This window comes from Bacillus sp. SRI_025, assembly GCF_057592095.1.
This window is the reverse complement of record NZ_JBYEGB010000007.1, coordinates 115,344-199,098: the sequence shown is the minus strand read 5'-3', so window position 1 is coordinate 199,098 and position 83,755 is coordinate 115,344. Positions and strand designations below refer to the sequence as shown.

81 protein-coding genes, 7 tRNA genes, 1 pseudogene, 1 riboswitch and 1 other annotated feature (1 of these 91 running past the window's edge) are annotated in these 83,755 nt (G+C 41.9%); of the genes and pseudogenes, 58 read left to right on the top strand and 31 right to left on the bottom strand.

Features of this window, described 5'->3' with window-relative positions; genetic code table 11:
* The first annotated feature begins 86 nt into the window (after nucleotides 1–86).
* The 4 genes from AC20OE_RS17760 (at nucleotide 87) to AC20OE_RS17745 (ending at nucleotide 3,048) form a co-directional block, all read left to right on the top strand.
* A tRNA-Asn gene (locus AC20OE_RS17760) sits at nucleotides 87–161 on the top strand.
* A 1-nt stretch (nucleotide 162) separates the two neighbouring features.
* Nucleotides 163–235, top strand: a tRNA-Thr gene (locus AC20OE_RS17755).
* A 346-nt stretch (nucleotides 236–581) separates the two neighbouring features.
* The gene (locus AC20OE_RS17750) at nucleotides 582–2,021 is read left to right on the top strand and encodes a SulP family inorganic anion transporter (protein ID WP_099662833.1); all 1,440 of its coding nucleotides are present in this window, start codon (nucleotides 582–584) and stop codon (nucleotides 2,019–2,021) included.
* A 61-nt stretch (nucleotides 2,022–2,082) separates the two neighbouring features.
* The gene (locus AC20OE_RS17745) at nucleotides 2,083–3,048 is read left to right on the top strand and encodes a bile acid:sodium symporter family protein (protein WP_059374457.1); all 966 of its coding nucleotides are present in this window, start codon (nucleotides 2,083–2,085) and stop codon (nucleotides 3,046–3,048) included.
* Nucleotides 3,049–3,090: 42 nt separating this feature from the next.
* Here AC20OE_RS17745 and AC20OE_RS17740 read toward each other — a convergent pair whose 3' ends face one another.
* Genes AC20OE_RS17740 through murQ form a run of 6 tightly spaced genes read right to left on the bottom strand, consistent with a single transcriptional unit; the run spans nucleotide 3,091 to nucleotide 10,823 of the window.
* Nucleotides 3,091–4,299, bottom strand: coding sequence for an exo-beta-N-acetylmuramidase NamZ family protein (locus AC20OE_RS17740; RefSeq protein WP_371412175.1), 1,209 nt, complete (start codon nucleotides 4,297–4,299; stop codon nucleotides 3,091–3,093).
* 50 nt (nucleotides 4,300–4,349) lie between these two features.
* Nucleotides 4,350–6,269 carry a glycoside hydrolase family 3 protein gene (locus AC20OE_RS17735; RefSeq protein ID WP_487269066.1) on the bottom strand — a complete coding sequence of 640 codons (1,920 nt, stop codon included), beginning with the start codon at nucleotides 6,267–6,269 and terminating at the stop codon, nucleotides 4,350–4,352.
* A gap of 13 nt (nucleotides 6,270–6,282) precedes the next feature.
* Entirely contained in the window at nucleotides 6,283–7,638 is a 1,356-nt protein-coding gene (gene pbp4b / locus AC20OE_RS17730; protein ID WP_126682112.1) for a penicillin binding protein PBP4B, read from the bottom strand.
* Nucleotides 7,639–7,651: 13 nt separating this feature from the next.
* Nucleotides 7,652–9,031, bottom strand: a complete 1,380-nt coding sequence (locus AC20OE_RS17725) for a PTS transporter subunit EIIC (protein WP_064498206.1) — start codon at nucleotides 9,029–9,031, stop codon at nucleotides 7,652–7,654.
* Nucleotides 9,028–9,897: a MurR/RpiR family transcriptional regulator gene (locus AC20OE_RS17720; RefSeq protein WP_058837196.1), complete on the bottom strand. Its 870-nt coding sequence runs from the start codon at nucleotides 9,895–9,897 to the stop codon at nucleotides 9,028–9,030. The genes AC20OE_RS17725 and AC20OE_RS17720 overlap by 4 nt, the downstream gene beginning before the upstream one ends.
* 14 nt (nucleotides 9,898–9,911) lie before the next feature.
* On the bottom strand, nucleotides 9,912–10,823 hold the full coding sequence (gene murQ / locus AC20OE_RS17715) for an N-acetylmuramic acid 6-phosphate etherase (protein WP_099662836.1): 912 nt from the start codon (nucleotides 10,821–10,823) through the stop codon (nucleotides 9,912–9,914).
* A 220-nt stretch (nucleotides 10,824–11,043) separates the two neighbouring features.
* Between murQ and AC20OE_RS17710 the strand changes: the two genes are divergently transcribed.
* The 26 genes from AC20OE_RS17710 to AC20OE_RS17585 all read left to right on the top strand — a co-directional run bounded on the left by AC20OE_RS17710 (nucleotide 11,044) and on the right by AC20OE_RS17585 (nucleotide 31,417).
* Nucleotides 11,044–11,118: transfer RNA gene (locus tag AC20OE_RS17710), tRNA-Glu, on the top strand.
* 6 nt (nucleotides 11,119–11,124) lie between these two features.
* A tRNA-Val gene (locus AC20OE_RS17705) sits at nucleotides 11,125–11,200 on the top strand.
* Between the two features lie 3 nt (nucleotides 11,201–11,203).
* Nucleotides 11,204–11,276, top strand: a tRNA-Thr gene (locus AC20OE_RS17700).
* A gap of 28 nt (nucleotides 11,277–11,304) precedes the next feature.
* Nucleotides 11,305–11,389, top strand: a tRNA-Tyr gene (locus tag AC20OE_RS17695).
* A 4-nt stretch (nucleotides 11,390–11,393) separates the two neighbouring features.
* Nucleotides 11,394–11,465 (top strand) — tRNA-Gln (locus AC20OE_RS17690).
* 136 nt (nucleotides 11,466–11,601) lie between these two features.
* Entirely contained in the window at nucleotides 11,602–12,513 is a 912-nt protein-coding gene (rocF, locus tag AC20OE_RS17685) for an arginase (RefSeq protein WP_059374512.1), read from the top strand.
* A 183-nt stretch (nucleotides 12,514–12,696) separates the two neighbouring features.
* Complete coding sequence (gene sigW / locus AC20OE_RS17680; RefSeq protein ID WP_024424449.1) at nucleotides 12,697–13,260, top strand: RNA polymerase sigma factor SigW; 564 nt, start codon at nucleotides 12,697–12,699, stop codon at nucleotides 13,258–13,260.
* 14 nt (nucleotides 13,261–13,274) lie between these two features.
* Complete coding sequence (rsiW, locus tag AC20OE_RS17675; RefSeq protein WP_024424448.1) at nucleotides 13,275–13,901, top strand: anti-sigma-W factor RsiW; 627 nt, start codon at nucleotides 13,275–13,277, stop codon at nucleotides 13,899–13,901.
* Between the two features lie 217 nt (nucleotides 13,902–14,118).
* Nucleotides 14,119–14,940: a diadenylate cyclase CdaA gene (gene cdaA / locus AC20OE_RS17670; protein ID WP_008344027.1), complete on the top strand. Its 822-nt coding sequence runs from the start codon at nucleotides 14,119–14,121 to the stop codon at nucleotides 14,938–14,940.
* Nucleotides 14,933–16,369, top strand: coding sequence for a CdaR family protein (locus AC20OE_RS17665; protein ID WP_212044582.1), 1,437 nt, complete (start codon nucleotides 14,933–14,935; stop codon nucleotides 16,367–16,369). The genes cdaA and AC20OE_RS17665 overlap by 8 nt, the downstream gene beginning before the upstream one ends.
* Before the next feature lie 23 nt (nucleotides 16,370–16,392).
* Nucleotides 16,393–17,739 carry a phosphoglucosamine mutase gene (glmM, locus tag AC20OE_RS17660; protein ID WP_058837200.1) on the top strand — a complete coding sequence of 449 codons (1,347 nt, stop codon included), beginning with the start codon at nucleotides 16,393–16,395 and terminating at the stop codon, nucleotides 17,737–17,739.
* Between the two features lie 575 nt (nucleotides 17,740–18,314).
* On the top strand, nucleotides 18,315–20,117 hold the full coding sequence (gene glmS, locus AC20OE_RS17655; RefSeq protein ID WP_008360582.1) for a glutamine--fructose-6-phosphate transaminase (isomerizing): 1,803 nt from the start codon (nucleotides 18,315–18,317) through the stop codon (nucleotides 20,115–20,117).
* Between the two features lie 208 nt (nucleotides 20,118–20,325).
* Nucleotides 20,326–20,682, top strand: a complete 357-nt coding sequence (locus AC20OE_RS17650) for a DUF2200 domain-containing protein (protein WP_487269065.1) — start codon at nucleotides 20,326–20,328, stop codon at nucleotides 20,680–20,682.
* A gap of 160 nt (nucleotides 20,683–20,842) precedes the next feature.
* Nucleotides 20,843–21,034 carry a PLD nuclease N-terminal domain-containing protein gene (locus AC20OE_RS17645; RefSeq protein ID WP_039176060.1) on the top strand — a complete coding sequence of 64 codons (192 nt, stop codon included), beginning with the start codon at nucleotides 20,843–20,845 and terminating at the stop codon, nucleotides 21,032–21,034.
* A 14-nt stretch (nucleotides 21,035–21,048) separates the two neighbouring features.
* The gene (locus AC20OE_RS17640; RefSeq protein WP_487269064.1) at nucleotides 21,049–21,966 is read left to right on the top strand and encodes an ABC transporter ATP-binding protein; all 918 of its coding nucleotides are present in this window, start codon (nucleotides 21,049–21,051) and stop codon (nucleotides 21,964–21,966) included.
* Nucleotides 21,963–22,727, top strand: a complete 765-nt coding sequence (locus AC20OE_RS17635; RefSeq protein ID WP_081258432.1) for an ABC transporter permease — start codon at nucleotides 21,963–21,965, stop codon at nucleotides 22,725–22,727. The genes AC20OE_RS17640 and AC20OE_RS17635 overlap by 4 nt, the downstream gene beginning before the upstream one ends.
* 115 nt (nucleotides 22,728–22,842) lie before the next feature.
* Nucleotides 22,843–23,241 (top strand): RidA family protein, encoded by a 399-nt coding sequence (locus AC20OE_RS17630; RefSeq protein WP_487269063.1) that lies wholly within the window; start codon nucleotides 22,843–22,845, stop codon nucleotides 23,239–23,241.
* A gap of 201 nt (nucleotides 23,242–23,442) precedes the next feature.
* Entirely contained in the window at nucleotides 23,443–24,165 is a 723-nt protein-coding gene (locus AC20OE_RS17625; RefSeq protein WP_487269062.1) for an ABC transporter ATP-binding protein, read from the top strand.
* On the top strand, nucleotides 24,158–25,579 hold the full coding sequence (gene skfF / locus AC20OE_RS17620; RefSeq protein WP_487269061.1) for a sporulation killing factor system integral membrane protein: 1,422 nt from the start codon (nucleotides 24,158–24,160) through the stop codon (nucleotides 25,577–25,579). Before AC20OE_RS17625 ends, skfF begins: the two co-directional genes overlap by 8 nt.
* 19 nt (nucleotides 25,580–25,598) lie before the next feature.
* Complete coding sequence (locus tag AC20OE_RS17615) at nucleotides 25,599–26,114, top strand: HEAT repeat domain-containing protein (RefSeq protein WP_198457156.1); 516 nt, start codon at nucleotides 25,599–25,601, stop codon at nucleotides 26,112–26,114.
* 157 nt (nucleotides 26,115–26,271) lie between these two features.
* Nucleotides 26,272–26,466, top strand: coding sequence for a hypothetical protein (locus AC20OE_RS17610; protein ID WP_059374483.1), 195 nt, complete (start codon nucleotides 26,272–26,274; stop codon nucleotides 26,464–26,466).
* Nucleotides 26,467–26,618: 152 nt separating this feature from the next.
* Nucleotides 26,619–27,746: a DUF418 domain-containing protein gene (locus AC20OE_RS17605; protein ID WP_059374485.1), complete on the top strand. Its 1,128-nt coding sequence runs from the start codon at nucleotides 26,619–26,621 to the stop codon at nucleotides 27,744–27,746.
* Between the two features lie 154 nt (nucleotides 27,747–27,900).
* A complete protein-coding gene (locus AC20OE_RS17600; protein ID WP_059374486.1) occupies nucleotides 27,901–28,272 on the top strand; it encodes a GntR family transcriptional regulator in 372 nt (123 codons plus the stop codon).
* 5 nt (nucleotides 28,273–28,277) lie between these two features.
* The gene (locus tag AC20OE_RS17595; RefSeq protein WP_059374488.1) at nucleotides 28,278–29,153 is read left to right on the top strand and encodes an ABC transporter ATP-binding protein; all 876 of its coding nucleotides are present in this window, start codon (nucleotides 28,278–28,280) and stop codon (nucleotides 29,151–29,153) included.
* A complete protein-coding gene (locus tag AC20OE_RS17590) occupies nucleotides 29,137–29,742 on the top strand; it encodes an ABC-2 transporter permease (RefSeq protein WP_058837211.1) in 606 nt (201 codons plus the stop codon). Before AC20OE_RS17595 ends, AC20OE_RS17590 begins: the two co-directional genes overlap by 17 nt.
* 286 nt (nucleotides 29,743–30,028) lie before the next feature.
* Nucleotides 30,029–31,417, top strand: coding sequence for an amino acid permease (locus AC20OE_RS17585; protein WP_058837215.1), 1,389 nt, complete (start codon nucleotides 30,029–30,031; stop codon nucleotides 31,415–31,417).
* Nucleotides 31,418–31,456: 39 nt separating this feature from the next.
* Here AC20OE_RS17585 and AC20OE_RS17580 read toward each other — a convergent pair whose 3' ends face one another.
* The 4 genes from AC20OE_RS17580 to AC20OE_RS17565 all read right to left on the bottom strand — a co-directional run bounded on the left by AC20OE_RS17580 (nucleotide 31,457) and on the right by AC20OE_RS17565 (nucleotide 36,976).
* Nucleotides 31,457–32,338 (bottom strand): glycerophosphodiester phosphodiesterase, encoded by an 882-nt coding sequence (locus AC20OE_RS17580; protein WP_058837216.1) that lies wholly within the window; start codon nucleotides 32,336–32,338, stop codon nucleotides 31,457–31,459.
* Nucleotides 32,339–32,430: 92 nt separating this feature from the next.
* Entirely contained in the window at nucleotides 32,431–33,765 is a 1,335-nt protein-coding gene (gene glpT / locus AC20OE_RS17575; RefSeq protein ID WP_041088787.1) for a glycerol-3-phosphate transporter, read from the bottom strand.
* 224 nt (nucleotides 33,766–33,989) lie between these two features.
* Nucleotides 33,990–34,760: a SurA N-terminal domain-containing protein gene (locus AC20OE_RS17570; protein ID WP_058837217.1), complete on the bottom strand. Its 771-nt coding sequence runs from the start codon at nucleotides 34,758–34,760 to the stop codon at nucleotides 33,990–33,992.
* 152 nt (nucleotides 34,761–34,912) lie between these two features.
* Nucleotides 34,913–36,976, bottom strand: a complete 2,064-nt coding sequence (locus tag AC20OE_RS17565) for a thioredoxin domain-containing protein (RefSeq protein ID WP_487269060.1) — start codon at nucleotides 36,974–36,976, stop codon at nucleotides 34,913–34,915.
* A gap of 256 nt (nucleotides 36,977–37,232) precedes the next feature.
* Here AC20OE_RS17565 and AC20OE_RS17560 point away from each other — a divergent pair, with 256 nt between their 5' ends.
* Nucleotides 37,233–38,537 (top strand): DNA cytosine methyltransferase, encoded by a 1,305-nt coding sequence (locus AC20OE_RS17560; RefSeq protein WP_059374514.1) that lies wholly within the window; start codon nucleotides 37,233–37,235, stop codon nucleotides 38,535–38,537.
* A gap of 61 nt (nucleotides 38,538–38,598) precedes the next feature.
* Here the strand turns inward: AC20OE_RS17560 and AC20OE_RS17555 are convergent, their stop codons facing one another.
* From AC20OE_RS17555 to fabF, 3 genes are all read right to left on the bottom strand, one after another.
* Nucleotides 38,599–39,324 (bottom strand): PmeII family type II restriction endonuclease, encoded by a 726-nt coding sequence (locus tag AC20OE_RS17555; RefSeq protein WP_059374494.1) that lies wholly within the window; start codon nucleotides 39,322–39,324, stop codon nucleotides 38,599–38,601.
* A 159-nt stretch (nucleotides 39,325–39,483) separates the two neighbouring features.
* Nucleotides 39,484–39,699, bottom strand: coding sequence for a DUF255 domain-containing protein (locus AC20OE_RS17550; protein WP_487269069.1), 216 nt, complete (start codon nucleotides 39,697–39,699; stop codon nucleotides 39,484–39,486).
* Nucleotides 39,700–39,833: 134 nt separating this feature from the next.
* Nucleotides 39,834–41,066: a beta-ketoacyl-ACP synthase II gene (fabF, locus tag AC20OE_RS17545; RefSeq protein WP_059374496.1), complete on the bottom strand. Its 1,233-nt coding sequence runs from the start codon at nucleotides 41,064–41,066 to the stop codon at nucleotides 39,834–39,836.
* 103 nt (nucleotides 41,067–41,169) lie between these two features.
* Here fabF and AC20OE_RS17540 point away from each other — a divergent pair, with 103 nt between their 5' ends.
* Entirely contained in the window at nucleotides 41,170–42,006 is an 837-nt protein-coding gene (locus AC20OE_RS17540) for a helix-turn-helix transcriptional regulator (RefSeq protein ID WP_047204154.1), read from the top strand.
* A gap of 141 nt (nucleotides 42,007–42,147) precedes the next feature.
* On the opposite strand, the pseudogene AC20OE_RS17535 reads toward AC20OE_RS17540, so the two are convergent.
* Together AC20OE_RS17535 and AC20OE_RS17530 are read right to left on the bottom strand one after the other, a co-directional pair.
* Nucleotides 42,148–42,755 (bottom strand): annotated as a pseudogene (locus tag AC20OE_RS17535) (transglutaminase-like domain-containing protein).
* 40 nt (nucleotides 42,756–42,795) lie between these two features.
* Nucleotides 42,796–43,302: a hypothetical protein gene (locus AC20OE_RS17530; protein WP_099662845.1), complete on the bottom strand. Its 507-nt coding sequence runs from the start codon at nucleotides 43,300–43,302 to the stop codon at nucleotides 42,796–42,798.
* A gap of 186 nt (nucleotides 43,303–43,488) precedes the next feature.
* Between AC20OE_RS17530 and AC20OE_RS17525 the strand changes: the two genes are divergently transcribed.
* The 7 genes from AC20OE_RS17525 (at nucleotide 43,489) to AC20OE_RS17495 (ending at nucleotide 47,573) form a co-directional block, all read left to right on the top strand.
* Entirely contained in the window at nucleotides 43,489–43,749 is a 261-nt protein-coding gene (locus AC20OE_RS17525) for a metal-sensitive transcriptional regulator (protein WP_003217059.1), read from the top strand.
* A gap of 124 nt (nucleotides 43,750–43,873) precedes the next feature.
* Nucleotides 43,874–44,356 (top strand): DsrE/DsrF/DrsH-like family protein, encoded by a 483-nt coding sequence (locus tag AC20OE_RS17520; RefSeq protein ID WP_041088802.1) that lies wholly within the window; start codon nucleotides 43,874–43,876, stop codon nucleotides 44,354–44,356.
* 14 nt (nucleotides 44,357–44,370) lie between these two features.
* Nucleotides 44,371–44,724: a rhodanese-like domain-containing protein gene (locus tag AC20OE_RS17515; protein WP_041088804.1), complete on the top strand. Its 354-nt coding sequence runs from the start codon at nucleotides 44,371–44,373 to the stop codon at nucleotides 44,722–44,724.
* 46 nt (nucleotides 44,725–44,770) lie between these two features.
* Nucleotides 44,771–45,331 carry a sulfurtransferase TusA family protein gene (locus AC20OE_RS17510; RefSeq protein ID WP_487269059.1) on the top strand — a complete coding sequence of 187 codons (561 nt, stop codon included), beginning with the start codon at nucleotides 44,771–44,773 and terminating at the stop codon, nucleotides 45,329–45,331.
* Nucleotides 45,332–45,346: 15 nt separating this feature from the next.
* Nucleotides 45,347–46,474, top strand: coding sequence for an MBL fold metallo-hydrolase (locus AC20OE_RS17505; protein WP_487269058.1), 1,128 nt, complete (start codon nucleotides 45,347–45,349; stop codon nucleotides 46,472–46,474).
* Between the two features lie 33 nt (nucleotides 46,475–46,507).
* Nucleotides 46,508–46,738 (top strand): sulfurtransferase TusA family protein, encoded by a 231-nt coding sequence (locus AC20OE_RS17500; protein ID WP_064498746.1) that lies wholly within the window; start codon nucleotides 46,508–46,510, stop codon nucleotides 46,736–46,738.
* Nucleotides 46,739–46,796: 58 nt separating this feature from the next.
* A complete protein-coding gene (locus AC20OE_RS17495) occupies nucleotides 46,797–47,573 on the top strand; it encodes a sulfite exporter TauE/SafE family protein (RefSeq protein WP_059374510.1) in 777 nt (258 codons plus the stop codon).
* Between the two features lie 35 nt (nucleotides 47,574–47,608).
* Here AC20OE_RS17495 and AC20OE_RS17490 read toward each other — a convergent pair whose 3' ends face one another.
* Both AC20OE_RS17490 and proS read right to left on the bottom strand, forming a co-directional pair.
* A complete protein-coding gene (locus AC20OE_RS17490) occupies nucleotides 47,609–47,785 on the bottom strand; it encodes a hypothetical protein (protein ID WP_164512187.1) in 177 nt (58 codons plus the stop codon).
* Nucleotides 47,786–47,927: 142 nt separating this feature from the next.
* Nucleotides 47,928–49,361, bottom strand: a complete 1,434-nt coding sequence (gene proS, locus AC20OE_RS17485; protein WP_047204142.1) for a proline--tRNA ligase — start codon at nucleotides 49,359–49,361, stop codon at nucleotides 47,928–47,930.
* 43 nt (nucleotides 49,362–49,404) lie between these two features.
* Nucleotides 49,405–49,601 (bottom strand) — a binding site (T-box leader).
* Between the two features lie 149 nt (nucleotides 49,602–49,750).
* Nucleotides 49,751–49,850, top strand: a riboswitch (purine riboswitch).
* A 79-nt stretch (nucleotides 49,851–49,929) separates the two neighbouring features.
* Between proS and AC20OE_RS17480 the strand changes: the two genes are divergently transcribed.
* Nucleotides 49,930–51,102 (top strand): MFS transporter, encoded by a 1,173-nt coding sequence (locus tag AC20OE_RS17480; protein WP_039176133.1) that lies wholly within the window; start codon nucleotides 49,930–49,932, stop codon nucleotides 51,100–51,102.
* A gap of 106 nt (nucleotides 51,103–51,208) precedes the next feature.
* On the opposite strand, the gene AC20OE_RS17475 is transcribed toward AC20OE_RS17480, so the two are convergent.
* On the bottom strand, nucleotides 51,209–51,976 hold the full coding sequence (locus AC20OE_RS17475) for a GNAT family N-acetyltransferase (protein WP_487269057.1): 768 nt from the start codon (nucleotides 51,974–51,976) through the stop codon (nucleotides 51,209–51,211).
* A 201-nt stretch (nucleotides 51,977–52,177) separates the two neighbouring features.
* On the opposite strand from AC20OE_RS17475, the gene AC20OE_RS17470 reads away from it, so the two are divergent.
* From AC20OE_RS17470 to AC20OE_RS17455, 4 genes are all read left to right on the top strand, one after another.
* Nucleotides 52,178–52,636 (top strand): MarR family transcriptional regulator, encoded by a 459-nt coding sequence (locus AC20OE_RS17470; protein WP_058837234.1) that lies wholly within the window; start codon nucleotides 52,178–52,180, stop codon nucleotides 52,634–52,636.
* A gap of 111 nt (nucleotides 52,637–52,747) precedes the next feature.
* Complete coding sequence (locus tag AC20OE_RS17465) at nucleotides 52,748–52,978, top strand: hypothetical protein (protein WP_052468281.1); 231 nt, start codon at nucleotides 52,748–52,750, stop codon at nucleotides 52,976–52,978.
* Complete coding sequence (locus tag AC20OE_RS17460) at nucleotides 52,975–53,433, top strand: 2-thiouracil desulfurase family protein (RefSeq protein ID WP_487269056.1); 459 nt, start codon at nucleotides 52,975–52,977, stop codon at nucleotides 53,431–53,433. The genes AC20OE_RS17465 and AC20OE_RS17460 overlap by 4 nt, the downstream gene beginning before the upstream one ends.
* 138 nt (nucleotides 53,434–53,571) lie before the next feature.
* Nucleotides 53,572–54,198, top strand: a complete 627-nt coding sequence (locus AC20OE_RS17455; protein ID WP_231730798.1) for a protein rep — start codon at nucleotides 53,572–53,574, stop codon at nucleotides 54,196–54,198.
* A 47-nt stretch (nucleotides 54,199–54,245) separates the two neighbouring features.
* Here the strand turns inward: AC20OE_RS17455 and AC20OE_RS17450 are convergent, their stop codons facing one another.
* Nucleotides 54,246–54,566, bottom strand: coding sequence for a hypothetical protein (locus tag AC20OE_RS17450; RefSeq protein WP_039176139.1), 321 nt, complete (start codon nucleotides 54,564–54,566; stop codon nucleotides 54,246–54,248).
* 102 nt (nucleotides 54,567–54,668) lie between these two features.
* On the opposite strand from AC20OE_RS17450, the gene AC20OE_RS17445 reads away from it, so the two are divergent.
* A complete protein-coding gene (locus tag AC20OE_RS17445) occupies nucleotides 54,669–55,778 on the top strand; it encodes an amidase domain-containing protein (protein ID WP_039176142.1) in 1,110 nt (369 codons plus the stop codon).
* A gap of 180 nt (nucleotides 55,779–55,958) precedes the next feature.
* On the opposite strand, the gene AC20OE_RS17440 is transcribed toward AC20OE_RS17445, so the two are convergent.
* The gene (locus AC20OE_RS17440; RefSeq protein WP_039176144.1) at nucleotides 55,959–56,243 is read right to left on the bottom strand and encodes a hypothetical protein; all 285 of its coding nucleotides are present in this window, start codon (nucleotides 56,241–56,243) and stop codon (nucleotides 55,959–55,961) included.
* A 373-nt stretch (nucleotides 56,244–56,616) separates the two neighbouring features.
* On the opposite strand from AC20OE_RS17440, the gene AC20OE_RS17435 reads away from it, so the two are divergent.
* Entirely contained in the window at nucleotides 56,617–57,444 is an 828-nt protein-coding gene (locus AC20OE_RS17435; RefSeq protein ID WP_039176146.1) for an aldo/keto reductase, read from the top strand.
* A 36-nt stretch (nucleotides 57,445–57,480) separates the two neighbouring features.
* Here AC20OE_RS17435 and AC20OE_RS17430 read toward each other — a convergent pair whose 3' ends face one another.
* Nucleotides 57,481–58,578, bottom strand: a complete 1,098-nt coding sequence (locus AC20OE_RS17430; RefSeq protein WP_487269055.1) for an iron-containing alcohol dehydrogenase family protein — start codon at nucleotides 58,576–58,578, stop codon at nucleotides 57,481–57,483.
* A gap of 195 nt (nucleotides 58,579–58,773) precedes the next feature.
* Between AC20OE_RS17430 and trhO the strand changes: the two genes are divergently transcribed.
* Nucleotides 58,774–59,742 carry an oxygen-dependent tRNA uridine(34) hydroxylase TrhO gene (gene trhO, locus AC20OE_RS17425; protein WP_039176148.1) on the top strand — a complete coding sequence of 323 codons (969 nt, stop codon included), beginning with the start codon at nucleotides 58,774–58,776 and terminating at the stop codon, nucleotides 59,740–59,742.
* A gap of 342 nt (nucleotides 59,743–60,084) precedes the next feature.
* Complete coding sequence (aimA, locus tag AC20OE_RS17420) at nucleotides 60,085–61,704, top strand: glutamate/serine transporter AimA (RefSeq protein WP_041088830.1); 1,620 nt, start codon at nucleotides 60,085–60,087, stop codon at nucleotides 61,702–61,704.
* Between the two features lie 35 nt (nucleotides 61,705–61,739).
* Here the strand turns inward: aimA and AC20OE_RS17415 are convergent, their stop codons facing one another.
* Entirely contained in the window at nucleotides 61,740–61,940 is a 201-nt protein-coding gene (locus tag AC20OE_RS17415; protein ID WP_487269054.1) for a hypothetical protein, read from the bottom strand.
* Between the two features lie 186 nt (nucleotides 61,941–62,126).
* Between AC20OE_RS17415 and licT the strand changes: the two genes are divergently transcribed.
* The 5 genes from licT (at nucleotide 62,127) to arr (ending at nucleotide 67,391) form a co-directional block, all read left to right on the top strand.
* A complete protein-coding gene (gene licT, locus AC20OE_RS17410; protein ID WP_048238207.1) occupies nucleotides 62,127–62,963 on the top strand; it encodes a BglG family transcription antiterminator LicT in 837 nt (278 codons plus the stop codon).
* A gap of 235 nt (nucleotides 62,964–63,198) precedes the next feature.
* Complete coding sequence (locus tag AC20OE_RS17405) at nucleotides 63,199–65,058, top strand: beta-glucoside-specific PTS transporter subunit IIABC (protein WP_338593854.1); 1,860 nt, start codon at nucleotides 63,199–63,201, stop codon at nucleotides 65,056–65,058.
* Nucleotides 65,059–65,077: 19 nt separating this feature from the next.
* Entirely contained in the window at nucleotides 65,078–66,499 is a 1,422-nt protein-coding gene (locus tag AC20OE_RS17400; RefSeq protein WP_039176157.1) for a glycoside hydrolase family 1 protein, read from the top strand.
* A gap of 152 nt (nucleotides 66,500–66,651) precedes the next feature.
* Nucleotides 66,652–66,864: a hypothetical protein gene (locus AC20OE_RS17395; RefSeq protein ID WP_487269053.1), complete on the top strand. Its 213-nt coding sequence runs from the start codon at nucleotides 66,652–66,654 to the stop codon at nucleotides 66,862–66,864.
* Nucleotides 66,865–66,974: 110 nt separating this feature from the next.
* Nucleotides 66,975–67,391: an NAD(+)--rifampin ADP-ribosyltransferase gene (gene arr / locus AC20OE_RS17390; RefSeq protein WP_024424404.1), complete on the top strand. Its 417-nt coding sequence runs from the start codon at nucleotides 66,975–66,977 to the stop codon at nucleotides 67,389–67,391.
* A gap of 62 nt (nucleotides 67,392–67,453) precedes the next feature.
* On the opposite strand, the gene AC20OE_RS17385 is transcribed toward arr, so the two are convergent.
* From AC20OE_RS17385 to AC20OE_RS17360, 6 genes are read right to left on the bottom strand one after another with little or no spacing between them, the layout of a single operon-like run.
* Nucleotides 67,454–69,373, bottom strand: a complete 1,920-nt coding sequence (locus tag AC20OE_RS17385; protein ID WP_487269052.1) for a BglG family transcription antiterminator — start codon at nucleotides 69,371–69,373, stop codon at nucleotides 67,454–67,456.
* Nucleotides 69,370–70,254: an ROK family protein gene (locus AC20OE_RS17380; RefSeq protein ID WP_487269051.1), complete on the bottom strand. Its 885-nt coding sequence runs from the start codon at nucleotides 70,252–70,254 to the stop codon at nucleotides 69,370–69,372. Before AC20OE_RS17380 ends, AC20OE_RS17385 begins: the two co-directional genes overlap by 4 nt.
* Nucleotides 70,255–70,310: 56 nt before the next feature.
* Nucleotides 70,311–72,974, bottom strand: a complete 2,664-nt coding sequence (gene mngB / locus AC20OE_RS17375) for a mannosylglycerate hydrolase (protein WP_427369621.1) — start codon at nucleotides 72,972–72,974, stop codon at nucleotides 70,311–70,313.
* 28 nt (nucleotides 72,975–73,002) lie between these two features.
* A complete protein-coding gene (locus AC20OE_RS17370) occupies nucleotides 73,003–74,121 on the bottom strand; it encodes a PTS fructose transporter subunit IIC (RefSeq protein ID WP_106025735.1) in 1,119 nt (372 codons plus the stop codon).
* A gap of 35 nt (nucleotides 74,122–74,156) precedes the next feature.
* Nucleotides 74,157–74,486 carry a PTS fructose transporter subunit IIB gene (locus tag AC20OE_RS17365; protein ID WP_007498438.1) on the bottom strand — a complete coding sequence of 110 codons (330 nt, stop codon included), beginning with the start codon at nucleotides 74,484–74,486 and terminating at the stop codon, nucleotides 74,157–74,159.
* On the bottom strand, nucleotides 74,483–74,941 hold the full coding sequence (locus AC20OE_RS17360; protein WP_064498759.1) for a PTS sugar transporter subunit IIA: 459 nt from the start codon (nucleotides 74,939–74,941) through the stop codon (nucleotides 74,483–74,485). Before AC20OE_RS17360 ends, AC20OE_RS17365 begins: the two co-directional genes overlap by 4 nt.
* Nucleotides 74,942–75,183: 242 nt before the next feature.
* Between AC20OE_RS17360 and AC20OE_RS17355 the strand changes: the two genes are divergently transcribed.
* Both AC20OE_RS17355 and AC20OE_RS17350 read left to right on the top strand, forming a co-directional pair.
* Nucleotides 75,184–77,850: a S8 family peptidase gene (locus tag AC20OE_RS17355; RefSeq protein WP_487269050.1), complete on the top strand. Its 2,667-nt coding sequence runs from the start codon at nucleotides 75,184–75,186 to the stop codon at nucleotides 77,848–77,850.
* Between the two features lie 108 nt (nucleotides 77,851–77,958).
* Nucleotides 77,959–78,441: an Ig-like domain-containing protein gene (locus AC20OE_RS17350; protein WP_058837247.1), complete on the top strand. Its 483-nt coding sequence runs from the start codon at nucleotides 77,959–77,961 to the stop codon at nucleotides 78,439–78,441.
* A gap of 308 nt (nucleotides 78,442–78,749) precedes the next feature.
* Here the strand turns inward: AC20OE_RS17350 and AC20OE_RS17345 are convergent, their stop codons facing one another.
* From AC20OE_RS17345 to mmuM, 3 genes are all read right to left on the bottom strand, one after another.
* The gene (locus AC20OE_RS17345) at nucleotides 78,750–79,370 is read right to left on the bottom strand and encodes a hypothetical protein (protein ID WP_039176173.1); all 621 of its coding nucleotides are present in this window, start codon (nucleotides 79,368–79,370) and stop codon (nucleotides 78,750–78,752) included.
* A gap of 122 nt (nucleotides 79,371–79,492) precedes the next feature.
* Nucleotides 79,493–80,896 carry an S-methylmethionine permease gene (mmuP, locus tag AC20OE_RS17340; protein WP_059374532.1) on the bottom strand — a complete coding sequence of 468 codons (1,404 nt, stop codon included), beginning with the start codon at nucleotides 80,894–80,896 and terminating at the stop codon, nucleotides 79,493–79,495.
* Nucleotides 80,897–80,934: 38 nt separating this feature from the next.
* Entirely contained in the window at nucleotides 80,935–81,873 is a 939-nt protein-coding gene (mmuM, locus tag AC20OE_RS17335) for a homocysteine S-methyltransferase (RefSeq protein WP_059374550.1), read from the bottom strand.
* Nucleotides 81,874–82,208: 335 nt separating this feature from the next.
* On the opposite strand from mmuM, the gene AC20OE_RS17330 reads away from it, so the two are divergent.
* From AC20OE_RS17330 to AC20OE_RS17320, 3 genes are all read left to right on the top strand, one after another.
* Complete coding sequence (locus AC20OE_RS17330; RefSeq protein WP_372556189.1) at nucleotides 82,209–83,039, top strand: YitT family protein; 831 nt, start codon at nucleotides 82,209–82,211, stop codon at nucleotides 83,037–83,039.
* Between the two features lie 116 nt (nucleotides 83,040–83,155).
* Nucleotides 83,156–83,473, top strand: coding sequence for a PadR family transcriptional regulator (locus AC20OE_RS17325; protein WP_039176181.1), 318 nt, complete (start codon nucleotides 83,156–83,158; stop codon nucleotides 83,471–83,473).
* Nucleotides 83,466–83,755 carry the 5' end (the start) of a DUF1700 domain-containing protein gene (locus AC20OE_RS17320; protein WP_372556188.1) on the top strand. 298 nt of this gene lie beyond the right edge of the window, so the window shows 290 of its 588 coding nt (coding positions 1–290); it begins with the start codon at nucleotides 83,466–83,468; its stop codon lies beyond the right edge, outside the window. The genes AC20OE_RS17325 and AC20OE_RS17320 overlap by 8 nt, the downstream gene beginning before the upstream one ends.

The following is an 83,755-nucleotide window of genomic DNA, read 5'->3' as shown; positions in this document are numbered from 1 at the left end:
GGTAGTTGGGGGTTTCCCCCTGTGAGAGTAGGACGCCGCCAAGCTTTTTGTTTATATCCTTCCAATGGAAGAAGTTACTTTATCATTCCGCAGTAGCTCAGTGGTAGAGCTATCGGCTGTTAACCGATCGGTCGTAGGTTCGAGTCCTACCTGCGGAGCCATGCTTCCATAGCTCAGTAGGTAGAGCACTTCCATGGTAAGGAAGAGGTCAGCGGTTCGAGCCCGCTTGGAAGCTTTCCTCTATATGTTGATATGACAAGGTTTCTCGATGATGAGAAGGCTTTTTTTGTTTGTTTACATATATACTGAATTGCTCAATGATCAGTAGACTGATGACATTAGGAAAGCGAATAAAACGGCTTGCACAGTATTGTTGCATCGCTTTTTCCTTCTTTTTGTTCTTGATTCTTCATTCTCTTTCTTTTATTCTTACTAAAGTGATATCCTCTATATCAAAAGACTCTGTACGTTCCTCTTTTCCCCCGAAAGTGAAGTATCGTTTGTTTTCCCTTTCTTTATCTCCAGGTATAGTTGATCTTCTTTTTCCATGTACGGTATGTATATAAAAAGGAGTAGATGGTTTGAAAGATTTATTTGTAAAGCAAGAATGGTTTGGACATGTACGTCAGGACGTGCTTGCGGGTATATTAGTCGCACTGGCTTTAATTCCTGAGGCAATTGCGTTTTCGATTATTGCGGGCGTTGATCCGAAGGTCGGCTTGTATGCATCATTTTGTATCGCGATTGTGATTTCGTTTGTTGGTGGACGCCCAGGCATGATTTCGGCTGCAACAGGGGCTATGGCTCTCGTCATGGTTAACTTGGTCGCTGATTATGGGTTGCAATATTTGTTTGCAGCTACGATTTTGACGGGTTTGATTCAAATTGTGTTTGGATTGTGCCGAGTGTCTCGTTTGATGAAATTTATTCCGAGGTCCGTCATGGTTGGTTTTGTCAATGCGTTGGCTATTATGATTCTCATGGCTCAGCTTCCACATTTCGTTGGGGAATCAATGGCCATGTATATGATGACAGGTGGTGCCTTGCTGATCATTTATTTATTGCCTATGGTGATAAAGGTGATACCTTCCCCACTCATAGCCATTATTGTAATGACGATAATTGCTGTATTTGGACATATTGATGTTAGAACCGTTGGAGATATGGGAGAGCTTCCTAGTTCTTTGCCTGTTTTTCTGATACCTCAAGTTCCGTTTAACTGGGAAACACTTGCTATCATTTTTCCTTATTCTTTAGCACTTGCGATGGTTGGTTTACTTGAGTCTCTTTTAACCGCACAGATTGTCGATGATATGACAGAGACGTCTAGTAATAAGAACAAGGAAGCGAGAGGTCAAGGGATTGCCAATGTGGTTGCGGGATTCTTTGGTGGTATGGCTGGCTGTGCGATGATTGGCCAATCTGTGATTAATACGAAGGCAGGAGGACGAGGCCGGCTTTCTACCTTTGTAGCGGGTGCTTTTTTAATGGTGTTGATTTTTGTACTAGGTGATGTCGTGGTTCAAATTCCGATGGCTGCTCTAGTGGCTGTGATGTTCATGGTTTCCATTGGCACATTTGATTGGAGTTCCTTTCAGCAGCTAAAAAAGAATCCGAAAACAGATTCTATTGTGATGGTTGTCACGGTCATGACGGTGGTGTTGACTCATGATTTATCAAAAGGTGTTTTTGCAGGTGTACTGCTTAGTGCGATATTCTTTGTCGCAAAGATATCGAAGCTCCATATTACGTCTAAAGAAAGCCAGGCAGGTACTTGGGTATATCGAGTTAAAGGGCAAATTTTCTTTGCTTCTGTCACTGACTTGATCCAAGCTTTCCATCAGGGGAAAGAAATCCAATCTGTTGTAATTGATTTGTCTGAAGCACGTATATGGGATGAATCAGGCGTAGCAGCGATAGAACGTATAAAGGAAAGGTATCAAGCAAATGGCGTCCAGGTGGACGTAGTTGGAATGGATACATCAAGTCAAAAGCTTGTGAAACAAGTGAATGGTTCTTAAAAAGGCCTTTCTGTCTGTTACAATAGAAAAGGTAAGAAAGTGAAGGATGGAGGTGGCCGGCATGCTTTTGCGTTTGAATCAAGTGCTCGGCCGGATGATGCCGCTCATTACACCTTTTAGTGTGTTACTCGGTGTTTTATTGGCGGCTTACTTAAAGGATTATACGTTTTTAGTGCCATGGGTATTTGCTGTGATGACCTTTGCAGGGAGTTTGTCTTCTACTTTTTCGGCTTTAAAGCATACGGTGATGCACCCATTGCCTTTGATTTTATCGTTTATGATTTTGCATGTGTTGATGCCTCTTTATGCTTGGTCAGCGGGACATCTCATATTTGCGGGAGATGCCATGACGATCACTGGTTTGACACTTGCAATGGTGATTCCCACAGGAGTCTCTAGTTTAATATGGGCGGCAATGTATAAAGGGAATGTTGGATTAACGTTATCCATTATTTTAATTGATACAATGCTTTCGCCATTAATTGTGCCAGCCAGTTTGTCACTTTTGGCCGGTACACAAGTTCATATGGACATGGTGGCGATCATGAAAGGGCTGTTTGGGATGGTGGTGCTTCCATCTATTTTAGGTATGCTTGTTCGTCACTATGCAAAGCCTGATGTGACGAAAAAGATCAGTCAGACACTGTCACCTTTTTCAAAAATAGGCTTGTTTGTAGTGGTGTCGATTAACAGTTCTGTTGTTGCGCCTTACTTACGTGAACTGGATGCCGCATTTTTTAGCAAAGCAGCAACGGTGTTTCTCATTGCGATGAGCGGATATGCGTTTGCATGGTTGATTGGGAAGGCGATGAAATGTACTCAAGAAGAGATTGTGGCCATCGTGTATACGGGCGGTATGAGAAACATTAGTGCGGGGGCTGTGCTTGCCATTAGCTTTTTCCCGCCTGCTGTCGCTGTTCCTGTGGTGATTGGCATGCTGTTTCAGCAAGTGCTTGCTGCCTTATTTGGCTTCTTACTCAATCGTTTTGAGCTGAAAGCACCTGCTGTGACCAAGTCTTTCTCATGAAAAAAACCTCCATCCTTTGATAGATGGAGGTTTTTTGGTGATTTAATAGATGAGATATTTTTTTCGCTTCTTTTCGAATGTTTTGAGGTCATGATGATAACGTTTCATGATGTGTTTGACGGAAGTTCCTTTTTTGATTTCTTCTTTCATCCAGCCATTCCCGATGAGTTTGTCAAAACTGCCTGTTTGAAGGAACTGAAAGTCGTTAGGATATAAATCATGTATTGCTGTGATGATGGATAACCCCGTTTTCACCGCTTCGAAGGATGAGCGGTCTGTGACGTATAACTGCACACCGTGAGATAGTGTACCGGCATGTTTAGAAAATGTGGGGGTGAATGACACAGGTCTAAATTGAACGCCTTTTAGTTTTAGCTGATTTAAATGATCTGCCAGCTCGCTGCTATTGATATATGGTGCACCAATGAGCTCGAATGGTTTTGTCGTTCCTCTGCCTTCAGAGACATTTGTGCCTTCAATTAATCCTGTGGCAGGATATACAAAGGTACTATCCACTGTTGGCATGTTAGGGGAAGGAAGGACGAACGGCAGCTTCGTGTCATCAAATGTCATGGACCGTTTCCAATTTTTCATTTTGATGACTGTTACATCAGCATTGATATGAAACTCTTTGTTAAACAGTTTTGCAAGCTCACCAGTAGTCATTCCATGTCTTAGCGGGATTGGATAGAGCCCTACAAATGAGGCGTGTTCAGGCTCTAAAACAGGTCCTTCTACTTTTAGTCCGCCAATGGGATTTGGGCGGTCTAGGACAACAAAGGGAATGTTGTTTTCTTTAGCGGCTTCCATCGCATAGGCCATTGTATAAATATAGGTGTAATAACGAGTACCAACGTCTTGAATATCAAACAGCAGGACATCTACATTTTTTAGCATTTCAGGAGTTGGTTTTCTTGTTTTGCCATAAAGAGAGTAAACAGGAAGACCTGTTTTTTCATCGGTATAGGATTCGACGCCTTCTCCTGCTTGTGCATCGCCGCGCACGCCGTGTTCAGGCCCATATAAAGCAGTGAGCTTGATATCTGGATGTTCAAATAGGAGGTCGACACTGCTTTTCATATTTGCATCAATGCCAGTCGGGTTGGTAATGAGACCGACCCTTTTCCCTTTTAGCCATGAAAGATTGCTTGAGAGTAGTGTTTCGATCCCTGTTTTGACTGCTGCTTTTTTTCCTTTTGTGTCTGTTCGTTCTTGATCTGCGGGAGAGGCGGCGGTCAATGTGCTCATCATGAGAATGCTTGCGAGTATGAAACTTGCTGTTTTCTTCAAGAGAATCCCTCCTATTTGATCTGTTTCCCTTTCAAATTGAGTCCATAGCCGAATGGGTAAAGGGTTTGATTTGGATGAGTGACAGATGGGATATCAACTGGCAGTTTCCCTTTAGGTGATGCAGCTCCAAATATCACTTCTAGTCCAGCAGGAATATTTGGCTGATTGAATTGTCCGTTTGAGTAGCCTTTAAAACCGTACACAGCTAGTAAGGCATCAGCTTCTTCAAAATTTGCCGCATCATAAGGGTTTCTAAGACTCATGATGACCATTTTTTTATTTTGTGCTCCTGCTTCTTTCATGACAGCACGAGGGAAGGCAGTTGCCCATTTTTTTGGGTCCTGGACATTGTCATCAATTACGCCATCATTTACAGCTGGGTCATTTTGGACAACGTAAGAGCCAGTGATGACATAGTCAGCTTCTTGAATTAGTTTGGCAGAGTCTTTGGTGAACGTTTTATCCGCAAAAGCATATGACTGGATGCGTACAGGCTTGATCTTTTTTTGTTTTATGAGAGATTCGACTGTGACAGACATTGCTTTTGTCTGATCTTCGTAAGGTGCCATGACCACGATTTTGTCATTCTTTTTAGGCTTGAAAGGTAAGGTTTTTTTGTTGTTTTTAAGCAGGGTGATTCCTTCACGTGCCATTTTTTGTTCTGCTTGACGGTGCGATTTTTTCCCGACGACTTGAGTGGCTTTTTTGATTTTTTTCTCAAGACTGATTGGTTTTTTGGAGGAAATAATGCCGCGTTTGATTTTCAATTGAAGAATTTTTTCGACGGATTCGTTAATCTGCGACATCGGAATTTCTTTCTTTAAAATCGCTTGTTTGACCGCATTAAATACATTCTCCAGGTTTTTCTCTGTTTTTAATGAGGTAACTGGTGCTGGCATGAGAGCGATGTCGACGCCTGCTTTAATGGCCATCACTACGGCTTCTTCCTGTCCAAAATTTTCTGCAATCGCTTTCATGTTTAGGGCGTCTGTCACAACAACACCTTGAAAGCCCATCTCTTCTTTTAATAAGTGTGTGATGACTTTTTTTGATAAGGTTGCTGGAACCATGATGTCCTCGCCATCTTTCTTGCTTCGATACGTTGTGTCATCAATGGCAGGAAATTGCACATGAGCGGTCATGACCATATCTGCACCAGCATTGATCGCTTGTTGGAACGGATACAGCTCAACCTTTTTTAAACGATCTAGGTCATGCTCTACGAGCGGCAAGCCATAGTGACTGTCGACCGCTGTATCACCATGTCCCGGGAAATGTTTTAGTGTGGAAATGGTCTTTTCCTTTTGAAGTCCTTTCATGGTTTGAAGGCCAAGTCTAGAGACAAGAGCAGGATCAGAGCTAAAGGAACGGACACCAATGACGGGGTTGTTTGGGTTGTTATTCACATCAAGCACAGGAGAGAAGTTTGTATTAATCCCCAAGGCGTTTAATTCTTTTCCGATGATTTTTCCTGTGTCATATGCATTTTTTTTGCTTCTAGAGGCACCAATCGACATATTTCCTGGGAAATGTGTTCCCTTTTGTAACCTTGTGACGATTCCGCCTTCTTGATCAATAGAAATGAGTAAAGGAATGTTTGGTGATGCTTTTTGAAATTCGTGGGTGAGTTTCACGGTTTGTTCCGTATCAACGACATTCTCCGCAAATAAGATGACACCACCTAGATGATATTTTTCTACAAGGTGAGATACTTCGTTATTCATCTTTGTGAAGCCTGTAGGTGCGGATTCATCTTTTGTTTGCCAATTGCGAAAGTCCGGCATGAGCATTTGACCTATCTTTTCATCCAGTGACATGTCTTGAACCATTTGTTTAGCGGTGGGCAGAGAGGCAGAGCTAACCTTTTCCGTTGGAATGGAAGAGGTTAGCAGGGCTAAAACTAGTGCAGCGGGAAAGAGAGCTTTCAACATCGAATTCCTCCTTTTACTTAAAAGATTCGTAGATTGCAGTCATGATGCTTCCATAAGTACCAGTTGGGAACAGGTCACCTTCAAATTGATTAGGATTGGTTTCTGGTGAAACAACGGGTGAATGTTTCTTATTCGTCAGCAAGACGACACCTAAATTGTGTTTAGGATCAATCAACGTCATTGTGCCGGTCCAGCCAGTATGTCCATAGGCTTCGTTACTTGCATATTTTCCAAACATCCATTCCATGTCAGTATGACCGTTTTTTCTCCAGCCTAGCCCGTAAGTTGGGTTCGTATCAGAGGAGGCTGTAAAGAGATCGATGGAAGCTTGATCAAAGATGGTTGTTTTTCCATAGCCTCCTTTGTTAAGCATCAGCTGAAGCAGCACGGCCATATCTGAGGTATTCGAGAAAAGTCCAGCGTGGCCGGAGATACCTGCCATTGAGTAATATGCTTTCTCGTCGTGTACTTCACCTAGCAGGGTGTACCGTCGGATGTTTTCAAAATCGATTACACCGTCTCGTGAATTGCCTAAACGTTCTGTTGCTGCAAAATGCTTCGGCTTGAAGCCTTTTTGCAGCGGATTGAACATTGTGTGTTTGAGACCTAACGGCCGATAAATGGTTGACTCGACATATTGATCAAGAGGCATGCCTGTTTTCTTCTCGATGATCATGCCCAGCAGCATGTAATCAATATCACTATAAATGTGCTGGGTACCTGGCTTGTATTGCAGCGGTACTTTTGGCAGCCATTTCATCGTTGTTTTTCTATCTTGAGAATAAAAAGAGCCAGCTGATTCTTTGCTATAAAATAAGACACTAGAAGGGAGACCGGCAGAATGGGTGAGAAGATCCTTTACCCGGAGCTGGTCTTTACCGGTTACCTTTGCATCAGGTTCATCCTGAAAATCTGGAAGGATGGTCTGTATTTTTTCGTTGACATCAAGTTTTTTCTCGTAGACAAGCTTTTGCAGGGCATAGTTGGTCGCATACATTTTTGTATTGGATGCCAAATCGAATAGTGTATCCTTTTTCATTTTTTTATATGATTTGAGCGCTGTTGTACCATCGTATTTTTGCCGGTAGCCATAGGCTTTTTGATGGACGATCTTTCCGTCCTTGATAATGATGAGAGCGGCTCCTGGAAATCCTGCTTTGATGTCATTTTGAATCATTTGATCAACCTTCCTCAGCTGCCTGGAAGAAAAACCTACTTGTTCCGGTCGTTTTGCTTTTTTTAAGACGGGATATTCTTCAGGTGCTGTTTTAGACAAAGACGATACAGGATGGGAGCTAGTTGCAAATGTTTGTACTGGTAACCCAAGGAGCATGAGCAGACATGTGATCAAGAGAAAACATTTCTTCAAGGTCTAGACCTCCTTATTGATTGTGATCCTCGAATTCAACAGCCATATCATCATGAAATCCAAATAAGTATGTGAAGAAAAATCCAGCAACATATGCGATAAATAGTCCAATTAAGTAAAGAAGCATTTGATGTGTGTGAACAATAAAGGTTAATGGAAGACCAGATACACCGATGGCTTTCGTCGCGATTTGGAAGTAGGCTTGAAAAGCGCCGCCGATTCCTGCACCAAGACAAGCGGTGAGAAATGGTCGTCCTAGCGGGAGTGTGACACCAAAAATGAGTGGTTCACCAATGCCCAGCATCCCAGAAGGAAGTCCACCAGCAATGGCTCTTTTGAGCTTTTTCTTTTTTGTTTTCATATATATGGCGAATGCAGCGCCTACCTGTCCTGCACCGCCCATAGCGAGAATTGGCAGAAGCGGGTCATCTCCAATTGAATTGATGAGTTCCATATGAATCGGTGTCAGCCCTTGATGAAGTCCTGTTACAACAAGTGGAAGGAAGGTCGCACCAAGAACAAATCCTGCGAAGATTCCGCCCATATTTAATAAGTAAGTCAGTCCTGAGGTGATGGCATCAGATATAAATCCGCCGACTGGCATGAAGACAACATATGTGAAAATGCCTGTAATGAGTAGTGTGATGGTTGGTGTGACGATGATATCAAGAGATTGCGGGACGAAGCGTCTAATTCGGGTTTCCACAAGTGCCATAAAGATGGCGGCTAGAAGAACACCGATGAGTCCGCCTCTGCCTGGTAGAATATTTGTGCCAAATAACATAATGTCTGCGGAGGCTGGGTTAATAATGAGAATACCAGCTAATGCGCCTAATGCAGGAGAGCCTCCAAATTCCTTTGCGGCGTTTGTTCCGACTAATATCCCTAGGTAGGCGAAAAGGCCAGAACCTATAACTGTTAAAATAACTGCGGCTTGAGATTTTTCGTCAAGCCAGCCTGCTTGCACGATCGCTTTTGTAATCCCAGTAATAAGCCCTGAAGCAACAAGTGCCGGAATGATTGGAATGAAAATGCTGGCAATCCGCCGTAAGAACAGCTTGAACGGTGTGCGGTTTTTTTGTGAAATGGCTTGCTTGTTTTTTTGTGCTTCGTTGTTTAAATCATAAGAGCCAGACGCATTTAGAAGCTGTTCAAACGCACTTGATACTTGGTTGACAACACCGGTACCTAAAATGATTTGAAGCGTTTCTGCTTCGACGACGCCAATAACGCCATCGAGTTCTTTGATTGCTGTGATGTGAACTTTTTCATTATCGATCGGTGTAATTCGAAGACGTGTCATACAATGTGTATGGGAAGAGATATTTTCAGAACCACCACAGAGTGAAAGAATGTCTTTCGCCAACTGCTGATATTTCTTTTGATGACTCATGTTGAATCCCCCTTTGTTTTTCGTTTCATGGAGCGGATGGCATGCCTTGTCTTGTCAATATATTGCGCTGTCTCTTCATATTGACGAGAAGCTAAACTGAGGAACAAGACATCAATTAAGTAGAGCTGTGCCATTCTAGAGGAAGTGGCAGCACTGCGAAAAGGTGCTTCATTGGAACCGGACGTCGATAGGTGAACATCACATAAAGCAGAAACGCTAGTATGACCTGGATGTGTTAAAGCAATGGTTTTCACTTGGTTGTCTTTTGCGAGCTGAAGGGCTTGAATGATGTCTAACGTTTCTCCTGAAAAGGAGATACCAAACACAATGTCATTCTCTCCTGCATTTGCAATGACCGTAGATGCAATGTGCATGTCAGTGAAGGCTGTCGCTGCATAGTTAATTCTGAGAAATTTCTGCTGGGCATCAGCTGCGACGATGCCAGATGCACCAACACCGATAAAATGAATTTGGTTTGCATTCAGCAGTAATTGAACAGCCTTTTCTAAAGCATCTGCATTTAAAATAGAAGCGGTGTCCTTAATCGATTGAATCGAGTTTCCAGCTGTTTTTTGAATAATGGATTGAAGTGGTTCATCTTGTTCGATATCTCTGTAGCCTTGTTTATCGTCATGCATCAAGTCTCCAGCGATCCGCATTTTTAAATCTTGATAGCCATCCAGCCCGAGAGATTTACAAAGACGGATGACTGCAGAGCTGCTTGCGCCGGCTGCCTGACTGATTTCGTGTACTGTACTTTTAATGACTTTGTCAGGATGGGCAAGGATATAGTCTGCAATGATTTTTTCAGATTGGGGGAGCTTTGATTTGATTGTGTGTAGTAGGGTAAGTCCACCTGCTGACATGAGCTCTACCTCCTTTAGGATTGATAACGTGAGATCGCTTTGTCGATATGACCATTCGTTTTGCTCAGTAAATCTTTGGCTGTTTTCTTGTCTGTGTTTGTTTGGAGCATGACGATGGCGGTTTTGACTTCTAAGTCTGCTGCTTCGAGAGTCTTCACGGCTTGTTCGTAGGAAGCATTTGTCACATGTTGAATGATGGTGATGGCGCGTTCTTTTAATTTATGATTGCTGACTTTAACATCAACCATCAGGTTTTCATATACTTTGCCTTGTCTGATCATGACTGAGGTGGAAAGCATATTTAAAATCATTTTATGAGCGGATGCTGCTTTCATTCTTGTTGACCCAGTGATGGCTTCTGGTCCTACAATGACCTCAATGGCGCAATCTGCAAGCTCGCTAATTTCTGCTTGTTTATTGCAGCTGAGTGCTACTGTTTTAGCTCCAATTGACTTTGCATAGTTTAAAGCGCCGATGATATAAGGTGTCCTGCCGCTTGCGGCAATTCCGACGACTGTATCTTTTGATGTCAGGTGGATGTGTACTAAATCCTGTTTGCCGGCTTCTTCACTATCTTCCACATCTTCGGCAGCTTGAGAAAAAGCTGAGTCTCCGCCTGCCATGATGCCTACAATGACATCAGGTGAGACGCTATAGGTTGGGGGACATTCGACAGCATCCATTACGCCAATTCTGCCGCTTGTTCCGGCGCCTAAATAAACGAGTCTGCCTCCATTTGAGATGGATTCATAGGCAAAGTCACTTGCTGTTTTGACATGGGGAAGTACAAGGTTGACTGCTTGAGCGACCTTCATATCTTCTTCATTAATCATCTGGAGTATTTCAAGCGGATCTGCTTGAGAAATTCCCATTGTGTTGGGGTTTCTTGATTCTGTTGTCAAAGAACGCAGTTGAGATGGCTGCATGTGACATACCTCCTTATTTCTTCATTTTCAGTATATTGAGTATGGTACGAAATTTCAATATTATATTTGAATATTGAAATTATATTTCAGTAGAAATGTTGAATAAATAGGGAGCAAATAGTTAGAAAATAAAAAAAATAAAAATCCCCTTTACAAAAGGGGGACAACCTGTATATAATAACTTTTGTCAGCTTCACGGAAACAACAAACTTGACAAACTGGCCCGTTGGTCAAGCGGTTAAGACACCGCCCTTTCACGGCGGTAACACGGGTTCGAATCCCGTACGGGTCACCATGATGTGGAGGATTAGCTCAGCTGGGAGAGCATCTGCCTTACAAGCAGAGGGTCGGCGGTTCGAGCCCGTCATCCTCCACCATATGCCGGTGTAGCTCAACTGGTAGAGCAACTGACTTGTAATCAGTAGGTTGGGGGTTCAAGTCCTCTTGCCGGCACTGTTTTATCTTTATCAATTCCATATGTGGAGGGGTAGCGAAGTGGCTAAACGCGGCGGACTGTAAATCCGCTCCCTCCGGGTTCGGCGGTTCGAATCCGTCCCCCTCCACCATTTTTGGGCTATAGCCAAGCGGTAAGGCAACGGACTTTGACTCCGTCATGCGTTGGTTCGAATCCAGCTAGCCCAGTTAAGACACCTTTTTCAAAAAGGTGTCTTTTTTTATGTTGGCGGAGGGACTGTATAACTATTCAAAATGTTGTCGAGTTGAGTCAGAAGGCATCAAGAAAGTAAAATATAAGCATGAACGGAAAGGGGATGTACATATGGGAGAGCAAAAGAAGGTCACGATTGTTGGAGTTCCGATGGACTTGGGGCAAACGAGAAGGGGCGTCGATATGGGGCCGAGTGCGATTCGTTGTGCAGGCGTAAAAGAAAAATTGGAAACGCTCTCATTTGATGTGGAGGATCTAGGAGATATTCCAGTTGAACAAAGAGATGATGAGAAAGGTTTATATACAAGTGAAAAGCTAAAAAATTTGACCGAGAATGCTGGGGCGAATCAGCTGCTTGCTGAGAAGGTTGACAGTATTGTGCAATCAGGTTCGTTTCCGCTCATTTTAGGTGGTGATCACAGCATTGCGATTGGCACACTTGCTGGGGTAGCCAAGCATTATGAAAACTTAGGAGTCATTTGGTATGATGCACACGGGGATTTGAATACGGAGGAAACCTCTCCTTCTGGAAATATTCATGGCATGCCGCTTGCTGTCAGTCTTGGTTTTGGGCATGCTGATTTAACAAACATTGGCGGTTATTCGCCTAAATTGAAACCTCAAAATGTCGTTATAATTGGTGCTCGATCCTTAGATGAAGGAGAGCGGGCATTGATTCGAGAGAAAGGCATTAAAGTCTATACGATGCATGAAATTGATCGTTTAGGGATGACAAGGGTGATGGAGGAAGCTATTGCTTATCTAAAGGAAAGAACAGATGGTGTCCATCTCTCGCTTGATTTAGACGGGCTAGACCCAGCGGAATGCCCTGGTGTAGGCACTCCGGTAGCAGGCGGCATTAGTTACCGGGAGAGTCATCTTGCAATGGAGCTTTTAGAGGAGGCGGGTATTTTAACGTCTGCTGAATTTGTTGAAGTAAATCCGGTTTTAGATGAGAAAAACAAAACAGCAGAAGCGGCTGTGGCATTAATTGGATCGTTAATGGGTGAAAAGTTATTGTAGAGCGGGACTTGTTCCCGTTCTTTTTTGTTTTGGGAAAATTTAAGGATATGTTAAGGTTTTTACCGGTTGATAAGCGTAACACACTGTCAAAAATTTGTTACACTATTTTTTAGAGGAGAATGAAACCTTTTGGAAAGAGGTTCGTATACATAAAGACCGGTGAAGGCAGAGGTTGAATATACTATGGACACAATGATTAAAAAGAGAATTAAGCAAGTGAAAAAAGGCGACCAGAACGCATTTGCAGACATCGTAGACCTGTATAAAGACAAAATTTATCAGCTGTGCTACCGTATGCTTGGGAATGCACATGAAGCGGAGGATATTGCGCAGGAGGCGTTTATTCGTGCTTATGTGAATATCGAAAGCTTTGATGTGAATCGTAAGTTTTCCACGTGGCTGTACCGCATTGCAACCAACCTGACCATCGACCGTATTCGCAAAAAAAAGCCGGATTACTATTTAGATGCAGAGGTGGCAGGAACAGAAGGATTAAATATGTATTCTCAAATTGCTGCTGATGGCATTTTGCCAGAGGATGAGGTGGTGTCTCTTGAATTATCGAGCACCATTCAGCAAAAAATTCTAAGATTACCCGACAAATATCGTTCGGTCATCGTATTAAAGTATATTGATGAACTCTCGTTAAAAGAGATTAGTGAGATTCTGAATATACCAGTTGGTACGGTGAAAACGAGAATACACAGGGGTAGAGAGGCTCTCCGGAAACAGTTGAGAGACCTTTGAGTGAGGTGATTTTGATGAGCTGTCAGGATAGAATCGTCCAGCTTATGCATCAGTATTTAGACGGGGACATTGAGCCCCAAGACGAAAAAGAATTAAAAAGCCATCTGCAATCGTGTGAGGAGTGCCGTACTCATTTTCAACAAATTGAGAAATCCATCGCGCTAGTGCAGAGTACATCTCATATAGAAGCACCATCTGATTTCACTGCAAAGGTGATGGCAGGTCTTCCAAAGGAGAAAAAGCGTGTGTCGGTTCAAAGATGGATCAAAGCTCACCCGCTGATGGTAGCCGCTGCCCTCTTTCTCATTTTAATGGGAGGTAGTCTGTTCACGAGCTGGAATACCGATCATAATTTCAGTGTGTCAAAGCAGCCGAATCTCGTCGTTGAAAATGATACAGTGACCGTACCTAAAGGGGAAACCGTAAAGGGTGATGTCACTGTCAAAAATGGCAAGCTGATTGTAGAAGGCAAGGTTGATGGAAATGTCACCGTCGTCAATGGGGAACAGTTGACTGCTTCTGCCGGACAAGTCACTGGTCAAATTAATGAAATTAATGAAGTGTTTGATTGGATCTGGTACAAAATGAAATCAACAGCACAAAACGTAATGCGGGTCATTGGGCCAGAGGAGCAAAAGTAACTCAATCGGCTTAAGAGCAGTCTCTAAGGGGGCTGCTCTTTTTCTATACATTTGTGAGATTCACGCATACTAACAAGTCAGCCAGATATGGCAACTATTTTCCTTGCTGAAACAAAATGTGGTATAATAGCCACGCTATGTATTGATACATAGGCTCTTTTTATATTAAAAAAATGCATCAAACGAAGAATAACTGAAAATTCTGGAGGACGAGGAAATGGCTTTAGGGGATATTCCTTTTTTGCAGTACCTCGGTAATGCTGTTGATATTCTCGTTGTTTGGTATGTGATATATAAATTAATGATGGTCATCCGCGGAACAAAAGCGGTTCAGCTTTTAAAGGGAATTGTGGTCATTGTTCTCGTCAGGATGGGAAGTGCGTATCTCGGTCTTAACACACTTCAATGGCTGATGGATCAAGCGATTACGTGGGGATTCCTTGCGATCATTATTATTTTTCAGCCAGAGCTAAGGAGAGCGCTTGAGCAGCTTGGGCGCGGCCGTTTCTTCTCAAGAAGCGGGACACCTGTAGAGGAACAGCAGCAGAAAACGATCGAGGCAATTACAAAAGCAATTAACTATATGGCGAAACGCAGAATCGGCGCGCTGCTGACAATTGAGCGCGATACCGGAATGAATGATTACATAGAGACAGGGATTCCTTTGAATGCAAAGGTGAGTTCAGAGCTGCTCATTAATATTTTCATTCCGAATACACCGCTTCATGACGGTGCTGTCATTATGAAGCGGGATGAGATTGCAGCTGCAGCTTGCTATTTACCGCTGTCAGAAAGCCCTTTTATCTCTAAGGAGCTTGGGACGCGTCATAGGGCGGCAGTCGGAATTAGTGAAGTGACAGACAGCTTAACTGTCATCGTTTCTGAGGAAACTGGCGGCATTTCTGTCGCAAGGAATGGTGATCTTCACCGAGAATTGACAGAAGAAGCGCTTGAAGAAATGCTGATTGCTGAATTTAGTAAGAACAGCAAAGATGCTTCCTCGACCAAATGGTATTGGAGGGGCAAGAAAAATGGATAAGATTTTGAATAATCGCTGGGCCGTTAAGCTTCTTGCATTGGTCTTCGCTTTATTGCTGTATGGTGCAGTCAATTCAGCGCAAGCGCCCACGCCGAAAAAAATCGGTGAATCCTTTTTCCCAACATCGACGACAGATGAAGCAACTTTAACTGACATTCCTGTTAAAGCGTATTATGATGACGAGAAATACGTTGTCACTGGTGTGCCGCAGACAGTCAATGTCACGATTAAAGGATCAACAAGTGCTGTGAAAACAGCAAGGCAAACAAAGAATTTTGAAATTTACGCAGACATGCAGAACTTATCGACAGGTACACATAAAGTGGAGCTGAAGGCAAGAGATGTATCGAAGGGGCTCACACTATCGATTAATCCATCTGTGACGACTGTGACGATACAAGAAAAAACGACAGCTGAATTTCCTGTTGAAACAGAATTTTATAATCAAAATAAAATCAAAGACGGCTATTCACCTGAACAGCCTATTGTGAATCCGAAAAAGGTCACAGTTACTGGATCAAAGGACGTCATCGACAAAATTTCTGTCATTAAAGCTTTTGTGAATTTAGAGGATGTCAATCAGCAAATTGAAAAAGAAGCGAAGCTGACTGTGTATGATAGCAGCGGGAATGAGCTGCCAGTCGAAGTAAGTCCGTCCGTGGTGGATATTACGGTTCCAATCTCGAGTCCGAGCAAAAAGGTTCCGTTTAAACTTGAGCGGACGGGCAGCTTGCCAGAAGGGATCAGCATCTCAAGCATTGAGACAAGCCCGAGTGAGGTCACAGTGTACGGCTCTCAAAAGGCACTGGATGCACTTGATTTTATTGATGGCGTCAAGCTGGACCTAAGTAAGATCAAAGATGATACGGAGATTGATGCCGATATTCCGCTGCCAGATGGTGTGAAAAAGGTATCACCCGAAACTGTTAAGATCAAAGTGAAGGTTGCAACAGCTGAAGAAAAAAAGATCGATAATGTACCGATTTCTGTCGTGGGTTTGAGCAAGGATCTCACATCTGATTTTGTGAGCCCATCTTCTGGACGGATCACGTTAACAGCAAAGGGGTCGAAGAGTGCGATTGATAAACTAAAGGCTTCAGATGTTGAAGCCTATATCAATGCAGGGGACTTGAACGAAGGAACCCATGAGGTCAAAGTTCAAGTGAATGGTCCTCAAAATGTGACATGGACATTATCAAGATCAAAGGTCAAAGTGAAACTCACTTCTACTGATACAGAGGATCAGCCGGCGTCGACGAATGATCGAAAGGATCAAAAAGATCAAAAAGATCAAAAAGATCAATCAACTGATGATGATGATCAGAGTGAGAAGAGTAAAGAAGAATCCACACAAGATAAAGCAAAGAAAGAATCAAGTCAAAGACAGCCGGTCAAAGAAGATAAAAAAGAGGACGAAGCGTCCTCTTGAATGGAAAAAGGAGCGATTGAAACATGGGCAAGTACTTTGGAACTGATGGTGTAAGGGGTGTAGCAAATAGCGAATTAACACCAGAGCTCGCATTTAAAGTTGGGAGATTTGGCGGCTATGTGCTCACAAAAGATAAAGAACGTCCAAAGGTACTCGTTGGACGAGACACACGTGTATCCGGTCATATGCTGGAAGGAGCGCTCGTTGCAGGCTTACTTTCAATTGGAGCTGAAGTGATGCGTCTAGGTGTGATCTCAACACCTGGTGTGTCTTATTTAACGAAGGCAATGGATGCTGAAGCGGGTGTCATGATTTCTGCTTCACACAATCCAGTTCAAGACAACGGCATTAAATTCTTCGGCGGTGACGGCTTTAAGCTGTCAGATGAACAGGAGAATGAAATTGAGCAGCTGATGGATCAGCCAGTCGATCAATTGCCACGCCCGGTTGGAGCGGATCTTGGAACGGTCAATGACTATTTTGAAGGCGGTCAGAAATACTTACAATTCTTGAAGCAGACAGCAGACGAGGATTTCACAGGTATTCACGTGGCGCTTGACTGTGCACACGGTGCAACCTCTTCTCTAGCGACACATTTATTTGCAGATTTAGATGCTGATGTGTCTACAATGGGAACATCACCAAATGGACTGAATATCAATGATGGTGTAGGCTCAACTCATCCAGAGGCACTTTCTGCATTTGTGAAGGAGAAGGGTGCAGATATTGGTCTTGCGTTTGATGGTGACGGTGACCGTTTAATTGCAGTCGATGAAAAAGGTGATATCGTAGACGGCGATCAAATTATGTACATATGTGCACGTTATTTGAAGGATGAAGGCCGATTAAAGGATGACACCGTCGTGTCAACGGTCATGAGCAACCTTGGTTTTTATAAAGCGCTTGAGAAGCAAGGCATTAAGAGCATTCAAACTGCTGTTGGTGACCGCTATGTGGTCGAAGCGATGAAAAATGATGGCTATAATGTCGGCGGTGAGCAATCAGGCCATTTGATTTTCCTTGATTACAATACGACAGGTGATGGCATGCTTTCTGCGATCATGCTTGTGAATACGCTCAAAGCGACAGGAAAAACATTATCAGAGCTTGCAGCGGAAATGGAAAAGTTCCCGCAGCTTTTAGTGAATGTGAAAGTGTCTGATAAATATAAAGTAGAAGAAAATGAAAAAGTAAAAGCAGTGATCCAAGAGGTCGAAAAAGAGATGAATGGTGACGGCCGTATCCTTGTTCGTCCATCTGGAACAGAACCGCTTGTACGTGTTATGGCTGAGGCAAAAACAAAAGAGCTGTGTGATGAATATGTGGCTCGAATTACGGCTGTTGTGAAAGAGGAAATGGGTATTGAGTAATAGATGAAAGCAAATCGCTAGCAGCGGTTTGCTTTTTTTTGAATAAACGACATAATTGGATGGATCTGTACGAATCATATAAGTGAGGGCAACTTGAAGCTGCCTTCATACATAGGAGAGCACATCAAAGGTAGAACGTGACAAGCCTCATCGCATATAGTGTAGGGAGGTCTCACTTTCTCAAATGAAGGCAATCACCTGCTAAATTGTGATTGACGGAGGTCAGACCTTATAGTACAATCATCCTTGTGTTACTGGATTTTTATTCTATCAGGAAAGGCAGGGTAGATGTTCAGAAACTCTCTTATAATTATAGCGCCCGAACTAAGCGATCGGACGAAAGATGCTTAGTTGACGAGGATGGAGGTTATCGAATTTTCGGCGGATGCCTCCCGGCTGATCAAAAAAAGAGATCACAGCCGTAAGTGTTTCTTTAAACCAAAGAGGTGACTCTTTGTACAAAGGGAATACACATGATCTCCCAAAATAAACATGTAGAGAGGGACGAAGAAATGTCCCTTCTATTTTAGTAGGCTTTCTTTGTCCCTTTCACATGATCGGGAGGAAGAATATTTATGTGTGGAATCGTAGGTTATATTGGTCAGAATGATGCGAAGGAAATCTTATTAAAAGGTTTAGAGAAGCTTGAGTACCGCGGGTATGACTCAGCAGGTATCGCTGTGGCAAACGAAGAAGGCGTGCATGTGTTCAAAGAAAAAGGACGTATCGCTGAGCTTCGTGAAGTTGTTGATGCAAACGTGGCATCTTCAGCAGGAATTGGACATACACGCTGGGCAACTCACGGTGTACCAAGCCATCTAAATGCGCATCCGCATCAAAGTGCTTCTGGCCGTTTTACGCTTGTTCATAACGGTGTCATCGAGAACTATGTACAATTGACACGCGAATATTTACAAGACGTCACACTAAAAAGCGACACAGATACAGAGGTTGTTGTTCAAGTCATCGAACAATTTGTGAATAGAGGTCTTGATACAGAGGAAGCTTTCCGTCAAACGCTTCTTCAACTAAAAGGCTCTTACGCAATTGCCCTTTTCGATAACGAAAACAAAGAAACAATCTATGTGGCGAAAAACAAAAGCCCATTATTGGTTGGTTTCGGCGAAGATTTCAACGTTGTGGCATCTGACGCAATGGCGATGCTTCAAGTAACAAACGAATATGCGGAATTAATGGATAAAGAAATGGTCATTGTCACAAAAGACGAGGTTATTATTAAAAACCTTGACGGTGATATCATGACACGTCCTTCTTATATCGCTGAGCTTGATGCAAGCGACATTGAGAAAGGCACATATCCTCACTACATGTTAAAAGAAACGGATGAACAGCCGCTTGTTATGCGTAAAATCATCCAAGAATATCAAGACGAAAACGGCAAGTTGTCAGTTGCTGGCGATATCGCCAGCGCAGTAGCAGAAGCAGACCGCATCTACATCGTGGCTTGCGGAACAAGCTACCATGCTGGACTTGTCGGTAAACAATACATTGAAGACTGGGCGAAAGTACCTGTAGAAGTCCATGTAGCAAGTGAATTCTCTTACAACATGCCGCTTCTATCGAAAAAACCGTTGTTCATCTTCCTTTCTCAATCTGGGGAGACTGCGGACAGCCGTGCTGTACTTGTTCAAGTTAAAGAGCTTGGTCATAAAGCATTAACGATCACAAACGTACCAGGATCTACGCTTTCTCGTGAAGCGGACTTCACATTGCTTCTTCATGCAGGACCAGAAATTGCAGTGGCTTCAACAAAAGCCTACACAGCACAAATCGCTGTACTTGCAATCCTTGCATCCGTTGCAGCTGAATTAAACGGTCAATCTCTTGACTTTGATCTTGTGAAAGAGCTTGGTATTGTAGCAAACGCAATGGAAGCCCTTGTCGATCAAAAGGATGAAATGGAACAAATCGCTCGTGACTTCTTCACAGTGACACGTAACGCATTCTTTATCGGAAGAGGACTTGACTACTATGTGTGCCTTGAAGGTTCACTGAAGCTAAAAGAGATCTCTTACATCCAAGCAGAAGGCTTTGCTGGGGGAGAACTCAAACACGGCACGATTGCTTTAATTGAAGAAGGCACACCGGTCATTGCCCTTGCAACACAAGAGCACGTGAACCTCAGCATACGCGGTAACGTCAAAGAAGTCGTTGCACGCGGAGCAAACCCATGTGTCATCTCACTAAAAGGCCTAGAAGACGAAGGCGACCGTTTCGTCCTTCCAGCTGTACACCCAGCACTTGCACCACTTGCATCTGTTGTTCCATTACAGCTAATCGCTTACTACGCAGCCCTTCACCGCGGGTGTGATGTGGATAAACCACGTAATCTTGCGAAGAGTGTGACAGTGGAGTAGGGATTAAATAAAAAAAGCTTTTATACCCCTTTAGATATCGTTTTCTAAAGGGGTATTTTTGTGTTAAAAGAACTAGAACGTACGAAGTTCGTTGATTAAGGGTACAATACATGGGTTATAATGAGCTCAGTACATTATAAATAGAATGCCAAACGCACCTTGCGCAGGTAATACAAGTTAATATTTAAAAAAGAAAGAGAGCAGACACATGACGAAACATAAAATTTACACAATGAGCTTTGCAAAAGTCTATCCTCTCTACATCGCAAAGGCAGAGAGAAAGGGAAAAACGAAGGCTGAAGTCGATACGATTATTTGTTGGTTAACAGGGTACAGTCCAGAAGAGCTGCAGGAACAGATAGATAAACAGATAGACATTGAAACCTTTTTTGCTGAGGCTCCTGAGCTTCATCCTTCCCGCAGTTTAATCAAAGGAGTCATTTGTGGTGTCCGGGTAGAGGACATTGAGGAAGAAACTATGAAAAACATTCGGTATATGGACAAGCTGATTGATGAGTTAGCGAAAGGAAAGAAGATGGAAAAGATTTTGCGAGGTTCATCATGAGAATAACTAGCAAGCCCAGTGAATAACCTTCACTGGGCTTTTTTATATTTATAGACCATTCGACCAATAAAAATAAAATCTATTTGAACGAATTCTCTCTTCATGTCGTCAAAAGAAGTGATACCAAAACAAATTGGCGTTTGAAAAGGGAGTGGCGTGGATGGATATGAAGATGATATTACCTCTTATTTTGCTGCAAGCGATTTTGATGGTGATTGGTTTATTTGATTTGTTGAAAAGAGACCCATCGAGAATCAGAGGAGAGGTGAAGTGGGTTTGGGCTTTGGTGATTGTGTTTGTGGCGAGTGCCGGTCCTATTGTGTATTTCATTTTTGGCCGTAAACAATCTTAATAGGGGGGATTCGCTTGAATATGCTGGAGTGTCATGGGTTGACGAAATCGTATGGCCCGAATGAAGTGTTAAAAGATGTCTCGTTTTCTGTTGGGGAGATTGGATGTGTTGGCTTTTTAGGTGCCAATGGGGCGGGGAAGACAACAACGATCCGGATTCTCACAGGGCTTGCTCGTCCAACTTCTGGGGTCGTGAAGGTGGCAGGTTTGGATGTCACAAAGGAGATGGATCAAATCAGTCATGTGATAGGGTATTGTCCGCAGCATCCTGCATTTTATCAGGATATGACGGGGCAGGAGTGGATGAATTGGGTTGGCGGGTTATTTCATTTAGAGAAAAAAATCATTCGTTCCAAAACAGAGGAGCTGTTGAAGCTTTGTGGTGTGTATGAGGCGAAGGATCGTGCCATTGGCAGCTACAGTGGAGGGATGAAACAAAGACTTGCCATTGCTCAGGCGCTCATCAACAGCCCGAAGGTTCTGATCTTGGATGAACCTGTGTCTGCACTTGATCCAATGGGAAGAAAAGATGTCCTGACTTTGATTGAGCGTCTGAAACAAGAGATGTTGATCTTTATGTCGACCCATATTTTAGATGACATTGAACGTGTGGCAGATCATATTATCATGATCAACAGTGGCAAAATTGAGATGTCTTCTTCCATAAAACAGATTAAAGAAGACTATATCCAGCCAGTGATTGAATTTCAATTAGAACAACAGAATACGAAATTAGTGGCTTTGCTAAAAGAGCGGCATTGGGTGGAGGAATGCATTGAGACAGAAAACGCTTATCAGGTGCGAGTCAAAGATCAACAAACGGCATTGAAGGAGCTGCCTCGTCTCATCACTGAAGCTGGCGGTGTTCTCCTCCATTATCAACTATCTAAGCTGACACTTGAAGATATTTTCATGAAGGTTGTGAATGCATAATGATGTTGAAAAAGGAATTTAGGGAATTATTCACTAGCTATAAAATTTTATTTGTTCCTATCATTTTTATGATTTTAATGATTACACAGCCTATTACGCTCAAAATGCTGCCAGATCTTCTATCGAAATCAGCTAATTTACCTGAAGGGTCTACATTTTATATACCAGAGCCTAGTGCTGGAGAGGCTTTGGCGAGTGCATTGAGTAAATTTGATTCGCTAGGTGTGTTTATCCTGATTATGATCGTGATGGGGACGATCGCTGGAGAGCGTGCCTCTGGAGTGACCGCGATGATTATGGTGAAACCGATCAGTCGAACGAGTTACTATGTCTCGAAAATATGCGCCTATGCCTGTTTGACTTTGTTTAGTTTGGTGGTGGCAGTGCTTGCCTCTGTTTATTATGTGGACATTCAATTTGGGCATGTGGATTGGATGAATGTGTTAAAAGGAACACTTCTTTATTATCCAAATTTATTGCTGATTGTGGTATCGACCATTTGTGCTTCGGCGTTCTTTCAACGTTCTGTCACAGCTGGCGGTGTGTCGCTTTTGATTAACCTTATTCTGTTTACCGTTCCTTCATTTTATGAAGAGACATTAGGGAAGTTTGCGCCTAAAGGCGTGACAAGTGCAGCCGAAGAGATGATTCATAAGGGGACTTATTCGGATCAGGCACTTACAAGTCTTCTAGGTGTATCGGTATTGATTGTTTTCTTTTTTCTCGTCGGATGGTTTCTTTTTAGAAAACAAGAATTATAGCAGGCTGTTGCGATTATTTCTGAAGGTTTACTTTGAGCATAAAAATCTGAATAGGGTAGAAAGTTTGATATGATGATAAAAATTGACTGTATTTTCAGAAAAGGGGTTTTTATCAATGAGAACATCACGTAATCCTGAGACCATTCATCCGCCAGCCGCACCATATACCCATCAAATAGAAACAACAGGACCTCAGCGGTGGTTAACCCTATCAGGTCAAGTGGGGATGGAAGCGGATGGGACAATTCCCGAGAGCCCGTTGGCGCAGCTCGAACTAGCGTTAGAGAATGTGAAGCGAAACGTAGAAGCGGCAGATATGGCTGTGGAAGATATAACGAAATTAGTATTTTATCTCGTAGGAGAGTTCGATGCTGAGAGCAGGAAACAAATCATGGGGCAGTTTTTAGGCGATCATCTGCCTTGTATGACGATGATTTATGTGGTGGCATTGGCATCTCCTGCTTTAAAGGTAGAGGTGGATGCTTGGGCGTGTCAGGAGATGGTTTTGGGTTAATAGATAAAAGATTGGGATACTGCAACCCAATCTTTTTTATTTTCCCGTTGTATATAGAATAGATTACCTCATTCCTATTACCTTGTTATTCTCTATATGGTAATATTAGGGTTAATGATTAGTGGGTCTAATGACATTCGTTTTTGATTTTTAACACACCATAGATAAGCATACATCACTCTAATCAAAGGGAGAGATTTGATGCCATTCATGGAGGTTCAGAATGTAAGCAAACGATATAGCAATGGTGATGGGATAGAGGATTTGTCGTTTTCCATCGAAGCAGGTGAGGTTGTGGCACTGCTTGGGCCTAATGGTGCCGGGAAGACGACAACGATTCGATGTTTAACGGGTCTATATAAACCAGATGGAGGGGAAATTCTCATAGAGGGTTTCCCGCCTGATCATTCCCATGTTCAAAAACAAGTCGCGCTTATTCCTGATCACCCCTATTTGTATCCAGACCTAACGGTTGCTGAACATGTTCAATTCCGTGCACGTGGATATCATAAAGGCTTAAAACAGATCAAGGAAAAGGTATATGGAGCGTTGAAAGAAGTACATATGGAAAAAAAGATGAATGAACTGTGCGGAAGGCTGTCAAGAGGTCAAAAGCAGCGTGTCGTCTTAGCAGGAGCCATTGTTCAAGATGCCTCCCTTTTTATATTAGATGAACCGACTGTCGGGTTAGATATTCCATCAAAACAGTGGCTGTCGGATTGGCTGAGACAAAAAAGTAGTCAAGGTGGGTCGATCTTCGTGTCGACTCATAGTCTGGAGTTTGTCCTTGATACGGCTAGCAGGGTTGTATTGATTCGAGATGGTGCCATCATGAAGAGTATGGATGTTCCTCAATTAAAGGAAGAACAGGCTGAGTGGAGGGCAGAAGTCATTCAACTTCTGGGGGAGTGGTCAAGTGAATAACACACTCTCCCTTTTATGGATGAAATCTCAAAGGCGCTTTATCAATAAAAATCAAGAAAAGAAAATGCCTTTTCTGATCTCACTTCTTTTCATTGCGGCAATTGGTTTTCAGCTAAGCGCAGTTTCAAGTATGGGTGATTGGAATGCGGTTGCAGCTGGGTGGATCATTGTCTGTTTGTTTGTTCTCTATACGGGGTTTGGCTTGTTTACAAATCGGCTGCCTAGTCAAATGAACGATATCATTTGGTTATATGGAAATGGCGCTTCTCTATGGACAGTTGTCATCAGTGTATGGTTGTATCACATTTTTTGGCGAGGGGCACTTCTTATTGTCTCTGCTGTGGCTGCGGATCTACTTCTGTTTTTTATGACGCATCAGTACCCGTTTCTGCTTGGAAAATCACTCATCCTGACAGGGCTGTTATGTTTGGTTGAAACTTGGATGATTGCGATGTCTTGTGCTAGAAGCATTCGAGTATACAAGCGTTTGCTCTTAATCAGTTTTTTATTGATGTTTTGCTGCTTTGCAGTGCTCGCTTTGAATCAGTTGATGATGAAACAGCCCTCATTAATGAACATTGCTGATTCTTTGATGTTTCAAGCTGGGCGTATGATCGAAGAGTTCTCCATTCTTTCTGTCGTCATTTTTATTGGAGTGATGTTTCTATCTTTCATGATGATGTACAAGGCTAGTCATCGTTTAGAAATGAAGGAGTCTTTAGTCAAAGAAGCAGTATTTTGGGAGGAATTTGAGGGGAAACATATTCAATCAAGTCCAATCGTTCAAAAAAAGAGCAGGACATGGTGGGGACTTCCAGCATTAACGGGCGTTTGGACTTTTCTTTGGATTGAATTATTGCTGATAAAAAAGTATATGATTTTCCATGTACTATCTACTATGCTGTTAATTGGTACTTACTATGTTGTCTTTACTTATTTTTCAGATTGGCTGAATCTATTCTTGATCGTCATCGCGGTATCTGTTCTTTTTAGTTCATATTATGCAGGGATTGTAAGACATGCGCAAACAGGAGCGCTTTACCTTTTTCCAGGCGTTTTATATCAAAAAATCATTCTGTTAGAGGTGTTTCAAACCTTTTGGCTGTATGCTTTCTACTTGATTTCTCTTTATTTGGTTGAGATTCAGGATGTTTTGTATTGGACCTTATTTGGTGGAGGAGTTTATATATGGTTTTTGGCCATACGGCTCTTTGCCTTTATGCAGCCTCTGAGAAGAGAAAGGAGTTTTGCTTTGGCCGCCTATTATCGATCATTGGTATTTGCGTCTGTGATCAGTGCTATGGTCATAATTAGCATTCATCTCATCAATGATGGCTTGTTGACTACAATTGTATCCCTAGTGGCTGGAGCTGGATTTTATGTGCTTTGTTATCGATACCGTGCGGTTCATTAAAAAGAGGAGTTGATTGTAAATGAAACCAGAAAATAAGCTGTCTCAATCCGTTCAACAATTGGCCAATACAAATGAAGTAACGATCGTTCAAGCAATGGGGGAGTTGAGAAAATCAGGAAAAGATGCAGTGCCCGTGCTTGTTGAAGCTTTAAAAGAAAAAGGCTCTCTGCGGAACATTGCAGCAGCTGTACTTGGTGAATTTGGAGCATATGCGGGGGACGCAGCAGAACCGCTAGCTCGGCTATTAGAAAGTGACGAAGAAGATACAAGAATGGCCGCTGCCATGTCACTCATGAGGATTGGGCAACCTAGCTTGCCATTTCTTCTGCCACTTGCTAAACGTTATGAGGGACCTACTTGTTTCTGGGCATCATGGTGTATCTCTTGGATTGATCCATCAAAAATTGAAAAAAACATGTACGAGTGCTTAAAACAAGAACAAGAAAATCCAACAGGCAGCGTTACTCCTTTTGCTGCAGAGGAAGCATTAGGAAAAATCATCGCCTTTCAGCTAAAAGATAAGGGGGATGAATAGTGGGAACGCAGAAACTCAACTGGCCTGAGCATCTTCCTTGGATGTGCCCTTAAGATCAAAGGAGTTTTTAGAGTCAATGAATAGCTTGGAAAAAGGGAGATACCGGCTGGTTAGAAAAACATTCATTTGGTTAGTAAGTATCAAGGAGGAGAGAGTGTTGTTTCAATCAAACAAAGAATTAAAAAGAAACGTCATTTTTTTCGCAGGTGTTGGAGCGGTTTTGCTGATTTTAATGATGCTGAAATGGTTGCCGATTTCTGCAGACTGGGAAATGGCGTTGATTTTATTCGGTTTGGGAATGTTGTTTTATTTGAAGCGAATGCTGCGGAAAGAAGAAAGTCATAAGTCATAATTATTCAGTATGAAACCTAGAATGTATATTCTAGGTTTTTTATTAAATTTACCTTAAAACACACTTTTTCACATGGGTATATGAACCAATTTATTGAAACTGTGGTAGGATAAATATGCTTTATCTTTATATTGTCCGAAGGAGCTGTCGAGTTGAAGGGATCTAGGGTTGAGTTTATTGATAGTTTACGTGGTTTTAGTTTATTAGGTATTTTGATCGTGAATATGCTTAATTTTCAATATGATTATGATTTTGAGAAAATGTTTGATTCGAGTTTTTGGGGGCAGGAATTCGGTGTATATGTGACGGAAATTTTGTTCCAGGGGTCTTTTTATCCGATCTTTTCCTTTTTGTTTGGGTATTCTTTTATCAAGCTGATTGAATCGACGAAGGCCAAGGGGCTAAATACGAATGCCATTGTCGTTCGCCGTGGTTTTGGTCTGATTGTGCTTGGAATGCTGCATTTAATCTTCATTTGGAGTGGCGACATTCTTCTCTATTATGGAGCTTGTACGTTTTTCCTAATGATGTTTATAAACAGCCGAATCAAAACAGTGTTTATATGGTCGGGTATTTTAGGTGCCTTATCTTTAGTGATTTATCCATCTCTAATGAATTTTATTTACGGAAATCCTGATTTATTAACGAATGTATATGGGACTGGTACATATGGCGATATTGTATTGAGCCGGATTACAATTGAAGATGATATGGTAATCGTCTCCATCATTATGGCAATTGTAACACTTACTATGACACCAATTTTAAGTCTTCTCTATGCTCCTATCATGATCGGTCCATTTGCACTGCTTGGCATGGCGATCGGGAAAAAGGGTCATTTGACAAAAGAAGATCGAGGCATGTCTTATCGTAAAGGCTGGGTTTGGATGATTATCATCGGTCTTGCTTTAAAATGTGCGACGTTTATTGATGCTCCTTGGAGTGAAATGGTGTTGACGTTAGGAGCCTATGTCCTGACGATCGGTTATATTCAAGCCTTTATTGTTTTTTACTATTCAAAGGCTGCACAAGGGTTGAAACGTCTGCTTGCAGGGCTTGGCCGTTTGTCTCTATCAAACTATTTAGCACAGTCGATTATTTGTACAACGATTTTCTATTCTTATGGACTTGGTCTATTTGGACAATTGGGGTCAATGTTTGGGCTGCTTCTTGCTGTCGGACTGTACACAGCACAGCTGTTCATCAGCTATCTCTATTTGAAAAAATGGAGAAGAGGTCCTGTGGAGTGGCTTATGGGAAAATGGGTATATTGGAAATAAAGCATTTTGTTAAAGAACCGCATGGCTTCAGGCTGTGCGGTTTTTTCGTGTATTTTATTTTAAAATGGTTGAATATTCTTCTAGTGTGTATATAATGTATATATAGTATATATACATTATTTCGTTCCAACTATCTGAAAAAAGAGGTTTTTATATGCAAATTACGATTTCAAACCATTCTAAGGAGCCCATCTATGAGCAAATTACGAATCAAATCAAATCGATGATTTTAACGGGTGAGCTTGCAGAAGGCGCAGCACTGCCATCTATTCGCAAGCTGGCGAAGGATCTACAAATTAGCGTGATTACAACAAAGCGAGCGTATGAAGAGTTAGAGAAGGCAGGATTTATTTATTCAATTGTAGGCAAGGGATCATTTGTTGCGGAACAAAACGTAGAAGTGATGAAAGAGAAGAAATTGAAGGTGATCGAGGAACAGCTTGGAGCGGTTGTCACAAACGGGAAAGAACTAGGATTATCTTTTGATGAATTGCAGCAGTTATTAAAGTTCTTATATGAGGAGTGAGATGAGTGGAGCATGTGATTGAATTCAAAGGAGTTTCGAAACGATTCAAGGATTTTTCAGTTCAGAATCTCGATTTACAGGTTAAGAAAGGATTTGTTACAGGGTTTATTGGAGAGAATGGAGCGGGTAAGTCGACCACCATTAAAATGATCATGAATTTGTTAAAACCCGATTCAGGTGACATCAAGGTTTTTGGATTGGATTATCATACTCATGAAAAAGAGATTAAGGAACGAATCGGCTTTGTTTACGATGCTAACGTTTTTTTCCCAGGATTGAATTTAAAGGATATCAAACGAATTGTAGCACCTGCCTATAAACGCTGGGATGACCGGCTTTTTGATCAATATATTGAGCAGTTTGGTCTGCCGCTGAATAAAGCGATCAAAACATTTTCAAAAGGGATGCAGATGAAGGCGTCGCTTGCGATTGCGCTGTCACATCATGCAGAGCTGATTATCATGGATGAGCCAACTGCTGGTTTAGATCCGGTTTTTAGAAGAGAGCTGCTCAGCACGTTACAAGAATTGATGATTGATGGAAATCGGACGATCTTTTTCTCGACGCATGTGACGACTGATTTAGACCGGATTGCGGATTATATTGCGTTTATACAAAATGGAAGATTGGTGTTTCAACAGTCGATTCATGAAGTGGCAGAAAGTTATGCGCTTGTGAAAGGAAGCCTAGAGTTATTGGATCGAGACACAGAAAAGGCCTTTGTCCATATCCAGCGTACAGCAGCCGGATTTGAAGCATTAACCGATCGGATTGATGAAGTGAAACTCATTTTTGGGGATGCTGTTGTGATTGAACCGGCGTCGCTTGAGGATATCATGTTTTATTTGAAAGGCGGGGTTGCGCATGTTTCATTTAATTAAGCGTGATGTGATTTTGCAAAAGAAGCAGTTACTTATTTTTATTCCGTTTATCTTATTTTTTATTTTCATGGATGTCCATCCAGTATTGACGTTTCTAGTTGCTAGTGTCTTCATTCCATTTAACACATATGCGTATGATGAAAAGGCAGAAACGAATATTCTATTAAACTCCTTGCCTTATACACGTAAAGAAATTATCGCATCACGTTATCTTGGCGCCATTTTCTATATGAGTATTGCGATCGTGCTGACAAGTGCTGCATTATTTGTGTTTGGGAAGCTGTTTTCGCTGTCAGATATTGCGATTGGCAGCGGGTTGTTTTTATTGTTCGCGGCGTGTACGTTTCCATTGTTTTATATCTTAAAGCCTGGTTATATCACAACGGCAGTGATCATTGGCTTTATCGTATTATCTGCTATGGGACCACCTGTTGTTCTCTATTTAGCAGAGCAATTCAGTGGGATCACTGATTTTATTATGAATTTATCGATCCCTATTTTATATACGGGGTCAGCTGTGCTGATTATGCTTTTCTACCTGCTGTCTTGGGGGCTTTCTACTGCGATTTACCAGAGGAAAGTGTTTTAGGAAAGCAATTGCCGATTTTCCTATAAATTTACAATTTGAGCTTAGAAGACCGTGTGAGCGGTCTTTTTTTGAAGATTTTTCTGGTTATTGATTATATCAATATAAAACAATTTGAAACTCTTTTTATGTCAGAATATTTTGTTAATAGTGTTTTCCTCAAAAAAACAATTGTTTTTTAAGGGTAGATTTATTATGATAATATACATCGAAAGATTGATGTTTCTCAATCAGAATGAAAATTCTGATTTTTATTTTTTATGTTGTTTGTTGATGAGGGGGAAGAAAAGTGGCTCAAAAGGAATTAAAGAGAGGGTTAAGTGCCCGCCATATTCAAATGATTGCTCTTGGCGGCACAATCGGTGTTGGCTTATTTATGGGGTCAGCGAAGGCCATTCAATGGACAGGTCCATCGGTTCTTCTAGCGTACGCAGTGTGTGGTATTTTTATCTTTTTTATTATGCGAGCGATGGGAGAAATGTTATATCTTGAGCCGAGTACAGGGTCGTTTGCTACATTCGGGCATCAATATATTCATCCGCTTGCAGGGTATATGACGGCTTGGAGTAACTGGTTCCAGTGGGTCATTGTCGGAATGTCTGAAATTATTGCTGTTGGGGCTTATATGAAATATTGGTTCCCAGAGCTGCCTGCGTGGATTCCAGGGTTAATTGCGATGATCATTTTAGGAGCGGCCAACTTGATTTCGGTTAAGTCGTTCGGTGAATTTGAATTTTGGTTTGCGATGATCAAAATTGTGACGATTATCTTGATGATTGTTGCAGGTCTAGGCATTATTTTCTTCGGATTTGGAAATGGCGGGACGCCTATTGGCTTGTCTAATCTGTGGGCGCACGGCGGGTTCTTTACAGGTGGATTTACCGGGTTCTTGTTTGCATTGTCGCTCGTCATTGCTGCCTACCAGGGTGTTGAGCTGATTGGGATTACAGCAGGTGAAGCACAAAATCCAGAAAAGACGCTGACCAATGCCATCAAAAGTATCATCTGGCGTATTTTGATTTTCTATATCGGTGCGATCTTTGTCATTGTGACTGTGTATCCGTGGGATCAGCTGAATACGCTTGGCAGTCCATTTGTGGCGACGTTTGCGAAGATCGGAATTACAGCAGCGGCTGGTATTATTAACTTTGTTGTGATTACAGCAGCGATGTCAGGCTGTAATAGTGGTATTTTCAGTGCGGGCCGTATGCTTTATACATTAGGTGTAAATGGTCAGGCGCCTGCTTTCTTTACAAAAATTTCGAAAAATGGTGTACCGTATTTTGGGACATTCGCTGTGCTGATTGGTTTAGCGATAGGAGTTGTTCTGAATTATGTTTCTCCGCCAAACATTTTCGTCTATGTGTATAGTGCGAGTGTTCTTCCTGGGATGGTGCCTTGGTTTGTCATTTTGATTAGTCATATTGGCTTCAGAAAGGCGAAAGGGGCAGCGCTTGAAAAGCATCCGTTCAAGATGCCGTTAGCACCGTTTTCTAACTATCTTACAATTGGATTCTTAGTAATGGTACTTGTGTTTATGCTCATTAATCAGGATACGCGTATTTCTCTTATTGTAGCAATTGGGTTCTTGATTTTAGTGGCGCTTAGCTTTTTTGTATTTGGAATTGGGAAACGAAAACCGATTGAAACAGCTTCTTCTGATCAAACGATGAAATAATCAAAAGCCTTGCGGAGTGGACCGCGAGGCTTTTGTCGTTTACAGAGAAGCTTTGACACGCTGAAAGACATCTGGATAGTTGGTGAAAAGACCGGTGACGCCGTATTGCAGAAGACGTGTCATGTCTGCTTCGCTGTTGACCGTATATGGATGAAGGAGGAGTCTGTGGCTTCTGACCTGCTGGACGTTTTCAGGTGTTAAAGCTCTAAAATTCGGTCCGACTCCCACGGCGTACGTTTTAATAAAGTCGAGCTGATCGTCTGTGATGGATGTCATTTGGGCTCTGTCTAATAGCTGTACTTTTGGCAGGCGTGGAGCTAATTTCTGCAGCTTTAGCAGGCTGTCTTGACTAAAGGATTGTATGATAACCTGCCCTTTTCTTGTGTGTTTTCCAAGAAGATGATGTTTCTTTAAGGCGGCCAATAGTTTTTCTTCCATTTGCGGATAAAGGTCTGGTTTTTTTGTTTCAATATAATAATTCTCTCGTTTTCCGAAATAGCGCAGCACCTCATCTAATGTAAGGACTCTCTGTCCGATATAGTTGGCATTTTGTCTGTCGGGATTGGCTTCGTTAAACCACGTCCCGGCATCAAGCTGTTTGATTTCGGCAAGTGTGAGGTCTTTGACCCACCCTGTTCCGTTTGTGGTCCGGTCAACGGTTTCGTCGTGCATCACGATGAGATGTCCATCCTTTGTCATTTGAAGATCGAGTTCGAGGTAATCTGCATTCATCTTTGTGGCGAGTTTGTAGGAAGCCAGGGTATGCTCTGGTGCATACCCTGATGCTCCGCGGTGTGCAACGGTTAAGATGCGATCTGGAGATAAAAGATGTTCATGAGCCGATATGGTGGCCGGCACCCACGCAAAAGACAGTAAAGCAAAAGAGAGCAACACGAAAGCAAGTAATCTACTTTTCTTCATATTTTAACCTCCTTTTACGGTAACTGCCTTCATCATAAGAAATAGATGTAAAGAGCATGTTGGGCGGATATGAATCTTTTATGTGATTTTCATTAAGCTTGCTCTACGCGTTTTCCTGTATTCCATGTCATCGCGAGGAAAACAATTGCAAGCACACAAGAACCAACCAGTAAAATGAAGCCTCCTGTCCAGTCATAGTGATCGACGACGACACCCATCATGGCATTGGCAAAGGCAGAGCCGCCAATGTAGCCGAAGAAGCCTGTCAGTCCGGCAGCAGTGCCAGCTGCTTTTTTCGGAGCGAGATCAATGGCTTGAAGTCCAATGAGCATGACCGGTCCGTAAATCAAAAAGCCGATGCTGATGAGGGCAATGTTATCGACCATTGGATTGCCAGCAGGATTTAGCCAGTAAACGAGAACGGCAATTAACACCCCGACCATAAAGATGACGCCAGCTGGTGCGCGGCGGCTTCTAAAGAAGCGGTCACTAATCCATCCGCACAATAATGTACCGGGGATGCCTGCATATTCATAAAGAAAATAAGACCAGCGTGAATGCTCTGGTGAAAAGCCCTTCGCTTCTGTTAAGTAGGTCGGCGCCCAGTCAACAACACCGTAACGGACGAAGTACACAAACACGTTGGCAATGGCGATATACCATAGGAATTTATTGTTGAGTACATATTTAAATAAAATCTCTTTCACTGTTAATTCTTTTTCTTGATCCTCATATTTTTGTGCCGGATAGTCATTTCGATATTCCTCGATTGGCGGAAGACCAGTGGATTGCGGGGTATCCCGTACGAGAAGAATGATCACGAAGGAGACGATAATGGCAATGATGGCAGGGAAGAAAAAGATACTTTTCCACGTCGCAAACAGCACAATTCCTAATGTGATAAGCGGTGCAAGAATCCCCCCGCCGATATTGTGAGCGACATTCCAAATGGACATTTTCGTACCACGTTCACTAACCGAAAACCAGTGTGCCATCGTACGTCCGCATGGCGGCCACCCCATGCCTTGAAACCAGCCATTTAAGAACATGAACAAAAACATGATCCATACACTGGATGTGACCCACGGAAATGAGACAAATAGGATATTGATAAGAGCTGATAAAAAGAGTCCGGCAGCTAAAAAGTATCTGGGGTTACAGCGGTCTGAGATCATCCCCATGATGAATTTACTAAAGCCATAAGCAATGGATACGGCTGCGAGTACAAAGCCTAATTCACTTTTCGTGAACCCCTCTTCCTGTAGATATGGAATGGCAAAAGCGAAATTTTTGCGCAGCAAATAGTAGCCCGCATACCCGATAAAGATGCCTAGAAAGACTTGCAGCCGCAGCCGCTTATACGTCTCGTCTGTTTTGGCATCATCAAGCCTGTCGATATGCGGAGCAGGTTTAAACCATTTGAACATAAAGATCCTCCTTTTGTAGATGTCCGATTGACTGAAGCAAAAGTACGAGAATGGCTTTTGATCCTGTACCTTTTCAGAGACAAAAGAATTGTTAGCGCTTTCTTTTGTACTCCCATCATATCGGATGAAAGAGACGTTTATGATGAGGCTTTTGTCATAAATTTGGAAAAATTGTTCGTGAAGTAACAAAAAAATCCGCACAATGGCGGATTTTTTCTTAGCTGTTACAGAGACACATTAATTTTCGCAGATTTCTTTAGCTTTTCAATTTCTTTTTGTACTTCTTTCTGCTTTTCTTGAGATTCTAGCTGTTTTTTAATTTGTGATTTAACCTCTTTGTATTCTGGTGCTTTTTGCTTTTGTTTTTTCATTTGGTCTGCGTATTGGTCATAGTACGCTTTGACGTCTTTCTCAGAGACGGAGGCTGATTTGATTTGTTTGTCGACATATTGGCTGTACTTGATGCTGTCGGCAATGTCACTTTTCAGCTGATCCAATGTAAGTCCGCTCTTTTTCAGTGCTTCTTCGAATTGAGCGTTGTCTTTAAACTGTTTCTTTTCTTCCTTTAGCTGCTTATCTACTTCTTTGTCAGAGGCTTTGAAGCCCTTCTTCTCAGCATCTTGCAGGATGAGCTCTTGGCCTACGAGCGCATCAATGGTTTGTTTCTTGACTGCTTTCTCGCCTTCTTTAGAAGTTGGGTCTTGCCCGGACTGCTGAAGCTGGCCTTGGATGGTAGATAAGGCGCTATTGTATTCACTGCCTGTGATTTTGTCTTTGTTGACGGTCGCAACGACCTTTTGATCATCGATTTTTTGTGCGTCTAATTTCTTTTGCATTTCTTCCATTTGCTTTTGCTGCTCTTTTTGATCAGCCTGTGTTGTTTCCTTGTTTTTGGCTGCATCGTTTTGCTTATCTTGTTTGGCATCGTTAGACGAGCAGGCTGCAAGCCCAACAGATAACAGACAAGCGATGAGTGTATATGATACCTTTTTCATCATTTTCTCTCCTTTCGGTATGAGAACGTCTAGTGCGCATTCTAACCGTTTTTTAGGAAAAATAAAACCGTACAGACAATTTGTTAGCGGATTGACATGTTTTTTATCTGTTTGTCCTCATTTTGTCTTCTGATAGTCATCATATGACAAACTTAATCGTGGAATAACTGTTCCATCACTTCGTCGATTTGGGTGATCGGCTGGCGGCAGCTGTAGTTTTCACAAATATACACGGTGGTGCTGCCGTCGATTGTTTTGTAATCTTTTGCAAATGGTGCGAGCTTGGCTAAGTCATTTCCTGTTTCGGCTGTCAAAATGATATCAAATGGCATAAATCGTTTCCGAAGCGCCTGTAAAAACCGTTCTTTTTCCGGATCTCCGTTTTTCCCAAGAATGATGATTTCTCTTTTTGCCGCATATTGACTCAAGAGCCCTTGCAGAAACGCTGTGTGTCCGCTTGGGTAGGAAGAGACATCGACATAAAAGGCTTTGAACATCTGTTCTAATGTTTTCAGCCAGTCTTGACGTCCAGTCATTCTGCTTAGCTTCAGAAGCTGGTGGAGTGCGGTGCTGTTACCAGAAGGCATGGCACCGTCGTACACTTCTTTTTCTCGAACGAGGAGCGCTTCCGCATCTGAACCTGAGAAGAAAAAGCCCCCTTTTTCCTTGTCCCAAAACAGCTCAAACATGTTCTCCGCAATGGCTGTGGCTTTTTCCAGCCAATCTAATTCAAAGGTCGCTTCATATAAAGACATATACGTTTTTAGCATATGCGCATAATCCTCTATAAAGCCGAGATGCTTCACGTCACCTTCTCTGTAGCGGACCATAAGCCGCTCATGTTGAACAAGATGTGTTTCTAGAAAAGACATTGCCTGCTGCGCCATAAGGATCGTTTCCTCTGCATCAAAGACCCTTCCTGCTTTGGCGAGAGCTGCGATCATCAGCGCATTCCAAGATGTGAGCACTTTGTCATCTACAAGCGGCGCGGGTCGCTGCTGTCTGACTGATTGTAAAATGTGTCGGGCTTCTTGCAGCTTAGAGTGAAGTGTATGGTCATCAATTGAAAAAGAGGTTTTGATGTCCTCAAAAGAGGTGGAAATGGTATGAGGGATGTTCTCCCCTTCAAAATTCCCCTCTTCTGTGATGTGATAGACTTCGCAAAATAAAGCGCCAAGCTCCTCTCCTAAATGAGTGATAATTTCATCCTTTGACCAGACGTAATATTGTCCTTCTTTCCCTTCAGAATCTGCATCTATCGCTGAATAAAAGGAGCCTCCTGGATTCATCATATCTTGTTTAATAAATTGAATCAGACGTCGGACAAGCTTTTCATACTCAGGTTTTGAGGTGAGCTGATACGCTTCTGTGTAAGCTTCCAGCAGCAAGGCGTTATCATACAGCATCTTTTCAAAATGAGGCACCAGCCATTTTTCATCCGTCGAATAACGAGAAAAGCCCGACCCAATATGGTCGTATATACCGCCATTTGCCATGCCGTCTAACGTTTTCGTGACTGCATATAATGCGTTCTCCTGCTCTGTCCATTCGTAATAGCGCATCAGAAATGACAGCATATGAGGTGCAGGAAATTTCGGCGCGGAGCCGAAGCCGCCATACAGCGTATCAAAGCTGCTCATGAGCTGATAATAGGCTTTGTGAATTGCCTCTTGAGACAGCGTATTTTCTGTCTGCCCGGCTGCTTTGATCCGCAGGTTATTTGTTGCCTTCTCTGCCAATGATTCAATATGATCTCGGTCGTTATGGTACGCATCCAGCAATTGTGTCAGTGCCTCGATGAAGCCAGGCCGCCCGTATGCACTTCTCTTTGGAAAGTACGTTCCCGCATAAAAAGGCTTTTGATCCGGCGTGACAAACACATTCAACGGCCAGCCGCCTTGCCCCGTCATCATCTGACAAACAGACATATACATAGAGTCGATATCTGGACGCTCTTCACGATCGACTTTGATTGAAATAAAATGCTCATTTAAGATGTCAGCGACTTGTTGATCTTCAAAGCTTTCGTGTGCCATGACGTGGCACCAGTGGCAAGTGGCGTAACCGATGCTGACAAGCACAGGTTTATTTTCACGCTTGGCTTTGTCAAAGGCTTCTTGCCCCCACGGGTACCAGTGTACTGGGTTGTGAGCGTGCTGAAGTAAATAAGGAGACTTCTCAGCGATTAATCTATTGGGTTTATTGTTAGTGGGCATGGGATCACCTTCTTTCAATACTTTGTTAAATTTATCATATTCTAAAGTAACACAGTGATGTATATGATATTCAGGTTTTTTTCCCATACAACAAGATGCTATACACCAAATAAAAACCGTAATAGTTTTAAATTTGTTTTATTGACTTAAAGTTAAAAATCGATCATAATAACCCTATAAAAGTTAAATATTTTTTTAACTCTATTGGAGGGTTATTCAATTGTATACTATAAGTAAAAATAAAGTTAGATTACATATGAAAAAACATGGAATTTCAACTCAAAAACAATTAGCAGAGCAGCTAGGAATTAGTAAAAATCAGCTTTCTATGCTGTTGTCACCTAATTTCAATCCTATAAAGTCAAATGCTTTAAAATTATGTGAAATATTAGATGTGAATTTTGAAGAAATTATTGATTCTGAACAAATGGAGTTATCACTAGATGGAACGGATAATTTAATAGATTCTAATATAGATGAGGAAGTAAATGTTTCAAGTTTTGAAGGAAATGAGTTTTTAGATATAAGAGATATTAAAGCTAATAAAGATTATTCAGTAGTAGAACTTTTTGCTGGAGCTGGTGGGTTAGCATTAGGACTAGAACAAGCTGGATTTAAATCTAGAGGTCTTGTTGAGTTTGATAAATATGCTTGTCAAACTTTGAGAAAAAATAGACCTCATTGGAATGTTATTGAGAAGGATATCATTGATGTTGCTGAAGAAGGGATGAAAAACTTTGTAAATGTTCCAATTGGAGAATTAGACTTACTATCAGGAGGTTATCCTTGTCAAGCATTTAGTTATGCAGGAAAGAAAATGGGGTTATCCGATGCGAGAGGTACAATGTTTTATTACTATGCCCAAGTTTTAAAACAGTTACTTCCGAAAATGTTCTTAGCTGAAAATGTAAGAGGGTTAGTTAATCATGATAATGGTCGAACTTTAGCTCTTATGTTAAAAGTATTCTCTGATATTGGTTACACAGTAAAATGGAAAGTTTTAAGAGCATTAGATTATGATGTAGCACAGAAGAGGGAAAGAATAGTATTAGTTGGTATTAGAAATGATTTAGTAGAGAAATACGAGGCGAATTATTTCTTCCCTCAACCTTATGGATATGAGCTTACATTAAAGGATGTTCTAAAAAATGTTCCAGAATCTGAGGGAGCAAAATATCCAGAATCGAAAAAAAGAGTTTTAGATCTCGTCCCTCCTGGTGGCTACTGGAGAGATCTCCCTGACGAAATAGCGAAAGAATACATGGGAAAAAGTTATTACTCAGGTGGTGGAAGAACGGGGATGGCTAGAAGATTATCTTGGGATGAGCCTTCTCTAACATTAACTTGCTCTCCCGCACAAAAACAAACAGAAAGATGTCATCCAGATGAAACCAGACCATTTACAGTAAGAGAATATGCTAGAATACAAAGTTTCCCTGACTCATGGAATTTTGATTGTTCAACAAACAATGCTTATAAGCAAATTGGGAATGCCGTTCCAGTAAATATGGCTCAAGCTATTGGTTTATCTATAATTAGCACACTAAATCAGCTAACATGATCATTCTGCTTTTTCTGTGGAAATTAACAGGGATGAAAACTTTACATCCCTGTTTTCATTACTATTCTTCCAAAGACTCTTGTTCTTTTAATTCCTCTTCTATTTGTTTGGCTAGACTATCAATTACTTCTTCTATATGTTTTGATCCATCAAACTCTGATGCAATTTCTCCTATTGCATCAGTTAATCGCTTATAGAAGTTTTCTTCACCTGTAAGTCTATACCAAAATTCGGCACCTACAATTACTGGATATTCTTCTTTGATTTTTTTGTAGTGACCACTTAATTTATCATCGGAACCATAAAAAACACCTACAACAAGGTCATTAAATCCAATACTTAAATTATTTGTTCGAGCAAGATTTTTAATCCCTAAAAAGTGATTTTTAATAGTTGGAACATCGTCAGCATTAATTGTGTTGGGGCCAGCCTTTATTTGACAGTACTTTCTATTGCCGTCTAACTTATCAATGAATTCAATATCAATTCCAGATGTAGTTGAGGCGAAACCATCCAAGACTTCACTACAGAATTTCTGCAACTTGTTTCCAAATGTTGTGTTTAAAGATGTGCCTAATACTCTTGGATAAACTAATGCTCTTGCAATGTTTTTCGGATCATCATTCCCTGCTAAAAAGTTAGCTCTGTACTTATCTAAAAATGGATTCAGTGATAAATGTTTCAATTCTTTCAACTTTAAAGTGTTCGCAAGATGACTTTTTGCTATTTCGTTTCTAAAAAAATCTTTTGCTTTCTCAATAATATCATCTGGATGTTGTGTATTCATTACTCTCCCCCTTTTCTCTTTGACACTTCTATTATAGGGTCTTTTGCACTATCTGTAAAATTAACCAATTATGTATCATTCTGTTCAAATACTTATTTTAATATTTGGTATGTAAATGGAGAATCAAGATTTTGAAAGTTTGACGAGGAAAAAGATGTGTTAGATGCGTTTTAAATTAAATCTAGTGGTGTGTCTGTTAAGGCACCAGTGACAAGTAGCGTAACCAATACTGACAAGCACTGGTTTATTTTCACGTTTGGCTTTATCGAATGCTTCTTGCCCCCACGGGTACCAGTGTACTGGGGTGTGAGCGTGCTGAAGGAGATACGGTGATTTTTCATGGATGAGCGGGTTGGGTGTTTGGTTGTTTGGCAGGGGATCACCTTCCTTTCTATATGTTTTTTAGTATTCTCTTTTCTCTATTTAATATATCAGATTGCTGTTGCCCGTCATCATTTGTCTGTGAGGTATTCCCAAAATGAAAAAAATCAAGGGCTATACACCCTTGATCAATCGTAATGTTTGAACAAGATGGCTGAATTATGTCCTCCAAAACCAAAAGAATTGGATAGCCCATATTTCAATGGAAGCTCCCTCGCTTCTAATACAACATCTAAATTGCAGTCTGGATCTTGATTCTCTACATTAATAGTTGGCGGAATCATTCCTCGTCTCAAACTTTCCACTAAAGCAATGGCTTCTACTCCGCCGGCAGCACCAAACATGTGCCCAGTCATTGACTTGTTTGCCGTTGTTGGAATTTCACCTGAACGATCACCAAATAATTTCTTAATTGCTAGAACTTCTGAACGATCACCTACTTGTGTACTTGTTGCATGAGCACTAATAACATCAATTTCATCTGTTGATATGTTTGCACTTCTCAATGCTTTTTTCATGGCTAAGTAGGCACCTTTACCTTCTGGGTGTGATGCTACCATATGATGAGCATCTGAACTAGCTCCGTATCCCACTACTTCACATAATATCGGTGCATCCCTAAGAATTGCGTTTTCTAATGATTCTAATACTAAGATACCTGCGCCTTCACTCATCACAAAACCATCTCTATCTGTATCAAATGGACGGCTGGCTAGGCTTGGCTCTTGGTTTCTAGTAGATAGTGCATGTGCATTTCCAAAACTGGCCAAAGATATTTGTGAGATGGCAGCTTCTGCTCCACCGGCAAATATAATATCTGCATCATCATTTCGGATCGCATTGAAAGCTTCACCAATAGAGGTGTTCCCAATAGAACAAGCTGTGACTGGTGACAATGATGGCCCTTGTGCCCCTAATCTTATGCTGATTTGGGCCGCAGCCGCATTTGAAATCATCATGGGGACAAGGCTGGGGCTTACTCTTGAGGGACCTCGTTTATCTAATACATTCACTTGATCAACAAGCGATTGGATACCCCCGATTCCTGAACCAACATATACGCCTAAACGTTCAAGATCAACTTGATCTAACTGTAATTGTGAATTTTCTAATGCTTGTTCGGCTGCTGCTAAGGCAAACTGACTAAAGCGATCTAAACGTTTTGCTTCTTTTCTTCCCAATATTTCATCTGCATCGAAATCACGAACGATTCCGGCTATTTTTGTTTTATAATCAGTTGTATCAAAAGAATCAATGAGAGATATTCCCGATTGTCCTTTGATTAGTTGATTCCAAAAGCTATTTACATCATTTCCAAGTGGAGAAATAATTCCCATTCCAGTAATGACAACTCTTTTCATGATCATTCCCTCCTTGTTTTTATTAACTTTAGCCATTGTGTTATCCTATTACAAGTTGTTGTTTATCCTAGTATAATTAATAATATTTTAAAGGGAGATCTTCATGAAACCTGAAACAAGACTTCAAGCATTATCAGAATTTCTAAAAAACCAACGTTCGAAAATTACGCCCCAAATGGTTGGTTTACCTGTAGGAACCCGTAGAAGAACACCAGGATTAAGAAGAGAAGAAGTGGCTCAACTAGCCGGTGTGAGTCTTACTTGGTATACATGGTTAGAGCAAGGCAGAGATATAAAAGTATCTACTTCGGTATTAGATGCGATTTCTCGAGCATTACAATTAAATAACGATGAAAGGAGATATTTGTACGCTTTAGCGTTAGAGGAAGGAGTGAAACAATCCTTTATTATTGAGAATGAGAAGGAAATCAGTCCGGCTTTAGTGAAAATGTTGCAGGAGCTTCGTTATTGCCCAACGATAATATCTGATAGAAGAAGTCAAATTGTTGGGTGGAATCAAGCAGCAGCTAATGTGTTTTTGGATTTTGAACAAATCATTCCGGCAGAAAGGAATATCATACGCTTACTATTCGCAAGAAAGGAATTTAAAAGTCTGGCCGTGAATTGGGAGCATTTTGTTAGAGGATATATCGCCATATTTAGAACGTATTATGGACAGTATGTAGCTGATGACTGGTATGAGCAATTTATAGAAGAAATGGAGCAGGCATATCCTGAGTTCCGTAAAATTTGGAATGAAAATGAGATCAGCTATGCGCCTGAAGTATTAATTGAATTTCGTCATGCTAAGGCAGGTAAAATGTTGTTTAACCTCACTTCATTACAAGTGTATGGGGATACTGATTTAAGATGCAGTGTCTATACTCCAGTTGAGGATACTGATACGGAGCTTAAGTTGAAACGTTTAATTGAAGGCTAGCTATTGTTTGGATGAAGTTATTATGGCTATTACATATAAAATAGATCCTATGCCGTCAGCGACAAGTGGGCATAACCGATGCTGATAAGCACTGGTTTATTTTCACGTTTGGCTTTGTCGAAGTCTATTTGCCCCCTAAGCCTATAACGTTTCTGGTAAATGGTGTTTATACATCTCAATAGCATCTGTATGTTCTTTTAAAACGCTCCTTGTTTTTGGATGTGGTTTAACATATATCAAAGGATAGTCGACTTCATCTAATTCTTGTTGAGTATGAAAAGCTAATCTTTCATGATCAAGTGAGAATTGAGCATCAATTCCTGTTTTGTTGCCGCGAGAGTCTAATCGAATCCATTTATTAAGTGAATGAAAAAATACAGCATTTAATGCGTGAATACAATATCCTTTATCTGGCGTATCGAACAACATTAACCGCTGGTAACAGAAACCTGTGGGTATTCCTTGTGAGCGCAATAGAGCAGCTAATAGGTTGACTTTGCATAGCAAATTCCCTCTTTATAAGTTAATACCTCAGATGCATGACAAGTCACTCGTTTGGATTGGATATCCCATGTATGGGGAATTTCATCTCGAACAAACTCATAGGCTGCTTTTGCTTTTTCTATTTCTGTCTGCAAAGGGTTGAAAAGTTCATTTGATTTTGCTCGAATAAGAGGATGAGAATAATCAACTTCAGCTAGTTCACATAAATAATCATCAAAATTTTTAGATTCACATGTCAAGTTCATGATAGTGTCTCCTTTTCTCTATACTTTTACCGCAGGAGGTCTATTTCTTCACCAACACATATTGTAAGTTTTCTAACTCAAACATATCAATCAGTTCATTGATGTCTTTAAAATAGATATGTTTTCCAAACCGTTTTTTGCTTAGGTCAATTTCTACATCCAATCGATCATCCTTTTCTTTCGTTTCGAGTTCATTTAGACAAGAATAGATTTCGATGGTTTCTCCTTTTGAAAGCTCTTTTTCAATGAATTTAAAAAGTGCACGAAGAGAATGAATGATGTCCAATTCATAAACAAAAGGATGTGTGAATTTGTTTCTTACCGTTTCATAGAAAGGATCTAAATAATCAATGTGAATGCCTTCGAAATCCTCTTCTGTTTCGAATACTTCTATCAAAGGATCTTCTTTTTGATAGGTTTTGTGCTTTTTTTGTTTTTGATCAAACAATTTGATATTGAGTTCAGAGAGTGGTTTATAGGTAGGATTTTGACCAATGGTACCAAGCGGCAGTTCTTTGTTTGATCCAATATAATGATGTAAAGTCATGGGCTGTCCTCTTTTCTTTCAATGATTTCTCGTTCGTTGATTATTTTCTTTTTATCAATAAATGGTGGAATGTGCAATTATTTTCACATACGTTCTCTACAAAAGAGAAGGACAAGTTGTTTGACTAAATACCTCTTAGGGTATACTATCTGTTCATAGGAATTCAATAGAAAGGGGTACTTGTGAATGGAATATAATCAGCAGATGAAGAATCGTCTTCGCCGGATTGAGGGGCAGATTAAAGGGGTTCTTGCGATGATGGAGCAAGGAAAGGATTGCCGCGAGGTGGTGACGCAGCTGTCTGCATCACGCAATGCCATTGATCGTGCAATGGGTGTGATTGTGAGTACAAATCTTGAGCAATGTGTCCGTGAAAGTCTTGAACAAGGCAAGGATACGGAGGGTCTTGTGAAAGAAGCGGTTGAGCTATTGGTGAAAAGCCGGTAAGAAATTCTTCAGCCTTTGGAGGTTGACGGATTTTTTTACTTGTTATAATATACCCTTACCGGTATATGTATATATTTTTTATTTTATATATACCCCCAAGGGTAATTGAAAAAGGAGGAGCAGAATGGAAGAACAGAAAAAACGAACGACTATTGTGCTATTTAGTGGAGATTATGATAAAGCGATGGCGGCTTACATTATTGCCAATGGTGCAGCAGCCTATGATCATGAGGTGACAATTTTTCATACGTTTTGGGGGCTGAATGCCTTGCGCAAGGATGAGATGGTGCCAATGAAAAAAGGTTTTTTAGAAAAAATGTTTGGCAAGATGATGCCGCGCGGGGCTGATCGAATGGGCATTTCAAAGATGAATTTTGCTGGTATGGGCCCGAAGATGATTAAGCACGTCATCAAAAAGCACAATGCCATGACTTTGCCGCAGCTCATTGATATGGCGAAGGAACAGGAGATTAACCTCGTGGCATGTACAATGACGATGGACCTTTTAGGATTGCAGGAGAAAGAGTTATTAGATGATATTCAATATGCTGGTGTGGCGGCGTATTTAGCAGAGGCTGAAATTGGGAATGTGAATTTATTTATCTAGTGAGGTGTTAACACATGATTCAAACACTTTTGATCATCATCGTCATTGGTTTGCTGGTGAGCCGTTTTCTTCCTGTAAAGGGTGTAAAACAAATTGATGCAGCCGATATGAAACCTCAATTGCGTAGGCAGCATCAACAACTGATTGACGTTCGGTCTCCTGTAGAATTTCAAACAAACCATATTAAAGGATTTCGCAACATCCCCTTACCTCAGCTAAAAGAACGAGCAAATCAGCTTGCGAAAGACAAAGAGGTTTATGTGATATGCCAAAGCGGGATGAGAAGTATGCAGGCAGCTAAAATATTGAAGAAGCAAGGATTTACACAAATTACGAATATCAAGGGTGGCATGAATGCTTGGCATTAAGTAAGTATAAAATATACCCCCACCCCTATATAAAGGAGGACATCACGTGCAGCAACCAACTGTCATTTTAGATGCAAAAGGATTGGCATGTCCGATGCCGATTGTGAAAACAAAAAAACAAATGAATGAGCTATTACCAGGAGACGTGCTTGAGGTGCAAGCTACCGATAAAGGATCAGCAGCGGATCTAGCGGCATGGTCAAAGAGTGCCGGCCACGAATTTTTAGGAACAAAAGTAGAAGGACAGGTGCTTCATCATTTGATACGTAAGGGTGGAGTGCAAGAGAAAGAAGGGGAGTCAATGATTTCAGAAATACCTTTGAATACGTTCCAACAGAAGGTAAAAGAAGATCAATCTTTGTTTATTTTAGATGTACGGGAGCTAGATGAATACGAGGCAGGGCATATTCCAGGAGCTGTTCACATCCCTCTTGGAGAAGTCGAACACCGTGCAGAAGAATTGAGCCAGGATACGCTTATTTACCTCATCTGTCATTCAGGCAGAAGAAGTGAATTAGCCGCGCAAAAGTTAAAAGAAAAAGGATTTCAACAATTAGTGAATATAGTGCCAGGCATGAACAGCTGGACAGGAGAGATTGAAAAATAGGAGCTGAATAAAACGATGTCTGTAAAAGAAATGACAGCAGAACAGTTAACAAAAAAGATTATCAACAAAGAGCCCATCTTTTTGTTAGATGTACGAAACGAATCAGATGTACAGGACTGGAAGATTGAAGGAAAAGCCGTTGATTATATCAATGTGCCTTACTTTGAGCTTCTTGATGGCGTAGAGGATATGGTCGAGAAAGTACCAACAGACCGAGAAGTGCTCGTTGTGTGTGCCAAAGAGGGCTCCTCTATTATGGTGGCGGAGATGCTGTCAGAGGCGGGCAGAACGGTCAGTTATTTACAAGGTGGTATGAAGGCATGGAGTGAGCATGTCGAGCCAGTGAAGATTGGTGATTTAAGCGGCGGTGGAGAGCTGTATCAATTTGTACGGATGGGCAAAGGGTGTCTGTCCTATATGATCATGTCCAATGGAGAAGCTGCGGTTGTGGATGCTGCTCGAATGACGGAGGTCTATATCGATTTTGCGAAAAAGCATGATGTTTCGGTGGCGCATGTGCTGGATACTCACCTTCATGCGGATCATATTTCTGGTGGGAAAAAACTAGCTGATCAGACAGGAGCTGCTTACTGGCTGCCACCAAAAGATGCAGAAGAGGTAACCTTTGAGTACAAACATCTTGAAGAAGGACAGCGGATAACGATTGGAACAGCTTCCATCGACATTCAACCCATTTATTCCCCGGGACATACGATCGGCTCAACATCTTTTATCGTAGACAATCAATTTCTTCTTTCAGGTGATATTTTGTTCGTTGATTCTATCGGAAGACCTGATCTCGCTGGACTGGCGGAGGACTGGGTAGGTGATTTGAGAGAAACACTTTATGACCGATATATGGCGCTTTCGAAAGAATTAATTGTTTTACCTGCGCATTTCATGATCATGGAAGAAGTGAATGAAGACGGAAGCGTTTGGAAGGAACTTGGCGTTCTATTTGAAGAAAATCATGGACTGAACATTGAAGATGAAGATGTATTTAGACAAATGGTCACGAAGAATCTTCCTGCACAGCCAAACGCCTATCAAGACATTCGGTATACCAACATGGGGAAATTGACTCCAGACGATGAAGAGCAGCGGGAAATGGAAATTGGTCCAAACCGTTGTGCGATTCGGTAATGTTCAATAAAATAAGAAAAGAGGAACGATCAAATGACATCTGATCAACTATTAGACGTAACAGGGCTTGCATGCCCAATGCCGATTATTCGAACAAAGAAAAAAATGAACGACTTGGCGGAAGGTCAAGTTTTAGAAATACATGCAACAGATAAAGGGGCTAAAGCTGACTTAGCTGCATGGGCGAAGTCAAGCGGACATGAATTGATCACGCAGACAGAAGAAGGTCGCGTGCTGAAGTTCTGGATGAGAAAAGGGTCCTAAAGGATGTAGGGGTATCTGCTGAAGATCCCCTTTTCCTTTTGCAAAGGAGGAGACCAGCGTGGATTTTGCGTTTTTGATTACACTTTTTATCATCGGATGTATTGGTTCCTTCTTATCAGGAATGGTGGGGATCGGCGGATCTGTGATCAACTATCCCATGCTGCTTTATATCCCGCCTCTTCTCGGTGTGATGGCATTATCAGCACACGAGGTTTCAGGGATTGGCGCCATTCAAGTGCTTTTTTCGACGCTGGGTGGTGTACTGGCGTATCGGAAAAGCGGATATTTACATCGCTCGCTGATTTTATATATGGGAAGCAGTATATTGGCGGGCAGCTTATTAGGCAGTTATGTATCACATTTTATGCCAGAGAAAGGGATGAACCTCGTCTATGGATTACTTGCCATTGTGGCGGTTATTCTCATGCTGATTCCGAAAAAAGGACAGCGTGCAGACGCAGAGGGTGAAGTCACTTTTCATAAAGGACTGGCATCAGGTATTGCCTTTGTAATTGGCAGTGTTTCCGGGGTATTAGGCGCAGGCGGTGCATTTATTTTAGTACCTGTCATGCTGTCTATTTTAAAAATTCCTGTACGGATGACGATAGCGTCGTCACTTGCGATTACATTTCTTTCTGCTATAGGCGCATCGACTGGAAAGGTATTGACGGGTCAAGTCATGCTTCTTCCTGCGATTGTGCTGATGGCCGCAAGTTTGGCAGCCGCTCCGCTTGGTGCTAAGGTCGGTCAGAAAATCAACGCCGTCTATTTGCAATGGGCCCTTGCTGTAATGATTACAGCGACAGCGGTCAAAATTTGGCTGGATATTTTATAAAAGAAAGACCAACAGAGCAAACGTGTTGGTCTTTTTTATTTGACATCATCGTGCTCGATATACGTTTCTAGTGCGGGGTGGTACTCTTTTTGATAATGAAGGTTGGGACATGTTTTCACGACTTTGCCTTGCAGGGCATTGGACTTTGAGACTTCTAATGCTGTTCTACATTTAGGACAGCGTTCGGCAAAGAATGAGGGCCAGCGTTTCATATATCACCACTCCAGTTAAAGTCTTAAAAACCGATTATATTAATATGAATTATAGGGGATCATGCAGGTGAGGTCAATGGGTGTTTGGGTCTTTTTAACAAAAAAAGAAGCATCCTGAGATGCTTCTTTATCGTTCATATTCTTAATAGGCTTTCGCCCAGAACACCATATCAGATGCAGGCTTTCCGCAGCAGACACATGTGTCAGAAATGGTTTCCTGTTCAAATGGGATACAGCGTGAAGTCGCCCCTGTTCTTTCTTTAATATCGTTTTCACAGGCTTCGTCACCGCACCACATGGCTTTAATCAATCTGTTTTCTTCCGCAAGAATTTGCTCGATGTCTTCGATCGTGTGGGCTTGTGATGTTTTTTCATGTAATCGTTCTTTTGCCTTTTCGTACATGGTCTGCTGGATGTCTTCAAGCGTTGCTGTGATGGTTTGTTCAAGTGCATCTAACGTGACAGCTTGCTTTTCACCAGTGTCTCGTCTTGCGAGCATCACCTGTCCTTTTTCGATGTCCTTTGGTCCTACTTCTACACGAAGCGGAATACCCTGCATTTCACATTCGTTGAATTTCCAGCCAGGCTGTTTATCGCTTGCATCGATGTCAGCACGTGCGATGCGGGCGAGGCGATCCTTCAATTCGTAGGCATGATCCAGCACACCTTCTTTATGAGAAGCGATTGGCACGATACGCACTTGGGTTGGCGCAATATTTGGTGGGAGGACAAGCCCTCTGTCGTCGCCATGCACCATAATCATAGCGCCGATGATTCTTGTTGTGAAGCCCCATGAAGTCTGCTGGACATGCTCTAGTTTTCCTTCACGGTTTAAAAATTCAATGCCAAACGCCTTTGCAAATCCGTTCCCGAAGAAATGAGAAGTGGCAGTTTGGAGCGCTTTTCCATCATGCATCAAGCTTTCGACCGTATAGGTGAAGCGAGCGCCGGCGAATTTTTCCTTCTCTGTTTTTCTCCCTTTAATGACAGGAATGGCAAGGAGATCTTCGCAAAGAGAAGCGTAAGTGTGAAGCATTCTTTCTGTTTCTTCAATCGCTTCTTGCTCAGTCTCATGGCACGTGTGTCCTTCCTGCCATAGGAATTCAAGGGTTCTAAGGAAGGGACGTGTTGTCTTTTCCCAGCGGACGACATTGGCCCATTGGTTATATAGCTTTGGTAAATCGCGGTAGGAATGAATAATGTTTTTATAATGCTCAGCGAACAGCACTTCAGAGGTTGGTCTGACGCAGAGCCTTTCTTGTAATTCGGATTCACCGCCATGTGTGACCCACGCCACTTCAGGAGCAAAGCCTTCGATATGATCCTTTTCCTGCTGCAGCAGGCTCTCTGGGATAAAGAGCGGCATATAGACATTCTCATGACCCGTTTCTTTAATCTGGCGGTCAAGTTCGTCGCGAATATTCTCCCAGATTTTAAAGCCGTACGGCTGAATGATCATACTGCCTCTCACGCTTGAATAATCGACGAGCCGCGCCTTTGTGACAACATCTGTATACCATTGGGCAAAGTCGTCTTCCATGCTTGTAATTTTCTCAACAAATTGTTTCTTTGACATTGCAGGTTCCTCCTTTTTAAAAAACAAAAAAGCTGTACTTTAAGTTAGGGACCATTCCTGGTGGTACCACCCTAATTTAAAGCACAGCTTTACACTCAATTCATGATAACGGTATGAACCGCTGTATGAAACAGAACTAAATCGGCAGGTTCACTTGAAGATGTCAGTAGGAACTTCTCAGCACCGTTCCCTCTCTGTTAAAGATCGATTCAAGCTACTATTCCAGATCTACGTTGATCCTTGTTCGTTGATTTTTCATCAGTTTACCTGTAAATGAAGGAGAAAGCAAGTTGTTCTGATTGCCTTTTTGGCGCCTTTTGCTTAAGGATTGGAATGGCAGTATTTTTCTATTTTTACAGCTTGCGAGTTATGAAAGGCTATGCTAATATATTTGAAGAAAAAAATAGACTTGTATAACCTCAATAATATGGTTTGAGGGTTTCTACCAGGATCCGATAAATCCTGATTACAAAAGCGCGCTTTCCTTTTTTGTAATCAGGGTTTTTTTGTTTGTCTGCACCCTGTATCAAAAGTGAAAGCGATGATATAGAGAGAAGGGATGTTAGACATGAACTGGAGAGTATATTTATTAGCCGTTTCTACTTTTGCGGTTGGATTAGTTGAGCTTGTGGTCGGGGGCATTCTGCCAAGCCTTGCAGAGGATTTGAATGTGTCTCTTGCAACAGCTGGGCAGCTCATTACGGTATTTGCGATTGTGTATGCCATATCAGCACCTGTGCTGCTGACCGCCACAGCCAAAATCGAACGAAAGCGTCTTTATTTAATCGCGTTATTGGTGTTTACATTAGGGAATGTGTTCACTTATTTTAGCTCGACCTTTGCCCTTGTGATGATCTCACGGGTATTGATCGCAATGAGCACAGCGCTTGTGGTGGTGTTATCTTTGACGATCACTGCCAAATTAGTGGAACCAGCGCATCGTGCAAAAGCATTAGGATTGATTTTTATTGGCATTAGTTCCTCACTTGTTCTCGGTGTACCGATCGGTATTTTTATTACAGAGAGCTTTGGCTGGAGAGTGATGTTTTTAGGAATCAGTATTCTTTCTGCCATATCGATGGTGCTGATCTATTTTCTATTGGAAAAAATGCCTGTTGAAAAAGTCACGCCTCTTAGAGAGCAGATTCGTTCTTTAGGGCATCCGAAAATTTTTAGTGCACACCTGATTAGTTTGTTTATGCTTGCAGGACATTATATGCTTTATTCTTATTTCACGCCATTTCTGATGGAAGTTCTGCATATGACCCCGTTTTGGATTAGTATTTGTTATTTGGTCTTCGGGCTTGCGTCTATAGGCGGGAATGGGTTTGGCGGCTGGCTGAGTGACAGACTGGGTTCAGGGAAAGCCATTTTGCTTGTGACAATAGCGTTTGCGGTTGTCATGTTTACCATTCCTTATACAGCGGGTGTGTTCGCGCTCTTTATGGTGATGGTTGTCCTTTGGGGTGCGCTCAGCTGGGCATTGACGCCTGCTTTGCAGAGCTATTTGATTCAAACAGATCCGGTCACGTCGGATATTCAGCAGAGCTTAAATACATCGGCCTTGCAAATCGGCATTTCGATTGGATCAGCGGTTGGCGGAGTCATGTTTACGATGACCGGTTCATCTGTTGATCTGGCTAAATTCGGTGCTGTGTTTGTACTGATTGCCTTTAGCTGTGCGGTGATTTCGCTTAAGAGACCGCCGCTTTATATGGATCGTCAGCATCATGCTGAATAGAAGACAAAGGGCTAAAATCAAGATCATTTTAGCCCTTTGTCAACAATCTATGGCTGCCTAAAGATAGGCAGCTTTTTTATGTTCGTTTCAAAATCAAAATACCATTCTATTCAAAAACGGCCATTTCGCTGATTGGTTGGAAGCCGGCACGTTGGTAAATATTTTTTCCGTCCGCTGATGCTTGTAAGATGACACACTTTTGTTTATTCTCTGTCTGGGTTAGAAGGTAATGAAACATGTCACTGCCAAGTCCTTTTCCGCGGTGTTCTGCCCTTGTTATGACATCATAAATACCGTAGCTGTCGTTTGTCTCGAATAATAAGCCTGTTGTGACCGGCTTATGGTGTTCATACCCCACGAACATGCGGGCTTTTGAGTGTAATGATTCAATCGAAAAACGCTGGAAATAAACTTCTAAGGCGGCGGCCTCAGTCGACCCTTTGAATAGTTCAATAAAGATATGTTTGTAATCAAAGAGAGTCTGCTCATCAAGTACTTCCTTGATTGTAAGTGATGAGGATGTGACTGGATCAATATCACCTGTATGCTCAAGCATCATGATGGTATTGCGTTCGACCTCTTGAAGCTCATATTCCTTCAATAAGTCAGCCCAATCAGGATGGAGTAAATGGTGATCGATCCATGTGCTGAAGATGAGTTTCTGTGACCGCATGTGTTCAATGGCTGCTTTCACTTTTTTCGGATCTTGGATTTGAGCTGATGTCGGTAAGAACAAATTGAACGTGTCAGTCGATATATGAGTATTGGATAGAACGAAATCGTCAGTTGCGAGAAAGGTTCCGTTCACAGCAGAAGAAAACAGGTGTATCTTTTCTTCTAATTGGCGAATGGCCATTTGTTGTTCGGGTTTCATTTAGCTCACCTTTTCATTATGATAAATTGGATGACATCCCCATGATTATAGCATGTGACAGGATGAGGGGAGTCTAGTAAAAAAGTACATATGTAATTTTTGGGTCTGTTGACCTATTATTTTACTCACGTCGACATTTCTTTTGACTCCTTTCTTAATTATTAGTACCATTTTATTAACCAGTTAAGAGTGGAGGTTCAGATGGAAACAAAAGAGCAGATTGTATTAAAAGCGATTCAAGATCTGATTATGCATAGGGAAAAGAGACGGAATGATCCAACAGACCCACTGATTACCACGACTGATACACTCAAACAAGAATGGACACTCACACAGCTTCACATTTTATCCATGATTCAAGCCAATCCAAACGAATCAAATAATACATTTCTATCTCAACAACTGAAACTATCAAAGCCAGCAATTACAAAGGCCGTGAAAAAACTAATTGAAAAAGGCATGGTGGACTATTGCCACCGGCAAGGGGATAAGAAATCTGTCTATTATTCTTTGACAGAGGAAGGGCAGCAATTGGCTGCGCTGCATGATGAACTACATGATAAAGCAGTCATGTCTTATTTAGAATTTCTCCACCAGTTTCATGAGGATGAATTACAAGTCATTGAGCGCTTCTTAAAGGCTTGGAAAGAAAAGATATAGATAAAAAACCGAAACCATCGCACAAAAGGAGATGATGGTTTCGGTTTTTTTATGGTAAAATTAACATATATTAACGTTGTTCTTGGCCATGATGAAAGGGAGGGAGCCTCATTGGAGAAAGAAATGATAGAAAATTATAAAAAATACGCATTCATCATGCCATTCGTGGGATTGTTTGTCAGCTTGCTATTATTTGTTTACTTTTTTGGCATCACAGGAGTTGAAGGATCAATTTGGGCTGCTGCTTTGTATTGTGCTCTGCCCTTTTTGGTGAATACGATATGTTTCTTGCCTGTCTGTATTTATTTTAAAGTCAGCAAAAAAAGTGAGGAACATACATGATTGTCGTCAGTGCTTGTCTTGCTGGGTTGAAGGTTCGTTATAATGGCAGCCATCGATTAGATCAGCGTATTGAAGAGCTTGTTCAAGAGGGAAAGGCAGTCACAGTTTGTCCTGAGCTGCTTGGCGGTTTCTCCACGCCAAGACCTCCCGCGGAAATCATTGGCGGAGACGGACATGATGTATTACAGGGTCTCGCCTCCGTGATTGATGTGCATGGAACTGATGTCACGGAGATGTATGTAAAAGGTGCGACGGCCACGCTGGAACAGGTTCAGTCTCTGAAAGCGACAGCAGTTGTGTTAAAAGAGTACAGCCCTTCCTGCGGCAGCCGGATGATTTATCGCGGTGATTTTAACGGCAGGACAAAAGCTGGGGATGGTGTGACATCCGCCTTGCTAAAACAGCATGGGATTCGGGTTTTCTCTGAGGAGGATGATTGGATTTCGCTGTTTTGATAGGTGTGGTGAATAGAAGGAGGAGATAGGTTGAAAAAGCCAAAAAAGCCTCAAAAGAGTCTTATTTGATCATGGTGTATGAGAATAAGTGTTGAAGAAGCAAACAGGCAATATAAGCCTGCATGGATATTTCTCACTTTGACAGTTAGAAACGTTGATGGGGACGACCTGAAACAGGCGATTTCAGATATGATGAAAGCGTGGAACCGATTGTTTGGATATAAAGCTGTGAAAACTTCGGTTCTTGGATATTTTAGAGCTTTAGAGATTACAAAACATCATGAACAAAATACATACCACCCTCATTTTCATGTACCAATTCCCGTGAAGAGAAGCTATTTCACTGGTAAACGTTATATAAAGCAGGCAGAGTGGACAAGCCTTTGGAAGCGTGCGATAAAATTGGATTATACACCGATTGTTCACGTGCAGCGGGTCAAAGGAAAAAAGGGAATTAATGCGGAATCGATTGAAAAAGAAGTGCACGCAGAAATGGAAGAGCAGAAAGCTATTTTAGAGATTTCTAAGTATCCAGTGAATGACGTGATACAAGGTAATGAAGTGACTGAGGAAAATTTGGATACGGTCTATTATTTAGATGACGCACTTAGTGCACGGCGGTGGATCTGCTATGGTGGGATTTTGAAGGAGATTCATAAGGAACTCAATTTGACTGATGCTGATGATGGGGATCTTGTCAGAATTGAAGAAGATGATGATGAGGTAGCCAATGAGACGTTTGAGGTCATGGCACGTTGGCATTAAGAATTACATAATTAATTAAAGCAGGCTTATATAAGCCTGCTTTATTTTTATGGAGCTGTTCCACAATTAACTTTGTACTCACCTTCTGTTACCTTTTTAGAATAACATATAGATGGATTTCCAGCTTTGTTTTTCCAGGCATTAAATAATATTAAAGAGTAAAGACTACTTGAAGGATCATCACTTTCTTTTTTTTGGAGAATTGTGAAATAGCTTTGATACGGGTATCCTTGCTTATAAATTTCGTGTCTTATAGCACCTTTTTCCGAGGAGTTATTGAAGAATACTGGTGAAAGAGGTGGCATTAATATTAATACAATTAGTAGTGTTGCTAATATTGATAAGATAATTTTAGTTCTCTTTCTCATTTTTTCCTCCTATTTTCCTTTATTCCTTTATGTATAATATGTTATATTACTAATTATGTAAATGATAAATGTTACCTATATTATAAAACATTGGAGGATTTTATGAAGAAAATTTTATTAACTTTTGCTTTTGTTTGCTTGTTAACTTTGCTTTTTGTATCTAATAATGTAGTTGCTTCATCTGAGAATGAAGAACAAGAGAAGGTCTATGTATCTAAAGATATAGGATTAAAAGAATTGAAAGTGATGCTTGAACAACAGAAGACTGATTTTCAAAATAATGAGCCTTTTGCTCATAAAAATGTTTCGAAATTAACAGACACAGATGAAGCTGTTCTTGTATTTTATGCTACGACTAGCGTTGATAAACAAAAATTGAAAAGTTTCACATATGAAATAGAAGATGTTGAAACGTATAAGCAAGGAAGTAAGACTTTTGTTGAAGCTTATATTATTAGAAATTTTGTGTTTGGAAAAGATAACGTTGAAACTAGTTTAGGTGACAATATTAAATTAGATATTACAAAAGAGAATGTGAGTAAACAGTCCAAAACTTTGATGAAGAAGGCTTCGATTTCCGAGTCTCCTACTTTAGAATTTGAAAATGAAGGTCAAGATTCTTCTGATATTAAATTGGATCAATTTTTAAAAAATTATAAAGAAGAGGTTCAAGAAAATAAAAAAAATGAAGTTAATACTGCTAAATCTTTAAGTAGTTCTGAACTAGTAGTTTCAGCTTCTTCTGTTAAAGGATATAATCGTTGGAAAGCTATGCAATATGCGGAAAAATATGCATTAAAACCAAACAAGAGTTATAAATATTGGAAAAATGCTGATTGTACTAATTTTGTATCTCAAGCATTAAGAGCGGGTTCTATGCCATACTTTAAAGAATGGAAACCTTATACAAATGCTTGGATTAATGCAGGTTCTTTTAGAAACTATATACTTGAACCGGGTGGTATAAAAATGAAAACCGTGAAAGATGTATATGAGAATGCAGCACTTGGAGATGTATATCATTATGATTATAATAATAAAATAGGTTTACCTTGGCCTGATGGTTGGATGGATCATACAGCAATTGTTACAAGTCGTGCTAATTACAAGATCTATGTCAGTTATCATACTAATAATAGAAAAAATGTTACCCGAGAATATTTTACTTCTAAACAGGGTGGAAAACGTTATTTATCTAGTATTCGTAATTAAAGATATTTTCAATTATAAGGATGATTGTGGTTTGAAGAAGCAGAAGAAGCCGACTATTGAGTCGGCTTCTTCTGAAATCGAGAGATTTTAGCACTCACACATAGGTGTCCTATTTTCAAAATTGCCACCACCTTTTTTGTTGAGCAGCAGCATTCTGTTTTTTCATTTCTTCATTTTTTTTTAAGTCTCTATGAGGTGTTTGTCGCGTTCCTCAAGCTTAGCTTCGATGTAGTATTGCTGTTCGTTAATTGTCTGAATAAGAGATTGAATGATTTGTTTTTGTTCATTCATTTGTGAGTTGAGAGTATTCTTTATTTCCTCTATCGACTCATTCAGCGTCAATACTGTACTTTCTGTATGATTGTCTATTGTGATAGTGATTGGATGTCCCTCATTAGTGAGGATGGTCTCAATGTTTTCTATAGACTTTCCTTCTACGTATAAACCACGAATTTTTTTAAGCAAAGGAATGGACTCATTTGCTTTTCCGTTTTTCTATATGTTCAAATGATGACCATGTTGACGAATGTATCCTCGTAATGTGGTATCTGGGATTTGAAGTTCTTTCTCTAATGATTTGATAGAGGGCCATTTTTCTTGGTTATCCATATAATTTCACCACCGCGTTCACCATACGATGACTTTCTATGATCAGGCATTTCTAACGGCATATAATTTTTCTAAAAAGAAAGATCAAACAAGCGAATACCAAATCGTTGACGCCAATCAGGTCGATATAGGACAATATATCAAATAACACCAACGAACATTCATGCATGATCAATAGAAAATTCGGGTATAGTGCTTGGTAAGTAAAAAGGAAGCGGAGGTTTGTTTGATGAGTGGATTAACAGATACAGTCACATTAGCAAACGGAGTAAAAATGCCGAAGCTAGGCTTTGGTGTATGGCAAGTAAAAGATGGAGATGAGGCTGTAAATGCCGTCAAAGACGCTCTTGAAGCGGGCTATCGCAGCATTGATACAGCAGCAGCCTATCAAAATGAAGAAGGGGTAGGCAAAGCCATTCAGCAATCAGGCATCTCTCGCGATGATCTATTCATTACGACGAAGGTCTGGAATAATGATCAAGGCTATGAATCAACACTCGAAGCCTTTGAAACAAGTATGAACAAGCTGGGGCTAGATGTATTAGACCTTTATTTAATTCATTGGCCTGTTGAAGGCAAATATAAAGAAACATGGAAAGCGCTAGAAAAACTATATAAGGATGGACGCGTTCGAGCGATCGGAGTGTGTAATTTCCATCAGCATCATTTAGAGGATTTATTGGAAGAGGCAGAAGTTGTGCCAATGGTGAATCAAATCGAGCTGCATCCGAAGCTGACGCAGGAGCCTTTACGAGACTACTGCAAATCGAAAGGAATTCATGTAGAGGCGTGGTCGCCATTAGGAAGCGGGAAGCTTCTAAACCATCCTGTTCTTCAGGATATCGCGAAAAAACATGACAAGTCAGTAGCGCAAGTGATTCTTCGCTGGGACTTACAGCACGGCATTATCACCATTCCAAAATCTGTGACGAAGAGCCGAATCATCGAAAACACACAAGTCTTCGATTTCGAGCTGTCCACACATGAGATGGGTGTCATTGATCAGCTCAATGAAGATGAGCGCACAGGTCCAGATCCAGATAACTTTAATTTTTAATCGAAAGAAAAGCACAGGTGCGATGCCTGTGCTTTTTTATTTGCCTTCATGTGTAGACATTTTTTGAGGTTGAAAGGTCTCAATGATTTGAATGGCGTCGATAATCTTTTCTTTATCATAGTCTCCAATCAAACAAAAGGTTTCATTTTTACGTGCAGCATGGTTTGCCACTGTAAGTGCCGCCTCGTCCAGCTGAGTTGTAATACCAAGATCGCGCATATTTTTAGGTAATCCAAGTGTTTGGTAGAGTTCAAGTAATTCCTCTACCTCGGACATTCGGTTTTCTGCGGCAAGCTGGACAAGGATGCCATAAGCCACTTTTTGTCCATGTAACACATGATGCGTTTCTTCAATAAATGTCAATCCATTATGAATGGCATGGGCTCCTGCCATTCTTCCATAACGTCCCCCATAGCCTCCGACTGTTCCGGCTAACGTAATAATCGTATCTGTCACATCTGCAAATGCTTGTGAAAACTGACCTGTTTTTAAGCTGTTCACCGCTTCTTCACTATGAGAAAGAAGAATGTCTCTAACATATACCGCCTGCTTTAGTGCAGCATGCACCATGAGCGGCAAAGCGCCTTTTGTGTTACGAATAATCGCTTCCGCTTCATACCATTTTGCCAGCGTATCACCAATTCCGCTTTGAAGGTAGGAAAGAGGAGAGGAAAGCAAAAAAGTATGGTCAATTACGGTGAGGTAGCTGGATCGTTTATGATAATCGACTCTCATGAAATTGCCCTTATCATCATAAATGACGCTGAGTGGTGTAGAGGCAGCACAAGTGCCGGGAATCGTTGGTACCATGATAACTTCGATTTGAAGAGCGTCTGCAACTGATTTGGCGGTATCTAAAATCGTTCCGCCTCCGATGCCAATAATCACATCTGATCCGTTAAGCTCTTCTGCGATCCGTGTGACCGCATTGGGTGAACTGTATCCTTTGTGCTGAATGACAGGCCACTCGGTCGGCAGCTTTGTGTATTGTGAAAAAGCTTGGTATGAATCATATCCTGTCACCACAGCAGGTGACTGAAAAGCAGATACAATGGAATCTAGTTCATGATATATTCCCTTTTGAGAAATAAATTGGTTAGGACCGCTTCTGACAATATCCTCTGGCTGGATCATGGATCATCATTGCTCCTTTACTACATCATATTATTCATAAATCATCTCATTTTACAGAAAGTTCTGTCAAATAAATATGAGAAGAAAGACCCTTCCGTTTTATGGAATTAAGCCGCCGACATTGCCTTTAGGTATGTATTTCCTGTATGATAAAGAATGGTATGTTTTGATTAAATTTAAGAGGTGTTTATATAGATGGAAAAACAATATCGCGTTTTACTTTACTATCAATATGTCCCCATTGAGGATCCAGAGACGTTTACAGCAGAGCATTTAGCATTCTGTAAGGAGCTTGGTTTGTTAGGCCGTATCCTCGTGTCAGCAGAAGGCTTGAACGGAACGGTTTCTGGAACCATTGAGCAAACGGACAAGTACATGCAAGCGTTAAAAGAAGATCCGCGCTTTGCGTCTATGCCGATCAAAATTGACGAAGCAGATGGTCATGCATTTAAGAAAATGCACGTCCGCCATCGGAATGAACTAGTGAACCTTAGCCTTGAGGATGACGTGAATCCGTTAGAATTAACGGGGAAACATCTTAGCCCGGTCGAATTTTACGAGCAAATGCAATCACCTGATACTGTTGTGATTGATGCACGTAATGATTACGAGTTTGATGTGGGTCACTTCAGAGGGGCAGTCCGTCCTGATATTGAGACATTCCGTGAATTACCTGAGTGGATTCGTGATAATAAAGAGATTCTTGAAGGGAAAAAAATCCTGACTTATTGCACAGGCGGCGTACGCTGTGAGAAATTCTCCGGCTGGTTAAAGCGTGAAGGCTTTGAAGATGTCTCTCAGCTTGACGGCGGAATTGTCACTTACGGAAAGGACCCAGAAGTACAAGGAAAGCTATGGGACGGTCAATGCTATGTGTTTGATAATCGCTTAACAGTACCAGTGAATCAAACAGAGCATGTGGTTGTCGGAAAAGATTTCTTCACTGGTGAGCCTTGCGAGCGTTATGTGAACTGTGCGAACCCTGCATGTAACCGCAAGATGATTGCCACTGAAGAGAGTGAGCATAAGTATATGCGCAGCTGCAGTCATGAATGCCGCACAAGCGAACGGAACCTGTATGTGAAACAGCACAATTTATCTGAAGAGGAAGTTCAAGAAAGACTAGCTGTCATTGAAAAAGAACAAGCGATTTCACAAGGATAGAGGGAACCCCCTCTATCCTTTTTTTCTATACATGGCGGGGTTTAGAAGGGAGAGGAAGTCATTTCCTCTATCTTTTTTGTTTTGTTTTTTTCAAAATAAGGGTAAAGGTAGTTATTCAGTCTAATAGATTGAATAGTTGAAAAAGCGCTTTCTTTTGAAATAAGCATGTTCGACTATTTCAGAAAATGAAGAATTGAGAGATAATATAACAGGCGAAAAAATGAACAAGGATAAAGGTTCATTAGAAGAAATATTTGCCAGTAAAATGAAAAGTGAGCTGCTTTGAAAGAGAGATGCTTGCTTGACACATGCTCTGTATTTTAATCGAAAGGTGTTATGAACATGAATCATTTGCATCGTAGGATGGGAACTTTCGCTTTAATGATGGTAGGTCTTGGCTCAATCATTGGTTCAGGATGGCTCTTCGGTGCTTGGCGTGCGGCTCAAATCGCCGGCCCTGCTGCTATTTTATCCTGGCTGATTGGGATGGTTGTGATTTTATTTATCGCTTTGTCTTATAGTGAACTCGGATCGATGTTTCCAGAGGCAGGCGGAATGGTGAAATATACGCAATATTCACACGGATCTTTTATTGGGTTTATTGCAGCTTGGGCGAACTGGATCGCCATTGTTTCTGTCATTCCTGTTGAGGCGGTTGCTTCTGTCCAGTACATGAGCTCATGGCCTTGGGAGTGGGCAAAGTGGACAACCCATTTGGTTACAAAAGGGGTGTTGACGACAGAAGGGCTTATGGTTGCCAGTGTGCTTCTTGTGATTTACTTTCTGCTGAATTATTGGACAGTTGGGTTATTTTCAAAAGCAAATACATTCATTACCGTGTTTAAAATTGTCATTCCAGGATTAACAATTGGTGCGCTCTTATTCGTAGGTTTTCATAGTGAGAATTTTACTTCTGGAACAAGTATTGCTCCTAACGGCTGGGCGAGTGTGCTGACGGCAGTTGCGACATCAGGGATTGTGTTTGCCTTCAATGGCTTCCAAAGCCCGATTAATATGGCCGGTGAGGCAAAAAATCCAGGCCGGTCGATTCCAATCGCCATTGTCGGATCGATTTTCATTGCAACTGTGATTTATGTCCTTTTACAAGTCGCCTTTATCGGTGCTGTTGATCCATCTATGATTGTGAATGGATGGGGCCATTTGAATTTCAACTCGCCATTTGCGGACCTTGCCATTGCACTTGGGATTAACTGGCTTGTTCTGATTTTATATGCGGATGCATTTGTGTCACCTTCTGGTACAGGCATTACGTATACCGCAACGACGTCTCGTATGATTTATGGAATGGAAAAAAACAAATACATGCCAAGTGTGCTTGGCCGCCTGCACCCTATTTACGGCGTGCCTCGTCCAGCAATGTTTTTTAACTTAGCCGTATCGTTTATCTTTCTGTTTTTATTTAGAGGCTGGGGTGTGCTTGCTGAAATTATCTCTGTCGCAACGCTCATTTCTTATTTGACTGGACCAGTGACCGTCATGACGCTGAGAAAGACAGGGACAGATTTATATCGACCGCTTCGAATAAAAGGACTCAGCATCATTGCTCCTCTCGGTTTTGTCTTTGCCTCATTGACGCTGTATTGGGCAAGATGGCCGTTAACAGGTCAGGTGCTGTTCATTATTCTCATCGGTCTCCCTATCTATTTTTACTATCAAGCAAAAGCGAAGTGGAAAGGCTTCGGCCGCAACTTTAAAGCGGGTGCTTGGATGGTTGTGTACTTGCTTGTGATGATGACGATTTCTTGCCTTGGCAGTGACAAATTCGGGGGTTATAACGTCATTCATTATGGCTGGGACATGGCACTGATTACAGTGGTTGCTCTGCTATTTTATATGTGGGCACTCAAAAGTGGATATGAAACAGAATTTTTAGAAGATGCGAAAAAAATTAATGATGAGCTGCGTGCTTCTCAGAAAGAAGCTGCGGCAACCAAAGAATAAAGAAACGGCTGCCTGAACATTGCGGGCAGCCGTTTTTATTTGGATGAATGATGCATCACATGCTGCTTCAGCCAAGTGATGACGCCGCGCAAAACGGCAGCTGTGACAAGTGAAATGAGCACATATCTCCAAAGCTGACCTAAGCCTTGTCCACTCAGCCAGAACACGATGCCTAGAATGATGAGTGAGAACATGAGAAAGAATAAAAATGATGCAGACCAGAAAAAAGCCTTCATAGAAGGACACCTCCTCTGGAGTAATGTATGCAGGCTGATGCACGATCAGACCAGTAATGATGAGGTAGAATAATTTATGAATTATATTGCAAAAGTCAGATAAAAACACCAAGTGATTTGACAGTTGTGTTAAGATGAGAGCATATTTTGAGTAAAGTTGTTGGTGATAGACGGAGGTGTTTGGAAATGCAGATTCAAAAGGTTCTAAACAATAATGTCATTAGTGTCATAGATGAACAAGGGAAAGAAATCGTCGTCATGGGCAGAGGCATTGCTTTCAAGCGACGTCCCGGCGACCCGGTGGACGAAGCGTTAATTGATAAAGTCTTCCGCCTAGAGGATCATTCCGTTCACGAGCGGATGAAAATGCTGCTTCAAGAGGTTCCGTATGATGTGGTCAAGGTGACGGAGGAAATGATCCAATATGCACATACAAAGCTGAACCGAAGATTAAATGAAAGTCTGCATGTATCGCTGGCAGACCATATTCATTACGCCATCGAACGGTTGAAGAAAAATCATCTGATTGAGAATTCGCTTATTTGGGAGATTAAACGCTTATACAAAGATGAATTTCTTGTGGCAAAGGACTGTCTTGAGATGATTGAAGAGCGTCTTCATATTGAACTGCCTGAGGATGAAGCAGGTTTTATTGCGATGCATATCATTAACGCAGAGCTCAATGAGGATATGAATACGACGGTCAATATTACAAAGGAAGTCAATGCTATTCTCACCATTGTGAAATATCATCTCAACATGGAATTTGATGAAGACTCACTCAACTTTTATCGTTTTCTCACGCATTTGCGCTTTTTCGTCCAGCGTCTGATTAATGAAACACTGCTTGTCAGCGAAGATCAGGACTTATATCAGCTGATCAAAGTGAAATATCCGAAAGCATACGATTGCGCAAAGAAAATCGCAGAATATGTCTATCAAACCTATCACCGAGATCTCACATCAGAGGAGATGCTGTATCTATCAATTCATTTGAATCGACTGATCAAACGAGAAAAATAATGATAGATTTTAAAAGAAAGCGTTGACATGAGAAAAGGTGAGTGGTACTATTTGCTCATAAACATAAAAGAATACGGTTTCACAATGATCGTCTTAGAGGATTGTGACTGTTCGGCAGGCAAAACCTAAACGTTCACTAAAAAAGCGCAACAGCAAGCTGCGACTATTTTTGGTGCCCGTTTAGGTTTTTATTTTGCCCAAAAACGTATTTTTTTCAAAAAAAGGGGGTTTTTGTATGAGTCATCGTCAATTAGCAGAAGACATTATCAAGCACATTGGCACAGAGAAAAACGTTCATTCATTGGTGCATTGCGCCACAAGACTTCGCTTCACTTTAAATGACAGATCAAAAGCAGATAAAGCGGCCATTGAAAAGTTAAATGGTGTCGTCACAGTCATGGAAAGCGGCGGCCAATTTCAAGTGGTCATTGGTAATACCGTACCAGAGGTTTATCGAGAAATTGGAGAGTTTACGAATCTATTAGAGGATTCCTCTGCTTCCTCTGCAAAATCAGGTGAAGAGAGCACAAGCCTTTTCGGAAAATTCGTCGACATTGTATCGGGGATTTTCACACCACTTCTCGGTGTCATGGCGGGTGCAGGTATTTTAAAAGGTCTATTAGGTATTTGTATCAATGCGAAATGGTTATCTCCTGAAGATACGTCGTATCAAATTTTATTTGCTGCGTCTGACAGCTTGTTCTACTTCCTGCCATTATTGCTCGCATTCACTTCTGCTAGGAAGTTTAAAGCGAATCCGTTTGTCGCTGTGACGATTGCAGGTGCACTGATTTACCCAACTATTCAAGAATTGTCAAAAGGCGGCGGAGATGTGACCTTCTTCGGAATTCCAGTCGTCTTAATGTCTTATACATCTACGGTCATCCCAATCATTTTGGCAGTGTTTGTCATGGGATATATCGAACGTTTCTTTAACAAAGTCATTCATGAAAGTGTCAAAAACTTTATTACACCACTCATTTTACTTGTCACGGTTGTTCCGCTGACACTCATCGTATTCGGACCATTTGGTGTGTATGCAGGGAACGGCATCGCAGCTGTTTTACTAAAAGTATTCTCCTTTAGTCCTACACTTGCAGGTGCTTTAATTGCGATGGCTTGGCAGATTCTTGTCATCTTCGGTATTCATTGGGGACTTGTGCCAGTGATTTTAAATAATATCGCAGTCCATGGGAAAGATCATATCAAGCCGGCTACTGCGCCAGCTGTCTTCTCACAAGCCGGTGCTTCTATTGGTGTTATGCTGAAAACAAAGAATAAAAAGCTGAAATCCTTGGCTGGATCAACAGCAGTTTCTGCCGTGTTTGGGATCACAGAGCCAGCTGTATACGGGGTCACGCTACGTTTGAAAAAACCATTTATTGCAGCTGTTATCTCTGCCGGAGTCGGCGGTGCGATCATCGGTTATTCACAAAGTATTGCGATTGCGTCAGGTCTTCCAAGTTTACTGACACTTCCGATTTTCTACGGTCAAGGCTTTACAGGGTTCATCATCGGAATCTCGGTCTCGTTCGTCCTTTCTATCATCCTAACCTATTTGATTGGATTTAAAGATCCGGTAGAGGAAGATGAAACGCCGGCAGCCGCTCCTGCACCGGCAATTGAAAACGAACATGGGGTCAAAGCAGCTCATGTGAAAAGTCCTTTAAAAGGTGAGGTCATCAAGCTGGAGGAAGTGCAGGATAAAGCATTCTCATCTGGTGCACTAGGAAAGGGCGCAGCCATCATTCCATCAGAAGGAAAGCTGTTTGCACCAGTATCAGGAGTTGTGACAACGGTGTTCCCAACTGGACATGCGTATGGTCTAACTTCTGAAAGCGGAGCAGAAGTACTCATTCACATTGGACTGGATACTGTGCAATTAGGCGGAAAGCATTTTACCCCGAAGGTTACTCAGGGGCAAACCGTAACAGAAGGTGAACTGCTTGCTGAGTTTGATATTGAAGCTATCCAAGCAGCCGGTTTGTTAGTCACAACACCAGTGATTATTACCAATTCCGGTGAGTTTAGCGATATTATTGAAACAGAGGAGAAGCAAATTGCTCCGGGACAGTCATTTTTACATCTAGTTTAATTATGAGGAGGAAGAAATTATGAGATATTCAACACTAGCACCATTTCCAAAGGACTTTTTCTGGGGCGGATCGACTTCCGCCTATCAAGTAGAAGGTGCGTGGAATGAGGATGGCAAAGGGCCTTCTGTCATTGACATGAGAGCCAGTTATCCTGAAGGCACAACGGATTTTAAAGTCGCAAGCGATCACTATCACCGCTATAAAGAGGACGTGAAGATGTTTGCAGAAATGGGCTTGAAGGCTTATCGCTTTTCCATTGCATGGACACGGATCATTCCAGATGGAGATGGGGAGATCAATCAAAAGGGGATTGAATTCTATCATTCACTCATCGATGAATTGCGCCGCTATGACATTGAACCAATCGTGACCATGTATCATTTTGATCTGCCTCATGCGCTTCAAGTAAAGGGCGGGTGGTCTAACCGCGGGACAGTGGATGCGTTTGAACGCTATGCAGAGGTGCTATTCAAGGAGTATGGTCAGAAGGTGAAATACTGGCTGACCATCAATGAACAAAACATGATGATCTTACATGGATCAGCGCTTGGTACACTTGATCCGAATTTAGAAAATCCAAAAAAAGAACTGTATCAGCAGAATCATCATATGCTCGTTGCACAGGCAAAAGCTATGACGCTTTGTCATCAAATGCTGCCTGAAGCGAAAATTGGACCAGCGCCAAACATCGCGCTCATTTATCCGGCTTCTCCAAAGCCTGAGGATGTGCTTGCTGCGGCGAATTACAATGCGATCCGCAACTGGCTTTATCTTGATATGGCTGTGTTCGGCCGTTATAACAACCTTGCTTGGGCGTACATGAAAGAAAAAGACATTCTTCCTGTCATCGAAGAGGGAGATATGGATATTTTGAAAAGCGCGAAACCAGACTTTATTGCCTTTAACTACTATACCTCTCAAACGGTTGAAGCGAGTAAAGGAGATGGCAACGACGAATTTGCACGCGGCGGAGATCAGCATTTGAAATCCGGTGAAGATGGTGTCTACAAAGGAGGCAACAACCCGTTCTTAAGTAAAAATGCCTTTGGCTGGGAGATTGACCCTGTCGGCTTCCGTTCAACGATGCGTGAGATTTACGACCGTTATCAACTGCCGCTTATTATCACAGAAAACGGATTGGGTGCGTTCGACAAGCTAGAAGAAGATGGATCGATTCAGGATGATTATCGAATTGATTATTTAGAGAAGCATATTGAACAAATCAAATGGGCAATCACAGACGGCGTCGAGGTATTCGGATATTGCCCGTGGTCAGCCATCGACTTAATCAGCACACACCAAGGATGCTCCAAGCGCTACGGGTTCATCTACGTAAACCGCGACGAATTTGACCTAAAAGACCTCAAAAGAATCCGCAAAAAGAGCTCTTATTGGTATGAAACCTTGATTCAACAAAATGGAGACAACATCGGGAAGTAACGATAAAAAAGCCAATCACCTTATGCGGGTGGCTGGCTTTTTTTGTTCACTTTATTGGCAAGATCATATTGTTCGAGTTGTTCTAAAATGATAGTCTGATGATATATTGTAAAAATTGGTTAAATATCCATTATAAGAAAGGGGTTGTTTATATGATGACGATTCTTTATATGTTCTTCCTATTGTTTTTCATTTTTTATGGTTTGAATTATATAGGACAGAAATTAATTGCGAAGGAATATCCAATGAACCATGGAGTGATTGTGACTCTTTCAGCTGTGGAAGGTATTCTTGTTTTCTTCATTGTTGGTGTGAATGCGAAATTTCCATCTTTATTTACAGTATTTATGTCCGTTCACATCTAACTCTCTACTATCATTATACCCCGAATTTAATGAAATTTATAGACTGTTTCTCGCCCATATCTAGCCGTATACTGTTATACGCAAGTCAAAATGATAAGGGGTGTGGCTGTATGAATGACAAGCAAAAGGTGTTAGATCCTGGGCCGTTTTTTCATGGGACAAAGGCAGAATTGAAGATTGGGGATCTGCTTGAACCGCTGCATTTATCCAATTATCAGGATAAAAAATCGAACCATATTTATTTCACCGGAACACTAAACGCAGCCAAATGGGGTGCTGAGTTAGCCAGGTCTGATGCGAAAGAAAGAATTTATATTGTAGAACCGTTAGGCGAGTTTGAAAATGATCCAAATGTGACGGACAAAAGATTTCCCGGCAACCCAACACGTTCTTATCGATCGAAATCTCCGTTGAAAATAGTCGCAGAATTAGGTTCATGGGAAAGACATTCCGATGAAGAAATCAATCATATGCTAAGCTCCTTAAAAAAATTAAGTGAAGAAGGAAAAAATGTCATCTACGATTGATGTTACGTATATTTAAATAACACAAAGGCCGCCTCATGAACTGGGCGGCCTTTTATTTGATCTTATTGGAACAACGCATCCATCAGCTCATCAAATGTTTTGGCTTGCTTGAGGGCGCGAATGCGGTCTGGGTTGTCTAGTAAATCGACGGCCTGTTCAAAGAATTGGTTCATGCAGGCAGCGTCATCCTTATGAATCGCTAGTAAAAAGACAATTGATACTTGGTCTCCCTGCCAGTCAATCGGTTGTTTTAAGTGTGCGATGGCTACAGAGGAAGTCCCTTCATTTGTGATGAGCGGATGCGGCATTGCAATACCGCTGCCAAGATAGGTAGACGACATTTGCTCCCGCTCAAGCACCGAGGACCGAAAAGAAGACGATACTAGCTGATGCGCCTCCAAACGGCTGCATAATATATCTAATACCTCATCCTTGCTGCTTAGGTCAGCATTCATTAAAGTCAATCGCTCTTGAAAAAATGCCATCAGCTCTTTTGAGGGTGCCCCGTGTCCATTTAATAAATGAATGACTTCATTCACACGCTGTATATCATGCTGTTCAAAAAAGGCACTGACCTGAATGACTGGTTTCCCCTTTGATGTGAGTGGAACAGTTGTGATGATGACGTCACAAGGCAAAGAGGAGCTCATGAGATAATCCTGATAGGAATAGAGCTCAACGATGTCAAGCTCGTGCTGAAAGGCTGACTTCAATTTAATTTCAAGGAGCCTTGCCGTCCCTAGTCCAGACCCGCACACGATAATGGCTTTCTTTTTTTGCGAGGCGTCGAGCTGACTTCTTTCAAATGAAGCAGCGATATGCAAGGCAACATATGCGGCCTCGTCTTCATTTGGTGTACGCACCAGCTGTAAGGTATTGAGTCCGCTGACAGCCAAATCAAACGGGTAAGGATAGGACGCTTTGATCTCATGCAAAAGCGGATTTTGTAAGGATACGCCATATTGGATTCGATTTAATAGCGGCTTCATATGAAGCATCAAGTCTTGCTGCAGAATGCTGTCATCAGCAAAACGATGGCCGCTTGTTTTTTCAATGTGCTGTAGAAAGACTGTAACCGCCTGTTGAACTTCCACTGTCGTTTGATGCTGGGCGGCTTCTTTCCACGTTTGATTTGCCAATAGATGCATGACTAAGTAATCTGTTTCATCCTCTGATAGGGTCACATAAAAAGTGTCACTCACCTGCTGTATGATTTTTTGTGCAATTCTCATTAAAACTGGTGATCTTTGTGTGCGGACAGTACTAGCGGATACCCGCTGGTTTTTTCGTGTTTGCTGAATCGCAATGGCTAAGTGAATGACTAAATTTTTTAAGGCAATGTCTTTAATGAGCAATGACTCTTGATGCAGGTTTGTCAACACAATAGATCGAATGGTTTCAAGAGATATATCAGGAAAATGGAGCTGCTCCCGCTCAGTGATATGAGAGAGAGCAGGCTCTTCTTCAAGAAGTAAGTCTGCATAGCACGTTCTTTTTTGCAGCTCGTCTCCTTCAATCTTTAAACCAAATCCAGGCTTTGATACAAGGGTCATGCCGTAACGGGCTAACATCTCTCGTCCTTTTTTCAAATCACTGCTGACCGTCATGCGGCTGATAAACAGTTCTTCAGCCAGCTGGTCAATTTTTAAGTAATCTGATTGAAGCAGCAGCTTTCTCATCATAAATCGTACACGCTCTTCTGGCATGACGGGGACAAGAGAGCGAGCAGGAAGTTTTTGTTGATGAAGCCAAAGTAAAAAAGCGTCTTGGTCACTCGTTAAAAGAGTATATCCCTTTCCGCGAATCGTTTTAATCATGGCTCCAGCTTCCTTTAAATACTCATTTGCTTCCTTGATTAAATTGCGGATAGAGCGGTCAGATAAGCGAAAAGAGGCAGTGAGCTCCTCCAGCTTCACGAACCCCTTCGTTTCAAATAGCCGCTGAATCAGCTGATAGGTTCGAGGATCTGCCGTCATCATCATTGCGCGGCTCCTTGCGTCTGTAAGGCATCCGTACCAAGAGCGATGGCGCCCATTAAACCAGATAATCCATCAAAGGATGGTTTTGTGATAATTTCATGTAAAGGCTTTGGCAGCTGCAAATAGCCGCGAAGCCGCTTGTCTGTTTCATCAAGAATAAGTGGCAGCATAGCTGGCTGTTTCATCACGCCTCCACCTAAAATGATGCGTTCTGGTGAAAGGGTGAGCAGCAGGTTAGCAGTCATCTGCCCGAGATAGTAAGCATGAAGTGACCAGGCAGGATGATCCTCTGGCAGCATGGGTGCCAGTGTATGATAGCGTCCTTCTATGGCAGGTCCAGATGCCAGTCCCTCTAAACAATCATGATGTATAGGGCAGCAGCCTCCGTATGTGTCATGAGGGTGCCGCTGAACGGTGATATGACCCATTTCTGGATGCAGCAATCCGTGAATAAGGCGATGTTCAATATAGGCACCTCCGCCTATTCCAGTCCCAACAGTAATATAGACCAAGGAGGCAGGTTTTTCTGCTTCAGTTGAAAAACGAGCTTCCCCGAGTGCTGCACAGTTCACATCGGTATCAAGCTTCATCGGGATCCCGAGGGCTTGTTTTAAGGTAGAGAGGAAAGGAAATTGGCGCCAGGCTGTTTTTGGTGTGTCTAAAATCGTCCCATAGCTTGGGCTTTGCTCTTTCACATCGACAGGACCGAATGCCCCAATTCCAATTGCATCAACACGATTCTTTGTAAAGTAATCGATCACTTGCCGGCATGTTTCATCTGGATTCCCTGTTGCAAAGGAAGTCATGTGTTCAATCGTTCCGTCTGTTGTTCCGTAGCCGCAGACAAATTTCGTTCCGCCTGCTTCAATGCCTCCAATTCGCATGATCAATGCCCTCCATTAAAGAGGGGCGGAATCCAATGGATCCCGCCCCTACATGTTCATTTTTTCTTTACAATGTAGGTTTGTACCTGACAAGGTGTAAGCGGTTCAATGTGTAATGATCCATGTTGTGCTTTGAGTATCTGTCCTTCAGGTGTTTCTCCTAAATTCGCTGTTTCTCCGTGTTGTAGAGATGAACTATTGATTGAAGCGGCTGTTTGACGCGTTAAATATGGATTGAAGAGACGAATGACAATGCCTGTTCCATGCTCTTCTTTTTTCAGAGCGCTTAGAATGGCTCCATCTGTCTCGATGTCAAGCAGGCTATAAGTAGATTGTAAGTCTTCTTTTTCATCTCGGAAAGAGAAAATTAAACGACCGTTTAAAAAATCTGCCCGCTCGTAGCATTGAACAGGGGTGGTATACCGTTTGGCAAGCTGCGCTAAGTGTCCCTCGCTGACTGCATCCTTGCTATAGTGCATACCAAATGAGAATGACAGTGCACCTTGCAGCTGAGCGTCAGGTGTCTCCACAATTTTTTCCCCAGATGCGCGTCCTGGACGATAAAGGAGATTTTCTTTCCCCATTTTTCCGAAACAGCGGAAGAGCGTATACGCAATCGTTGTGTAACCTTCTCCTGTGATTTGGTATTCTCTCACGCAGTCGGTCAACAGAGCGGCACCATATGCTTCATCACGAAGTGCGACAAAGGATTGCATCGGTTCAATGGTGATCGGTTTTTCTTCCCAATGTTCATTGTTCCACCATTCAAGCTCTTGCGTGAGCTCTGTTGGGCGTTCGATTGTACCAAATTGTTGATCGCTTAGTGATACGTTTGATGCGATGCCTGTATCAAAAAGAACACGAAGGCGATGATCCAATGCATGGTTATCGACATCTACATGAAAACGGATGATAGCCTCGTCTTTGTTTAATGCCACCTTCGCTGTGATCGGAAGTGATGTCGCAGCCGATTGCTTAGAGCGCGCCTCTAGGTCATAAGGGACAGTGAGCTGAAGCTTGATGGTCAGCTCGTCTTGCAGACCGCTTTTAGACACTGAGATGTCCGCTGATGAAAGATCTTTTGATGACACATACAGATCCTCACGCGGTGGTGAATAGTTGTAAGAATCCCCATCGTCTCCGTTGTCTTCAAAGATCATTTGCTCAGAGAAGGTCTTGCCTGTTTGTTTGTCTGTGATGTTCAGTGATCCGTTGTCATTTGCCGCAATGCGGTAGTGCTTATTTTCGATCACGCGTCCTTCTGTTTGTTCCCACACAGATTCGCTTGATTCATCGAAGACCATGCTCACTTGTGTATAGCCTACTGACGGTAAGTCGATGGCTTCAATCAGCAGCACGGCTTTCCATACTTGCTTTGGCATGTACACTTCTTTACTTGGGTTAAGAGAAATTTGCTGTGCCAGCACATAATCTGTGACATCGGTTTTGCTTTTCACTGTGTACTGAAGCGTTCGTCCATTTGCATCCTTTAGCGTAAAAGGACGTTCCGTGATAAACGTTTCGACTTCAATGACTTCAGAGCGCGTTGAAGGCATTGTATTGAATAAAGTGAACGTGATTTCCTGCTCTGTTTGCAGTCGAATAGTGATGAGACGCATGTGCAAGTCTACAAGATTCTCAGCGATTTCCTTTGCCTGCTTGTAGCGGAAGAAGACATCTTGGTTTGTCGTGTCACTATTACAGCCGCCAATGCTGTCATGCGCTGCATTTTCAAACATGAGGTACCAAATATCGCGAACCGTATCATGCGGATAGTCGTGTCCAAGCGAATAGCTGATCGTTAGGATAGGCTCCATCACATTCACGAGATAGTTTTCGATTTGATTGTTTAAGATTTTTAAATCCGCTCGTGTTGAAAAAATAGATTTGTGAATCCGCATATGCTTCGCGTGAATAAGCTCTCCCTGTAACGTCTCAAAAGATGTCCGCTCTTTTTTCACGGCTGCAATATAATCTTCTAAACTACTGATTTGATAGTGATGCTCGTTAAGCCCATTGGCTTTTTCTAATAAGTCAGGCAGATTTTTACGAATCGGTGCCTGGTCAAAGCCATTTGGGAAATAGACATTCTTTGTGGTTGCCTTTGCTTGCAGCGCACCGATTTTTTCAGATAAAAAGGCTTGTAAGTCCTCATCCTTCTCAGGAATATTCCCGCCGTAGTAGTAGCCAAATGGCAGGTTCACAGCAAAGACTTCACTGCCGTCAGCGCCGCGCCAATTGAATTCAGTATGATTCGTCATATGGTCAGAAACGCCGCGCCAAAATGCTGTATCGACAATGCCGAAGCCGCGATAAATTTGAGGCATTTGTGCGGATTGACCGAAGGAATCAGGGACATAGCCGACTTTCATCACGTGGCCGAACTGCTGACAGCGTTCAATCCCATATTGCAGGTTCCGCACAATCGATTCACCTGAAATGACGAGCTGGTCGGTTTGGGTATACCATGGGCCGATGATGAGACGTTTCGCTGTGACGAGCTTCTTGATTCGATTCTCATCCTCTGGACGCCATTTTAAATAATCATCTAATAAGGAAGCCTGGGCATCGAGCATGAAGTAATGGAACCTTTCATCTGTTTCAAGGGTATCTAAAATGTCCATTACGCTTTTCATTAAGTAGATACGGGAGCGGGAGGTGGTGAAATACCATTCCCGGTCCCAGTGAGTATGTGGAATCACATGTACATTGACAGTCATTGATCAACGACACCTTTCTTCGTTCAAATTATCCTTCTAGCACAAGGTCAAAATCGTCTTCTTCTTTCTGCTTCTGATCATGTTCTGGCGTTTTTGGCTCTTTTTTCTCAGAGAAATTCACAAGCAGGTTGGCGCCAATACCGATGACGAGTGCGCCAGTAAGGGCTCCGATTAAATAAGCCCACCAGTTTCCGACTGAGAAGAAGCCGTATAGCCCGCCAATTGGCGGCATGATGTCATGAACTCCTAATAATGCAGCGACCCCGCTTCCAATAGCACATGCGACAACATTGAGCGGAATCAATTTCAAAGGATTGACGAGGGTAAAAGGGATCGCCCCTTCCGTAATACCGATAATGCCCATAACAAGTCCGCCTCGTCCGGCTTCTCTAAAGGTTGGAGAGAAGTTGCGTTTTCGAATCAATGTCGCAAGCCCGTATCCAAGCGGTGGAATGACAATCGCAATATTGACAAGAATGGCAGGGAGGTAGACGCCTGATAGGAAGAGCGCGTTACCAGCCATCCATGCGGATTTATTCACCGGTCCGCCAAGATCGAAGCCAATCATCGCACCTAAAATGAGAGCGAGCGCGAGTGTGCTTGTTCCATCAGCGACCATGCCTTTGATCCATTCAATTAATGCCGTGTTCAAAGCGCCTAATGGTCCGCCTAGAAGAACTGACATAAGAAGTCCGGTTAAGCCAACGGTAATAAGCGGCAGGATGAGCAGAGGGACGAGCCCAGCTGCAGAGCCTTGAATTTGAATTTTTCTTTTCACAAAAAGAGCAACATATCCTGCGAAGAAGCCTGCAATGACGGCACCTATAAATCCGGCATTTGTTGAGCTGGCAAGGGCACCGCCGATAAAACCAGCCGCAAGACCTGATTTATCTGCAATGGAATAGGCGATAAATCCAGCGAGCAGAACGTTCATTAAGCCAATGCCTGTCCAGCCAACCTGCTCCATTAAATAGGCACCGTGCAGTATGCCGCCAGCATCCTTATAGGTGTTTAAATCTGAAACACCAAACCCTAACCCGACCAATTTTGCTAAACCAACGATAAGTGAAGCACCGATGATTACAGGAAGAATATAAGAAATACCGGTCATGAGATGGCCTTCAATGACTTTTAATTTTGCTTTCATTTTCTTTGCTCCTTTCTATATGGCATTGCTCATGTTTATTGAGATTCAGACTTTTTCTTTTCTACAAGTGCTACGGCTTTGGTGATAATTTGTTCAGCATTTTTTAAGGCACGTCCGATTTCGACACGTACAGTGGGAATGCCTGAGAAGCGTTCTGCATCGTTGATATGCTGATTTGAGGCAATGATGCAGAGGTCTGCCTGCTTTGCTTCCTCTGCTGTAATGCCGTTCACCTGTCCCATAATCCCTTGCTGTTCGATTTTGATCTCGTGTCCGAGTTGTTTACCCGCATTTTCTAACGCTTTGGCTGCCATTGGAGTATGAGCTAACCCTGCTGGACATGAAGTGACACCGACAATTTTCATTGTGTAATCCCCTCTTTCAATTGTTGTTCAATGACTTCGTAATAGTAATCAGCTGTTTGACCTGGTTGAATCTTTTCGATAAAAGCAGGTTCCATTAGGCTTGTCGCAATACCTGACAGTAGTTTCAGATGTGTGACATTTGCTTCTTCTAGTGGAACGAGCAGTGTAAATAAATAGCTTGTGGGCAAATCATCGAAGCTTCCCCATTCAATGGGTTGTTCAAGTTCTAAAAAAAGAAGTGAAGCCGTTTGTACAGCGGAGCTTTTTGTATGTGGAATGGCGAAGCCTTGTTGAAGTCCTGTTGAGACTTCGTCTTCGCGTGTCAACAAATCTGCTAATAGCCCCGGCTGATCGTTTGTAATCTGAAGGTCTTCAGCTTTCTCGGAAATGTATTGTAAAATCTCATTCTTTGATCGTCCGTTTACTTGTGTGAAAACATGATCTTTTTGGAACAAGCTGATCCCTTCTCTCTTGTTTGTTAAGCGCTTACAAGTTGATTGTAATGTACTTTTCAGCATGGTTAAATAGCATCATTTTCCGTTTGAAATGGCAAAAAGTTTATGAAGCTATCCGTCTTGCTGACTGAATATCTCAAATCCTAGCTTAAAACGAGTTTAATTATATAAAAAACAGATTCTACTAAATGTATATCTGTGATATTCTTCCAAGGTATCATAAAAGATAAGGGGGTCTTTTCATGTTCAAAAAGCAGGTCAAATCCTGTGTGGTCGTACTCATGGCCGTTATTCTATGTATGGCAGCATTACCTGGATACGAGGCAGCAGCTGCTAGTCATGGAACAAGTGTCAATGAAGCCATTGGGTTAAAAAATGGTGAAGTCATCTCAGGTACATTACAGAATGAAAAGGAAGAGTCATGGTATCAAATCACGCCATCTGCACAAGAGGTGGCAAAACATACACACATGCAAATTTCTGTGAAAAGTAAACAAGTGCTGTCCGTATCGGTCTATCCAAGTAAGGACAGAGCGATGAAGGATGACACCTATTCAAGGTATCGCGTGGACACAGCAAGCGGAGAAACAGAGATCAACTTCCCGCATGCATGGTCAGGTCCCTATTATGTCAAAGTGCTTTATTTAGGGTCAGAGGAAGACAGCCGTGATGAGGAAGAGGATGCAGCATATACAATCGGATATAAAGGAGCTAACCTTCCGCCTTCTGAACCCGTTTTCCCTGAAGAAGATGAGCCTGAAATCATCATTATTGAGAAAAAGTACGGGCGTGAAATTCTTCAATCGATTCGTACAATCGAAGATAAACGATTTAATGAAACAGCAGAAGGTCAAAAGCTTTCGCGTCTGCTCCAAAAAACAAAACCGTTTCTCAAATCGAAGCTCATCAAACATCAAAAAGAGCAGCAAAAGGTATACAATCATCTGCTCACATTAAAAACACTGCTAAGTGACGTAGAGAAAAATGGTGCATTTAGCGGCCATATCGTAACAGAAAAAGAACAGCAGGCGATCCGCTCCCTTTTTGACATGCTCAAAGAAGCAAGTCCGGCTTATTTAAAAAAGGAATTAGAAGCTGTCAGTCAAAAAATTGGCATTGATCAGCTTGAAGGAAAATCAGCTGGTTATGTATTAGAGAAACAAAAGCTTGTAAAAGAAGAGAAGGTTAAAACGAATAAGATCATTTTTAAATTAAAGGATGGCCAAACACTTCAATCTGCGAAAAAGAAGATGAAAAGCTACGGTATCCAAGAAAATCGTGTGACATCACAGTCAGTCAGTCCTTTATTCAAAGGCATGTATGTCTATGATGTACCAGCAGGGCAAGAATCAGCTGGAAAGACACTAAAAGCAGGCAAAGCGGCGATCAAGAGCACGGCAAGAAAGCTTTCCAGCATGCCGAATGTTGAATTTGCAGAGCCTGTTCAAACGTATCGCGCGCTAAGCAACGACGCGCAGTATGGTTATCAGTGGCCGCTGAAAAACAGTGCGCAAAATAGCGGAAAAAAAGGCGCTGACGTCAAATTTGAACAAATGAATACACTGATTGGCACAAGCAAAATGAAGCAAACATTAATTGCTGTTGTGGATACAGGTGTAGACAGCCGTTTGACAGATTTAAGCGGGACTGTTCGTACAGACTTAGGTGCGAATCTCATTGGGCGAAACAAAGATGCGATTGATGACAATGGACACGGTACGCATGTGGCTGGCATCATTGCCGCAAAATCCGATAACCATTACTCAATGGCTGGTCTCAACCAACATACGGGCATCATTCCAGTGAAGGTGCTGGATGCTTATGGATTTGGAGATACAGAGCATATTGCACTTGGCATCAAGCATGCAGTGGACAAAGGCGCGAAGGTGATCAACATGAGCCTTGGCGGCTACTACAGCAGAGTGATTGAATATGCAATGAATTATGCTACACAAAGAAATGTACTAGTCGTCGTGGCAAGTGGAAATGATGGCGTACCAGAAATGGGCTACCCTGCGACGTCAAAATACGCAATGGCGGTTGGCGCAAGCAACCGTATGGATATTGCCGCTGAGTTCTCAAGTTATGGCAAAGGACTGAGCATGTCAGCACCAGGTTCTGATATTCCGAGCTTAATGCCTGATGGGAACGTCTCATACCTTAGCGGGACATCAATGGCGACACCATATGTGGCAGCAGCAGCAGGATTACTACTTTCTAAAAATCCATCCTTGAAGCCAAATCAAGTGAGAAATCTTTTGCAAAATACAGCAGATGACATCTCATTTAAATCTATTGATGGAAAAGACGACGTTTTCTATGATGAAAACGATGAACCAATTGTTGATCCGAAAATTCCAGGTGTTGATTGGATGACAGGACACGGCAGACTGAATGCATTTGCTGCATTAAGTGCTGTCGAATTGAATGCATCTGTGAGCAAAGTGGAGGATCAGCATCAAAAGGTGACAGGTAAAGCAAAAGCTGGCGCTGCTATTTCTGTGTATAGAGGAAAAACCCTGCTCGGAAAAGGCACAGCAGGCAAAAAAGGAACCTTTAGTGTGAAGATTAAACATCAGAACAAAAACAAGGTCCTTCACATTAAAATTTCAAAAGGAAAGGCCGCAACGACGCTCAAAACCGTCGTGAAAAAAGGCAAAGCACCAGCTAAGCCGAAAGTGAACAAAGTAACAGTCAAAAGTAAAGCGGTCAAAGGGACTGCGGGTGCAGGCTTGACCATTAAAGTGAAAAACAAATCAAAGAAAGTTATCAAAACAGTCAAAACCAATGGCAAGGGCGCATTTACTGCTCAAATAAAACCACAAAAAGCCAAAACGGTTTTGTATGTGACTGCTTCAGATGTGAGAAAAAGAGAAAGCAAAGCAGTAAAAGTGGTTGTAAAAAAATAAAAGAAGAACTTCCCTTTCTAAAAAAAGGGAAGTTCTTTTGTTTTATACTGGAAAAATACCAATTCCTGTCGATAGTAATATAGTAGGAAATAAAAGGAGGATTTATCGATGAAAAAAATCATGTTTGCTTTCTTTCTATCATTGCTTCTCGTATTCCCAAGCTTTGCACATGCTGAAGAAACAGGTGCAGTACCAGCATCCGTACAAGTAACAAGTGTCACAGCGGCCGATAGTGGGATAGTGAATTACGGCTATGGCAGTAAATATCGCGTGGGATCTTATTATCCAGCTACGTTTAAAGGGACACTAAAAGATGCAAGCGGAAACCTCATGCCTAATCAGCCGATCCAGCTTTATTTTGAAGCAGCAATCAAATCATATGCTCAAACAGCGACAGGCACAACAGACGAGAATGGACAGTTTTCACTCACGTTTCAAGTTCCTGCAGGTGCAGGCTACCAATCATACAATAATGCAGGCTGGTCAACACATTACTACGATATCGTTCCAGTGACGTTCACGTCAAACGACATCAAACTATCTTCAAATGTCACAAGTGTGTACCATTTGGCGTATACATCACGTTACTAATCTCATAGAAAAAAAGGATGTCATCAGGTGACATCCTTTTCTTTTTGTTAGCAAACCTGCTGGGCGGCAACCGAAAGAGTCGATAAACAAACACTCATCAGCCGTTACTCCCAGATTCGATCGAGCGTTTAACTTTTAATCTTAAGCTTTGATGGATAAGAACTTTTACACTTGAACTTTGATCCTTGAACGTTCAGCTTTGAGCTTTTATCAAGGATCATCCTAAGATGATCATCAGATGAGGAGGGAATGACCTTTCCCTCGGAGGTGTTTAGTTCTATCAATTTTCGGCTCACTAACAAAATCAATTAATCGATCTGTATTTTCGTCAGTGTATTGCTTTCAGACAAGGAAAAATCAACTTCCATTTGGAAATCTTCAATTTCTTTCGAAAGCTGTTCAATTTTTACTCGAAGGCGAAGCGGATCGATGATCACTGCCTCATTTTCAGCTAGAAAAGACTTCACGATCTCTTGGTTGGCAGCCGCTTGTGTCTTTCCATCTTTCCCAAACAAGGTTTCTAAATGCTGATCAAGTCTCCTTTTCACATCTTCATTCGTTTGTTCTGCTTTGTCAACCAGCTCTTTGTACACTTGTTTCATTTTCCGTAAATAACGAATATCGTAGTCTATCGACGTCTTACGTTCAATCGCCTCTGCCACCGTCATACGGACACCTGCTACATCAATCATTGTGGTTGCATTTGATACAACGATGGCAGATTTGATGGCATTCCGGCGTTTGATTAAAGCTTGAATCGATTGATCATCAGCCTTCGCCTTTTTTTCAACTTCTTCTTGATTCTGAAATCCGTGCTGTATATGTTTCCCGATCATCAATCCGCCAAGTACGGCGTCATCAACAGTTCGGTTGATTCTTTTATCTAACATTTTCAGTTCACTTAATGCTCTTGTAATGGTCATTTCCATATTCACGACAACTCCCTTGGTTCATCCTGAAAATCATAGATTCCTATCATATACCAAAGTGTGCTTCTTTTACTAGTGATATCCTTTTTTGTCAGCTGCTTTATATAGAAAAAACCTGATGTTTATACACCAGGTTTTTCTCGTTTTTTCTGAATCCAAGCTGTCGCATAATAGGCAGCATAGCAGAGCGCAATGAAAGGAATGCCGCAGATGAGGGCAATCCGCTGATTTGGGTCAAAGGCAATGCCAATGACAGATGCAAGACATAGGAGGAAGGCAGCAATCGGAACCACTGGATAGAGCGGGGTTCGAAAGGACAAATCATGAAGCTGTCCGCCTTCCTGTAAAAATCTTTTCCGAAACATCAACTGTGAGGCAGCAATTCCCATCCATACAACCACAACGGCCAGTCCGGAGATTGACACAAGAACAAGGTATACCGTTTCTGGTGCGATCACACTCGATAGCAATGAAAGAATACCACCGATCATACTTAAAATGAGTGCATTCAAAGGAATTCCTTTTGATGTCAGTTTCGCCAGTTTTTTAGGAAGTGTCCGTTCTTCAGAAAGCGACCAAAGCATACGAGATGACGCGTATAATCCTGAGTTTGCGGCAGATAAGATCGCGGTCAGGATGACAAAATTCATGAAATCTGCGGCATAAGGAATCCCGATACGATCAAATACCACGACAAATGGGCTTTTGATCACCCCGGCTTCTTCTACTGGAATCAAGCCAGCCAAAACAACGATCGTTCCAACGAAAAACAGGACGAGACGCAGGACAGTTGTGCGAATGGCTCTTGGGATGGTCTCGTCAGGATTGACGCTTTCACCCGCAGCAATCCCAATCAACTCCGTCCCTGAAAAAGCAAAATTGACAGCAAGCATCGTCATTAAAATCGGTAAAAAGCCGTTTGGGAAAAGTCCGCCTTCGCCTGTGAAATTAGAAAAGAACGGAGCGGCCTCACCGCCCTTTAATGGAATCAAACCAAACATTGCAGCTCCGCCAAGAATAATAAAGAGAATAATAGCCATCACTTTAATACTGGAAAACCAAAACTCTGATTCTGCAAAAAATTTGACTGTAAATGCATTCAGTAAAAAGATGAGAAGAGCAAAAACACCACTCCACATCCAAACCGAAGTGTCTGGAAACCAGCGCTGCATTAATAATCCTGCCGCTGTAAATTCCGAACCGAGTGCCACTGTCCATGTCAGCCAGTATAGCCAAGCGACCGTATAGCCTGTACCAGGTCCAATGTATTTTGTTGCGTACGTATGAAAAGCCCCTGTGACCGGCATAGCGACAGACAGCTCACCTAAACAAAGCATCACGAGGTAGACAATTAATGCCCCCACAAGATAGGCAAGAATGGTTCCCGCAGGTCCGGCCTGATTAATGGTATACCCAGAGCTTAAAAAGAGCCCTGTCCCAATGACGCCGCCTAGAGAAAGCATGAACAGGTGCCGGCTCGTCATTTTTCGTTGATATTGTTGTGACTGATCTTTTGCTTGTTCCATGTCTTCCCGCCCTTTTGCTTAGAAGTATGTGTGATGATTCATGATGTGGTTCGTTTTAAGATGTTATTGATATCTTCTGGAGTCGTGCGGCAGCAGCCGCCGATGATATGCGCGCCGTCTTTGTACCATTGATACGCACATTCGCCAAAAGTAAGATGTGACGTATCACCGCTCCAAATCTTTTCTTCAGGATCATATACTTCACCTGAGTTTGGATACACCACAATCGGTTTGCTTGTTCCTTTTTTCATTTCTTGAATGAGAGAAGTGATAAATTGCGGCGGCGTACAGTTCACGCCGACAGCAGCGATTTGTTCATAAGGTTCAAGTGCCTGTACACATTCCCGTATGGAGTCACCTTCACTAATGTGCAGGCCATCCTTTGCGCTGAATGTGATCCAAGCAGATACCCCGCTGAATTCATCCCGCAGCAGCTTTGCGATGGCTGTTGCTTCAATCAAACAAGGAATCGTTTCACATGCAAGAATATCTGCTCCCGCTTCTACTAATGCCTGAATTCTTGGTCTGTGAAAATTAATGAGAGCCTGCTCAGAGAGTCCGTAATTTCCCTTATATTCTGAACCATCAGACAAATAAGCGCCGAATGGCCCCACAGATCCAGCGACAAAGGGTTTTGTCCGCCCTTCACGACGCGCTTCATCCTGCCAAAAAAGATCGCGTGCCTCTTTCGCTAAAGTGACAGATCGTTTCATGAGTTCAAGCGCTTCTTCTTTTGTATAGCCTTTTTCAGCAAAGCCTTCAATCGTTGTTTGGTAGCTGGCGGTTGTGGCACAGTCAGCACCTGCTTGGAAGTAGTCCAAGTGTACTTGCTGAATCAATTGTGGCTGTTCAATAAGTATTTTGGCTGACCATAAACTGTCATTTAAGTTACAGCCCTTTCGTTCAAGCTCTGTTGCTAATGCACCGTCTAAAATCAAAGGTGCGTGAGCCTGTAAACGGCTTTGAATAGGATTCATCGGAATCAAACAGCCTCCTTTTTAGATCGGATTTGATGGGTATGATATGAGGCAGTAGTTTAAATGACTAAAGCGTTTTTGTCAAGGAGAGGAAAAAGCATATTAGGGCGCGAAAACCCTGAAAACATGCGGGTTTTGATGCATAAAAATGCAGTCAAAATAATAGAAAACCAAGTCATTGACAGCCTCTAAAAAGAGATATATATTATGGAAAGATTGATTTCAGAAAGCTTCATCAAAAGGCGCCGTCTTTTGATTTTTATGTTGTCCAACGACTGTCTTCTTTCGTGCAGAAAGAGGGTTTTTTATATGCTTAAAAAAGGAGGAAAGAAGAATTGAAAAAATGTGTAAAAGATATAGCGATGATTTTAGTTGGTTCTTTTTTATTTGCCGCAGCAGTGAACATGTTTGTCATTCCGCTTGAATTTGGTGAAGGCGGCGTAACTGGGCTGTCCATTATTTTTTATTATTTGTTTGAGATTGCACCGTGGCTGACGAACCTTGTGTTGAATACGATCTTATTACTTGTGGGATATAAATACTTGGACAAGAAGACCACGATTTATACGGTGGTTGCCGTCGCAAGTAACTCTCTATTTTTACACTTGACCACAACATGGGTCGTGAATGTTCATGAATTGATCATTGGAGCGATTTTTGCAGGAATTATCATCGGTATTGGGATTGGTCTAGTACTAAGAGCAGGCGGAACAACGGCGGGCTCTGCTATTCTCGGAAGAATTGCCAACAAGTATTTAGACTGGAACGTGAGCTATGCCATCTTGTTCTTTGATCTGATCGTTGTATTTGCTTCCTACTTTATTATTGGTGCGGAAAAATTAATGTTTACCATTGTGATGCTGTACGTGGCGACAAAGGTGATGGACTTCGTGATAGAAGGACTTAACACGAAAAAGGCAGTGACGATTATTTCTTCATGCAAAGATGATATTGCGGAAGAAATCAATCACACCCTGGACCGAGGCGTAACAATTTTAAACGGACGAGGACATTATTCAAAGGAATCGAAGGAAATTCTTTACGCAGTCATTCAAAAGCAAGAGCTCATGCGCCTCAAGAAAATTATTAAGAAAATTGATCGAGACGCATTTGTTGTTGTCCATGACGTGCGCGATGTGTTCGGAGAAGGATTTGTAAATATATAAAAATGAAAATAAGACAAAGAGCTAAAAGACCCGAAAAAGGGTCTTTTTTTATTCTCTATACCTCTTGTCACACAATACTATGTAATGTATAGTATAAAGAGTTAGGAGTTGTAAACATGAATGCACAATTAAAAAAAGGATTACTGGAGTTTTGTGTACTGGCGGTATTAAAGAAAGGCGATTCCTATGGTTATCAAATCATTAAAGATATGTCCCGTTGTATTGAGATTTCAGAATCGACATTGTATCCGATTTTAAAGCGTTTAGAGCAAAACAATTATGTGGAGACCTATTCCCAGGAACATAACAGTCGATTAAGAAAATACTACCGCATGACAGAAAGCGGGCGGGAGCATATGGCGCAGTTTTTAGAGGAATGGGATCAGGTGATGGCGATTTACGACTTTATTTCTGGAGGACAGGGCAATGAATAAAAAAGAATTTTTAAGCAGCCTAAAGAAGCATCTGCATCTTCTAGGCGACAAAGATAGTGATCGGTTTATCGAATACTACGATGAAATGATTGAGGATTATCAGGAAGATGGCTACAGTGAACAGGAAGCGGTTCAACAAGTCGGGCAGCCTGCTATGATCGCTGAAGGAATTATGAAGGAACAAGGAATAAAAACCGTTCAGGTGCCGACGTTTGGAGAAAAAGCCACAAGACTCTCCATTCTCATTTTAGGCTTTCCGTTATGGGGCAGTATTCTAGCAAC

Excerpts from the sequence above, each read along its gene's own strand:
- AC20OE_RS17645 (WP_039176060.1), top strand. The coding sequence starts at position 20,843 with ATGGATATGAAGATGATATTACCTCTTATTTTGCTGCAAGCGATTTTG.
- AC20OE_RS17380 (WP_487269051.1), bottom strand. The coding sequence starts at position 70,254 with ATGCGAATTGGAGGCATTGAAGCAGGCGGAACGAAATTTGTCTGCGGC.
- AC20OE_RS17625 (WP_487269062.1), top strand. The coding sequence starts at position 23,443 with ATGCCATTCATGGAGGTTCAGAATGTAAGCAAACGATATAGCAATGGT.
- AC20OE_RS17435 (WP_039176146.1), top strand. The coding sequence starts at position 56,617 with ATGAGTGGATTAACAGATACAGTCACATTAGCAAACGGAGTAAAAATG.
- AC20OE_RS17415 (WP_487269054.1), bottom strand. The coding sequence starts at position 61,940 with ATGAAGGCTTTTTTCTGGTCTGCATCATTTTTATTCTTTCTCATGTTC.
- AC20OE_RS17555 (WP_059374494.1), bottom strand. The coding sequence starts at position 39,324 with ATGAATACACAACATCCAGATGATATTATTGAGAAAGCAAAAGATTTT.
- AC20OE_RS17460 (WP_487269056.1), top strand. The coding sequence starts at position 52,975 with ATGATTGTCGTCAGTGCTTGTCTTGCTGGGTTGAAGGTTCGTTATAAT.
- AC20OE_RS17665 (WP_212044582.1), top strand. The coding sequence starts at position 14,933 with ATGGATAAGATTTTGAATAATCGCTGGGCCGTTAAGCTTCTTGCATTG.
- AC20OE_RS17490 (WP_164512187.1), bottom strand. The coding sequence starts at position 47,785 with ATGAAACGCTGGCCCTCATTCTTTGCCGAACGCTGTCCTAAATGTAGA.
- AC20OE_RS17475 (WP_487269057.1), bottom strand. The coding sequence starts at position 51,976 with ATGAAACCCGAACAACAAATGGCCATTCGCCAATTAGAAGAAAAGATA.
- AC20OE_RS17580 (WP_058837216.1), bottom strand. The coding sequence starts at position 32,338 with ATGAAGAAAAGTAGATTACTTGCTTTCGTGTTGCTCTCTTTTGCTTTA.
- AC20OE_RS17345 (WP_039176173.1), bottom strand. The coding sequence starts at position 79,370 with ATGGAAATGACCATTACAAGAGCATTAAGTGAACTGAAAATGTTAGAT.
- AC20OE_RS17500 (WP_064498746.1), top strand. The coding sequence starts at position 46,508 with ATGACATCTGATCAACTATTAGACGTAACAGGGCTTGCATGCCCAATG.
- proS (WP_047204142.1), bottom strand. The coding sequence starts at position 49,361 with ATGTCAAAGAAACAATTTGTTGAGAAAATTACAAGCATGGAAGACGAC.
- AC20OE_RS17600 (WP_059374486.1), top strand. The coding sequence starts at position 27,901 with ATGCAAATTACGATTTCAAACCATTCTAAGGAGCCCATCTATGAGCAA.
- AC20OE_RS17735 (WP_487269066.1), bottom strand. The coding sequence starts at position 6,269 with ATGTTGAAAGCTCTCTTTCCCGCTGCACTAGTTTTAGCCCTGCTAACC.
- trhO (WP_039176148.1), top strand. The coding sequence starts at position 58,774 with ATGGAAAAACAATATCGCGTTTTACTTTACTATCAATATGTCCCCATT.
- sigW (WP_024424449.1), top strand. The coding sequence starts at position 12,697 with ATGGACACAATGATTAAAAAGAGAATTAAGCAAGTGAAAAAAGGCGAC.
- AC20OE_RS17325 (WP_039176181.1), top strand. The coding sequence starts at position 83,156 with ATGAATGCACAATTAAAAAAAGGATTACTGGAGTTTTGTGTACTGGCG.
- AC20OE_RS17720 (WP_058837196.1), bottom strand. The coding sequence starts at position 9,897 with ATGTCAGCAGGTGGACTTACCCTACTACACACAATCAAATCAAAGCTC.
- AC20OE_RS17540 (WP_047204154.1), top strand. The coding sequence starts at position 41,170 with ATGAAACCTGAAACAAGACTTCAAGCATTATCAGAATTTCTAAAAAAC.
- AC20OE_RS17515 (WP_041088804.1), top strand. The coding sequence starts at position 44,371 with ATGATTCAAACACTTTTGATCATCATCGTCATTGGTTTGCTGGTGAGC.
- AC20OE_RS17370 (WP_106025735.1), bottom strand. The coding sequence starts at position 74,121 with ATGAAAGCAAAATTAAAAGTCATTGAAGGCCATCTCATGACCGGTATT.
- AC20OE_RS17480 (WP_039176133.1), top strand. The coding sequence starts at position 49,930 with ATGAACTGGAGAGTATATTTATTAGCCGTTTCTACTTTTGCGGTTGGA.
- AC20OE_RS17355 (WP_487269050.1), top strand. The coding sequence starts at position 75,184 with ATGTTCAAAAAGCAGGTCAAATCCTGTGTGGTCGTACTCATGGCCGTT.
- murQ (WP_099662836.1), bottom strand. The coding sequence starts at position 10,823 with ATGCAGCCATCTCAACTGCGTTCTTTGACAACAGAATCAAGAAACCCC.
- aimA (WP_041088830.1), top strand. The coding sequence starts at position 60,085 with ATGAATCATTTGCATCGTAGGATGGGAACTTTCGCTTTAATGATGGTA.
- AC20OE_RS17560 (WP_059374514.1), top strand. The coding sequence starts at position 37,233 with ATGAAAAAACATGGAATTTCAACTCAAAAACAATTAGCAGAGCAGCTA.
- AC20OE_RS17520 (WP_041088802.1), top strand. The coding sequence starts at position 43,874 with ATGGAAGAACAGAAAAAACGAACGACTATTGTGCTATTTAGTGGAGAT.
- AC20OE_RS17745 (WP_059374457.1), top strand. The coding sequence starts at position 2,083 with ATGCTTTTGCGTTTGAATCAAGTGCTCGGCCGGATGATGCCGCTCATT.
- AC20OE_RS17530 (WP_099662845.1), bottom strand. The coding sequence starts at position 43,302 with ATGACTTTACATCATTATATTGGATCAAACAAAGAACTGCCGCTTGGT.
- AC20OE_RS17350 (WP_058837247.1), top strand. The coding sequence starts at position 77,959 with ATGAAAAAAATCATGTTTGCTTTCTTTCTATCATTGCTTCTCGTATTC.
- AC20OE_RS17450 (WP_039176139.1), bottom strand. The coding sequence starts at position 54,566 with ATGAGAAAGAGAACTAAAATTATCTTATCAATATTAGCAACACTACTA.
- rocF (WP_059374512.1), top strand. The coding sequence starts at position 11,602 with ATGGGAGAGCAAAAGAAGGTCACGATTGTTGGAGTTCCGATGGACTTG.
- AC20OE_RS17405 (WP_338593854.1), top strand. The coding sequence starts at position 63,199 with ATGAGTCATCGTCAATTAGCAGAAGACATTATCAAGCACATTGGCACA.
- AC20OE_RS17565 (WP_487269060.1), bottom strand. The coding sequence starts at position 36,976 with ATGCCCACTAACAATAAACCCAATAGATTAATCGCTGAGAAGTCTCCT.
- AC20OE_RS17470 (WP_058837234.1), top strand. The coding sequence starts at position 52,178 with ATGGAAACAAAAGAGCAGATTGTATTAAAAGCGATTCAAGATCTGATT.
- licT (WP_048238207.1), top strand. The coding sequence starts at position 62,127 with ATGCAGATTCAAAAGGTTCTAAACAATAATGTCATTAGTGTCATAGAT.
- AC20OE_RS17430 (WP_487269055.1), bottom strand. The coding sequence starts at position 58,578 with ATGATCCAGCCAGAGGATATTGTCAGAAGCGGTCCTAACCAATTTATT.
- mmuP (WP_059374532.1), bottom strand. The coding sequence starts at position 80,896 with ATGGAACAAGCAAAAGATCAGTCACAACAATATCAACGAAAAATGACG.
- AC20OE_RS17630 (WP_487269063.1), top strand. The coding sequence starts at position 22,843 with ATGAGAACATCACGTAATCCTGAGACCATTCATCCGCCAGCCGCACCA.
- AC20OE_RS17365 (WP_007498438.1), bottom strand. The coding sequence starts at position 74,486 with ATGAAAATTGTCGGTGTCACTTCATGTCCAGCAGGGTTAGCTCATACT.
- AC20OE_RS17505 (WP_487269058.1), top strand. The coding sequence starts at position 45,347 with ATGTCTGTAAAAGAAATGACAGCAGAACAGTTAACAAAAAAGATTATC.
- AC20OE_RS17395 (WP_487269053.1), top strand. The coding sequence starts at position 66,652 with ATGATGACGATTCTTTATATGTTCTTCCTATTGTTTTTCATTTTTTAT.
- AC20OE_RS17400 (WP_039176157.1), top strand. The coding sequence starts at position 65,078 with ATGAGATATTCAACACTAGCACCATTTCCAAAGGACTTTTTCTGGGGC.
- AC20OE_RS17525 (WP_003217059.1), top strand. The coding sequence starts at position 43,489 with ATGGAATATAATCAGCAGATGAAGAATCGTCTTCGCCGGATTGAGGGG.
- mmuM (WP_059374550.1), bottom strand. The coding sequence starts at position 81,873 with ATGAATCCTATTCAAAGCCGTTTACAGGCTCACGCACCTTTGATTTTA.
- AC20OE_RS17615 (WP_198457156.1), top strand. The coding sequence starts at position 25,599 with ATGAAACCAGAAAATAAGCTGTCTCAATCCGTTCAACAATTGGCCAAT.
- fabF (WP_059374496.1), bottom strand. The coding sequence starts at position 41,066 with ATGAAAAGAGTTGTCATTACTGGAATGGGAATTATTTCTCCACTTGGA.
- glmS (WP_008360582.1), top strand. The coding sequence starts at position 18,315 with ATGTGTGGAATCGTAGGTTATATTGGTCAGAATGATGCGAAGGAAATC.
- AC20OE_RS17740 (WP_371412175.1), bottom strand. The coding sequence starts at position 4,299 with ATGATGAGCACATTGACCGCCGCCTCTCCCGCAGATCAAGAACGAACA.
- rsiW (WP_024424448.1), top strand. The coding sequence starts at position 13,275 with ATGAGCTGTCAGGATAGAATCGTCCAGCTTATGCATCAGTATTTAGAC.
- AC20OE_RS17725 (WP_064498206.1), bottom strand. The coding sequence starts at position 9,031 with ATGAGTCATCAAAAGAAATATCAGCAGTTGGCGAAAGACATTCTTTCA.
- AC20OE_RS17570 (WP_058837217.1), bottom strand. The coding sequence starts at position 34,760 with ATGAAAAAGGTATCATATACACTCATCGCTTGTCTGTTATCTGTTGGG.
- AC20OE_RS17650 (WP_487269065.1), top strand. The coding sequence starts at position 20,326 with ATGACGAAACATAAAATTTACACAATGAGCTTTGCAAAAGTCTATCCT.
- AC20OE_RS17445 (WP_039176142.1), top strand. The coding sequence starts at position 54,669 with ATGAAGAAAATTTTATTAACTTTTGCTTTTGTTTGCTTGTTAACTTTG.
- cdaA (WP_008344027.1), top strand. The coding sequence starts at position 14,119 with ATGGCTTTAGGGGATATTCCTTTTTTGCAGTACCTCGGTAATGCTGTT.
- AC20OE_RS17590 (WP_058837211.1), top strand. The coding sequence starts at position 29,137 with ATGTTTCATTTAATTAAGCGTGATGTGATTTTGCAAAAGAAGCAGTTA.
- glmM (WP_058837200.1), top strand. The coding sequence starts at position 16,393 with ATGGGCAAGTACTTTGGAACTGATGGTGTAAGGGGTGTAGCAAATAGC.
- arr (WP_024424404.1), top strand. The coding sequence starts at position 66,975 with ATGAATGACAAGCAAAAGGTGTTAGATCCTGGGCCGTTTTTTCATGGG.
- AC20OE_RS17385 (WP_487269052.1), bottom strand. The coding sequence starts at position 69,373 with ATGATGATGACGGCAGATCCTCGAACCTATCAGCTGATTCAGCGGCTA.
- glpT (WP_041088787.1), bottom strand. The coding sequence starts at position 33,765 with ATGTTCAAATGGTTTAAACCTGCTCCGCATATCGACAGGCTTGATGAT.
- mngB (WP_427369621.1), bottom strand. The coding sequence starts at position 72,974 with ATGACTGTCAATGTACATGTGATTCCACATACTCACTGGGACCGGGAA.